The sequence below is a fragment of the Microbacterium sp. NPDC064584 genome (genome assembly GCF_040687315.1).
Classification (GTDB): Bacteria; Actinomycetota; Actinomycetes; order Actinomycetales; family Microbacteriaceae; genus Microbacterium; species Microbacterium lacus.
Genome location: NZ_JBFBMZ010000001.1, coordinates 1 through 114604 on the forward strand (window position 1 = coordinate 1; position 114604 = coordinate 114604).

At 67.9% G+C, this 114604-nt stretch carries 104 protein-coding genes, 2 tRNA genes and 2 pseudogenes (1 of these 108 cut by a window edge); 57 read left to right on the forward strand and 51 right to left on the reverse strand.

Annotation, left to right across the window (positions count from 1 at the left end):
- On the forward strand, positions 1 to 783 hold a 783-nt coding region (tal, locus tag AB0P18_RS00005; RefSeq protein WP_363358367.1), incomplete at its 5' end, for a transaldolase.
- An 11-nt stretch (positions 784 to 794) separates the two neighbouring features.
- Entirely contained in the window at positions 795 to 1805 is a 1011-nt protein-coding gene (locus AB0P18_RS00010; RefSeq protein WP_363358368.1) for an NAD(P)-dependent alcohol dehydrogenase, read from the forward strand.
- A 963-nt stretch (positions 1806 to 2768) separates the two neighbouring features.
- On the opposite strand, the pseudogene AB0P18_RS00015 reads toward AB0P18_RS00010, so the two are convergent.
- The 9 genes and pseudogenes from AB0P18_RS00015 to hutH all read right to left on the reverse strand — a co-directional run bounded on the left by AB0P18_RS00015 (position 2769) and on the right by hutH (position 13082).
- A pseudogene (locus AB0P18_RS00015) lies at positions 2769 to 4234 on the reverse strand (aspartate ammonia-lyase).
- Positions 4235 to 4317: 83 nt separating this feature from the next.
- Positions 4318 to 5625: a cytochrome b/b6 domain-containing protein gene (locus AB0P18_RS00020; protein WP_363358369.1), complete on the reverse strand. Its 1308-nt coding sequence runs from the start codon at positions 5623 to 5625 to the stop codon at positions 4318 to 4320.
- 219 nt (positions 5626 to 5844) lie between these two features.
- The gene (locus tag AB0P18_RS00025) at positions 5845 to 6810 is read right to left on the reverse strand and encodes an electron transfer flavoprotein subunit alpha/FixB family protein (RefSeq protein ID WP_363358370.1); all 966 of its coding nucleotides are present in this window, start codon (positions 6808 to 6810) and stop codon (positions 5845 to 5847) included.
- 11 nt (positions 6811 to 6821) lie between these two features.
- Positions 6822 to 7598, reverse strand: a complete 777-nt coding sequence (locus tag AB0P18_RS00030) for an electron transfer flavoprotein subunit beta/FixA family protein (protein ID WP_363358371.1) — start codon at positions 7596 to 7598, stop codon at positions 6822 to 6824.
- Between the two features lie 136 nt (positions 7599 to 7734).
- Positions 7735 to 8517, reverse strand: coding sequence for an alpha/beta fold hydrolase (locus tag AB0P18_RS00035; protein WP_363358372.1), 783 nt, complete (start codon positions 8515 to 8517; stop codon positions 7735 to 7737).
- Positions 8514 to 9284 (reverse strand): amino acid ABC transporter ATP-binding protein, encoded by a 771-nt coding sequence (locus tag AB0P18_RS00040; protein ID WP_363358373.1) that lies wholly within the window; start codon positions 9282 to 9284, stop codon positions 8514 to 8516. The genes AB0P18_RS00035 and AB0P18_RS00040 overlap by 4 nt, the downstream gene beginning before the upstream one ends.
- Positions 9284 to 10162, reverse strand: coding sequence for an amino acid ABC transporter permease (locus AB0P18_RS00045; RefSeq protein WP_363358374.1), 879 nt, complete (start codon positions 10160 to 10162; stop codon positions 9284 to 9286). Before AB0P18_RS00045 ends, AB0P18_RS00040 begins: the two co-directional genes overlap by 1 nt.
- A gap of 96 nt (positions 10163 to 10258) precedes the next feature.
- Positions 10259 to 11206 (reverse strand): ABC transporter substrate-binding protein, encoded by a 948-nt coding sequence (locus AB0P18_RS00050; RefSeq protein ID WP_363358375.1) that lies wholly within the window; start codon positions 11204 to 11206, stop codon positions 10259 to 10261.
- 343 nt (positions 11207 to 11549) lie between these two features.
- Entirely contained in the window at positions 11550 to 13082 is a 1533-nt protein-coding gene (hutH, locus tag AB0P18_RS00055) for a histidine ammonia-lyase (protein ID WP_363358376.1), read from the reverse strand.
- A gap of 111 nt (positions 13083 to 13193) precedes the next feature.
- On the opposite strand from hutH, the gene AB0P18_RS00060 reads away from it, so the two are divergent.
- A complete protein-coding gene (locus AB0P18_RS00060) occupies positions 13194 to 14231 on the forward strand; it encodes an NADP-dependent oxidoreductase (protein ID WP_363358377.1) in 1038 nt (345 codons plus the stop codon).
- A 21-nt stretch (positions 14232 to 14252) separates the two neighbouring features.
- Here the strand turns inward: AB0P18_RS00060 and AB0P18_RS00065 are convergent, their stop codons facing one another.
- From AB0P18_RS00065 to AB0P18_RS00085, 5 genes are read right to left on the reverse strand one after another with little or no spacing between them, the layout of a single operon-like run.
- The gene (locus tag AB0P18_RS00065; protein ID WP_363358378.1) at positions 14253 to 15038 is read right to left on the reverse strand and encodes an SDR family oxidoreductase; all 786 of its coding nucleotides are present in this window, start codon (positions 15036 to 15038) and stop codon (positions 14253 to 14255) included.
- Positions 15039 to 15076: 38 nt separating this feature from the next.
- The gene (locus AB0P18_RS00070) at positions 15077 to 16375 is read right to left on the reverse strand and encodes an FAD-dependent oxidoreductase (protein WP_363358379.1); all 1299 of its coding nucleotides are present in this window, start codon (positions 16373 to 16375) and stop codon (positions 15077 to 15079) included.
- Positions 16376 to 16777, reverse strand: a complete 402-nt coding sequence (locus AB0P18_RS00075) for a nuclear transport factor 2 family protein (RefSeq protein ID WP_363358380.1) — start codon at positions 16775 to 16777, stop codon at positions 16376 to 16378.
- 13 nt (positions 16778 to 16790) lie between these two features.
- Positions 16791 to 17651: an alpha/beta hydrolase gene (locus tag AB0P18_RS00080; RefSeq protein WP_363358381.1), complete on the reverse strand. Its 861-nt coding sequence runs from the start codon at positions 17649 to 17651 to the stop codon at positions 16791 to 16793.
- 20 nt (positions 17652 to 17671) lie between these two features.
- Complete coding sequence (locus AB0P18_RS00085; RefSeq protein ID WP_363358382.1) at positions 17672 to 19657, reverse strand: NAD(P)/FAD-dependent oxidoreductase; 1986 nt, start codon at positions 19655 to 19657, stop codon at positions 17672 to 17674.
- A gap of 268 nt (positions 19658 to 19925) precedes the next feature.
- Between AB0P18_RS00085 and AB0P18_RS00090 the strand changes: the two genes are divergently transcribed.
- The 8 genes from AB0P18_RS00090 (at position 19926) to AB0P18_RS00125 (ending at position 27047) form a co-directional block, all read left to right on the forward strand.
- The gene (locus tag AB0P18_RS00090) at positions 19926 to 21116 is read left to right on the forward strand and encodes an allantoate amidohydrolase (RefSeq protein WP_363358383.1); all 1191 of its coding nucleotides are present in this window, start codon (positions 19926 to 19928) and stop codon (positions 21114 to 21116) included.
- Positions 21113 to 22408 (forward strand): formimidoylglutamate deiminase, encoded by a 1296-nt coding sequence (locus AB0P18_RS00095; protein ID WP_363358384.1) that lies wholly within the window; start codon positions 21113 to 21115, stop codon positions 22406 to 22408. Before AB0P18_RS00090 ends, AB0P18_RS00095 begins: the two co-directional genes overlap by 4 nt.
- Complete coding sequence (gene hutI, locus AB0P18_RS00100; protein WP_363358385.1) at positions 22405 to 23562, forward strand: imidazolonepropionase; 1158 nt, start codon at positions 22405 to 22407, stop codon at positions 23560 to 23562. Before AB0P18_RS00095 ends, hutI begins: the two co-directional genes overlap by 4 nt.
- Positions 23563 to 23614: 52 nt before the next feature.
- Positions 23615 to 24232, forward strand: a complete 618-nt coding sequence (locus AB0P18_RS00105; RefSeq protein WP_363358386.1) for a TetR family transcriptional regulator — start codon at positions 23615 to 23617, stop codon at positions 24230 to 24232.
- Positions 24233 to 24286: 54 nt separating this feature from the next.
- Positions 24287 to 25165 (forward strand): LLM class F420-dependent oxidoreductase, encoded by an 879-nt coding sequence (locus tag AB0P18_RS00110; protein ID WP_363358387.1) that lies wholly within the window; start codon positions 24287 to 24289, stop codon positions 25163 to 25165.
- 9 nt (positions 25166 to 25174) lie between these two features.
- Complete coding sequence (locus AB0P18_RS00115; protein WP_363358388.1) at positions 25175 to 25726, forward strand: HutD family protein; 552 nt, start codon at positions 25175 to 25177, stop codon at positions 25724 to 25726.
- A gap of 402 nt (positions 25727 to 26128) precedes the next feature.
- Positions 26129 to 26470 carry a helix-turn-helix domain-containing protein gene (locus tag AB0P18_RS00120; protein WP_363358389.1) on the forward strand — a complete coding sequence of 114 codons (342 nt, stop codon included), beginning with the start codon at positions 26129 to 26131 and terminating at the stop codon, positions 26468 to 26470.
- 28 nt (positions 26471 to 26498) lie between these two features.
- On the forward strand, positions 26499 to 27047 hold the full coding sequence (locus AB0P18_RS00125; protein ID WP_363358390.1) for a hypothetical protein: 549 nt from the start codon (positions 26499 to 26501) through the stop codon (positions 27045 to 27047).
- A gap of 168 nt (positions 27048 to 27215) precedes the next feature.
- On the opposite strand, the gene AB0P18_RS00130 is transcribed toward AB0P18_RS00125, so the two are convergent.
- The 5 genes from AB0P18_RS00130 to AB0P18_RS00150 form a co-directional block, all read right to left on the reverse strand.
- The gene (locus AB0P18_RS00130) at positions 27216 to 28352 is read right to left on the reverse strand and encodes an alpha/beta fold hydrolase (RefSeq protein ID WP_363358391.1); all 1137 of its coding nucleotides are present in this window, start codon (positions 28350 to 28352) and stop codon (positions 27216 to 27218) included.
- Between the two features lie 17 nt (positions 28353 to 28369).
- Positions 28370 to 29377 (reverse strand): hypothetical protein, encoded by a 1008-nt coding sequence (locus tag AB0P18_RS00135; protein WP_363358392.1) that lies wholly within the window; start codon positions 29375 to 29377, stop codon positions 28370 to 28372.
- Positions 29374 to 29763: a hypothetical protein gene (locus AB0P18_RS00140; RefSeq protein ID WP_363358393.1), complete on the reverse strand. Its 390-nt coding sequence runs from the start codon at positions 29761 to 29763 to the stop codon at positions 29374 to 29376. The genes AB0P18_RS00135 and AB0P18_RS00140 overlap by 4 nt, the downstream gene beginning before the upstream one ends.
- Before the next feature lie 83 nt (positions 29764 to 29846).
- Entirely contained in the window at positions 29847 to 30323 is a 477-nt protein-coding gene (locus AB0P18_RS00145; protein ID WP_363358394.1) for a hypothetical protein, read from the reverse strand.
- A gap of 333 nt (positions 30324 to 30656) precedes the next feature.
- On the reverse strand, positions 30657 to 30974 hold the full coding sequence (locus AB0P18_RS00150; RefSeq protein WP_322411166.1) for a winged helix-turn-helix transcriptional regulator: 318 nt from the start codon (positions 30972 to 30974) through the stop codon (positions 30657 to 30659).
- 189 nt (positions 30975 to 31163) lie between these two features.
- Between AB0P18_RS00150 and AB0P18_RS00155 the strand changes: the two genes are divergently transcribed.
- The 11 genes from AB0P18_RS00155 to AB0P18_RS00205 are packed head-to-tail and all read left to right on the forward strand — an operon-like array spanning position 31164 to position 41945.
- Positions 31164 to 31904: a hypothetical protein gene (locus tag AB0P18_RS00155; RefSeq protein ID WP_363358395.1), complete on the forward strand. Its 741-nt coding sequence runs from the start codon at positions 31164 to 31166 to the stop codon at positions 31902 to 31904.
- Position 31905: 1 nt separating this feature from the next.
- Complete coding sequence (locus AB0P18_RS00160) at positions 31906 to 32517, forward strand: M23 family metallopeptidase (protein WP_363358396.1); 612 nt, start codon at positions 31906 to 31908, stop codon at positions 32515 to 32517.
- 19 nt (positions 32518 to 32536) lie between these two features.
- The gene (locus tag AB0P18_RS00165) at positions 32537 to 32836 is read left to right on the forward strand and encodes a hypothetical protein (RefSeq protein WP_363358397.1); all 300 of its coding nucleotides are present in this window, start codon (positions 32537 to 32539) and stop codon (positions 32834 to 32836) included.
- Complete coding sequence (locus AB0P18_RS00170; RefSeq protein ID WP_363358398.1) at positions 32836 to 34377, forward strand: hypothetical protein; 1542 nt, start codon at positions 32836 to 32838, stop codon at positions 34375 to 34377. The genes AB0P18_RS00165 and AB0P18_RS00170 overlap by 1 nt, the downstream gene beginning before the upstream one ends.
- Entirely contained in the window at positions 34377 to 35867 is a 1491-nt protein-coding gene (locus tag AB0P18_RS00175) for an SCO6880 family protein (RefSeq protein ID WP_363358399.1), read from the forward strand. The genes AB0P18_RS00170 and AB0P18_RS00175 overlap by 1 nt, the downstream gene beginning before the upstream one ends.
- Positions 35867 to 37471 (forward strand): hypothetical protein, encoded by a 1605-nt coding sequence (locus tag AB0P18_RS00180; RefSeq protein ID WP_363358400.1) that lies wholly within the window; start codon positions 35867 to 35869, stop codon positions 37469 to 37471. The genes AB0P18_RS00175 and AB0P18_RS00180 overlap by 1 nt, the downstream gene beginning before the upstream one ends.
- Entirely contained in the window at positions 37468 to 38745 is a 1278-nt protein-coding gene (locus AB0P18_RS00185; RefSeq protein WP_363358401.1) for a ParA family protein, read from the forward strand. The genes AB0P18_RS00180 and AB0P18_RS00185 overlap by 4 nt, the downstream gene beginning before the upstream one ends.
- A gap of 12 nt (positions 38746 to 38757) precedes the next feature.
- Positions 38758 to 40596 carry a TraM recognition domain-containing protein gene (locus AB0P18_RS00190; RefSeq protein WP_363358402.1) on the forward strand — a complete coding sequence of 613 codons (1839 nt, stop codon included), beginning with the start codon at positions 38758 to 38760 and terminating at the stop codon, positions 40594 to 40596.
- Entirely contained in the window at positions 40593 to 40985 is a 393-nt protein-coding gene (locus AB0P18_RS00195) for a hypothetical protein (RefSeq protein WP_363358403.1), read from the forward strand. Before AB0P18_RS00190 ends, AB0P18_RS00195 begins: the two co-directional genes overlap by 4 nt.
- The gene (locus AB0P18_RS00200; protein ID WP_292679996.1) at positions 40982 to 41458 is read left to right on the forward strand and encodes a hypothetical protein; all 477 of its coding nucleotides are present in this window, start codon (positions 40982 to 40984) and stop codon (positions 41456 to 41458) included. The genes AB0P18_RS00195 and AB0P18_RS00200 overlap by 4 nt, the downstream gene beginning before the upstream one ends.
- A 34-nt stretch (positions 41459 to 41492) precedes the next feature.
- The gene (locus tag AB0P18_RS00205; RefSeq protein WP_363358404.1) at positions 41493 to 41945 is read left to right on the forward strand and encodes a single-stranded DNA-binding protein; all 453 of its coding nucleotides are present in this window, start codon (positions 41493 to 41495) and stop codon (positions 41943 to 41945) included.
- A 74-nt stretch (positions 41946 to 42019) separates the two neighbouring features.
- Here the strand turns inward: AB0P18_RS00205 and AB0P18_RS00210 are convergent, their stop codons facing one another.
- Complete coding sequence (locus tag AB0P18_RS00210) at positions 42020 to 45025, reverse strand: AAA family ATPase (RefSeq protein WP_363358405.1); 3006 nt, start codon at positions 45023 to 45025, stop codon at positions 42020 to 42022.
- Between the two features lie 394 nt (positions 45026 to 45419).
- Here AB0P18_RS00210 and AB0P18_RS00215 point away from each other — a divergent pair.
- Positions 45420 to 45968, forward strand: a pseudogene (locus AB0P18_RS00215) (response regulator transcription factor); the annotation flags it as partial.
- A 251-nt stretch (positions 45969 to 46219) separates the two neighbouring features.
- On the opposite strand, the gene AB0P18_RS00220 reads toward AB0P18_RS00215, so the two are convergent.
- From AB0P18_RS00220 to AB0P18_RS00230, 3 genes are read right to left on the reverse strand one after another with little or no spacing between them, the layout of a single operon-like run.
- Positions 46220 to 48055 (reverse strand): prolyl oligopeptidase family serine peptidase, encoded by a 1836-nt coding sequence (locus AB0P18_RS00220; protein ID WP_363358406.1) that lies wholly within the window; start codon positions 48053 to 48055, stop codon positions 46220 to 46222.
- A 58-nt stretch (positions 48056 to 48113) separates the two neighbouring features.
- Positions 48114 to 49631 carry a glycerol kinase GlpK gene (gene glpK / locus AB0P18_RS00225; protein WP_363358407.1) on the reverse strand — a complete coding sequence of 506 codons (1518 nt, stop codon included), beginning with the start codon at positions 49629 to 49631 and terminating at the stop codon, positions 48114 to 48116.
- A 51-nt stretch (positions 49632 to 49682) separates the two neighbouring features.
- A complete protein-coding gene (locus AB0P18_RS00230) occupies positions 49683 to 51422 on the reverse strand; it encodes a glycerol-3-phosphate dehydrogenase/oxidase (protein WP_363358408.1) in 1740 nt (579 codons plus the stop codon).
- Positions 51423 to 51537: 115 nt separating this feature from the next.
- Between AB0P18_RS00230 and AB0P18_RS00235 the strand changes: the two genes are divergently transcribed.
- From AB0P18_RS00235 to AB0P18_RS00285, 11 genes are all read left to right on the forward strand, one after another.
- Positions 51538 to 52488 carry a sugar-binding domain-containing protein gene (locus AB0P18_RS00235; protein ID WP_363358409.1) on the forward strand — a complete coding sequence of 317 codons (951 nt, stop codon included), beginning with the start codon at positions 51538 to 51540 and terminating at the stop codon, positions 52486 to 52488.
- 301 nt (positions 52489 to 52789) lie between these two features.
- Complete coding sequence (locus tag AB0P18_RS00240; protein ID WP_363358410.1) at positions 52790 to 53596, forward strand: AAA family ATPase; 807 nt, start codon at positions 52790 to 52792, stop codon at positions 53594 to 53596.
- A 45-nt stretch (positions 53597 to 53641) separates the two neighbouring features.
- Positions 53642 to 54202, forward strand: a complete 561-nt coding sequence (locus tag AB0P18_RS00245; RefSeq protein WP_363358411.1) for a recombinase family protein — start codon at positions 53642 to 53644, stop codon at positions 54200 to 54202.
- 431 nt (positions 54203 to 54633) lie between these two features.
- The gene (locus AB0P18_RS00250; RefSeq protein WP_363358412.1) at positions 54634 to 56625 is read left to right on the forward strand and encodes a site-specific DNA-methyltransferase; all 1992 of its coding nucleotides are present in this window, start codon (positions 54634 to 54636) and stop codon (positions 56623 to 56625) included.
- Positions 56622 to 59087: a DEAD/DEAH box helicase family protein gene (locus AB0P18_RS00255; RefSeq protein ID WP_363358413.1), complete on the forward strand. Its 2466-nt coding sequence runs from the start codon at positions 56622 to 56624 to the stop codon at positions 59085 to 59087. The genes AB0P18_RS00250 and AB0P18_RS00255 overlap by 4 nt, the downstream gene beginning before the upstream one ends.
- Before the next feature lie 255 nt (positions 59088 to 59342).
- A complete protein-coding gene (locus AB0P18_RS00260; protein WP_363358414.1) occupies positions 59343 to 59939 on the forward strand; it encodes an SLATT domain-containing protein in 597 nt (198 codons plus the stop codon).
- A complete protein-coding gene (locus AB0P18_RS00265; protein ID WP_363358415.1) occupies positions 59923 to 61215 on the forward strand; it encodes a nucleotidyltransferase in 1293 nt (430 codons plus the stop codon). Before AB0P18_RS00260 ends, AB0P18_RS00265 begins: the two co-directional genes overlap by 17 nt.
- A 76-nt stretch (positions 61216 to 61291) precedes the next feature.
- A complete protein-coding gene (locus AB0P18_RS00270) occupies positions 61292 to 61849 on the forward strand; it encodes a DUF1643 domain-containing protein (protein ID WP_363358416.1) in 558 nt (185 codons plus the stop codon).
- Between the two features lie 219 nt (positions 61850 to 62068).
- On the forward strand, positions 62069 to 62647 hold the full coding sequence (locus AB0P18_RS00275) for a hypothetical protein (RefSeq protein WP_363358417.1): 579 nt from the start codon (positions 62069 to 62071) through the stop codon (positions 62645 to 62647).
- 690 nt (positions 62648 to 63337) lie between these two features.
- Positions 63338 to 63592, forward strand: coding sequence for a hypothetical protein (locus AB0P18_RS00280; RefSeq protein WP_363358418.1), 255 nt, complete (start codon positions 63338 to 63340; stop codon positions 63590 to 63592).
- Positions 63589 to 64593, forward strand: coding sequence for a zeta toxin family protein (locus AB0P18_RS00285; protein WP_363358419.1), 1005 nt, complete (start codon positions 63589 to 63591; stop codon positions 64591 to 64593). Before AB0P18_RS00280 ends, AB0P18_RS00285 begins: the two co-directional genes overlap by 4 nt.
- Positions 64594 to 64635: 42 nt before the next feature.
- Here the strand turns inward: AB0P18_RS00285 and AB0P18_RS00290 are convergent, their stop codons facing one another.
- The 5 genes from AB0P18_RS00290 to AB0P18_RS00310 all read right to left on the reverse strand — a co-directional run bounded on the left by AB0P18_RS00290 (position 64636) and on the right by AB0P18_RS00310 (position 66982).
- Positions 64636 to 64854, reverse strand: a complete 219-nt coding sequence (locus AB0P18_RS00290; protein ID WP_363358420.1) for a hypothetical protein — start codon at positions 64852 to 64854, stop codon at positions 64636 to 64638.
- 276 nt (positions 64855 to 65130) lie between these two features.
- Positions 65131 to 65412 (reverse strand): hypothetical protein, encoded by a 282-nt coding sequence (locus tag AB0P18_RS00295; RefSeq protein WP_363358421.1) that lies wholly within the window; start codon positions 65410 to 65412, stop codon positions 65131 to 65133.
- Positions 65409 to 66464, reverse strand: a complete 1056-nt coding sequence (locus AB0P18_RS00300; protein ID WP_363358422.1) for a hypothetical protein — start codon at positions 66462 to 66464, stop codon at positions 65409 to 65411. The genes AB0P18_RS00295 and AB0P18_RS00300 overlap by 4 nt, the downstream gene beginning before the upstream one ends.
- A 3-nt stretch (positions 66465 to 66467) precedes the next feature.
- Complete coding sequence (locus tag AB0P18_RS00305) at positions 66468 to 66737, reverse strand: glutaredoxin family protein (RefSeq protein WP_363358423.1); 270 nt, start codon at positions 66735 to 66737, stop codon at positions 66468 to 66470.
- Complete coding sequence (locus tag AB0P18_RS00310) at positions 66734 to 66982, reverse strand: hypothetical protein (protein WP_300593327.1); 249 nt, start codon at positions 66980 to 66982, stop codon at positions 66734 to 66736. Before AB0P18_RS00310 ends, AB0P18_RS00305 begins: the two co-directional genes overlap by 4 nt.
- Before the next feature lie 110 nt (positions 66983 to 67092).
- On the opposite strand from AB0P18_RS00310, the gene AB0P18_RS00315 reads away from it, so the two are divergent.
- The 6 genes from AB0P18_RS00315 (at position 67093) to AB0P18_RS00340 (ending at position 73588) form a co-directional block, all read left to right on the forward strand.
- Complete coding sequence (locus AB0P18_RS00315) at positions 67093 to 67695, forward strand: hypothetical protein (protein WP_363358424.1); 603 nt, start codon at positions 67093 to 67095, stop codon at positions 67693 to 67695.
- On the forward strand, positions 67688 to 68812 hold the full coding sequence (locus AB0P18_RS00320; protein ID WP_363358425.1) for a site-specific integrase: 1125 nt from the start codon (positions 67688 to 67690) through the stop codon (positions 68810 to 68812). The genes AB0P18_RS00315 and AB0P18_RS00320 overlap by 8 nt, the downstream gene beginning before the upstream one ends.
- 99 nt (positions 68813 to 68911) lie before the next feature.
- On the forward strand, positions 68912 to 69628 hold the full coding sequence (locus AB0P18_RS00325) for a DUF2510 domain-containing protein (protein WP_363358426.1): 717 nt from the start codon (positions 68912 to 68914) through the stop codon (positions 69626 to 69628).
- A gap of 47 nt (positions 69629 to 69675) precedes the next feature.
- Complete coding sequence (locus AB0P18_RS00330) at positions 69676 to 70926, forward strand: NYN domain-containing protein (RefSeq protein WP_363358427.1); 1251 nt, start codon at positions 69676 to 69678, stop codon at positions 70924 to 70926.
- Between the two features lie 195 nt (positions 70927 to 71121).
- Positions 71122 to 72135, forward strand: coding sequence for a hypothetical protein (locus AB0P18_RS00335; protein ID WP_363358428.1), 1014 nt, complete (start codon positions 71122 to 71124; stop codon positions 72133 to 72135).
- Complete coding sequence (locus AB0P18_RS00340; RefSeq protein ID WP_363358429.1) at positions 72128 to 73588, forward strand: hypothetical protein; 1461 nt, start codon at positions 72128 to 72130, stop codon at positions 73586 to 73588. Before AB0P18_RS00335 ends, AB0P18_RS00340 begins: the two co-directional genes overlap by 8 nt.
- Positions 73589 to 73808: 220 nt before the next feature.
- Here the strand turns inward: AB0P18_RS00340 and AB0P18_RS00345 are convergent.
- Positions 73809 to 73897: transfer RNA gene (locus AB0P18_RS00345), tRNA-Ser, on the reverse strand.
- A 114-nt stretch (positions 73898 to 74011) separates the two neighbouring features.
- Here AB0P18_RS00345 and AB0P18_RS00350 point away from each other — a divergent pair.
- A complete protein-coding gene (locus AB0P18_RS00350; protein WP_363358430.1) occupies positions 74012 to 75235 on the forward strand; it encodes a M23 family metallopeptidase in 1224 nt (407 codons plus the stop codon).
- 12 nt (positions 75236 to 75247) lie between these two features.
- On the opposite strand, the gene AB0P18_RS00355 is transcribed toward AB0P18_RS00350, so the two are convergent.
- The 5 genes from AB0P18_RS00355 to serS form a co-directional block, all read right to left on the reverse strand.
- Entirely contained in the window at positions 75248 to 76522 is a 1275-nt protein-coding gene (locus AB0P18_RS00355; RefSeq protein WP_363358431.1) for an LCP family protein, read from the reverse strand.
- 3 nt (positions 76523 to 76525) lie between these two features.
- Positions 76526 to 77788, reverse strand: a complete 1263-nt coding sequence (locus AB0P18_RS00360; protein ID WP_363358432.1) for an LCP family protein — start codon at positions 77786 to 77788, stop codon at positions 76526 to 76528.
- Positions 77789 to 77846: 58 nt separating this feature from the next.
- Positions 77847 to 77931, reverse strand: a tRNA-Ser gene (locus tag AB0P18_RS00365).
- Positions 77932 to 78064: 133 nt separating this feature from the next.
- Positions 78065 to 78874 (reverse strand): HAD hydrolase family protein, encoded by an 810-nt coding sequence (locus AB0P18_RS00370; protein WP_363358433.1) that lies wholly within the window; start codon positions 78872 to 78874, stop codon positions 78065 to 78067.
- A complete protein-coding gene (serS, locus tag AB0P18_RS00375; protein ID WP_344056070.1) occupies positions 78871 to 80151 on the reverse strand; it encodes a serine--tRNA ligase in 1281 nt (426 codons plus the stop codon). The genes AB0P18_RS00370 and serS overlap by 4 nt, the downstream gene beginning before the upstream one ends.
- A gap of 96 nt (positions 80152 to 80247) precedes the next feature.
- Between serS and AB0P18_RS00380 the strand changes: the two genes are divergently transcribed.
- Positions 80248 to 81240, forward strand: a complete 993-nt coding sequence (locus AB0P18_RS00380) for a diacylglycerol kinase family protein (protein WP_344056069.1) — start codon at positions 80248 to 80250, stop codon at positions 81238 to 81240.
- Positions 81241 to 81246: 6 nt separating this feature from the next.
- Here AB0P18_RS00380 and AB0P18_RS00385 read toward each other — a convergent pair whose 3' ends face one another.
- The gene (locus AB0P18_RS00385; protein WP_363358434.1) at positions 81247 to 82497 is read right to left on the reverse strand and encodes a serine hydrolase domain-containing protein; all 1251 of its coding nucleotides are present in this window, start codon (positions 82495 to 82497) and stop codon (positions 81247 to 81249) included.
- A 109-nt stretch (positions 82498 to 82606) separates the two neighbouring features.
- On the opposite strand from AB0P18_RS00385, the gene AB0P18_RS00390 reads away from it, so the two are divergent.
- On the forward strand, positions 82607 to 83986 hold the full coding sequence (locus AB0P18_RS00390; RefSeq protein WP_363358435.1) for a deoxyribodipyrimidine photo-lyase: 1380 nt from the start codon (positions 82607 to 82609) through the stop codon (positions 83984 to 83986).
- Positions 83987 to 84165: 179 nt separating this feature from the next.
- A complete protein-coding gene (locus tag AB0P18_RS00395) occupies positions 84166 to 85218 on the forward strand; it encodes an LLM class flavin-dependent oxidoreductase (protein WP_363358436.1) in 1053 nt (350 codons plus the stop codon).
- An 18-nt stretch (positions 85219 to 85236) separates the two neighbouring features.
- On the opposite strand, the gene AB0P18_RS00400 is transcribed toward AB0P18_RS00395, so the two are convergent.
- From AB0P18_RS00400 to AB0P18_RS00410, 3 genes are all read right to left on the reverse strand, one after another.
- A complete protein-coding gene (locus AB0P18_RS00400; RefSeq protein WP_363358437.1) occupies positions 85237 to 85686 on the reverse strand; it encodes a TIGR03618 family F420-dependent PPOX class oxidoreductase in 450 nt (149 codons plus the stop codon).
- 2 nt (positions 85687 to 85688) lie between these two features.
- Positions 85689 to 86648, reverse strand: coding sequence for a prephenate dehydratase (pheA, locus tag AB0P18_RS00405; RefSeq protein ID WP_344056064.1), 960 nt, complete (start codon positions 86646 to 86648; stop codon positions 85689 to 85691).
- A 98-nt stretch (positions 86649 to 86746) separates the two neighbouring features.
- Complete coding sequence (locus tag AB0P18_RS00410; protein WP_363358438.1) at positions 86747 to 87718, reverse strand: EamA family transporter; 972 nt, start codon at positions 87716 to 87718, stop codon at positions 86747 to 86749.
- A gap of 72 nt (positions 87719 to 87790) precedes the next feature.
- Between AB0P18_RS00410 and AB0P18_RS00415 the strand changes: the two genes are divergently transcribed.
- Together AB0P18_RS00415 and pgm are read left to right on the forward strand one after the other, a co-directional pair.
- A complete protein-coding gene (locus AB0P18_RS00415) occupies positions 87791 to 88699 on the forward strand; it encodes a LysR family transcriptional regulator (RefSeq protein WP_363358439.1) in 909 nt (302 codons plus the stop codon).
- 48 nt (positions 88700 to 88747) lie between these two features.
- Positions 88748 to 90391, forward strand: coding sequence for a phosphoglucomutase (alpha-D-glucose-1,6-bisphosphate-dependent) (gene pgm / locus AB0P18_RS00420; RefSeq protein ID WP_363358440.1), 1644 nt, complete (start codon positions 88748 to 88750; stop codon positions 90389 to 90391).
- Between the two features lie 20 nt (positions 90392 to 90411).
- Here pgm and AB0P18_RS00425 read toward each other — a convergent pair whose 3' ends face one another.
- Entirely contained in the window at positions 90412 to 91515 is a 1104-nt protein-coding gene (locus AB0P18_RS00425; protein WP_363358441.1) for a glycerate kinase, read from the reverse strand.
- Complete coding sequence (locus AB0P18_RS00430) at positions 91512 to 92504, reverse strand: LacI family DNA-binding transcriptional regulator (protein ID WP_363358442.1); 993 nt, start codon at positions 92502 to 92504, stop codon at positions 91512 to 91514. Before AB0P18_RS00430 ends, AB0P18_RS00425 begins: the two co-directional genes overlap by 4 nt.
- Positions 92505 to 92585: 81 nt before the next feature.
- Here AB0P18_RS00430 and galT point away from each other — a divergent pair, with 81 nt between their 5' ends.
- The 3 genes from galT to AB0P18_RS00445 all read left to right on the forward strand — a co-directional run bounded on the left by galT (position 92586) and on the right by AB0P18_RS00445 (position 95891).
- Complete coding sequence (gene galT, locus AB0P18_RS00435; protein ID WP_363359093.1) at positions 92586 to 93755, forward strand: galactose-1-phosphate uridylyltransferase; 1170 nt, start codon at positions 92586 to 92588, stop codon at positions 93753 to 93755.
- Entirely contained in the window at positions 93752 to 94933 is a 1182-nt protein-coding gene (gene galK, locus AB0P18_RS00440) for a galactokinase (RefSeq protein WP_363358443.1), read from the forward strand. Before galT ends, galK begins: the two co-directional genes overlap by 4 nt.
- A 121-nt stretch (positions 94934 to 95054) precedes the next feature.
- On the forward strand, positions 95055 to 95891 hold the full coding sequence (locus tag AB0P18_RS00445) for an alpha/beta hydrolase (RefSeq protein ID WP_363358444.1): 837 nt from the start codon (positions 95055 to 95057) through the stop codon (positions 95889 to 95891).
- 106 nt (positions 95892 to 95997) lie between these two features.
- Here the strand turns inward: AB0P18_RS00445 and AB0P18_RS00450 are convergent, their stop codons facing one another.
- Positions 95998 to 96840: a TspO/MBR family protein gene (locus tag AB0P18_RS00450; protein ID WP_363358445.1), complete on the reverse strand. Its 843-nt coding sequence runs from the start codon at positions 96838 to 96840 to the stop codon at positions 95998 to 96000.
- Between the two features lie 88 nt (positions 96841 to 96928).
- Here AB0P18_RS00450 and AB0P18_RS00455 point away from each other — a divergent pair, with 88 nt between their 5' ends.
- Together AB0P18_RS00455 and AB0P18_RS00460 are read left to right on the forward strand one after the other, a co-directional pair.
- Positions 96929 to 97276: a DUF2834 domain-containing protein gene (locus AB0P18_RS00455; protein WP_344056042.1), complete on the forward strand. Its 348-nt coding sequence runs from the start codon at positions 96929 to 96931 to the stop codon at positions 97274 to 97276.
- Complete coding sequence (locus tag AB0P18_RS00460; RefSeq protein WP_363358446.1) at positions 97276 to 98751, forward strand: carboxylesterase family protein; 1476 nt, start codon at positions 97276 to 97278, stop codon at positions 98749 to 98751. The genes AB0P18_RS00455 and AB0P18_RS00460 overlap by 1 nt, the downstream gene beginning before the upstream one ends.
- Before the next feature lie 94 nt (positions 98752 to 98845).
- Here the strand turns inward: AB0P18_RS00460 and AB0P18_RS00465 are convergent, their stop codons facing one another.
- The 5 genes from AB0P18_RS00465 to AB0P18_RS00485 all read right to left on the reverse strand — a co-directional run bounded on the left by AB0P18_RS00465 (position 98846) and on the right by AB0P18_RS00485 (position 103797).
- A complete protein-coding gene (locus tag AB0P18_RS00465; protein ID WP_363358447.1) occupies positions 98846 to 99799 on the reverse strand; it encodes a type IV toxin-antitoxin system AbiEi family antitoxin domain-containing protein in 954 nt (317 codons plus the stop codon).
- Between the two features lie 173 nt (positions 99800 to 99972).
- Positions 99973 to 100959, reverse strand: coding sequence for a TIGR03560 family F420-dependent LLM class oxidoreductase (locus AB0P18_RS00470; protein ID WP_363358448.1), 987 nt, complete (start codon positions 100957 to 100959; stop codon positions 99973 to 99975).
- 34 nt (positions 100960 to 100993) lie between these two features.
- Positions 100994 to 101869 carry a site-specific DNA-methyltransferase gene (locus AB0P18_RS00475; RefSeq protein ID WP_363358449.1) on the reverse strand — a complete coding sequence of 292 codons (876 nt, stop codon included), beginning with the start codon at positions 101867 to 101869 and terminating at the stop codon, positions 100994 to 100996.
- A complete protein-coding gene (locus tag AB0P18_RS00480) occupies positions 101848 to 102897 on the reverse strand; it encodes a biotin/lipoate A/B protein ligase family protein (protein WP_363358450.1) in 1050 nt (349 codons plus the stop codon). Before AB0P18_RS00480 ends, AB0P18_RS00475 begins: the two co-directional genes overlap by 22 nt.
- 48 nt (positions 102898 to 102945) lie before the next feature.
- Entirely contained in the window at positions 102946 to 103797 is an 852-nt protein-coding gene (locus AB0P18_RS00485; protein ID WP_363358451.1) for an alpha/beta hydrolase, read from the reverse strand.
- Positions 103798 to 103886: 89 nt separating this feature from the next.
- Between AB0P18_RS00485 and AB0P18_RS00490 the strand changes: the two genes are divergently transcribed.
- Genes AB0P18_RS00490 through AB0P18_RS00500 form a run of 3 tightly spaced genes read left to right on the forward strand, consistent with a single transcriptional unit; the run spans position 103887 to position 107326 of the window.
- On the forward strand, positions 103887 to 105533 hold the full coding sequence (locus tag AB0P18_RS00490) for a DHA2 family efflux MFS transporter permease subunit (protein ID WP_363358452.1): 1647 nt from the start codon (positions 103887 to 103889) through the stop codon (positions 105531 to 105533).
- Between the two features lie 6 nt (positions 105534 to 105539).
- The gene (locus AB0P18_RS00495; RefSeq protein ID WP_344055889.1) at positions 105540 to 105983 is read left to right on the forward strand and encodes a MarR family transcriptional regulator; all 444 of its coding nucleotides are present in this window, start codon (positions 105540 to 105542) and stop codon (positions 105981 to 105983) included.
- Positions 105980 to 107326 carry an MFS transporter gene (locus AB0P18_RS00500; protein ID WP_344055890.1) on the forward strand — a complete coding sequence of 449 codons (1347 nt, stop codon included), beginning with the start codon at positions 105980 to 105982 and terminating at the stop codon, positions 107324 to 107326. Before AB0P18_RS00495 ends, AB0P18_RS00500 begins: the two co-directional genes overlap by 4 nt.
- 114 nt (positions 107327 to 107440) lie before the next feature.
- On the opposite strand, the gene AB0P18_RS00505 is transcribed toward AB0P18_RS00500, so the two are convergent.
- Positions 107441 to 108679: a D-arabinono-1,4-lactone oxidase gene (locus AB0P18_RS00505; protein WP_363358453.1), complete on the reverse strand. Its 1239-nt coding sequence runs from the start codon at positions 108677 to 108679 to the stop codon at positions 107441 to 107443.
- 43 nt (positions 108680 to 108722) lie between these two features.
- Here AB0P18_RS00505 and AB0P18_RS00510 point away from each other — a divergent pair, with 43 nt between their 5' ends.
- Together AB0P18_RS00510 and AB0P18_RS00515 are read left to right on the forward strand one after the other, a co-directional pair.
- Positions 108723 to 109607, forward strand: coding sequence for an LLM class flavin-dependent oxidoreductase (locus AB0P18_RS00510; RefSeq protein WP_363358454.1), 885 nt, complete (start codon positions 108723 to 108725; stop codon positions 109605 to 109607).
- A 54-nt stretch (positions 109608 to 109661) separates the two neighbouring features.
- On the forward strand, positions 109662 to 110054 hold the full coding sequence (locus AB0P18_RS00515; protein ID WP_344055893.1) for a DUF5684 domain-containing protein: 393 nt from the start codon (positions 109662 to 109664) through the stop codon (positions 110052 to 110054).
- 46 nt (positions 110055 to 110100) lie between these two features.
- On the opposite strand, the gene AB0P18_RS00520 is transcribed toward AB0P18_RS00515, so the two are convergent.
- From AB0P18_RS00520 to AB0P18_RS00535, 4 genes are read right to left on the reverse strand one after another with little or no spacing between them, the layout of a single operon-like run.
- Complete coding sequence (locus AB0P18_RS00520) at positions 110101 to 110844, reverse strand: SUMF1/EgtB/PvdO family nonheme iron enzyme (protein WP_363358455.1); 744 nt, start codon at positions 110842 to 110844, stop codon at positions 110101 to 110103.
- Positions 110841 to 111686 carry a transglutaminase family protein gene (locus AB0P18_RS00525; RefSeq protein ID WP_363358456.1) on the reverse strand — a complete coding sequence of 282 codons (846 nt, stop codon included), beginning with the start codon at positions 111684 to 111686 and terminating at the stop codon, positions 110841 to 110843. Before AB0P18_RS00525 ends, AB0P18_RS00520 begins: the two co-directional genes overlap by 4 nt.
- Positions 111683 to 112615, reverse strand: a complete 933-nt coding sequence (locus AB0P18_RS00530; RefSeq protein WP_344055896.1) for an alpha-E domain-containing protein — start codon at positions 112613 to 112615, stop codon at positions 111683 to 111685. Before AB0P18_RS00530 ends, AB0P18_RS00525 begins: the two co-directional genes overlap by 4 nt.
- Positions 112609 to 114372, reverse strand: coding sequence for a circularly permuted type 2 ATP-grasp protein (locus AB0P18_RS00535; protein WP_363358457.1), 1764 nt, complete (start codon positions 114370 to 114372; stop codon positions 112609 to 112611). The genes AB0P18_RS00530 and AB0P18_RS00535 overlap by 7 nt, the downstream gene beginning before the upstream one ends.
- A 103-nt stretch (positions 114373 to 114475) precedes the next feature.
- Here AB0P18_RS00535 and AB0P18_RS00540 point away from each other — a divergent pair, with 103 nt between their 5' ends.
- On the forward strand, positions 114476 to 114604 hold the 5' portion of the coding sequence (locus tag AB0P18_RS00540; RefSeq protein ID WP_363358458.1) for a molybdopterin-dependent oxidoreductase. 1449 nt of this gene lie beyond the right edge of the window; the window shows 129 of its 1578 coding nt (coding positions 1-129); the start codon lies at positions 114476 to 114478; the stop codon falls past the right edge of the window.

The following is a 114604-nucleotide window of genomic DNA, read 5'->3' on the forward strand; positions in this document are numbered from 1 at the left end:
CCCGACCTCGCCCACGACACCGAGGCGACCGTCGCGCAGGCCAAAGAGCTGTGGGCGAGCGTGGACCGCCCCAACGCGCTCATCAAGATCCCCGCGACCCTCGCCGGCCTGCCGGCCATCACCGAGGTCATCGGCGCCGGCATCTCGGTGAACGTCACCCTGATCTTCAGCCTCGAGCGCTACGCCGCCGTCATCGACGCGTACCTGGCCGGCCTCGAAAAGGCCAAGGAGGCGGGCATCGACCTGTCCGGCATCCACTCCGTCGCGTCGTTCTTCGTCTCACGGGTGGACACCGAGGTCGACAAGCGGCTCAGCGCGATCGGCACCCCCGAGGCCGAGGCGCTCAAGAGCAAAGCGGGCATCGCGAACGCGCGCCTGGCCTACGAGCTACACGCGACAGAGTTCACCTCCGACCGTGCTACCGCGCTAATGCTCGTAGGCGCGAACGCTCAGCGGCCACTCTGGGCATCCACCGGCGTCAAGGATCCTGTGCTCCCCGACACGTTCTACGTCACGGAGCTCGTCGCACACAGCACCGTGAACACGATGCCGGAAAGGACCCTTGAAGCCACCTTTCATCACGGCGAGGTCGCCGGAGACACCATCACCGGCAACTACGCCGACGCGCGTCAAGTGTTCGCGGATCTCTCAACGGTCCGCATCGACTTCGACGATGTCACCCAGGTGCTCGAGGACGAAGGCGTCGAGAAGTTCATCGCGTCCTGGCACGAGCTCCAAAAGACCGTCTCGGCCGCCCTCGATCATGCCCGGACTGCCTCGTGATCCCGCGGACTATGAAAGCAAGCGTGCTCGTCGCGCCACACCGAATTGACCTCCGGGAACGGCCGGTCCCGACGCCGCGCCCGGATGAGGTGCTTGTGCAGGTGACGGCGGTAGGCGTGTGCGGATCCGACGTGCACTTCTACCGAGACGGCCACCTCGGTGAATGGGTCGTCGAAGAGCCCCTTGTGCTCGGCCACGAATGCGGTGGCACGATCGTCGCAGTCGGGTCTGGCGTTGACCCGGGTCGCGTCGGCCATCGGGTGTCTGTCGAGCCGCAGCGTCCGTCCGCAGGCTCGCGCGAAACTCTTCGCGGCGACTACAACCTCGATCCGCACATGTCGTTCTACGCAATCCCGGGCACGGATGGCGCATTCCAGCAGTACGTGACGATCCAGGATCACTTCGCCCACGCGATCCCCGACGGAGTGAGCGATCACGCCGCTGCGCTGATGGAACCACTTTCGGTCGCGATCGCGACGGCTCGCAAGGCGGGCTTCGCACCCGGGCAGCGCGTTCTCATTACCGGCGCCGGCCCAGTCGGAATCGCGGTCGCCCAGGTCGCACGCGCCTACGGCGTCGCAGAGGTCGTCGTGTCCGATGTCGCGAGCGCACGGAGGGACTCCGCCCTGCGGTTCGGGGCCACGACGGTGTTCGATCCGATGACGGGCAACACGCGCGACCTCGCCGACGTCGACGCGTACGTGGATGCCTCGGGTGCCGCTCCCGCGGTGCGCACGGGCATCGCCGCGGTCCGTCCGGGCGGACGTGTGGTTCTCGTGGGGATGGGGCTCCCCGAGATTCCGTTACCGATCACGACGATCCAGAACCGCGAGCTCATCGTCACAGGGGTCTTCAGGTACGCAAACACGTGGCCGACAGCGATATCGCTCGTCGCTCGTGGGATCGTCGATCTCGATCGCATGGTGACCGGAATTTACGGCCTCGCCGATGTGCAGGCCGCGCTCGAATCCACGGCTGATCCAAATTCACTCAAGGCGATCGTCGAGCCAGTCCGCGGTTGACCCGTCGGGACCGGCAGAACACCTCCTGACTGGATGGTCGGGGTCCGAGCGCTCGTTTCGTCGAATCCCGAAGCCCGGCTTGACGCGTGCCTCTTCTACGAACAGCTGTCTCCTCAGCGTTCCAACGCCGCGCATGGCCCGCCATCGAACCCGCGCGACGGGTCACGGCTGGGACGTCGCAGGCCACCGCTCCGACGCAGCGGCCGGGGTAGCTGCCGGCATCGACCATGAGTAGTTCGAACCGGCCAGGAATGCTGCAATCTCTGTTCATCAAGTCGCAGGTGACGCTTGTCGCGCCGAACGGGTGGGTTCGTTTCAACACCTGGTCTATCGCATCGATTGCTCAACCGGTCGCCTCCGAAAGCGGCCCTCGGACACCCGAGACGCATTCTTTACGCAGTTCTCACGCAAGTCGCGTAGCCGGAATCGACCGCGGTCGCGAGCCCAGTGTTTGCAAGGGATCCGAGCTGGTGAGGTGCTGCGGAGACGGAGGGATTTGAACCCTCGGTCCCCATAAGGGGACTCCACCTTAGCAGGGTGAAATAGGCCGATCCGGCCAGAACAAGCCGCGGGGCTGTTCTGCCCCGAGATTCCGCGAATTGATCTGTTGACCTGGCAAATACCGGAGCGATGGACCCCGCTCTCGACGCACACTATCCACCGGAGGAACGCGACGATCGGCACTAACGTGGTGCGCGGGGACCCCTGGGGGACCCCGCGCACCAAGTCGAGCGTCAGCCTCGAGGTCGTCACCTGTTAGCGATGGGCGCGGCGGTAAGAGGGGAGCTTCGTGGCAAGTCATCGCCGAGGAGGGTAGTTCATATCGGACGAGGTATCGTCGGGCTCAACTTGCCACAGGTGCGAGCTCTCCCCTCCCCCAGAGGGAGTTGAACCACGACACAGTCTCGATTCCGGCATGCCTCAACGACTCCATCCTGCGGAAGTCGTGAACCAGCGACCGAGTCAGCGTACGTCTGCAGGCGAGCCTTCGACGATGTCCTCCGGTGCCTGCACGATCGGAATCGCGGCGGTGATCGCCTCCAGGCCCGACAGACGCGCCGGGGAAAGCTGCTTGACGACGTTCTCGCGCGACATGAGACCCGCCTCAACGACCAGGTCCGCCACCCCCCGGCCGGTGAGGAGGGCCGTCTTGGCGAGGGCCGCAGATGCCGCGTACCCGATGAACGGCGTGAGTGCGGTGACCACTGCCACCGACGAGCCGACCATCGCCCCGAGCCGCTCGCGGTTTGCGGTGATGCCGTCGATGCAGCTTACGCGGAGCATGCGCATCCCCCGGCGCATCCAGGTGATCGACTGGAAGATCGAGTGCGCGATGACCGGTTCGAAGGCGTTGAGCTGGAGCTGCCCGCTCTCGACGGCCATCGTCACGGTGAGGTCGGCACCGGCGACCGAGAAGGCGATCTGGTTCCACGCCTCGGGGATCACCGGGTTGACCTTGCCAGGCATGATGCTGGATCCCGCCTGGCGGGCGGGAAGGTTGATCTCGCCCAGGCCTGCCTGCGGACCCGACGACAGCAGGCGCAGGTCGTTGCAGATCTTCGAGAGCTTGATCGCGTTGCGCTTGAGTGACGCCGAGAACGACATGAACGATCCGGTGTCGCTCGTCGCCTCGACCAGGTCGGTCGCTGTGGCGAGGTCGAGACCCGAGATCTCGCGCAGGTGGCGAAGCACCGCCGGTGCGTAGGACGGATGCGTCGTGATGCCGGTGCCGATCGCCGTCGCCCCCATGTTGACCCCGTACAGCAGGTATGCGTTCTCGGTCAGGCGCTGGTGGTCGCAGCCGAGCGTCGTGGCGAAGCCGTGGAACTCCTGGCCCAGGGTCATCGGCACGGCGTCCTGCAGCTGGGTGCGACCGACCTTAAGTACATCGTGGAACTCGACGGCCCTCGCGAGGAACGCGCGGCGCAGCAGATCGAGCTCTTCGAGCAGCGTCTTCAGTCGAGACCGAGGCCGACCTTGATCGCGGTCGGGTAGACGTCGTTCGTCGACTGGCTGCGGTTGGTGTCGTCGATCGGCGACAGGAAGGCGTAGTCGCCCTTGGGGCGGCCGGCGAGCTCGAGCGCGATGTTGGTGATGACCTCGTTCGCGTTCATGTTGGTCGAAGTGCCGGCGCCGCCCTGGATGACGCCCACGACGAACTGGTCGTGGAAGTCGCCGTCGATGATGAGCTGCGCGGCACGATCGATGAGATCGGCCTTGGCGAGGTCGAGCACCCCGATCTCACGGTTCGCGCGGGCAGACGCCTGCTTCACCATCGCTAGCGCCCGCACCAGGTCGGGGTAGACCGAGATCGGCCTCTTCGAGATCGGGAAGTTCTCCAGAGCGCGGGCGGTGTGGATTCCCCAATACGCGTCGGCGGGTATCTCCAGGGATCCGAGAGAGTCGGTCTCGGTGCGGGCTCGCGTCATTGCGTCCATGTTGATGATGTTCTTCATTCTTCCTCCAGTCTTCGGCAGTGCGGCGATGGGCGCCTTTGTCCGAGCGAACGGCGTTAGCGTCCGGTCACCTTGCCGAACAGGCGGGCGATGGGCGCCAGCACGAGGGGCCGGGCGGCGACCCAAGCGGTGGCGATGACGATGAGCGAGGCGACGAAGAACCAGAAGCCGGTCCAGTTGGAGGCGTGCGCGTCCGGGTCGACCGAGCCCTGCGCGGCGTACATGTGGTTGAGGTTGCGCAGCGCCCCGGTGGCGAACACCAGGAACACGTGCACGGCGATGAAGGCGACGAAGTACAGCATCACCGGGAAGTGCACGGCGCGCGCCCACTCCACCGGATAGGCCTTGTTCAGCCCGGCCGCGTTCTTCGGCCACACGTGGCTCATCCGCACGCCGGTCGCGATCGCCAGCGGCGCGGCCAGGAACACGGTCGCGAAGTACGCGAGCTGCTGCAGCGAGTTGTAGTTCACCCAGCCGTTCTCGGTCGGCCAGTCCAGCGACACGTACTGCAGACCCGCCGAGACCGCGTTCGGGAACACCTCCCACGACGTGGGCACGATCTTCATCCACTGCCCCGTCACGAACAGCAGCACCACGAAGATCACGCCGTTGACGATCCACAGCAGATCCAGCGACTGGTGGAACCACAGGCTCAGGCTTATCTTGCGCCGGCCGTTGCTGCGCGGCGACCAGAACACGCTCGGCCGCTTGTCGTTCCGGACCTGCAGACCGGTGCGGATGATCAGCACCATCAGGAACACGTTGAAGAAGTGCTGCCAGCCAAGCCACGCGGGGACGCCGACCGGCGCTCCTTCGGGAAGGTGGTACTCGCCCGGGTAGGAGGCGAGGAAGTCCACACCCCACTGCGTCGAGAGCAGCCAGCGGACCGCGAACACCGCCATGCCCGCCGCGTACAGCAGTCCGGCACCGCCGACGATGACCGCGCCGGCCAACTGGCCACGGGTGAACGGGCCGAAGCGCTGGGGCGCGGGCTTCGTCGCCGGTCGGGTGCGCGCGGCCCTGCCCGCCCACACCGTTCGGCGGAACGGCAGCGGCCCCGACAGCGGGATGCCGGTTGCGGTGCGCGGTCGCGCCGGTGCCGCGGTTTGTACGGGAACGGAGGCCGCCACCTCGGCGGGTGCGGCCGCCGGCGCTTCCGCAGCCGGCGCGGGCGCAGTATCCGTCAACGCTGCAGCGGTCGCAGTCGGCGCGAACCCCGCTGGCGGCCACGGCTCGCCGCCGGACACACGCGGCAGGCCGCGACGCACGGCCCGCACCCCCGGCACGGACGCCTCGGGGGTCTCGCCACGCGGGGTCACGGCATCCGTTCCCGCATGTTGCGCCACCTGAGTCTCGGCGACCATGGCCTCCGCCTCGCGAACCTGGGTTGGGGCGGCGGCTCGAGGCGTTTCGACTCGCTCGTTCCTCGCTCGCTCAGCTAGCGAGGTCTCCGTCATGGCCTCGGCCGGCGCTAGGCCGTTGCCGTTCGTGCCGGGCGCGGCGCCCGCCGGGGGCCAGGGCTCGGCGCCGGGCACCCGCGGCAGACCGCGCCGCACTGAGGAGCCGAACGTCGCCATGCCGGGTTACGCCTTCTTCGCCTCGAGCGCCGCGATCAGCTGCGGCACGACCTGGAACACATCGCCGACCACGCCGAAGTCGGCGATCTCGAAGATCGGGGCGTCGGCGTCCTTGTTGATCGCGACGATCGTCTTCGCGGTCTGCATGCCCGCCTTGTGCTGGATCGCGCCCGAGATACCGAGCGCCACATACAACTGCGGCGACACCGACACACCCGTCTGCCCCACCTGATACGAGTACGGCACATAGCCCGCGTCCACCGCAGCGCGCGACGCGCCGATCGCGGCGCCCAGTGCGTCGGCCAACTGCTCGACGAGGGCGAACTTCTCACCCGACCCGAGTCCGCGTCCGCCCGACACCACCCTCGCCGCTCCGCGCAGCTCCGGACGCGTCGACGACACCACCGCCTCCGAGGTCGAGACCACGGTCGCAGCCCGTCGGCCGGAGGCACGCACCTCGAGCGGCTCGCCCTCCACCCCGGCGACCGCGCCGGCGCGCGCATCGACCGATCCCTGCCGGATCGTGATGACCGGCGCACCCCACGTCACCGCCGAATCCACGTTGTACGCCCCGCCATACACCGAATGATGCGCCACCACACCCTCCGCGTCGCGCGAGACGCCGACGGCGTCGACCGCGACACCTGAACGGGTCCGCGCCGCGAACCGGCCCGCGACCTCGAGCCCCTCCACCGAGTTCGCCACCACGATCGCGTCCGGCCGCACCAGGTCGGCGGCCACGGTGAGCGCGTCCACGGCAGCGGTGCCGAGTGCGTCACCGACCGGCGCGACCAGCACCGCCGCCGCACCGAGGGCGGCAGCATCCGCCGCGAGCGCCGCTTCGCCGACGATCAGCGCGACCGGCGTGCCCACCGAGGCGGCGGCGCCCAGCACTTCTGCGGCCGACTTGGCGAGCCCACCCGACGAGGTCGTGTCGAGCAGGACCAGGATCGAGTCATCTGCGAACGTCATCGGAGCCACCCTCACACCAGCCGGTTCTGAATGAGGAAGTCGGCGAGCTTCTGCCCGGCATCCCCCTCATCAACGATCTTCACGCCGGCCCCGCGCGGCGGCTTCTCACTCAACCCGATCACGATCGACCGCGAGGCGGCGGGGTCGTGCGGTTCGATCTCGAGTTCGGCGAGCGACAGCGTCTCGAACGGCTTCTTCTTCGCCGCCATGATGGCCTTGAAGTTCGGGAAGCGCGCATCGGGCAACGCCTCGGTGATCGAGATCACCGCCGGCAGCGGCGCCGTGACCTGCATCGACGCGCCGTCCGACGCTCGGGTGCCCGACACCACGCCCTCGCCGATCTCCACCGCGCCCAGATACGTGACCGACGGCACGTCGAGGATCTCAGCCACCATCGCCGGAACGACCCCGCCCACTCCGTCGGTCGACTGGTTGCCGGCGATCACCAGATCGAACCCGGTACGCTGCAGTGCCGCCGCCAGCACCTCCGCCGTCAGCCCCAGATCCGCACCCAGCAGACCCACGTCCACGACCTGCACCGCCGACCCCGCGCCCATCGCGAGGCCCTTGCGCACCGTCACCGACGCCGACTCCGGCGCCATCGACAACACCACCACCTCCGTGCCCGGGGTCTTATCGGCATACGACAACGCCACCTCCAGCGCCCGCTCACCAATCTCATCGAGCACCGTCTCACTGCCCGCCCGATCAGCAAGCCCCGTCTCCAACGACAGCCTGCGATCCCCATAGGTATCCGGGACTTCCTTGACCAGGACAACGATCTTCATCACGAATACCTCACGCTCACTGCAGGAGAGGCCGCTGGCCTCTTCCGCATCGGATGTTCATCGCAGGGCGAGCGCATCGGACCCACGCCCGGCTCCTTCGTCGACGCCCGGGCCGTGCATGCGCGGCCCGGCCGGACTACTGTCTACGACGGTGTTGTTCTGCGAACTCGACGATCACGGACGAGACAGCGTCCGGTCTCTCAGCCACCACACTGTGCGCGCTCCGGGGGATCGAGATCGCCGACCCGCGGCGAGCCCGCCTGGCAAGCTCGAAGGAGCGCTCCACGGGAACCGACCGGTCCTCCTCGGCGCCGACCGCGAGAAGAGGAGTCTCGATCCGCGGAACCAGATTCCAGACATCGAAATCGGCCAGCGCCTCGGCCGCGAACGCATAGCTTTCGGCATCCGTCCGCGCGAGCATGCTGAGTATCCTGTCCGCGGTCGCCGCCGGAGTCGCAGTTGCGAACCATCGCGTACGGAACGCCTCTACGAAGCCGTCGAGCCCGTCGGCACGTGCGACGACGGCGCGTTCCCGCATGAGGGGCGGGTCATCGACGCGAGCCCCGGTGGAGATCACGGTCGCCGTGGTCACCGACTCCGGGTATCGCAGGCACAGATCCAGCCCCACGCACCCCGAGATCGACACGCCCGCATAGTGAAAGCTGTCGACCCCGCGCGCCCGGAGTCCGGCGACCAATCCATCGGTGACATCCTCGACGCGATACGGGCCAGTCGCCGGCTTCCCGCCACCGTGACCGGGAAGTTCCCACAGGAACACCCGGAACCGATCCCGCAACCACGGCAGAGCCTCACTCCACAACTCCGCCGACGTACCGAGAGAGTGCCCCAGGACCAGCGGCACGCCGCTCTGCGTTCCGGGCTCCTCCGAGAGCCTCAGCGCGACAGGGGTGGCGCTCATCCGACGCGCTGCAGGAACGTCTTGGTGCGCTCGGACCGAGGGGTGTCCAGGACCTCGCTCGCAGATCCGATTTCTGCGATGACCCCCTGATCCATGAACGCCACCCGCGATCCGACGTCGCGGGCGAACCTCATCTCATGCGTCACGACGATCATCGTCATCCCGCCCTCGGCCAGTGCTCGCATCACAGAGAGCACCTCGCCCACGAGCTCGGGGTCGAGTGCGCTGGTGGGCTCGTCGAAGAGCATGACCCTCGGCTCCATCGCGACCGCTCGGGCGATCGCGACGCGCTGCTGTTGCCCCCCGGAGAGATTGCGGGGGAACGACCCCTCCAGATGCTGAAGCCCCACGCTGGCCAGCGCGGCCCGCCCGCGATCGGCGGCCTCCCGCTTGCTCATCCCCCGCACCTTGCGCAGACCGATCGTCACGTTCTCCAGCGCCGTGAGATGAAGGAAGAGGTTGAAGTGCTGGAACACCATGCCGACGCGCTGGCGGTAGCTCGCGAGCTCCGCAGGGGATGCCTCGTGCAAGGCGCCGTCCTTGACGACGGCCCCCGCGAACTCGTCACCGACCTTGATGTAGCCGCTGTCCATCTGCTCGAGATAGTTGATGCAGCGAAGCAAGGTGCTCTTGCCCGACCCGGACGGACCGATCAGGCAGAGCACCTCTCCCTCGTCGACGTCGAGCGAGATGTCCTTTAGCACCTGTACGTCGCCGTAGCTCTTCACAACGTTCCGCGCGGTCACCAGAGGAGTCGTCCCAGCCATCACGCCACCGCCTTCACGTTCGAGCGAATGGCTTTTCGGGGTCCGCCCTCCTGGGAGAACCGCTTCTCGAGGAAGTGCTGGCCGACCGTTGCGAGAGTGACGAGGACGAGGTACCAGAAACTCACCACGAACAGCAGCGGGATCACCTGGAAGTTGGAGCCGTAGAGCTGCTGGGCACGGGTGAGGAGATCGCCGCCGCCGATCACCGCCACGAGCGAGCTCGCCTTGAGCAGGCTGATGAACTGGTTTCCGGTGGGCGGGATGATGATGCGGATGGCCTGCGGGAGAACGATGGACCGCATCGTCGTCCCGGGCTTCATCCCGATGCTCTGGGCGGCCTCGCGTTGTCCCTTCGGCACGGACAGGAACCCGGCACGGATGATCTCGGTCATGAAGGCGCCTTCGTGCAGTGACAGGCCGATGATTGCCGCGGTGAATCCGGTGATCAGGTCGTTGGTGTCCCATCCCCAGCCGCCGAAGCCGATCTGCGGGATGAAGAGCGCTGCGTTGAAGATGAGCAGGAGGAGCACCAGGAGAGGCAGCCCGCGGAAGAACCACACGTATGCCCGCACCACCAGTCGCAGCGTCGGATTCTTGGATTCTCTCAGCAGGGCGAGGATGCAGCCGATCGCCAGGGCGAGAACTTGCGAGATCACGGCCAGCTGGATCGTCACCCAGAGGCCCTCCATGATCTGTGGGGAAAAGAGATAGCGGGCGAAGGCGTCCCACTTCGCGCTCTTGTTCGTCGCGAGGACGAACACGGCGAGGAGGAAGAGCACCCCCACGACGACCGCGGTGATCCAGTAGCTGGGGTGTCGAAGGGGCAGTGGTTTGGCGAAGGGATCCCGCACGGAGGTCTCTACGGATGTGTCGCTCATGTTGTTCCCAGTTCGATGGGGCCGGACAGCGGGCGGAATCGGGGATGCGGCTGGCGCGGGTTGCGCCGCGCCAGCCGCACGAGCAAGAGGATCCGGTTACTCGCCGCACGCCCCGCACGGCACGGGGACCTCGAGCGGGTCGCTCGTGGCGAGGTTGATGCCCGCCGCAGGCAGCGCGAGCGCCTCGAGCTTCCACTCCTTCAGGACCTCTTCGTAGGTGCCGTCCTCCATGATCGAGGCGAGCGCCCCTTCGAGGGCAGCCGCAAGGTCGTCGGACTCCAGGCCGACGACGATGCCGACGTAGGTCTTGGCGAGGAGCGGGCTGGCCAGGATCTCGAACAGGCCGTCGGTCTCCTTCGCCTGCCACGCACCGGTCGCGAAGCTCGTCACGGCAAAGTCGATCTGGCCGGACTGCAGAGCGGTGTTCTGATCGGCGGTCGTCGGGAAGTTGGTCGTCTCGATCGCCGGCTCGCCGGACTCCTCGCAGTTCTGGTTGAAAAGCTCGACGTCGGTGACGAACTCCGTGCCGGTCTGGACGCCGGCGTGCAGTCCACACATCGTCAGCGGGTTCTCGGTGATCTCCGCTGCCGAGTCGGCGAGCTTGATGATCCCCTTCGTGCTGTAGCTGTAGTCGACGAACTGGACGATCTCCTGGCGCTCGGCGTTGTCGGTGATGCACTCCATGGCCGCGTCGAAGCGCCCGCTCTCCACGCCCGGCAGGAGCCCGTCGAAGGCGATGGCCTCCATGCGGATCTTCACGCCCAGGCGCGGGGCCATCGCCTGCAGCAGCGCGTTGTTGTAGCCGTCGATCTCTCCTTCGTCGTTGAGGAAGTCGCACGGCGGATACGACGGATCGGTGCCGACGAGGATCTCCCCCTTCTTGATGATGTCTTCGGGCAGCAGCGCCTGCAGCGCCGGGTCGACGAGATCGCTCGCAGACTCGGAGGGATCGCCCGAGGGCGTGCCCGCCGCGCAGCCGACCGCGACGAGCGCGGCGACCACCGTGAGCGAGACCATTGCTGTGGTGCGTCGGAAACGGTTCATGTGAACTCCTGGCAACTTCGGGATGGTTGGTACCGCTGATGAACGTCGTCGTTCAGTTGGGGCTGACGCCTTGCGATGAACGTACCTCAATTACATCCGGTCAGCAAGCATCAAAATCGTCGTCAGAACGAGTCGATCGACGATCAGAATTGGCTCTGAACTGGGATTTTTACCGGCACAAGATGAAGTATCGTCTTCGCTTCGAGAGAGGGCTGTAACGTGCATTTTACGAACTTGAAGTGTGATCGTATCGGCCGCGGGCCCGGAAACGCCCCCGGCGGACGCAGAAATGGGGGTGAAGCCACCAAGCTCCACCCCCTTCTGCGGGGAACGCGGGGTGAGTTCAGTCGACCCGCGAGGCCACCGCCACGCCGACCTGGCCGACGAAATCGCCGTCGAGGATCCGAGCAGCGACCGCCTCCATCTCCTCCGAGAGGATCCGGTCGTCCACCAGTCGCGCTGCGATCCCGCGGACGAGGTCGTAGGTGGGCTTGTTCCCGGGCGCCGCGTCGCCGTCATTGCGCAGATCCAGCCCCTGGGCCGCGCAGAGGAGTTCGATGGCGACGACGTAGGCCGCGTTGCGGACCATCGCCCCCAGCCGCACCGAGGCGTGCATGGCCATGCTGACGTGATCCTCCTGACCGGCGGAGGTGGGAATGCTGTCGACACTGTTGGGGGTCGCTTTGGCGCGGTTCTCCGCCACGAGTGCCGCACTGGTGACCTGCGCCATCATGAACCCGCCGTTGAGACCGGCGTTGCCGACGAGAAAGGGCGGCAGCCCGCTCATCGACGAGTCCATGAGCATCGCCTGACGCCGCTCGGAGATCGACCCGATCTCGCACAGCGCCAGAGCGATGATGTCGGCCGCATACGCGACCGGCTGACCGTGGAAGTTGCCGCCGGACAGCACCAGGTCGTCGTCGGGGAACATCAGCGGGTTGTCCGAGACTGCGTTGACCTCGGTCTCCAGAGTGACCGCGGCGAAGGCCAGGAGGTCGAGCGCCGCGCCCATGACCTGGGGCTGGCAGCGCAGGCAGTACGGGTCCTGGAGGCGCCGGCCCTCGAACTCGATGCCGAGCACCGGGCTGTCTGCGACGAGGGCGCGCAGGGCGGCGGCGACACGGATCTGCCCGACGTGGCCCCGCACCTGCTGGATGCGGTCGTCGAGAACCCCGGGGCGTCCCGCGGTCGCCTCGAGCGTCAGCGCACCGCCTGCCAGGCCCGCGTTGAAGACGGCCTCCGCGCCGAACAGGCCGTTGACAGCGATGGCCGTGGACGCCTGCACGCCGTTGATGAGGGCGGCGCACTCCTTGGGGCCGAGCACGATGGGCTCGAGTCCCGCCGCGGCGAGCCCTTCGCGAGCCGGATAGGTCACGCCGCCGACCCGGACGCGGCCCTCACCCATCAGCGCGCCCGCCATGTAGGCCAGCGGGGCGAGGTCGCCGGATGCGCCCACCGATCCCTGCGCCGGGATCAACGGCAGGGCGTCGGCGTTGATCATGTCGACCATGCGCTGGGCGACCTCCACGCGAAGACCGGAGTGGCCGCGCGCCAGCCCGATGAGCTTGATCACCATGATGCCGCGCACGATGTGGTCAGGGAGGGGGTCGCCGACGCCGACCATGTGGGAGAGCACCGAGCGGCGCTGCAGCTCGAGGAGATCGTCGGGAGAAATACGCCGATCGGCGAGCTTGCCGTAACCGGTGTTCACGGCATAGACGACATCGCCGCGCTCGATCGCATCGATGATGACCTTGTGCGCGCGTTCCAGATTCGCGACCGCGGACGGCGCGAGCTCCACCGTGACAGGGCCGCGGAACACGTCACGAAGGGCATCGAGGCCGATGTGCTCGCCGGTGATGGTGATCGTTGTCACAGACTTCTCCTCTTGCGTCGGGTGGGAGCGGCGCGATCGCTGGGAGCGGTGGTCGCTCGATGTGTACGTAACTGTAGTACAGAAGTGGTGCGCTGCCGGTAGAGTGCGGGAGTGACCGCCAGCACCGCCATCGTCCTCGCGTCCCGTCCGCACGGCGAGCCGACGCTGTCCGACTTCCGGCTTGAGACACGCCCGGTACGCCCCCTCCGGGACGGCGAGGTGCTTCTGCGCACCATCTACCTCTCACTCGATCCCTACATGCGCGGGCGGATGAACGCGGCGAAGTCCTATGCCGCTGCGGTGGAACTGGGGGAGGTCATGGAGGCAGGGACCGTCAGCGAAGTGATCCACACGCGCCACCCCGACCTCGCGCCGGGGGACGTCGTGCTCTCGCGCAACGGGTGGCAGACGCACGCCGTCGCCCCCGGCGCCGGTCTTCGCAGGCTCGACCCCGCGGCGGCGCCGCTGTCCGCCCACCTCGGGCTTCTCGGCATGCCGGGCTTCGCCGCCTACATCGGGGTCGAGGAGATCGGCCGCCCGCAGCAGGGCGAGACCTTCGTCGTCGCGGCGGCGACCGGCGCGGTGGGCGGCGCCGCCGGGCAGTTCGCCAAGCTCCGCGGTGCTCGCGTTGTCGGCATCGCGGGCGGTGCTCGAAAGGTGGAATGGATGGCGAGCGAAGGGGGATTCGATGTCGCTCTCGACCATCGCTCGGCTACCTTCGCCGATGACCTCGCAGCTGCGGTCCCCGATGGCGTCGATGTCTACTTCGAGAACGTCGGCGGGGCGGTCTGGGATGCCGTGTTCCCCCACCTCAATGACTTCGCCCGGGTCCCGCTGTGCGGCTTGGTGTCGCAGTACAACCGGACGGAGCCCCCGGCGGGCCCCGACCGGCTCCCGGAACTCATGACGGCGATCAACATCAAGCGCATGACCGTTCGCGGCTTCACCCAGCGCGACTTCGTCGACACCCTCTCGGAGCGGTTCCAGCGCGATGTCTCCCGATGGTGGGGCGAGGGACGGCTGCGGTACCTGGAAGATGTCGTCGACGGCATCGAGAACGCACCCGAGGCGTTCCTCGGGATGCTCCGCGGGGAGAACTTCGGCAAGCTCGTCGTCCGCGTCGGGCCCGAGCCGTCTCCCCGCCGCTGACCGGCGGGGAGACGGACGGCCTCAGTACAGTGCCTTGCCGCCGTCCAGTCGCAACGTCACGCCGGTCATGTACGAGGAGCAGGTGGCGAGATAGAGGATCGCCTCCGCCACGTCGGCGGCGTTGCCGTTGCGGAACTCGAACCTCGTCCCCATGCGGTACGTCTCGTCGTTCGCGAGCGGCTCACCGCGATATCGGCGCAGCGCGTCATTGGCCCCGTCGTCGGAGCGGTAGAACTGCGACGGAGCGATCGCGTTGCACTGGATGGTGGGCGACAGTGCGACGGCGAGCTGTTCCATGAGGCGGACCAGCGCTGTCTTGGACAGGATGTGCGGGATCAGGTTCGGCCACGCCTCGGAGGTCGAGTTTCCCACGAGGGCGATGATGCGTCCGTGTCCCTGCCTGTTCATGACCGCCGCCGCTGCCTGGCTGATGAAGAAGGGCCCCCGCAGGTTCACTCCGAACGAGGCGTCGAAGTCGGTGGGCGTGACGTCCTCGAACTCCTTCGCGCGCAGGAAGCTGGCGTTGTGGACGAGGACGCTGAGGTCGCCCTTCCATCCGCTCGCCGCCTCGACGAGCGGGACCGCATGCGCAGGGTCGGACACATCAGCCTCGACCACGATGGCTTCGCCGCCGTCCGCCTTGATGAGCCTCAGGGTCTCCTCCGCCTCGACGGATTGGCCCCAATGGTTGATGACGATCGAGCCCCCCGCTGCGGCCAGGTGCCGGGCGAAGTCTCGCCCCGCCCGCTCGGCCGACCCGGTGATCAGCACCGTCTTGCCGCGCAGGGGCAGTTCGTCGATGTTCATTGCATTCCTCTCTGTGGGATCCGCGCCGGCCGCCGCGCTCACAGTCGCGCCAGGCCGACGAAGGGCTCGCGCAAGCGCGAGTACATCGCTGTCGAGTAGGTCCGATCGCTCACGGGGCTCCGGAAGGGCACCGACGTGTGATCGCCGCCGTCGAGGGTCGTCTCCACGATGTGACGCATGATCGCCCCGACCAGGGGTGCCACCTTGAATTGCGATCCCGACGTCCCCGCCGCCACGAACAGCCCGTCGTAGCGGGTGCGGTCATAGATCGGGACCCAGTCCTCGGCGGCGTCGATGATGCCCACGATGCCGCTCTTCGCGCGCGGAATGCCGAGCTCGGGGATGCGGCGCGCCAGACGCAGAGTGAGGCGCTCCCAGCCGTCGGCAGAGACCACGGGATGGAAATCGTCGGGGTCGTCCAGCAGGACCTGCTCCTCCGGGACCCCCTGGTTGCTGCCCCCGTGGAACGCGTCGGCGCCTTCGGGCCGGAAGTTCGTGTTGAGATCGCTGTCGACCAGATGAACGCCCTGAGTAGTCATGTCGAAGCCGGGCGGGGCGAGGACATGCACTTCCTCCGTGCGGACCCTCAGCAGCGCCACCCCGAAGTCGTCGGCGGCGCCGATCGGATCCAGCAGTCGAGCGGTGTGGGGTCCGGCGGCCAGGACCACCGTGTCAGCGAGGATCCGGCGCCCATCGGCGAGAGTCACGCCGCGGACGCGGTCCGCGCTCACGTCGACCGTGGCGACCGCCGCCGGCATCGACACGCGCGCACCGGCCCGCCGCGCCGCGTCGAGCAGATTGACCGCCGCGAGCGCCGGGTCCGAGACGTAACCCGACTGGTCGGTGTAAACCGCGCCGGCGAGGAACTCATCGGGGTCCTCCCAGAACGACTCGTCGTCGATCGGCCCAGGCGGACCGAACCGGTGCAGATCGAGATAGGGGAAGCGCGTCTCGGTCTCCTCCAGCGACCACCGTTCGAACCCCACCCCCGCCTCGCTCATCGCCCGCTCGATCTGGGCGAGCGAGCCGTCGCCGGGGTCCAGCAGCAGCGAACCGGAATGGCGGAAGCGAGCGAGGTGCTCACCCGGCCCCGCATCGAGGAACTCCGCCCAGTCGTGCCAGACCGTCAGCGCGTCATCCGAGAGCGCCGAGGTGTGGGCGTCACCGGCGTGGACGCGCACGATCGCGGCGGAGGACGAGGTCGAGCCGGTTCCCGCCGCGCTGCTGCGGTCCAGGACGAGGACGTCGTGACCTGCCCGCGCCATTTCCAAGGCGATGCTCGCGCCGATGACGCCGGCCCCGATCACGAGAACCTCTGCGCGGGTGTCGTCGGTCATTCAGACACCCCAGCCCTCGTGGGGCTCGTGCGCACCGGCCTGCTTCACGAAGGCCTCGCGGAGATCGGAGACGAGCTCGCCGTCGAAAGTGAGCAGGAAGATGCCCGCGAGGGTGGCTGCTTCGCCGTTGTTCATCTCCGTCACCCACCACTCCACGGCCGCGCGGTCGCCCTGGATCACCGGGACGCCGTAGCGGAAGTCGATCTCGGAGACGCCGACGAGGGCGCGCTCCCAGAAGCCCTTGATCGCCTCGGTGCCCACATAGGGCTGGTCGAGGAACGGGCTGTTGCGATAGACACCGTCCGCGGGATGCAGCGCGGCCGCGGCATCCGCGTCGGCCTGCCGCCACACGCGACCGAATTCATCCAGCCATGCGGTCACGGTCTCGAGGGAAACAGTCATGGGGGTCTTCCTTTCAGGCGTCGTTGCGCGCGGCGAGCTCTTCGTTCTCGCGCAGGATGGTGAGGATCAGTCGGGCCGTGCCGTCGGGGTCGACCACGTTGGGGCTGTGGCGGCCGTCGATCTCGACGGCGCGGCCGAGCGGCGCGTGCCGGGTGATCTGCTGCGCCCATCCGGGCTCCACGAACGGGTCGTTCTTCCCGGCGACGGCGACGACGGGGACCGTCGTCGTGGCCAGCGTCTCGGGGTATCGGTCGCCCGAGGGCGGCGGACTGAACGGCGCGGGCATCATCGGCGCCAGGACCGACCGGTAGTTGGCCGCGCCGGCTCCCGCCATGCGGATCGCGACCTGATCGTCGAAGCCCGTGAACTGTCCGTTGGCGAACCGCACGAGACGGGCCATGTCCTCCACGGTCCCATCGAACCGGCCGAGGTGCTCCATGCCCTCGGCGGTCCGGTACGGCCCACCCGTGCCCCCGAACGAGACGACCGATCGCACCCGGTGCGCGAACCAGTCGGTCGTGACCGCCCGCAGCGCAAGCGCACCGCCGAAGGAGTTGCCGACGAGGTGCGCCTGCGCGTGCGAAAGGCCCAGTTCGTCCAGCAGTGCGGCGATCTGGTGCAGCCGGAGATCGTACGGCGGCGCGTCGAACTGCACGACCTTGCTCGACGCCCCGTAGCCGAACAGATCGGGGGCGATGACACGGTAGTGCTCGGCGAGGATCGGGATGAGCGGTCCCCAGCTAGCTTCCGCCGACGCTCCGAACGCGCCCTCGTGCGCGAGCACGAGAACCGGGGCGTCGCCGCGCCCCGCGTGGAGGTAGGTCGTCACCAGCCCGTGGTGGGAATAGCTGCTCGTGTCGAAGTGGGCAGTCATGGTCTTCTCGCTCTCGTCGGTCAGGGGAGGAACTCGTGGTCGGTGGGATCGACGCGCTCGGTCAGCTCCCAGTACTCGATGTTCGTGTAGGGCCAGATCGCGGTGACCCGGCCCGAGGCGTTCTGGTACCAGGTCCGCACGTACGGCTGACCCCACGCCATGCGGCGACTGCCGGCGTCGACGTAGTCGACGAAGCGGTCGAGGGCCTCCGGGCGCACGTCGATCCCCGTGGCACCGCGGTCGAGCACCTCGCGGATCGACTTGACGGCGAACTCGGCCGCCCTCTCGATCATGAAGTGCAGGCTGCCCTGCACGACGCCGCCCACGTTGGGGCCGTAGATCAGGAAGAGGTTGGGGAAGCCGGGCACCGTGATGCCGTTGTAGGCGCGGGCGTTGCCGGCCCAGAACTGGTGCAGACTGACTCCGCCGCGTCCGGTCACCTCGATGGCCTCGAGGAACTCCGAGGGCCGGAACCCGGTGGCGTAGATCACGACATCGGCGGGATGGCCGACTCCCTCGCCGTCTATGATCTCCGTCTCGGTGAACCGTGCGATTCCCGCGGTGACCACCGTGGTCTTGGGATCCAGTAGCGCGCGGGCCCATACGCCGTTGTCACGCAGCATCCGCTTCGCCCCCGGCGGGTAGCCGGGGATCGCGATCCGCAGCAGGTCGGGACGCGACTCCAGCTGCTCCTCGATCCGCGACGTCAGGTAGTCGCGCAGTTCCTGATTCTTCCGGGAGATGCTCAGGGGGGCGCCGTCCCAGTCGTCCTCGACGGTGACGGTGTGGGCGCGTCCCTCGATGCCGGTGAGGATCACCCACAGGCGGAACCACTGTGCGAAGTGGGGCACCTTGTCGACCAGCCACGTGAACACCTCTCCGACCTCGTCGTGGTAGTTCGGCGCCGGGAGCATCCAGGGGGCGCTGCGCTGGAACACCGTCAGTGAGCCGACCTGGTCGACGATCGCCGGAACGATCTGGTAGGCGCTGGCCCCGGTGCCGATCACGACGACGTTCTTGCCGGTGAGGTCGACCCCGTGGTCCCATTCCTGCGAATGCATGGTGTCGCCGTGGAAGCGCGACGCCCCCTCGAACTCGGGAATGTGGGGGCGGTCCAGAAGCCCGAGTCCGCTCACGACAGCGGCGAACCTGCGAACCTTCTCGACGCCGTCGCGATCGATCGTGGTCGCCTCCCAGACTCCGTCGGCGTCGTCCCAGCGCAACCGTGACAAGCGGGTGTCGAATTCGATCGCATCCCTCAGTCCTGCCCGGTCGACCACCTCGTTGAGGTAGTCTGCGATCTCCCCGCCCTCGGCGAACTGGTGGGGCCAGTCGCCGCGCTGCGCGAACGAGTAGGAGTACCCGAAGGTGGGTGTGTCCAGCCGAACCCCCGGATAGGTGTTCTTCGCCCATGTGCCGCCGAGGTCCTCGCCGGCTTCGATGTGGACGTAGGGCAGACCGGTCTGGGCGATGCGATAGGCCGCGGCGACTCCCCCGACGCCGGCACCGACCACGAGCACCGGGAATTCCCGATCCGGCGCCACCTCCTCGACACGCCAATCCGGCTTGCCGCCGTGCGCGGGCGCGAGCGCGAGCTCATGGCTGAGCATGTCGGCCCACTCGTCACGACCGCCGCTGAGGAAGCCGAGCAGCTCGAGCCGGCGCTCGTCGCTGAGCACGCCGACACCGGTGATCCCCTCGTCACGGAGGCGCTTGAGACCAGCCAGGGCCACGTCGATCGCGCGCTCCTGCTGCTGCGGTGTCATGCCACCGTGCGCTACCGGCGCCGTGTCCATGGGAGTCAGCGGGGGGCGCAGCTCCTCGCTGAGGATCGACGGATCGTCCAGCGCCGCGGCGAGGGCGACCAGCAGCACGGGGAGCTCTGCGCTCCGCGCCACGCGCTCCAGTTCGGCATCACTCTCGGAGATAGGGGAGTAAGACGCCTGCCAGAAGAGGTCGTCGACCCCGTCCGTCGCCGGCGTCGATCCTGGGCTGACCGCTGTCATGGGCACGCTCCTCGCAATTGTCACCGATTACGTAATCGGATGACGACTCCTGTGGTCCACGAGTCGCTCATCCGTCCTCGCCGTAGGTGCGGGGAATCGGCGTCAGACCGCGAGATCGTCGCGGAAATGCCGATCATCCGCACCAGATTCGGCACGCTGTCGAGACCAAGCATATACGTAAGCGTGTTACACTGGCGTTGCGTGCAGCCCGAAGGTGGTAGCCGACGTACGAGGGTCCAGACGAGTCCGATCCCCCCAGGGAGGCACAATGGGTGATGCCGCATCGAGCGGACTGCTCGAAGGGCTCCACGAGATCTCATCCGTGGGCCGTGACCGGCATCGGGGCGGCTACTCACGGCACCTGTGGGATCCCGCCGAGTTCGAGCTGCGCGAGTGGTTCGCCTCGCGGGCCGAGAAGATCGGCCTCGAGGTGGAGACCGACCGCAACGGCAACATCTGGGCATGGTGGGGCCCCCCGGGCCCCGACGCTCTCGTGATCGGCAGTCACCTCGACTCCGTTCCCGGTGGAGGCGCGTTCGACGGGCCCCTGGGCGTGGAGAGCGCCTTCGAAGCCGTGCGAAGGATCAAGGCGACCGGGATCCTGCCTCGGCGGCCTCTGGCCGTGATGGCCTTCGCCGAGGAAGAGGGGTCGCGCTTCGGCGTCGCCTGCCTCGGCTCCCAGCTGCTCACCGGTGCGATATCACCCGAGTACGTGCGATCTCTGAGGGACGAGAACGGCGTGTCGTTCGCCGACGCGGGCCGCCGCGTCGGCTTCGACACCGACCGCATCGGACGCGACGACATGGCGCTGTCGCGCATCGGCCTGTTCATCGAGTTGCACGTCGAACAAGGGCGCGGCCTCATCAATCTCGGGAGCCCGACCGCCATCGCATCGCGCATCCTCGCCCACGGCCGGTGGACGCTCACGTTCCGCGGACAGGGCAATCATGCCGGCGCCACTCTCATGTCCGACCGCGACGACCCAATGGTCTCGGCCGCCCGTGCTGTCCTGGAGGTGCAGCAGGCAGCACTCGACTTCCCCGGCTCCCGCGCCACGGTCGGGCGGATGACGGCGCTTCCCGGCGGAGCGAACGTCATCCCCTCGTCGGTCACCATGTCACTGGATGCGCGAGCCTCCTCCGACGAGGAGACGAGGGCCCTGGTCGAGACGATCGCCGGACGAGTCCGCGCGACCGAGTTCGTGGAGAACTCCTGGAGCCCTGAGGTGCATTTCGATCGTGCGCTGGCGGAGACGGTGACCCGCGCCATCGGCGACGTACCCGTGCTCCCCAGCGGGGCCGGCCATGACGCGGGCGTGCTCGCTGCCGTCGTGCCGACCGCGATGATCTTCGTCCGCAACCCCGACGGCGTCTCGCACGCACCCGGTGAGTACGCTGAGCTGGACGACTGCCTCGCCGGAATCCAGGCGCTCGAGGACGTCGTGAGGAGCCTCGTATGACCGTGTGGTGCGAGCGACTCGTCCTGGACGGCGTCGTGCACGATCGTGTCCGGCTGACCGCCGACGCCACCGGCGCGACCAGCGGGTTCATCACCGATGCCTCGCCCGCGCCCGGAGACCTGGTGCTCGGCACCGCCGTCCCGGGCGCGGCGAACGCCCACTCGCACGCCTTCCACCGGGCCCTTCGAGGGCGCACCCACGGCGACGGCGGGGACTTCTGGACGTGGCGGGAGCTGATGTACCGTACGGCGTCGCGGCTCACCCCGGCGCGGTACCGCTCGCTGGCGGCGGCCGTGTTCGCCGAGATGCTCACGGCCGGCTACACCGCGGTGGGCGAGTTCCACTACGTGCACCATCAGCCCGGCGGCACGCCCTACCCGCACGAGATGGAACTGGCGGTCGCCGCAGCAGCCGCCGATGTCGGCATCCGTCTCACGCTTCTCGATACCGCATACCTGGCCGGTGGCGTCGGCGAGCGGCTGTCGGCCGAGCAGGCGCGCTTCGGCGACGGGTCGGCCGAGGCCTATCTGCGTCGGTGGCAGGAACTGTCGACACTGATACCCGGCCTGGGCGCGGCGATCCACTCCGTGCGCGCCGTCTCCTCCACCGACATCCGCACGATCGTCGAAGGACTCCCCGACGACGTTCCGGTGCACATCCATCTCTCCGAGCAGCCCAAGGAGAACGAAGCCTCGCTCGCGGCCTACGGCGTCACGCCGACCGGCCTGCTCGCACGCGAGGGCGTGCTCTCGACTCGTGTGAGCGTGGTGCATGCGACGCATCTCACCGAGGACGACGTCCGCGAGCTCGGCGGAGCCGGGGTCAGCGTTGTGATGTGCCCGACCACCGAGGGCGACCTCGGCGACGGCATCGGCCCTGCGCGCGAGCTTCTCGACGCCGGCGCGACCATCGCTGTCGGTTCCGACCAGAACGCGGTCGTCGACCCCCTGTTGGAGATTCGCGGGCTCGAGATCCAGGATCGTCTCCGCAGCCTGCGCCGAGGCCGGTTCTCGATGCCGGAACTGGGTACGGCGATGAGCGCCGGCGGCTACCGCTCGTTGGCCCGTCGTGCGCCCCTGTCGATCGGCGGGCTGCTCGACCTCGTCGAGATCGACACACGATCGGTGCGAACGATCGGCGCAGAACCGGATCAGCTGCTCCTGTGCGCCACCGCGGCGGACGTGCGCCGTGTCGTGGTCGGCGGACGGGTTGCGGCATCCGCGGGACGACTCGCCGATGGCAGGCAGCCGGCCGATATGCTCGCCGAAGCGCTGGAGGAGGTCGCGGCATGAGTTTGCTGCTGACGAACATCGGCGAGCTGACGACGAACGACCCGGAGCGGGGTCGGCGACACGACGCCGCGCTCGTCATCGAACAGGGCCGCATCGTCTGGATCGGGGATGCCGCGGCCGCCCCCGCGGTAGACCAGGCGACCGACCTGGGCGGCGCCGCAGTGCTGCCCGGATGGGTCGACACCCATAGCCACATCGTGTTCGCAGGCGACCGCTCGGACGAGTTCGAGGCACGCATGGCGGGTGAGCGCTATGCGGCGGGAGGCATCGCGCAGACGGTCGAGGCGACGCGGACGGCCGACGAGGAGACGCTGCGCACGAACGCAGCCGCGCTCTGCGCGGAGGCAGCGCGGGGCGGAACCACCTTCCTGGAGACCAAGACCGGATATGGGCTCGACATCGACAGCGAGGTGCGCAGCGCCCGGGTCGCCCGCGAGGTGGTCGACTCGGTCACGTTCCTCGGCGCGCATGTCGTGCCTGCCGGCGTGGACGCGCGCGAATACGTCGATCTCGTCCGCGGTCCGATGCTCCAGGCCGTCCGCCCCTACGTCGACGCGATCGACGTGTTCTGCGAGGCCGGCGCCTTCACCGTGGACCAGTCCCGAGAGGTGCTGACCGCGGGGCGGGACGCCGGGCTGGCTCTGCGTGTCCACGGCAACCAGCTCGGGCATTCGGGCGGCGTCGCGCTGGCTGTCGAGCTGGGCGCCCGCAGCGTCGACCACTGCAACCACCTCAGCGAGCGTGACATTCTGCTCCTCGCCGAATCGCGCACCGTGGCGACGCTGCTGCCGGCGTGCGACCTGTCGACCCGTGAACCCTTCGGCCCGGCACGGCAGCTGCTGGACGCAGGAGCGACCGTCGCGCTGGCGACGAACTGCAATCCCGGGACGTCGTTCACCACCTCGGTGCAGTTCTGCGTGGCCACGGCCGTGCTGCAGATGCACCTCACCATCGAGGAGGCGGTGTTCGCCGCCACCGCGGCCGCGGCGTGGTCGATGGATCGAGACGACATCGGAGTGATCCGGGTCGGAGCTCGGGCAGACCTGCAGGCCCTCCGCGCTCCCGGGATCTCGCATCTGGCGTACCGGCCGGGGGTACCGCTGACCTCGCACGTCTGGAAGGACGGCGAGCCGATCGGACCGGCAGGCGGGTGAACCGGCCGCGCGGGCGCTTGCGTCCCACTGTTCTATGGAGAGACTGCTTCTTATGACTGAAGATCACGCGAGCCAGGAGTCCCCCCGGGCGGCGGCGCTCCTCGACGGCGCCGTGGCCTACCTCAGCCGCGAAGGGATCGAGGACTTCTCGCTCGCCAACCTCGCCGGCGCCCTGGAAACATCGAGTCGCATGCTCATCTACCATTTCGGCTCACGCGACGCGCTGCTGGCGAGGGTGCAACGCGAGATGCGGTCGAAAGTCACCTCCGAGCTGCGGTCGCGCCGGTTCGACAAGCTCAGCGAGGCGGTGCGCGCGACCTGGAACTACTATGTGCCGCGGCTGCCGCATATGGAGCTGTTCTACCATTTGACGTCCCGCGCGTTCGAAGACCCCGCCGAGTTCCAGGTCTTCACCGACACCGCCGTGTCGAACTGGGAGGTGTTCTTCGCGGAGGTAGCCGAACGCGAGGGCTACCGCGGGCGCGATGCCCATTCCGCCGGGAGCCTGGCTCTGGCGGGATTCCGTGGACTCATCCACGATCTCCTTCTCACGGGAGATATCAAGCGCCTGACGCGCGCCGTCGATCTGCTCGCGGAGATGCTCGATGACCGTGCGCTGAAGATCTCCCAGGTCGAAGCGGCCGGGATCCCCCGCGAGTTCGTCTCCTGAGCGGCGTCGGCACCCCTACGTCGACCTCCTTTCGTCCCGATAGAAAGTGTGACCGTGCGCTTCGGATTCCATTTCCTCGACTTCACGCTTCCGGGGCAACCCGAGAGTCTGAGCGGCCATCTCACCCGCACCGCGGCAGCCGTGGAGGCGGCGGGCGCGAGCTGGCTGACGGTGCAGGACCATTTCCTGCAGATGGAGCAGTTCCGCTCGGCACACGATCCCATGCTCGAGAGCTGGTCGACGCTCGGGTTCCTCGCGGCGCGCACCGAGCGGGTCAGACTCGGCACCGTGGTCACGGGGATCACCTATCGCAATCCTGCGGTCCTGGCCAAGACGGCCACCACGATCGATGTCCTTAGCGACGGCAGGTCCTTCCTCGGCGTGGGCGCGGGCTGGTATGAACGCGAGCACCTGGCCTACGGCATCCCGTACCCGACGCTGTCGGGCCGCTTCGAACGGCTCGAAGAGACCGTGCGCATCGCACTGCAGATGTGGAGCGACGACGACGGCCCCTTCGAGGGGACGCACTTCCGCCTGGCCGAGACCATCAACGTGCCGCGTCCGATACAGCGCCCGCACCCGCCGCTGGTGATCGGCGGCGGCGGCGAGCGCAAGACGCTGCGCCTCGTCGCGCAGTACGCGGATGCCTGCAACCTCAACGTCGTCGATCCCGGGCAGGTCGCCCACAAGCTCGACGTGCTGAGGCGGCACTGCGACGACTTGGGCCGCGACGAGTCGGAGATCGAGAAGACGATGCAGACCAGCGCGTGGGATCCTGTCACCGACCCCGACGCGTTCCTGCGGTTCGCTGAGCAAGTCGCCTCGGTCGGGATGGAGCACCTGCATGTCCGGGTGCAATCGGACGATCCGGCGGGCTATGTGGCGTGCTTCGCCGAGGACGTCGCCCCGCGACTCGCCGATATCCACGTCTGATCGGTCGCCGTGACCTTCGAGATCGTGCGCTTTGCCTCGCGCCCTCCGAAACCGTGGGCGAACGGTGGCGGCAGTACCAGGGTGCTCGTCGATGACGCCGACGAGGGCCGCATATGGACCTACCGTGTCAGCGTCGCGGATCTCTCCGGCCATCAGCGGTTCAGCCGTTTCGAGGGAGTTGACCGTCACCTCACGTTCCTCGGGCCCGGGTCGCTACGGATAACGGTGAACGACGTCGAGCGAACGCTCGATCCGTGGCAGGAGATTCGCTTCCTCGGTGAGGACGCCGTCGCTTCGGAGCCGTCGGAACCGACAGCTCGCGATCTCAACGTGATGGTCCGGCGCATTGCCCGCACGCTGACAGTGACGCCGACAGCAGGGGTCAGCATCATCTCGCCGCAGGCCGGGACTGCAACGATATGGATCGCACTCGATCCCTATGCATTCGTCGAGAAGAAGCGCGTCTCAGAGCTCGATCTCGCAGTGATCGGCGGGAGCACGCCCGTCACCGTCGACGGCAAGGGAATCTTGTGCGAAATCCGCATACGAGACGGTGTCTAGTTCCACCTTCTGCTGAGGAATCGCGTGCCGGACCTCGCTGAGCGGCACGGCCTCCCCGCCGATCGTCCGCTGTGAGATTGCCAGCGAGAGCTTTCCTCGGCGACCTCTTGCGCAACGACAAGTTCTTGCCGCCGGAGGGGGGGCGATGAGATGCGCCATTCTGCGGAGGTCGCGCAGGACGGCGCACCGCAGGGTACCCCGGGGGCCCTGACCGGGTCCGTCCGATGATTGGTATGGACCCGCGCTATGCCGGCCAAGCCGACGCTGTTACGCCGACGCTTCGAAAAGCGCCTGTGTATAGATCGGAAAGCGCGCGTGTAAGCATCGGGTAGCGCGTGGGGCTGCTCGATGATGACTCTCACCCCCGGCGACGAGTGTTCGTTGGGGTGAGAGAAGTTCTTGATGACCGATTACCGCCAGTTGATGCGGCTTGTGTTGGACAAGGTCCCGTATCGCGAGATCGCTGCCCGGGAGGGGTGCTCGCAGCGCACGATCGCGAGGGTCCGCCGGGTGCTCGACGAACACGGACTGACGGCCGTGAGCCAGGTCGACGCGCTCTCGCGCGAAGACGTTGACGGGTTGTTCTCCGACGGGCGCAAGAGCGTCACCGGGGAGTTCGTGCCTGTCGATATCGACAGGGTCGTCGCTGCGAGGCTGGGGGCGGAACAAGCCCCCGCTGAAGGTGTTGTGGGCGCAGTATCTGCAGGTCGACGCTCCCGCCGGCCGCAGCCATTACGGGTATGAGCGGTTCTGTCAGATCGTCGCCGAGCACGTGCGTGTCAACGACCTCACCGCCCCGATCCAGCACGTCCCCGGGCATACGATGCAGGTCGACTGGGCGGGCACCCGGATGCAGATCGTCGACCCGGTCTCCGGGCAGGTCACTCCGGTGTCGGTGTTCGTGGCGTCGCTGCCGTACTCCGGGCTGGTGTTCGCGTACGGGTGTCTGGACGAGAAGTTCCCCGCCTGGGCGGACGCGCACCGGCGAGCATTCGAATACATCGAGGGCGTGACGTTGCTGGTCGTGCCCGACAACGCATCGACGGCGTCGAACCAGATCAGCAAGAGCGAACGCGCCCGAGACGTGAACTCCTCCTACGCGCAGTTCCTCGAACACTACCGAACCGCGGCGGTCCCGACCAGATCCGCAGCACCCAGAGACTATCCCGAGGGTTCTGTTATCCCGAGTCGCGGCCGTGATCGCCGCCGGGATCCCGGAGGAACAGGCGATCGCGGCGGCATCAGTAGTCCCCGCCCGTGCAATCGGAATGGCGCCTCGACAACACATGAGTTGAGCGGCTGTGCTTGCCTTGAGGAGTAGTACACAGACCGGTCGCTCTTATGCCGCCAAGCGACGGTCGTCGAGAGCTGACACGCACCGCTTCGGTCGCCGCACCCAATACCCTCTCCGGTGGAGAGCCCTTCGGCGGGACCTCAACCGAACGCGCGAGGTACACCTGCGCGGCGTGTTCATTCCCCTACACTGCGGCTACGCAGCTCTCATCGCAGCGAGCCACTCGTTGGCCAGACGCGCCCACCGCTCCGGATCTGAGTTCCACGCGAGCGTGTGTTCCGCCAGGAATGTCTCCAGTTGGACCATGTCGGGACGCAGTTGCGTGAGGTGACGAGCCACCGCGGGCGGGGACGATGTGTCCGCCTCGCCGTGGAATACCAACGCGGGGACCGACAGCGCCGACGCCCGCGCGATCCAGTTGAAGGAGTCCAGCGGTACCGATGAACTCAACCCGATAGCGCATGCGAGCAGATTCAATTGCAGCCACGGGGACGCAAGCACGCCGACCTGTCGCGGAAGGCCAACACGGGCGCAGTTCGCTGCGATCGTCTCGTGCCAATCAAGCACGGGCGAGTCGAGGATGAGCCGGTCGATGACGTGATCGAACTCGCGATCGGTCGCCACCTGCAATGCGATCGCTCCGCCCATCGACCATCCGAACAGCACGATCCGCTCGGCTCCGTGCGCGATCGCGAACCTCACCGCGGCACGAACGTCTTCGGCTTCCTTCGCGCCGAGGGTGGAGCGCCCCGATCCGACCGTCGGCCCTTCACCGTCATTGCGATACGTGACGACGAGCGAAACGAGGCCGACGTCCGCCGCGACCTTCGCTCCACGGAGCGTGCCCGCGCGAGGACTCGCCAGTCCATGAATGTGGATCGCCCAGTCGTTCGTCGTGTTGCCGGCCGGGCGGATCAGCCAGGCTGGCGCAGGGCCGACCGCCGTCTCCACGATCACGTCCTCCGCCTCGAGACCAGCGTCTTCAGGATCGCGATAGTAGATTCCGCTCCACGACGCGTGCCGGCCCACACGTAGCGCGCCGTTCGGCGCAGCGGATTCCACCAGTCGTGTCACGGTCGCGGCGTCCTGATCTATGACTCGGCCGAGGCGCACCCACCCACCGTCCTCGAGCCAGAGGCTGTAGATGCCCGGTGCCGCTGTCGCAGGAGTGAGATCGAGGACCACTGCATCGCCATCCGCGCGCCGCAGGATGTCCCGAATAGTGAGGCTGAAGATCCGCCCCGACAGCGGCGCCGTGAGCTTGCGGGCTATCGCGAATCCGAGGCCCGCGGCGCCGGCCGCGACCGCCAGGCCGAGTCCCGCGGCCGCCATGAACCCTGCACCCGCTTTCAAGGTGTGGCACCCGTCGCAGGTTGGGCACTGGTTGCGTTCGTGTCGGCACCGCGCCTAAGGAGGCGTGCCTCAGCCGCATCAACGATCACGCTCTCAGCATCGCTCAGTTCGAACGCAACGCGTGGGTCGACAGCAGCGTCCCGGATCTCGACGAGTTGCCGGTGCAGCCGCGTCTCCGCGTCGGCCGCGCTGAAGCCAGCCGCGTCCTGCTGGCTCATGCCTGGCCGAACGAGATTCGCCCGTTGCCAGATCGGCGTTGTCTGCGTGACAAGTCTGCGCATCGCGTTGGCTCGAGAACGGGCACGAAGCCAACGCATCGCCGGCTGGCTGGCCAGCCCCAGACAGAGGAAGAGGAACGTCGACAGGAACAGCGGACTGTACGCAGCGCCAAGACCGAGCATCAGCGAGACGTCGCCTGCAATGTGAGCGATGTCCATCCCGATGACGACGGCGGCCAGCACGAGACCGAGCGCACTGCCGATGAGGAGGGCAACGGCCGGCAAACGGTCCGCTCCCCTGCCACGGCGGATTTGCCGGGTCGTGACCGCCGCCATCGCTGTCAGCACGATCCCGTCGTACGCGAACTGGGTCATCGAATAGGCGGCAGCCGCGGGCTGCGCCCCGTAGTCCAGCATGAACGTCGTGGTCGTCACCCCGCGCTCGATAAACGCGAACGCGATGACCGTACACACCAATGCCACCGCGAGAACGGTCCGACCCAGGGCGAACCGCACGATCGCCGGCCGGAACTCCGTCGCCTTGGCCACGGCTCGCCCGAGGAAGAAGATGCCCAGCATCAGCGCGAGATCGGCTACCAGTGTGACGAGGTTGGTGCCGCCGAGCAGGCGATCGGCCCAGCGGTAGAGGCCATCGATGTTGAGCGTCATCGCCACGGCAATGGTCAGGGCCGACCACAGGATGCTTCGATCAGCGCGACCGCGTCGCAGGATGAGCAGGCTCAGAACGAGCAGCCACAGCAGCGCGGAGACGAGAATCTGGGTCACCCGAAGATCTCCAGGAACCTCGATTCGTGCATCACCGACCCACGGATGGCGGCGGCAAGGTGATCTGCGAGCGACTCGGCCGCGATCTCGTCCGCTGTGACGAGGTCTTGTCGCCGAAGCAGACGGCGCCGTGTCGACGGCGCGATATCGGGGAGGAGAGGGTCGGCGCAATCCGCGGCGTCGTCGTGGCCGTGGTCGAGGATGATGTGGGCCAGCTCGTGCAGCACGAACTGCTGCCGGTGAAGGGTCGACGCGCTCCGGGCGTGGATGACCAAGTCCTCTGTGTCCCTGACGAGCCACAGAGCACAGATCCCGTCGCGGTCGCTGAGGTCGGCAAGCTCGACGATCCGCAGCGGCCGTCCGCGCCGGCGCTGCACCGCGCTCACCAGCTCATCGAATGAGAAGGAATCTCCGAGCTCGAGTTCCTGTAGCGCCATCGGCGCGCGCATTGCGACCTTCACTGTGTTCGTCACTTCCCTCCAGAGCCGTCGGCCGTGATCACCGTCCGCGGACCGCGTGCGGCCGACTCCTCGTTCGATTCGTTGTCGAGGAATCGAGTGATTGCCTGGAGCGCTTCGGGATTGATGTCGCCCAGCGTGCGCGCCGCGTAGGACTTGACCTTCGCGGCACGCATGGATCGGATGAGATCTAGCTGCGCGGCGACCTTCGCCGGCATGGGCGCATCCTCGCCGCCAGAGAGAAAGTCGGGGTCCACATCGAAGTACGCCGCGAGCCCTTCGAACAGCGCGCGATCCTGCACGAACCGATGGCCGTTGACCATGTAGGTCCAGCGTGACCGAGACAGGCTGACGCCCCGGGTCTGAAGGAACGCCACGATCTGCGAGTACGTCGGCTCCTCGCCGGTCTCGGCGATCGATACGTCGAGCAGCAGACGAAGTCGCTTCGCCAACTCGTCCGCTGCCATCTTGCTCTCGTCTTCCGTCATGTCTTCACGACCATCCTTCGCCTCGGGCAGGGAAGGGACTCCGTTGGGCATGCCCAACGACCCAGTTGAGGATGCTCAAACTACTCGTTGGGCATGCCCAAATCAACCGTTGCGCTCACGCGACGACAGGTGCAAGCATGAACGCCTCACGCTGTTGAGCATGCCCAAATCAACCGTTGCGCTCACGCGACGACAGGTGCAAGCATGAACGCCTCACGCTGTTGGGCATGCTCAAACAGCATCCGCGATGCTGCGGCTATCCAGGAGAGGTGCGACATGTCGAGACAAGCACTCCACGCGACTCGACCGAGAGTGCAGCCGGCGGCCAGTCGACTAGAACTCCCCCAGCACCTGTTCGAGCCGCATCACCATCTCGGTCACTTGCGCGTCATCGACGGTGTAGCGGACTCGCTGACCGCGGATGGCGACGTCACGCGGCGGGTCCGCGAGGATCAGCCCCGCATCGAGCAGCTTCTCGAGCCCGTTGGCGATCGTCATCTTCGGGAGCTCGATCGCCTCAGCGATCTCGGAACGCGTCAGTCCAGGGTTCTTCCGCAGAAGACCGATGATGGTCGCCTGCATGACATTCCCGAGCGCGTTGATGGGATCCTCCGCGTAATCACTGTTCGCGGGGCGGGCGTAGCGAGGCACGAGCCCAGTTTGGCGCACCGCCCCGCCGTCGTCCACAGAAGGGATTCAAAAAATGCTTCACAAATGGAGTGTACGGCTATATGCTTCCCTCATGTCAAGCGAAGCGACCCCTCTCGACGCGGCCCGATCGGGCGCCGCGTCAGGGCTGTCGCGCTGGACGCTCACCGCTCGGGCAGGTGACAGCGGCCGATGACAACTCCACGGAACACCCGGCGCGCGCGAGGCATCGTGTGGGCGATTGTCGGCGGAGTGGTGCTGCTCATCGGCATCCTGGCGATCATCGTCGCGTCGCTCTTCTCGGGCGGCGAGACACCGACCTCTACCGAGACCACTCCTCCGGACTCGACGCCGACGACCGAGACCACCGAGCCGACGACGGACGAGTTCGTCGACGCATCCGTCGCCGAAAAGGGCTGGGTGCCGGAGCCGATCACAACGAATGCCGAGACCTACGTCCGGGCGGCGCTGGCTGCGGCATCCACGTTCGACACGCAGTTGAGCAGCCGCGCCGAGTGGCTCACCTACCTGGACACCTGGTTCACGCCCGACATCCGCTACACCTCGGAAGAGGACCGCGCCTCCGACATGCAGGCGTCGCAGCTCGAGCTTCGTCAGGGCGTCGTGCTCCCCGAAGCGGAGTGGGATTCCCTCGCAAACGAGGACGGCCGCGTCACCGCGGCGGTCACCGGCGACGTCGAGTTCGCCGAGGTGCCCGATGACGCGTCGGGCGACATGAGCATCGGAACGGCCGACGTCGTGCTGACGTACACGCGCTCGGACGGCAACGGCGGAGAGACCTCCTACGACGACACGGTGCGCGTCAGCGTCCAGGCCCTGTGCGGCGAGGGATCGGTCCCGACGCCGGACACAACGCAGCAGGAAGGTGACTGCAAGGTCGTCCGCTACTTCTCGGGGTCATTGGAGCCCTGACATGGGAGCCCCGGTCGCCGCCGCAGCAGCCCTCGCGAACACGAGGATCGGGCGGAAGATCGCGATCGGGGTTCTCCTCTTCGTCGCGCTCGTCGGCGGGATGCTGCTGACGCCGCTCATCGCGACCCCGTTCGCTGTGGCCGGCGAGCAGGTTACGCAGGAGGTCGAGACCCAGTCGGCGCCCGTCGCGAACGGCGACTGGGGATACCCGCTCGCCGGCGACTACTCGAAGGGGCGCGGGTTCGGGTACAACCCGGTGATCGGATGCAGCTACTGCTCGACCAACCACCAGGGCTACGACATGGCTCAGGGCTGCGGCGCGACGATCTACGCCGCGGGCCCCGGCCGGATCATCACAGCGGGTTCGTTCTACGGCTGGGGGAACACAGTCCGCGTCGACCACGGCGGCGGCCTCGTCACGCTCTACGGGCATATGCAGTGGGGCTCGATCCGCGTATCGGTCGGTGATGCCGTCGATGCCGGAACGGCGCTCGGCGCCGAAGGCAATACGGGCCGCTCGTTCGGCTGCCACCTGCACTACGAGGTGCAGCAGGACGGCGCCGCCATCGACCCTCAACCGTTCATGGCCGCTCTCGGCCTTCCGCTCAAGTGATGCACCGAAGGAGAACACGATGCGATACCTACTGACAGCGCCGGCCGCGGTCGACATCCCCGACATCGAACCGGACTTCTCGGCGCCCTTCTTCGCCGGCTTCCAGGTCGTCGCCTCGTACATCCTCGCGGGCGCGATGATCGTGGTCCTGATCATGCTGATCATCGCCGGCGCATCACTCGCATTCCGCGGCCTCGCCTCGGATCGGATGCGCACGTGGGCCGGTGAGAACATCCTCTGGATCTTCATCGCCGCTGCCGTCCTCGGAGCCGCGAGCGGACTGTTCCAGTGGTTCGTCAACTTCGACTTCGGGTTCTGATGCGCATCGTCCGTTCGCTGCTCGTCGGCGCGGTGGTCGGGCTCGGCCTGACTCTGACCGCGCTGACTCCGGCGAGCGCAGCGCCAGCATCCGTCGTTGTCGCACCAGCTGCGGCGAACGCATCACCGGTGACAGATGAGCCCTGGTCGTCCCCCGCCTACCCCGTCGACTGCTTCCGCGTCGACGGGCAGATCACCTGCACACCGCAGAACACCGCGGACATCAAGCCACAGCAGTGCTTCATCAACGTGTTCGTCGACGGTGCGAAGGCGACAGTGTGCACGACCGATGAGTCGCACGTCTCGGCCATCAAGACGAGCGGGGGCAAGCCGCTGCTCGTTGAGTACGGATGCTCGCTCGGCGACGTCGTATGCGTCACGTTCGAGAACGCCGGCCGCGGCATGGCGCTGTCGGCGACCTCGATGATGTTCGCCGTCGCGCAGAACATGCGCTTCGACACCACGTCGCTCCTGTGGACCGCCGCAACCAACGAGTGGTCGTTCTGGCAGTGGGCGATCCTCGCCGTGCTGTTCGGCGCGATGGTCTGGGCGGTCGCCGCCGCGATCGTCTCGGGTGACCGCGCGGAGCTCGTCGGAGCTCTCGTGCGCAGCTTCATCGCGGTTCCCGCCACGGCGATCACGCTGTGGGCGACCGGACACCTGCTCAACGCCGTCGATGACCTCACCTGGTACGTCATGAACCGCGACGGTGCCGACGGCCTCTTCGCGACGCTGCAGTCCGTCATGTGGGCCGGCGGACAGGCGAACTACTTCTTCGCGTTCGTCATCCACACCCTGTTGATGCTCGGGATGCTGCTGCTCATGCTCGTGTTCGCCTTCCGCAACATCGTGCTGGCGGCGCTGATCGCGGTGGGTCCGATCGCGTGGATGCTTTATCCCGCCCGCGCAGTCGGACCGCAGTGGGTCGTCCGGTACGTATCGGCAGTCGTGGTACTGCTTCTCACCGGCCCCCTGACGATCGGGTTCGTCACCCTCATCATCAACGGCCTCGCCGGGGTGAAGACCATCTGGGATCCGCGGTCGTGGCCGCTCCTCATCGGCCTGGTGCTCGTCGCGTTCGCGCCCTTCGCAGTGTTCGGACTCTTCAGCTTCGTCGGCGCCGTCGCCGCCGACTCGGTCGGCTCTGCGGTCGGGTCACGGGCCGGGCACGCGGCGACGGGCGCCGCCCGGTCGGTATCGCGCATCCCGAGCCGCGCCGGCTCGTCGCCCGCCGGTGTGGCGCCGCGCTCCGCACGGCCGGGTGCACCGGGAGCTGCCGGCCCATCGGGCGCGAGTGGAAGCGGCGGATCCACGCCAGGTCGCCCACCACGGGGACCGGCAGGCCCCAGCGGCTTCCCCGGCTCGCCCGGTGGTTCGGGCTCCTCGCCCGCAGCCAACCCGTCCAGCGCGGGCGCTCCGGCACCGTCGTCCGCCAGCTCCGCTCCGGCATCCCGCCCCGCCGCGCGTCCGGCACCGTCATCCGCGCCGCCGTCCCCGTCTCCCTCGTCACCCCCTCGCCCTCGAACTGAGAGGACCGCATGATGTCGACTCAGGATCTCGCCCGACCCGTCCGCCTGCCGCGTCGCTCGAGGCAGGGCGTCGTGATGGGTATGGACGGCTGGCAGCTCACCTGCCTCACCGCGGCCGCAATCATCGTGCTGATCGGCGTCAACCGCTTCGGTCCGCCGGGACTGCTCTATGCCGCTCCCCTCTACCTTCCGATCGGCATCTTCGCGTTCGTGACGGTGCACGGGGACTCCGCTCCGCGCCAGGTCGGGCTGTGGTTCATGAAGCAGATCCGTCACGCGACCGGCGCGACGCGGCAGTTGTACCGCCCCGAGCGCACGCATCTCGCGGGAACGCTCAATCTCCCCGGCATCCGGGCATCCATCCAGCTGTGGGACGTGGATGACGTCGCGTGCGTCTACAACCCGCACGACCGCTCGGTGTCGGTGACCGCCGAGGTCGAGGTGCAGGGCTTCCTCATGAAGGACGACCCGGAGCGCTTCGACCTCACGCAGCAGTGGGCTCCGGTGCTCGCGTCGTTCACGCAGCGCCCGGGCATCAAGCGCGCGGTGCTGCAGGAACGGACGATTCCGACGACGATCCGGCCAGCCCGCGACCACTATCAGTCGGTGACATTGAAGCGGAAGCTCAACGGCGACTCCCCCGTCGCTCACAACTACGACGCCGTGATGGACAAGTCCGAGCGGTACGCGGTCTCGCACCGCAACTATCTGACCTTCACCCTCGATCTGATTGCGCTCGGACCCCAGCTGAAGTCGCTCGGCGGCGGCGAGGATGCGGTCAAGGCTCTCGCTGCCCTTGAGGCACGCAACCTCGCGGACGCCCTGAGCGCAGCACGGATCAGCGTGCGACGGTGGCTCACGACCCGCGACGTCGCGGCGCTCGCCCGGGTGGGCTTCGATCCCGAGTTCGCCGCCAACGTCCAGAACCGTGACGACGACCACGTCGGTGTCGATCCGGTCGCGATCGGGCCGATGTACCTCGAGGAGCCGCGCGGCAAGAACGGCGTCGTCTACACGGACTCGGGCGTCCACACGACTCTCTGGATTCAGGAGTGGCCGCGATCGGACACCGCGGTCGGGTTCGTCGAGCCGATCGTGTTCGCGCGGATGCCGGCCACCGGCGAGGCGATCACGCACATCATGTCGATCGTCCTGACGCCGGTCTCGGTCAAGAAGGCGATGCGCCGCATAGAGGACGACAAGAAGGTCTGGCGGGGCAACGAGCGCCTTCGCGCCAAGCGAGGAGTCGATGGCTCGGCCGCGGATGCCGCGGACTGGGACGCGCTGGAGCGCCAGGAAGAAGAGATCGTCGCAGGCCACGGCGAATTCCGGTACGGCGCGTACCTCACCGTCAGCGCCCGCACCGAGGAGTTGCTGGATCAGGCAATCGCCGGCATGCGCAATGCGCTCGCGCGATCCGGAATGGAGCCGCAGATCCTTTACTGCCAGCAGGCCGAGGCGCTGATGGTCAACGTGCTTCCGATCGGGCTGGGGATGAAGTGATGGCACGCCGCGTCGTCTTCTTCGAACCGGGCGATCTGTCCAAGCGCGACCGTGGCGCGATGCGCCGGCAGATCGCGCGGGATGCCCACGAGGAGCGCCCGCCGCGGAAGCGCCGCCGCGAGCGCGCGCTCCCCGAGGCTGCGGTCCCTGGGCCGTTCGGTCCCGGCCTCACCGAAGGCGGGTACTGGAACCTCGCACGTCCCAGCATCCCCGCCCATCAAGCGACATCGCGACAGATCGCGGGGATCTACCCGTTCGTGGCGGATGCCGGGCTCGGGCACCGCGGGCCGATCCTGGGCGTCGACCTCAACGCCGATGCGCTCTTCCACTTCTCGCCGTGGGAGGCGTACGCCAACAAGACCGACCGCCAGACGCTCTCGACGAACGTGCTGGTGCTCGGGGCCTATCGAGCGGGTAAGTCCGCGACGATCAAGACCCTGGTGACACGCTCCCTCGCGTTCGGCCACCAGGCAGTCGTCCCCTCCGACCCGAAGGGCGAGTGGGTGACGGTCGCGGAGGCGATCCCCGGTGGCGTCGTCATCCGTGTCGGTGGCGGAAGCACCGCTCGCCTCAACCCGCTCGACCGGGGCCCGCGGCGGGCGGACGCTGACGATGATCAGGACGAGAAGATGGTCCGTCAGCGCCGGATCACCACCCTCGTGTCGCTCGTCGAGATGGCACTGGGCGCAACACGACTCACCGCCGTCGAGCACGCTGCTCTGCACGAGGCGCTCGAGCGCAGTATCCGGTCGACCGGCGACCGCCCGACGCTCCGCAGCGTCTACGAGCACCTCGGGGCGATTGTCGAGGATGCCGGCACCGACTTCCGCATGTCGGACGGTGCCGTGCAGCCGCGGTTCGTCCTGCGCCGCTTCGTCGATGGTGACCTGTCGGGGCTGTTCGAGGACGAATCGACGGTGGCGTTCGACGCGGATGCACCGATAGTCGTCGTCGACACGAGCGAGCTTTTCTCGCGCAGCGAGCTCGTCGCGCAGCTCACCCAGGTGTGCACAACGGCGTGGATCCAAGCTGTGGTGTCGGACCGGTCGGCCAATCGCACCCGCTACCTCATCCGTGAAGAAGGGTGGCGCGACATGACCTCGCTCGCGGCGCTGCAGATGTTTCAGCAGTGGCTCAAGCTGTCACGCCACTACGGCATCAGCAACATCGTGATCCTTCACAAGATGGGCGACCTGGATGCCGTGGGCGACGCGGACTCGAGGGAGCGCAATCTTGCCTACTCGATTGTCGGCGACATCGAGAACAAGTTCATCTTCCGCGCGAACCATCAGGAGGCTGCAGCGCTACGCGATCGCCTGAACATCCCCTCGACTCACGTCGAGGACGCGCGTCGGCTGCGGATGGGCGTGTTCCTCGCCTACGTCGGCCAGTACGCCTACGTCGTCGACTGCTTCGCGACGTCGACCGACTGGGAGTACGAGCTGTTCGCTACCGACAGTGCGCTTGAGCAGAACGACGACGACAACGAGATGCCGTACTTGTTCGACCCGGATGAGCTCGACCGCTTCTGGCCAGACGACTCCCCCACCGACACCAGCCTCGACGGCTGGCTGTCACCGACCTGGAAGGAGACCCCGCAATGAGTCTCGACACCACGCTGCGTGCGTACGCCACGGTCACCGGACCGACGGCCACGTTCACCACGCCGGAGGGGCTCATCGAGCCGCTCTCGGCGACCCCCACAGATGACATCCGGCAGATGATCGTCCGCCGCGCAGTCGACGAGGCCCGACGCAGCGGCCAGCCCGTCGAGCTCGTCACCACGGGCGACCGCGGAGAGCATCACCTGCGGATCGACGCCGACGGGACGATCGTCACGGCTGCGGCGAGCGCGCCCGAACCGGCGACGGTCGCCGCCGCACGAGCTGAGAGCCCATCGCAACAGGGAAGGGAGGTGAACACCGAAGCTCCGGGGCGCGAACCGCTTCGCAACCGCCGCGCCCCGGAGCCTCCCTCGCGCCCGAGCTTCATCGACATCTCGTCCGCCGTGGAGCCGACGAGCGAGGCTTGGCGTTCCTTCTTCGCTCGGCTGGGTTTCGGTCCTTCTCCTGCCGAGCTGAGGCGGCGAGACGACGAGCGCGAGGTGTCGCAGCAGTGGGCCGGATGCCGCACCATCGCGATCGCTAATGGGAAGGGCGGCGTCGGCAAGACGATGACCACAGCGATGCTCGCCGCTGTGTTCGGCCGCTACGGCGGCGGGAACGTCCTGGCGTGGGACAACAACGACACACGCGGAACGCTCGGGTGGCGCACCGAGGCGGGGCGATACGACACGACGATCAAGGATCTGTTGCCGGCGGCATCCGATCTGCTGGCGACGGGCGCCGGCGTCTCCGACATCGCACGGTACGTGCACCACCAGCCGGTCGATCGGTACGACGTGCTGCGCTCGAACCCCGAACTCCTCGCCGTGCACCAGCGCATCCTCACCGCCGACTTCGACCTGCTGATGCAGGTCGCGGCCCGGTACTACCGGGTCGTCATCTTCGACTCCGGCAACGACGAATCGGCGGAGCGCTGGTTGCGCATGGTCGACTCATCGAACCAGCTCGTGCTGCCCACACTCGCGACACCCGAGTCGGCCGAATCCGCCGCACTCCTGCTCGATGCGCTCCGCGAGCGCGACGAGCGATCGCTCGAACTCGCGGACAACGCGGTCGTGGTCGTCACGGAAGCCGAGCCGAACCCTCGTGGGGCGAACCGCATCGCGGAGGGCTTCTCGGGCCACGTCCGTGCAGTCGAACACATCCCGTTCGACCCCGCTCTGAAGTCGGGGGCTCTGCGTCTCGACAACCTGCGCACCCCCACGCGCGATGCGTGGATCCGCGTCGCCGCGGCCGCGGCCCGGGGCCTGTGAGAGGAGTCGGCCATGGAATCGATGTTCGGCAGGGGGATCGCGGTTCTCATCGCGACCTCGTTCGTTCTCAGTCTCGTGTTCGGCTTCCTCGCCGAACTCGTGACCAACATCGTCTGCGGCGCTCGACCACAAGCCGAAAGCATGTTCTCAGGGCTCTGGCTCGCGATCACGGGCGACACCACGGCGTACGCGGCGCCGGCGGGATGCGCGTTGCCGGTGATCGGCATCCGGATCGTCGACCTCGTCGCCGTGCTCCTCGTCATCGCCCTCGCGATCCTGGGGCTCATCGCCTACCGGCGCTACAAGGAGTCGGACCAGGCGTTCGTCGCCGACCTGCGATCGCGCATGGGCTTCGCAGAAGCATCCGAGATCCGCCAGTACCTCTCGGGCAAGGCTGTCCTGCGGCGAGCTCGGCAGCTGCGGCCCGACCTCTCGCGCCCCAAGCCGACGGACGTGGGCTGGCGCGTCGGCCGCTCTCGCGGAACCGACGTCTATGTCTCGATCGAGGACTCGGTGGCGCTCGAAGGGCCACCCCGTTCGGGCAAGGGGTATCGCGTGCTGATCTCCGCGATTCTCGACTGGTCGGGCCCGTTGATCACCACTTCGACGACCAACGACAATCTCACCGCCACCCTGCGGATGCGCGAGCGCCGCGGGCAGGTGCATGTCTTCGACCCACAGGGGCTTTCGGGTGTGCGGCATCCGCTTCGCGTCTCGCCGATCGCGGGGTGCGAGGACCCCTTGGTTGCCATGCAGCGCGGCAGCGCCATCGTCACCGGTACCGCGCTCGGAGCGTCGTCGACCAACGGCGAGTGGGCACAGGCATCCGGCGTGGTGCTGGGCCGGCTACTCCACGCTGCGGCGGTCGGGAACCGTCCGATCGAGGACCTCTACAACTGGGGCACGAGCCCGGTCCTCGCGCGCAAGTCGGCTGTGTCGATCCTGCGCACCGACGGCGCATCGGGCTGGGGAGACAATCTCGAGGCGACGCTGACCGGCGACGACAAGCTCGTGTCTTCGATCTGGTTCGGCGTGCAGGGCGCCGTCGCTCCCCTCGCGGTGCCGAAGATCCGCGACGCCCTCACCCCAAGGCCGGGCGACCCGGTGTTCGATCCCGAGGAGTTCCTCGCGGGCGCAAACACGCTCTACCTCGTCGGTTCTCGGTCCGGCGCCTCGGCGATGGGCGGATTCCTCGGCGCCCTGCTCGACGACATCGTCGAGGTGGCCCGTCTGCAGGCACTCGCGTCGCCGGGCTCACGGCTTCAGCATCCGCTCGGCCTGATTCTCGACGAGATCGCGAACATGTTCCGCTGGGGCAACCTGCCGCAGATCATGGCCGACGGCGGAGGCCGCGGCATCTGCACCTTCGTCGTCCTGCAGGCCCTGTCGCAGGCCGAGACGTCGTGGTCGCGCGCCGAAGCAGACACCATCTGGGCCGCGGCGACCGCGAAGGTCCTGCTGGGCGGAGCGTCGCACGTAGGCCACCTGCGCGACGTCGAGGCACTGCTCGGAACCCGAGAGACCAAGCGCACCCAGCGGTCCTGGTCAACGCGGGAGGCCGGCCACTCCACCAGCGAGCAGCACGAGCGGCTCCCGCTCATGTCGGTGGACGAGATCCGACGGATGCCGCAGAACGTCGGCCTGCTCGCGTACCGCAACCGCCGGGGCGTGCTGCTGGACCTTGCCGGCTGGGACGCGCGACGCGACGCACGAGAGATCCAGATCGCCAAGCGCGCGACCGAGCAGGACCAGCAGACAGTGTTCACCGAGACCCGCCGGCCCGCACCGCGGCCGGTCGTCGAGCCCGAGCCCGAGCCGGAGGCCGCGCCCGAGGCGGTGAACGAGGAATGAGCAATCGCCGCAAGCCCCGAGCCTCGAACGCATACCGCTCGGAGTTCCTGTCCTCTCCCGCGTGGTTCGCCCGGCGTGCGCGGTGGTTCCGCAAGCAGGAGCGTCTCGGTCGCCCGCTCGCGTGCGCCGGATGCGGGTGGCCGGCCACGCGCGATCAGCTCGAGCTGCACCACCTCGACTACCGCGGCGTGCGGTTCGTCGACGGCTCCTGGCGGGCGTTCGAGCGCCACGATGACCTCGTGCCGATGCATCCGTATTGTCACGGTCTGCTCCACCAGGTGATCGATCGCGACCGGGTGCTGTCGCACCATCGTGGTCGACGGGTCGCGTCGGCGATGGCGCTGGCGATTCTTCAGAGGCGGATGCGCGAACTCAGGGAGACGTCATGAACGAGCGAGAGCGAACACCTGAGGAGATTCAGGACTCGATCGCGCAACAGCTGTCGGGCCCGCCAATCCTCACGCATCCGACCGAGCCGGCGGGCGTGCCGCCGGTCGATTGGCGCCACCTGTCGTCCGACGAGTCACGTGCCGCGTGGACCGCGCTGCGCACGTGGGTGGAGTGGTTCACGGTGCGCTACAGCGTGCCGATCAGCGTCGTGCCGGCGTGCTGGTGGAAGCACGGCGCGCTCGTCGAGGAACTCTCGGCGCTCCACAACTTCCATCAGGCGTCGTTCGACAAGAACGACTCGGGATACGGACCGCTCGAGTGGCACGAGCGCCTAGCGCAGGCGCAGCCCCGTCTGCAGCGTGCCGGGTCGGGCTGCACCAGTGGGCACTACGAACTGAAGCCGCGGTCGTGGGTCGGAGAGACCGACGAGGCGGAGTGGGACGCGTGGATCGACCAGAACCACGCCAACTGAGGCACGAGGTGCCTCCCGAATGGAAGGAAGAAGGATGACAACCAGAATCCCGGTCACCATCGAGGGCAACCTCACCGGCGACCCCGAGTACGGCGCGAGCGAGTCGGGCAACGAGTACGCCCGGTTCAGCGTGGCCGTCAACGACCGCCGTCTCAACGAGACCACCGGACGCTGGGAGGACGCGGGAACGGTCTTCCACCGCGTCGTCGTGTTCAACCAGCAGGCCCGCAACGTGGCAACGTCGCTCCGCAAGGGCGACACCGTCATCGTCGGCGGCGACCTCCGCTTCGGCACCTACACCGACAAGGAGTCTGGCCAGACCGGCGAGACTCGCGACATCGTCGCGGACAACGTCGGGGCATCCCTGAAGTACGCAGCCGTCGCCGTCGAGCGCGCCCCAAAAGCTAGCGGCCCTGCAGCGCACAGAGCGCCGTCAGGGCCGTCAGCCGAGCCGGTCTCGTCCACCGGCGTGGGGATCACTCGCTGACCCATCGCAACAGGAGAGCGGCGTGGGAGTCACTGTACTCCTTCGCCGCTTCCTCTCGCGCCCCTATCTGTGGGTCAGCGGCCGAGCCCGCCGCCCGATGCTGGGCCGTTCACCGCACCCATGTCGCGGGCGGGCCGGGAGCGGTCCGGACGAGCCCGCTCCGCGCTGTTCTCCGCATGCTGGATGGCCTCCTCGTATTGCTGGGTGACCAGCTGGTAGCGGGCGAGCAGACGCTCTCTGGCGTGGTCGAGATCCGTCGTGTCTGCTGCACATCCGCGCCCGTGGGCTCTCGCAGCGGCATCCGCCTTTCGCTGGTCAATGTCGAGCAGTGTCCGGGCGGCCTGGGAGAGCCACTCTTGCTGCGCCTCGAGCGCTGTCATCGGCCGAGTGCCAGGATCGCGGGCGGCTCGACCGAGCTCGGTCCGAACCGCCCGCCTCGAGTCATCGATGTTCACTTCCTGCGACCCGCGCATCATGCTCGCGGCGACTTGGTCCCGCGCGGCGGCAGGTGTTCTTGCGATCGCAACCGCCTCGTTATGCGCGCGCCCCCGCGTCATTCCGACGTACAGCCCCGACGCGTCCACGCCGGGCCCGACTACCGAGGCATCCGTCGTCTCGCCTTGGATTCCGTGCACGGTCGCCGCGTAGGCGAGATGCATGTGTTCGGCGGCGTACTCCAGCGACACCCGGCGGCGGTCCCCACTGTCTCCCAGGGCGACGAGTTCGATGTCCGAACCGCGGATGCTTCGGATGGTCCACAGTGCGCGGTTCTCGACATCCGCGTCGCGGTCATTGCGGCGGGTCTGCACCACGTCCCCCTCGAGCAGCCGCTGCTCCCCCTGCCCGATGGCGAGGCGCTCCTCATGCAGCTGTCCCAACTCGACCCGGCGCTCCTGGATCGCCTCGTTGATCGCATCGGCTTCCTCGTTCGTGCTCGTGACCAACGCGACTCGCGCGCGGCTCGCCGCCCAGCGGAAGTACGCCTCGACCATGACGTCGCGCGCTTGCGCGGCATCCGCGACTCGACGGATCGATCCCCGCTCGTCGAGTTGGCCGGCCACCGCGAGCGCTTCTTCGTGGCTGTCAGGCTCGCGCATGCGGAGCGTCAGTGCGGCGTACTCGGGGTCGCGGAACCGATGCACCGCGGTCAGCTCGACGACGGCTGTCGCGCGCCGCGTCATGCACGCCATGGCGCCGGCATGCCCGACCGGCATCGCCTGCAGATGATCGCCCACCATCGCGATGCCGGCGCCGGTCTCCGCAGCAACGACCGCAAGCGCATTCGCTGTGTGCAGGTCGACCATGCCGGCCTCGTCGACGACGACCCGGTCGCTCGGTTGCAGGATGAACCGGCGCGGCCCCATGAAGACCGCTCCGGTTCGGGCGTCGGTCTCACCGACTTCAAGCCGCGTCCAGACCTCGCCGCCCGCTTCATCGCGGCCCCAGCGCCAGCCGTGATCCGCGAGAAGCGCATGCAGGCTGAGTGCCGTCGCTCCGATCTCGCGGGCCGCCACCGAGGCCGCCTTCTTGGTCGGGGCGACCACCACCAGATTGCGTCCCTGGCGTTCGAGTGCGGTGCGGGCAACGCGGAGCATCGTCGTCTTGCCGGCACCCGCCGGCCCCGTCACCGACACGAGGCGATCGGTGCCGGCAATTGACGCAGCAGCGTCCGACTGCCCCTCGTCGAGAGTGACGTCGTGAGGCAGGGTCTTTCGCGAGATGTCCACGATGTCCTCGTGGTCGACCTGCTCCCCGGCGTGCGTGAGCATGTCGAAGCGCGCTGCGAGCTCGACTTTCAGCCCAGCAGTGGAGGCGGCCATGTATCCCTTGATGTGACCTGGCCGGTCGCACTCCTGATCAAGTAGGTCGACGGTGTGCGCGAGGCCCCGCGCGACGACGTCATCGATGAGTTTCTGCATGCTCTCGCGGGGCGCGACGATTCCGGATGCGGCGACAGCCCTGGTCGCGCCGGCTCGCAGGTCGTAGATGCTGAACCTTCCCCCGCACGCCGTGGATCGCGAGTCGGCATCCACGATCGCGCGGGCGGCGAGCAGGTCACGGTCCAGGGGCCCGATCGTCGTCGCGCTCGTTCTCGTCGGCTGGCGCGCGATCAGGAGGGCGGGATCGATCGCTCGCAGCTCATCACGAACGAGCTGCTCCCACTGCTCCTCGTCCACAACGCTCGGCTTGTTCGGGCGGTTTTTCGCCCACGCCAGTCGATCGATGTGCTGGAGGACGTCGTGGTCAGGCTCCTGACCCGGGTGCTCCGATCGCCAGCCGAGCAGCAGCTTCGCGCGGTTCGCTTCGATCTGGTTGGAGCGGCGCGAGAGCGGACGTACGGCGGATGCGAGCTCGGCGATCTCACCGTCGCTGTCGAGCGTGTAGCCATTGCGGGCAAGCGCTTCGAGCCACTGCGGGTCCGTACGCGCGGCCAGCTCGCCCTCCGCGTTGATCAACGTGTGCAGCTTCATCGCAACCCGGGAGTCGACGTTCGACCACCTCCCGTCTTCCCCGAGCACCTTCACGTTCAGCCACAGGTGCCGGTGGATGTGCGGGTCGAGCGCCCGCGAGCGGCGGTGCTGCAGCTCGACGACTTCGATGCGGTGGAGACGCTCCCGGATGTTGCCACCCGCGCCCCGGCGCGCGTTCAGCTCGTGACGCCAGGTCGTGATGATCCGAGTTCGCAGCCGATCCTGAAGTGCCTCGAACTCGGCTGCGAGGTCATCGTTGATCAGCGCGGCGACGCTGTACGACTTGGGTGCATTGATGGTGCCGTCCAGAATCAGGTCCGCCTGCGGCGACCTCAGCTCGCGGCCGCGCGGGGCGTCGGTGTTTGGATCGTGACCGTCTACCCAACGACGTAGCTCCTCTGGATCGAGCGCATCCGACGCGATGCGTCCCTGCTCGACTGTGAATCGCGTGACGCGCGCAGAGCTGCTGTCGGCGTACGCGGCGAGGGCTTCGACGCCGGTGACGCTTCGAAGGTGAGAGTCGCAGCTGCCCTTGAAGGCGTATGCCATCGCCTGTCGAACTCCCGCCGATTCGACGCCCCTCTTCCAGCGTTCGAGGCCTCCGCGCATGCGCCCAGAGTACGCCGAATCTGTCTAACTTACGAGTGCTTACACAGAAGTGCCTGCGTGCATCGCAGTTTTCTCTCAGTCGTTCTGGCCGGCGTGCGTCGTGCTGGTGATCGACATTCGTTAGTGGGGCCCTCAGCGGGCTCGTTCGCGTCCGGGGCATCCGGGCGCTGTGAGTTTTGGCTGTCTGTGGCGGTGTTCTGTGATTGCTCGGTGTCGTTTGGGGTGGTGCGTCTCCTTTTCGTGGCCGTCCATTTCTACGGGATCGCGTGGCTGCTCATTCCCGGCTTCATCTTCGCGGTACGGACGGTGCGCGTCACCGTTGCGGAGTTCGCGGACAACGGAATTCGAGGTCGCCGATGAGCTGTGTTCGCCTCCTGGAAGTGCGGTCTGAGACGACCTTGCGGTCGTCTCCTGGGCTGCGGACGACGAAGCGGTTTCCGCCGCAGAACACAGCAACCCTGACGTCGTACTGATGGATCTCCAGTTCGGCGCTCACGCCGCAATGACCGGAGCCGACGCGACACGGCGGATCCGTGCCCTCGACGCAGCCCCCTACGTGCTCGTACTCACCAATTACGACTCCGACGCCGACATCCTGGGAGCCGTCGAAGCCGGCGCCAGCGGCTACCTCCTCAAAGACGCCCCACCCCACGAGCTCGCCGCAGCCGTCCGGGCCGCCGCCGCAGGGGAAAGCGCCCTCGCTCCCGTCATCGCCTCAAGGCTTCTGAGCCGCATGCGAGCCCCCGAAGCAAGCCTCAGTAGTCGCGAGATGCAGGTGCTTGAGCTCGTCGCGGCCGGCCACTCCAATACCGACATCGCAACCGAACTCTTCGTCAGCGAGACCACCGTCAAATCCCACCTCGCCCACATCTTCACGAAACTCGCCGTCACCTCACGAACCGCAGCCGTCTCCGCAGCCAGACAACGCGGCATCCTGCGCTGAACCTGCGTCACACCGTCATCCCGCGTGGCACCAAATTCGCAGCACGGTCGGGCAGCTGGTCGGCGCACGGATAGCTCGACTGGGTCTGTCCGATAACGGTGGATCTGATCTGGCGGTCATCAGGTGATCCGGCTTTCGAATGCGATCGCGAAGTGGTTCAGTGCCGGCTTCGCCTGACCCCTTGACGCGACAGAGGAAGCGCCCCCGCCTCAAGGCGGAAGCGCTCCCTCTGTCCGACTCGGTGAGACTGGTCAGTACACGACGGTTAGCGTGTTGGAGACCGAAATGATCGTCACGACGGCGGCGTTGATGAAGCCCCCGATATACGGGTTGTTCGTCGCACGGTAAATTTTGCGCGAGATCACGGCCGAGACCGCCAGGATGAGGATGACCGGGAACAGCCAGATGCTGAAGATGCCGCCGAAGCCGGGGATGGTCTCACCGGTGATGAAGAACGTCGCATACTGGGCGATCACGAGTACGATCGGTGCGATCGCGTTTGCCAGGGCGAGCACCAGCGTATTGAGCCATTCCTTGCCGCGCAGCGTGAACCGGTTGAAGCCGTTGATTGCCACCGAGTTCGCGAGGAAGTACACGAGGAAGAACGGCACGTAGAGCAGGCCGATCCACAGCTTGTCCGCTCCGAACGCCTTGACGGCCACGACCCAGAACCGGAAGTCGGTCTTGAAGAAGTAGTCGAGCACGAAGACGATGCCGAATCCGGCCGCGACGACGACCGCTCCGAGGCCGATGCCGTGGAAGAACTTCCTCCAGCCGGGCAGAACCCCAGCGGCCCGCAGGTCGACGCTGTTCTTCTTGCCGAACGCGAAGTAGGAGACCGTCATGATGATCAGCCCCGCGACGCCGTTGATCGCCGCCCAAGTGGCGATGAAGAACACGGCGCCCTGGGTGAAGATCGTCGGCACGGCATTGAAAGCAATGCCCTGCATCACAGGCTGCTGGCTCAGCCAGACGTAGCTCCAGCCCGAGAACAGCGCCGAGACGACCAGGCCGCCCCAGAACCAGGCCAGGCCCTTGCGGCTCGTGGCCGCGAGCGGGGCGGGGTCGGTGACCCGGAGGCCCGCGAAGGCGCGCGTGCCGAGGAGCGCACGCGCGAAGGCGACGAGGAAGATGCCGAAGCCGATGAGACCGAACGCGGTCGCCGTCTCTTTGACCTGCCACACCTGGGTGCCCGGATCGATCGCGTTCGGGGCGGGGAACACGCGCTCCCAGAACTCGACCTGACTACCCACGGTCGTCTTCGAGATCGTGCCCCACGGGTGCGTCTCGGCAGGGGTGTAGACGATGCGATCGGCATCCCCCTCTGCGTAGAACTCACCGGCCGAGCGCGGGTCGCCTTCGGCCGGGTCGGCGCCGAAGTTCAGGAAGGACTGCGCGTTAGGGGTCGAGATGTAATCGCGCGGCGGGGTCAGTGCGACACCCTCCGGGCTGTAGCTGCGGAAGAAGAACTCGTCGTACTGGGCGGCGACGAGACCGACGTCGCGCGTGCCGTAGATGTTCGTGTACGCGCCGTCGGCGTCCGTGTAGACCGGGTCGTTGTCGACGAGGAAGACTGCATCGATGAGCTGCTCGTCGGCCTCGTTGTCCAGGGCCACCGAGAAGTTCGCGGCCCGCGCGCCGTTGGAGTGTCCGGAGACGCCGATCATGTCGGGGTCCACATATGGCAGATCGGCGACGAGCTTCACGACGTCGTACATGCCGGTGCCGCCCAGTTGTACTTGGTCGTTGACCAGCGGAGATGAGTTGCCGTGCCCGTACATGTCGATGGACACCACGACGTACCCGCGACGAGCGAGTTCAACAAAGTTGGCGTCCTGCATCTCGCGGTTGTTCCACCAGCCGTGCGACACGATGATGGCAGGGGCCTGCGAGTCGGCGGTCACCGCGTCGGGCTTGAACAGAAGGGCGCTGATCATCTGGCCCGACGACGTCTCCCACCGCATGTCCTTTACCGCGACGGTCCCGGCGTTCGTCTGTACCGCAGATGCGACTATCGCTGACATCAGCATCAGCACCAATGACAGCGCGAGCCAGAATGGGTTCCTTTTCAGGAAGGTTGCTTTCATGAGATCCCTACTCCTTCGTGGGTATCGGTTGGGTTTCGGTCTGAGCGAGTGTCGGGGGTCAGGTGTCCACGTCACCGTCCACCCAACCCATGGTCTTGGTGACCGCTTTCTTCCAGTTGCGGAAGAGCTGCTCGCGCTCGAGCAGCGGCATCGAGGGGTTCCAGCGCTGGGCCTCGCCCCAGTTCTCGGTGACGGAGTCCTGACCGCCCCAAAATCCGACAGCAATGCCGGCGGCGTAGGCCGCACCGAGGGCGGTGGTCTCGAGGATCTCGGGGCGCAGCACATCTACACCGAGCTGATCCGCCTGGAACTGCATGAGCAGCTCGTTGGCCACCATCCCGCCGTCGACGCGAAGCTCGGCCAGCGCGATGCCCGAATCCGCGTTCATCGCCTCGACTACCTCGCGCGTCTGATAAGCGGTGGCCTCCAGGGCCGCACGGGCGATGTGCTGCCTCGTGACGTAGCGGGTGAGCCCGAGCAGAGCACCACGGGCATCCGGCCGCCAGTACGGGGCGAACAGTCCGGAGAACGCCGGCACGAAGTACGCGCCGCCGTTGTCTTCGACCTCACGGGCCAGCGGCTCGATCTCTGACGCGTCCGAGAACATGCCGAGGTTGTCCCGCAGCCATTGCACGAGGGAGCCTGTGACGGCGATCGATCCCTCGAGCGCGTAGACGGCCGGGGCGTCCCCGATCTTGTAGCAGACGGTAGTGAGCAGTCCGTTCTCAGAGTGCACGCGCGTGGGGCCCGTGTTCAGCAGCAGGAAGTTCCCCGTTCCGTAGGTGTTCTTGGCCATGCCCTCGCTGAAGCAGGCCTGACCGAACATCGCTGCCTGCTGGTCCCCCAGAACTCCGGCGATCGGGACTCCGGGGAGCATCCCGTGCTCGCGACCGACACCGTAAACCTCAGACGAGGACCGGATCTGCGGGAGCATCGACATCGGGATACCCATGTCCGCCACGATCTGCTCGTCCCAGGCCAGAGTGTCGAGGTTCATCAGCATCGTGCGGGAGGCGTTGGTGACGTCGGTGACATGGATGCCGCCCTCCACGCCGCCGGTGAGGTTCCAGAGGACCCAGGTGTCCACCGTGCCGAAGAGCAGGTCGCCGTCGTCGGCGGCCTGACGGGCGCCGACGACGTTGTCCAGGATCCACTTCACCTTGGGGCCAGCGAAGTAGGTCGCCAGCGGCAGGCCGACGCTCGCCTTGTACCGATCGACCCCGTGCTCGCGCGAGAGGTCCTCGACGATCCGCTGCGTCCTCGTGTCCTGCCAGACGATGGCCCGGCACACGGGGACTCCGGTGTGGCGGTTCCAGACGATGGTGGTCTCGCGCTGATTCGTGAGTCCGACCGCGGCAATGTCGCCGTGCGTCAGGTTCGCGCGGGTGAGCGCGAGTCCCACGGCCTCGCGCACGTTGTCCCAGATCTCGATGGCGTCGTGCTCGACCCATCCCGCCCGGGGGAAGTGCTGGAGATGCTCGAGCTGTCCACTGGCCACGATCGACGCCGAGTGGTCGAACACGATCGCGCGAGTGCTCGTCGTGCCCTGGTCGATCGACAATACGTATCGTGTCACGGGGTGCTCTCCATCGAAGCGTGTGAGGGGTGGGATGGGGGGGATCGGCGATCAGGGACGCGGCGACATGGCGGCGACTCCGGGGGCGGCCGCCCTGGCGCGCGCGGCCGCGGCGTCATCGCTCGTGCGCGCCGCAGCGGCGACCGCGTCGGCCACGGCGGTATACGCCGCGACCTCCTCGTCGCGCCGCGCGTCTGACCAGCCCAATTCGCCGGCGACGATACGGGCGACCTCGGGAAGGGCCGCCAGCGCTTCGTCGGCGTACTCGTAGACCATGCGGGTGCGACGGTGCATCACATCCTCCAGGTGCAGCGCACCCTCATGGCTGACGGCGTACGCGATTTCCGCGCGCAGATAGGCGGGCGCATGCTCAAGCGGGCGGGACATGGTCTCGTCGCGGTCGCAGATCTCGGCGATGTCGCGGATGTCGGAGCCGTACCGGTGCAGCAGGTGATCGACCATCGCCGCGTCCCAGCCGAACTGGCGTGCGAGGGCGCCCGGGGCGCCGTCGGCCGAAGGGCGCCCGCCCACGAGCGGGAGGGTCTGTGTGATCGATGGTCGCGGGGCGGCCGCTTCGGCGCCTAAGGCGAAGTCGACGGCATCCCGCGCCATGATCCGGTACGTGGTGAACTTGCCGCCGGCGATGACGGTCAACCCCGGGACGGGCGAGGCGACCGTGTGCTCGCGCGACACCTTCTCTGATGCGGTGCCGTCCTTGGTGCCCGGCTGCAGCAGCGGGCGCAGCCCGGCCCACGTGCCGATGATGTCGTCGTGTGTGAGCGCCTTTTCCAGCACCGCATTCGCCTCGTCGAGCACGTAGTTGATGTCGCGGGCGTGTGCGGCGGGATTGACGAGGTCTTCAGTCCAGGGGGTGTCGGTCGTGCCGATGACCCAGTACCGCGACCACGGGATCACGAAGAGGACGCTCTTCTTCGTCTGCAGGATCAGACCCGCGTCGCCCTCGATCCGGTCGCGGGGGACGACGATGTGGATGCCCTTGGAGGCCAGCACCCGCAGCCCGCCGGTCTCGCCGGCGAGAGCCTGAGACTGCTCGGTCCAGACACCGGTTGAGCTGATGACATGGCGCGCCTTGACGGCGATCACGCGATCCGTCTCGAGGTCGCGCAGCAGCGCCCCGTCGACGACACCGGCGCCGTTCTTGGTCAGCTCCACCACCTGTATGCGCGTGGCCGCCTGTGCCCCGTACCCCGCCGCGGTGCGCACGAGTGTCGTGACGTATCTCGCGTCGTCCACCGTCGCGTCCCAGTACTCGATCGCCCCGACGGCCGCCCGCGCGCTGAGGTCCGGGAAGACCCGGTCGAGGTCGGCACGGCTGAGGTGGCGATGCCAGGGGAGGGCGCGCTTTCCCCGTCGGAGGGTCGCGAGCACGTCGTAGAGGGCGATGCCCGCGCCCACGAAGGCACGCTCCCATACCCGGTGGCGCAATGGGTAGAGGAACGGCACGGGGCGCACTAGGTGAGGGGCCACGGTGGTCAGGAGGAGGTCGCGCTCGGCTAATGCCTCGAACACCAGCTTGAAGTCGAGCATCTGCAGGTAGCGGAGACCCCCGTGCACGAGCTTGCTCGAGCGAGACGATGTTCCCGCGCCCCAGTCCTGCGCCTCGACTACCACGGTCTCGAGACCCCTACTCGCCGCATCGAGGGCGATGCCGGCACCGGTGATGCCGCCTCCGATCACCAGGACATCGAGCTCTCGCCCCGGCCGTGAGCTCTCGGATAGACGCGCGAGGGCGCGGTCGCGGGATTCCTTCGTGAGGCGAGTGTCGAGCATGGCGTTCCGTTCTTGAGGACCGGCGGAATCTCCCGCGGACAGCCTGAAGCGTATTAGCCTTGGGACGTATGATGCCAAATCGCGCATGGATCCTGCACGAATGTGCAGAAGAGTTATGAGTAAGGACGAAATGATCCTGGCGGCGGCCTCGATGTACTACCTCCAGGACATCAAAATGGAGACGATCGCTCAGCGGTTGCACATGTCGAGATCGACCGTGTCACGACTTCTCAAAGAAGCCCGGTCGTCAGGGCTCGTCAGCGTGACGCTGCGCCCGACCCCCTCACATGCCCCGGAGGTTGCCCACCTCATCGCGGAGCAATTCGGCGTCGAGGCCTATGTGGTGCCCGTCAGCGACTCCGCATCGATGCAGGAGCGTCTGGATCAGGTGGCCACCGCCACAGCCAAGATGGTGACCGACTGGTTCGATTCAGACATGATCCTCGGGATCGCGTGGGGAAGAACTCTCGGCGCGGTGTCGCAGCATCTCACGAAGAAGCCGACGCGCGGAAGCGTCATCGTTCAGCTCAACGGGGGTGCGAACAACCGCACGTCGGGCGTCGACTATGTGGACAACCTGATCTCTCGATTCGGTGAGGCGTTCGATGCGCGGGTGCAGTCGTTTCCGGTGCCTGCCTTCTTCGACTATGCCAGCACGCGACACGCGATGTGGCGTGAGCGCTCCATCGCGCGGGTGCTCGAGGTGCAGCGGCAGGCGGACATCGCCCTGTTCTCGATCGGTGCCGTGACTGGCCAGGTGCCTAGCCATGTCTACTCGGCGGGGTACCTCGAACCAGACGACATTCGTGTGCTCGAGTCGGCCGGAGTGGTCGGCGACGTTTGCACGGTGTTCCTCCGAGCCGATGGGACGTACGAGGACCTTGCCTTGAACGAACGTGCAACCGGTCCCACGCCAGCGGAGCTCACGCGCATTCCGCGTCGCGTGTGCGCCGTCGCCGGAGAAAACAAGGTCATCCCTCTACTGGCGGCTCTTCGCGCGGGAATAATCACGCAGCTCATCCTTGATGAGCAGACCGCCCGCGAACTGCGGCGCCGTATCACCTAGATCCATCGAGAACTCAGCTCACGCCGACATCGTGGACGTGGTAGCAGATCGCTGACCCCCCGATCATCGACAAAACAGTGACTCATCGGAGACTCACACCGACGAACACAGCGCGATCACGAGCAGGTCTAAGTCGGCCGCGGGCTTGGGGTTTGAACATGGTCGGCGCGATCGCCGAAGATCGCCCGCACATGGCCTCCGGAGAACTCGGCATCCCCACAACCGCCACCCGGCAAGAACCACGCCACACCCCGCCTCCGGCGCGGCGGAACCGGCTCCGCACATACGAAGAGGACGAGTGATGGCCCAGGCATTCATCGTGACCAAGGAGCACCGGCGCTCCACCGAATTCGCGAACGCCGTCCGGAAGGAGAAGACAATCGGGATCTGCCACGGTGATGCCGGCGTCGGCAAAACCAAGTCCGCCCGCAGGTACGCCAACTGGGACACCCTGGAGCCGTACATGAACGAATGGGGCCCGCGTAGCGATGCCGACGCCGCGTTCTACGCCCTCGCCAACCGATCCCGCACCGTCTTCTACACCCCCGAAGTCCTTCCTCGACCCAAGGAACTCGTCCGCGAGATCGGCTACTGGCACAACAAGCTGGACAGCTGCATTGAGGAACACCAACGCGCGATCGGCAAAGTCACCGGCCAGCGCGCACACACTCATTCCTTCCTCGAGCTGCTCATCATCGATGAAGCCGAACGGCTCACCCCCATGGCCCTCGAACTACTCCGCGACCAGCACGATCGCACACACGTCGCCATCATCCTGATCGGCATGCCCGGCATCGACCAACGCTTCCGCCACTACCCGCAGCTCTACAGCAGGCTCGGGTTCTCCCACCACTATCGAGCCCTCGGTCGCGACGAACTCCTCTTCGTCCTGGACAGACACTGGAGACGAATCGGACGCTCCCTCGACCCGGAAGACTTCACTGACGCTCAAGCCATAGCTGCCATCGAACGCATCACCCGCGGCAACTTCCGACTCCTCGAGCGGCTCTTCCCCCAGATCGCGCGTGTACTCAAGATCAATCAGCTCGAAACCATCACCGACGACGTCGTCGAAGCCGCAGCCAGCATCCTCGTCATCGGCGACTAGGAGCAACTTCCTCACGAAGGCGCGGCCATGAGACTAATCGGGTATGTGCTGACGTCGACGCCACAACCATTAGAAGACCGTCAGCGACTTGACCTCATCAATGCGGGCGTCGACTCCTCCGACATCTACACCGACCACGACGGGGAATGTGCCCGCCCTTCTCGGCCCCAGCTGAACCGGGCGCTCAACGCCCTCCGCCCCGGAGACACACTCACAATCGACACGCTCGAACGACTCGGACGATCGACGCAGACCGTGCTCGCGGTCGCGGCGCAGCTGCAAACCCGCCGAGCTGAACTAAGAGTGTTGGACCTTGGCGGCAACACCGTCGACACCTCGACGGCGGCGGGCTCGATGCTATTCACCACCCTTGCCGCGCTGACCCAAATGGAGCGAGAACTCAATCGCGAACGCGCCCACGACTCGATCGAACGACGTCGTCAGGCCGGCACTAATCTCGGCGGCCGCCCCCTCGTCTTCACAGATGATCAAATCCGAAGAGCGGTACGTCTCGTCGAGGAAGGACAGCCAGCCGCCGAGGTCGCTTTCGATCTAGGAATGTCACGCGCGACGTTCTATAGGAGGTCCAAGGCCCTCGACGAATGAACCCAGACCGACGACACCAAGCGACCACGGAACCCCGCCACAGACCGCTGATCTTCACATCCGGGCGCGTTTGCATTCAGCCCTGCGAATCGACTCCGGTTGCAGATGTCGTCGCGATGAGGGACCGGCTTTTCGGGCGCGGTCGGCCCGGTTCCGGGGGGCGTCACCGACTCGCGCCAAACGCGGATGCGACGCATAGTTTGGAGGACAGCGCGACGGCTTCGTTGAGACACCAAGGCCGCTGCTACCGCGCGCGGCGATTGCCAGAGCCCAGGAGCTGGATGTGCGACACGACGGCTCGTCCGGCTGGGATGACCGCCGTCACCTACATGTCCCGCTCGACTAGGGTCACTTGGTGGGGACTTTGAGCGACGGGCAGCACAAAAGCCGGACGCCCGGCCTTTGATGACCGACGAGCGATTGAGGAGCGTGTGGGAAGACACTCCGGACGTCTTGAGCTGACCTGGACGGACAAGGACAAGGCGCTGATCTCGACCGGCGACGGTCGGTATGACTACACCTTCGTTGACAAGTACGATCCGCGGGCTCGCGAGATCCGTCTGCTGCACGACGTCGGCGGCCTCGTCAGGCCGACACCAGTCGCTCGTTCGGCTGATCTGCCGGAGCCCACGAACGACAATCTCCTCATTACCGGCGACGCTATGCATGCGCTCGATGCTCTCCGGATGACACCAGAATGGGCCTCGCAGTACTTGGGGAAGATCAAGCTCGTCTATATCGACCCGCCCTTCAACACCGGGCAGAGTTTCGATAACTATGAGGATCTACTCGACCACTCGATCTGGTTGACAATGATGAGGGACCGGTTGCGACAGGTCTATCCACTGCTGGCAATCGACGGTTGCATATGGGTACACCTCGATCACATTGAATCCCACCGGTGCAGGCTGGTGCTGGACGAGGTGTTTGGGATCAGCAACTTCGTTGCGGAGGTAGCCTGGCAGAAGTCCGACAATACGCGTAGCAACAACACCGGATTCTCGACCTCGCATGACACGCTTCTGGTGTACCGGAAGTCGGAGCAATGGGTACCGAACCGAATGCCGCGTTCGGCAGCGCTTGATCTCAAGTACACAAGTCCGGACGGAGACTCGGAGCGCTGGTTCGATGGGCCTACCACCGTGCGCGGCGATCAAAAGCACCACGAGTACATTCACGCTGTCCAGCACCCGATCACTGGCGAGCTTCTGTATCCGACGAGGAGCCGTCACTGGTCCAAGTCGCGGGACTGGATTCTCGAGCAGATGAGTCAGTATGCCCCGTACGAGCTACGCGACATCGACGATGTTGAGCAGCGAGCAGCGGTGTGTGGCCTTGATCCATCGCAAATGAGGGCAGGTGTGAAAGCGGTAATGCTCGCGCTTCCCCTTGCTGAGTCCGCTGAGCTCGCCCGCGCTCGCTATGCGAGGGGAGACTGGCCCGAGATCATTCTCCGGTCGAACGGTCAAGGAGGGATTGGCTTCAAGCTGCGGATCCCCACCGGCGGTTCGGTTCCCACCACTTGGTGGCGGTTTCAGGAGGTTGGTTCGAACCGAACCGCTAAGTCGGAGATCAAGGCGTTGTTCCCCGCCGATCACGCATTCGATACCCCGAAGCCGGAGCGTTTGCTGCAACGGATCATTGCGATCTCTACTGAGCCCGGCGACGTCGTGCTCGATTGCTTTGCGGGGTCGGGCACTACTGCTGCCGTAGCGCACAAGATGGGGCGGCGATGGGTGACTTCAGAAATGCGGCCTACCACAGTTCAGAAATACACGAGGCGGCGTCTCGAGAAGGTGGTTGAAGGCGTAGACGACGGGGGCATCACGATTGCCGAAGCTCGAGTGCCATGGACCGACGCAAGCGGCGAGGAGGCGGGCCTGCCCGAGGGCATGCTGCCGGAGGACGCGAAGGACTTCTTGACGCAGCTCAAGAGAGTCGTAGATTTCGTCGATCCGGATGGAGCGGTGCTCGACTCAAAGTCGCTTGCTGCGCTCCGGGCTGCGATCAGAACCCGACCGCAGCGCACACGGCAGTGGCACGGCGGTGGAGGATTTCGGCACGTGGAGGTCGGTCCGTCCATGTACGACATTGACGAGCAATCTGGTGAAGTCTTCCTTGCTGAATCGGCTGTCAACGGCAACTGGTCGAAGGCAGTCGCGGCGCAATTGCGGTTCACCTTGACGCCTGAGCACCCTGTTTTTTGTGGGGTGCGAGGACGACAGAGGCTTGCAGTCGTGGATGGCGTAGCCGACGAGATCGTCGTGCGCACGGTGGCAGAGCACCTCGCCACAAACGAACGTGCGGTTGTAGTCGCCAAGCTCGTACTACCAGGTGCCCGCGAACTACTGCACTCGCTGTCGCCTGGATCGCGGATCAAGAAGGCACCGCTCGATCTGTTTCCGAAGGGCACGGTGAAATGACTGTCAGTTGGATTGATGACCCGCAGCTCGTTGAAGAGATCGCGGCGAGGTTCGACCTCCGAGACCCGAACCGTCGAGCTCTTGCGGCCGTCGTTGAAGCGTTGGCCACGGGCGCTGGAACGGTCTATCCCGAGGTTGTGGTCGACCTAGCGACTGGTGTGGGCAAGACGTTTCTCATGTCTTCGCTGGTGGACTATGCGGCAGCGATTGGAGTTCGTCACGTCCTTGTGGTCACTCCAGGTTCGGTGATTCAGGCGAAGACTCTCGCCAACTTCGATGCCGCGTCGGAGAAGTACGTAGCGGGGGCTGACATGCCGCCGTTTGTGATCACGCCAGAGAACTTCAGGTCTGCCGCGGTCGCGAGCGCGCTACGCGATGACGAGGCCCTCAAGGTATTCGTCTTCAATGTGCACCAACTCATCTCGCCGAGGCAACGCGTGAGCCGCAAGGTGCGCGAAATGGACGAGAATCTCGGCGCAGCGCTTTACGAGTACCTCAAGGATGCGGACGATCTTCTCGTAGTGGCTGACGAGCACCACATTTATCATCAGAATGCTGCGTCATTCTCAGCCGCAATACGTGATTTGGATCCGCTGGCACTGGTTGGACTCACCGCCACTCCGGCCGAATCTGACAGGTCGAAGGTCATCTTCCAGTACACGCTCGGCGAGGCGATCGCTGACGAGTTGGTAAAGGTACCGGTCATTGTGTATCGCAAGGACGGAACCCGCGACGAGGAAACGCAACTCAAGGACGCGTGCACTCTACTGCGCCGAAAGGAGGTCGCATACCTCACGTACCGCGAAGCAAACCCCACGGGGGCGCCTGTGAAGCCGGTGTTGTTCGTCGTTGCCGCCTCTATCGAACACGCGGGCGATGTCGCTCAGACGCTGGCCAGTCCCGGCTTCATCGGCGATCCATCCGCGGTTCTCGAGGTCACGTCTGAGTCATCCGACGAAGCGCTGGCTGCCCTGGCGGCCGTTGAAAGTGCCGACTCGCCGATCAAGGCGATCGTTTCAGTGAATAAGCTCAGAGAGGGCTGGGACGTTCGCAACATCGCAGTGATAGTGGCGCTCCGCCGACTCGCTTCGCAGTCGCTGACGGAGCAGATCCTCGGCCGGGGACTTCGACTTCCCTTCGGATCGCGTACGCAGGTTCCCTTGATCGATCAGGTAGACCTGGTCGCGCACGACTCGTACCAGCAACTGCTTGCGCAGAAGGATATTCTCCGCGAGCGAATTGAGTCGCCACCTACCGAGACTGAGGTCGACGAACAAGGAGCGGCTACCAGCGCCGGAGATTTGCCCACACTAGACCCGACGCTCGCAACCGACGATCCGCGGCAGCCCGGTCCATCCATGTCCGCGGTCGTTCCAAGCAAGAATGTAGACCTTTCTCCCGTCGTGCGTGGCACACCTGGCCAAGCTCAAGACGAGCCGGAAGTTCTCTTCTTTCTCGACGCCGATCAGCGAAAGGCCGAGCCCGAGCCGGTCGTGCAGGGTCGTACTGAGGGCGCGCCCCAGATCGTCTTCCCCCGTCGCGAGGCGCGCCTCACGTACTCTGCGTTCACGCTGTCGGATATCCCTAACGGAGACGCGCAGGCCGCCGGGGCTCGCTTCATCACTGAAGTCCCCACCTTTCTCGCAAAGGATGCTCTGGAAGCGTCACGCGACGGGGATGACATCAGGATCACTGTCACGCCTCAACAGAACGTTGAAGCGCAACAAACCCTTACCGGCATAGATACGGTGCGCGAAGACCTCACAGCGGCGATCTTGAGTCTTGTGGTTGAGACACGGGAGGAGCGGAACGGGGCACGGCGCCTGACAGGCGCGTTTCTGCGCGGCGCCGGCGTCACCGAGGCAACCGAAACAAGTCATTGGGGCGAGAACCGGCGCCACCAGGCCGTCCAGGGGATCACGAACCTCATCCAAGCCGCATATGGGCGCCGCAAACGTGAAATGACGTACGACCTTGTCGCGGTCAGTCTGCCCGTGGAACCGGTACTAGTGGACGGCGCTGCGCGAAACGCGTACAACGATGAGTTTCTGAAGCATGCGCAATTTACCGGCTGGCAGCGGAACATCATGCCGGTAGCGTCCTTTGACGCTGGCTCGACTGAGTGGAAGCTTGCCCAACTGCTCGATCGGGATCCTGAGATCGAATGGTGGTTGAGGATCTACACAAACGGTCCGGCATTCATTCCGACGGCCGAGGGCTCGTACTTTCCCGACTTCATCGCGATCGATGTCAGTGGGGTCTTCTGGGTCATCGAAGGTAAGGCTGACAAGAACTCGCACGACGCAGACGTTCTCCGCAAGCGAGAGGCCGCGGAGCGCTGGGCGCGCGCAGTTCGGGACGATGGCACATTCGGTGACTGGCACTACGTCTTTGCCAACGAAACAGCAATCAGGCAGGCTGGCTCGTGGGCGGCCCTGAAGGTGGCGACGAACCCCGAGTAGCGATCGTGTCTCCCCATTGGCGCATTAGACGGACGGAAGCATCCGATGCTATCCGTGTCAGCGCGTCACCTCCGTCTGCGGCTACACGCCAATGGCTCGATGCCCAGGCCCGTGCGGACGCCGGTGTCGGAGGCCGTGCCTATCATCGGCTTGAGCTTGGGCGCTGCAATCAACGCCGGTTGACGGAAGTCGGCTCAGGAGGGGATAGCCGACGTGGCAACTGACGACACCGACGCGCAGTCGAGCATCGCGGCCGTGGACGACGCAGAGCGTGATCTGTTGCTCGCTCAGGTACGCGAGGTTTATGGGCGCGCGTGCTACACGCACAAGACCCATGAGAAGCAGGCCGACATCAGCTCGGCCCTGTACCGACAGCAGCGGCAGATCAGGGTCTGGCTCACCGCGGCAAGCTCGGGCGTCTTCCTGGCCTCCCTCTTCGGTGTCGTTCTGGACGCACAGTGGGCGGCGCTGGCCACCTCGTTCGTCGCGGTGCTGCTGTCCGCCTCCACCCTCGCCGGCAAAGACTTCAAGCACGGGGAGGAGACCCAGCAGCACCGCGACACCGCCGCAGCGCTGTGGAGCATTCGGGAGTCGTATCTGTCGTTGATCGTCGACCTGACGGGTGGGGCGATTGACCTGGGTGCGGCGCGAGAGACGCGTGATCGGCTTCAGGAGTCCGCGGCAGACATCCTCCGGGAAGCGCCGCGGACCACACCGAAGGCGTACCGGCTGGCCCAGCAAGGGTTGCAGCTGAACGAGGACCTCACGTTCACCGAACAGGAGATCGACTACCTGCTGCCAGCAAAGCTGCGCACCGCGAAGGCGGGAGGCGCGCATGTCGCAGACCGGTGAGATCTTCGAGGGCCTCCTCGCCAACCTGAAAGTCGACAACACCGCGGCGATCGGCGAGCGGCGCGACGCCATCACCAAGAGCTTGAACAATGAGTTCCGCGGCATTCTGGGCTCGACCGACAACAAGCTCATGGTCGGCTCCTACGGACGCTTCACCGCGATCAAAGGCATCTCGGACCTCGATCTGCTGTACGTCCTCCCCAACTCGCTCCGCTCCGACTATGAGAAAACCGGCGGAGCATCCAGGGCGCTCACCCGTACTCGGACCGCCATACGTGCGCGGTACCCGTCCACCTCGATAAAGGTCGACCGACTGGTAGTCGTTGTCGAGTTCTCGAACTTCAAGTTCGAGGTGCAGCCTGTCTTCGAGAACGACGACGAGTCCTTCTCGTACCCCGACACGTACAGCGACAGCTGGAAGATCACCAAACCGCGCGCCGAGATTCAGGCGATGAGCACCGACGACATCCTGGCTGGAGGGAACTTGCGGCGGCTGTGCAAGTTTGCACGGGCTTGGAAGAACAAGCACGGCGTGGCGATGGGTGGTTTGCTGATCGACACGCTCGCCTACAACTTCCTCGCCGACAACCCAGACCATCGAGGGACCGGGAGCGATAGCTGGGGTCTGATGGTTCGGGACTTCTTCGAATACCTCTCTGACGAAGACGACCATCAGCATTACGCCGCGCTCGGAAGCCGGCAGCGAGTGAAGGTCAAGAAGCAATTCCAGAGTGCGGCGACCGATGCATACGACCTGTGTGTGACCGCTATCGCTGCCGCCGGGCAAAAGAACGCCTACAAGAAGTGGCGGGCTGTGTTCGGCAACAGTGTCCCGGTCATCGACGCCGTCGCCGTCCACTCTGCGAGCGCCTTCGTCGACACCGAGCAGTTCATCGAGTCGTTCTACCCGGTCGACATTCGGTACGACCTCACCATCGACTGCACCGTGACCCAGGACGGGTTCCGGCCGCAGACCCTCCGCGCGGTCCTCAGCATGCTCAAGCTGCTGCCGGTGAAGAAGCAACTGACATTCACGATCACCGCCACCGATGTCCCGGGGCCATACACGGTGAAGTGGAAGGTACTAAACCGTGGGCCGGAAGCCGAACGCTTGAACAGCATCCGCGGACAGATAATCAACCCGAGCGTCGGCAACCAACGCAGGGAGGTCACCAGCTTCCGCGGCTCGCACCTCGTCGAGTGCTACATCATCCACAACGGCGTCGTCGTCGCCCGCGACAGCCTCGACGTTCCGATTGCTGCGGATACCCGGTGACACCCGACGGCGTCGTTGAGCGAACGTGGATCTCAGTCGATTCTGAACGCGGCCCAACACGCAGAGGAGCACTCTGATGCCCCAAAGTCCCTTTTCGGCGGTGCCGAATGGGTGGTTCTACGAGAACACCCCTAACGACGACGCGCGGTTCGTTCTCGGCACCGTCGGGCAGAACCCTCTGGTATGCGTCGGCGTTAACCCGAGCACGGCGACCCCGTGGAAGCTGGACCCGACGGTCGAACGGGTAAAGCGACGTGCAGCGGCGCAGAACTTCGACAGCTGGATCATGCTGAATCTGTATCCGCAACGCTCCACGGATCCGACGGGCATGCACCTGCACTACCTGCCGGAACTGATGAGTGAGAACGAAGAGCGCATCGCTGAGCTCATGCAGAATCTCACCGCGCAGTTGGGGCGGGTGTCGCTGTTGGCCGCGTGGGGAATCCTGATCGACACGCGTCCATACCTCCCAGGGATGGCACGCGGCATCGCGAAGATCGTCGATGACGCTTGTTGCGACTGGGTGTCGATCGGTGAGCCGCTGGTCGACGGTCACCCGCGGCATCCTTCGAGAGCGCCTTATGCGCTCCCGCTAGTGACCTTCGACATGGGGGGATACCTCAAGACTTTGTAGGCGGGTGCCTCCAGCAAGGCACACGAGCTGAGACCAGCCGGCGCTCTATCCTTCATCGGGCAAGAGCGCCCTCCTCGTGGAGTTGCAGCGCATCGCAAGCGCACGATAGGGCACCTTCGACGCGCGATGCCCGTAAGTGGATCCAGGTCAGCGCCGCCACCTACTCCGCGCGTTTGCATTCTCGTCCCGCGCCGGGAGCCCCCGCCAGCGTTCTTGCGGGTGACGGTCGATCCATTCTTTCGCGGAGGGGTGATCAGCACGGAGGTCGTGATCGAGACCTGTGTCCATTCGCGTGATCTGGCCGCGCTCCCACTCGTAGGCGCCGGGGAGTTCAGACCAGATCGCGCGGAGCTCGCTGCACCGCGCGGTCCGCTGGCCGCACTTGCAGGTGCCCGTGTCACTGTCGTCAGAGTGTCTCTCCGCGACGAAAAGGATCGCGCTCAGTGCGCGAGCGCGCTGACGGAAGGCCCGACCGACAAGCCGCACGCGTTCGTCGTTCACGCCCGCTCCGAAGCGTGCCCGAAGCTCGTCGCCTATGTTGCCGTCCTGAAAGAAGCCCTCGACGGAGACGCGCATGGCGTCGTTGAGCGCCACGCGATTGTCCTCCGCGAGCTTTTCGGCCGCCACCGCACGAGCGACGGCAGCGCGGCGTCTCCCTTCGAGGTCCGCCGCCACAGCCTGCCAGGCCCGGAGGTGATCTTGATTCTTCTGTTCGGGCCTGCTGTAGTGAATCTGACATTCTGGGCAGACCTGCTGCGCCTTGTCAGTGCGGTCGAGAGGCGGCTCGGCCTTCATTAGGTGACAACAGAGACATTCGTTCACAGTGGCTCCCTCGGTCGGGACCGACCATAGCGAGGGCGACCGACACGACCGGGAATGCTCGTTAGGGCAGGCATGCGAAACGGTCCATGACCGCGGTTAGATCGCGAGCGCGAGGCTCATCAGCCCGATCTTGATTGCACGAAGCGGCGCGCTCAGCGCGCATTGCCCGAATGGGGCCCCTGCTCTCCGTCAGCACGGATTGACTGAACCGCACAGGCGTCAATCTCGACGACCGCCGCCGGTGAGCTCACCCCAGTCGGCGATCGCCCCGCCCCCGGGCCCATGCTGAAGGAGATACACGGTATGGATTCGCTCGCACGCTGTACGGAGCGTGGTCACCCAACCGATGTGGTCGCCGCGAAGGTAGGGCTTATAGCGAGCATCCGCGCCACCGTTGACGCGTCACAACTCGACGCGTCCGTACTCGTGGCCGAAGCCGTCGAGTATCTGCCACGTACCGGTTGGGCCCCGACCGCCGCGATAATCGGATGCCAGCGCGCGGACATGTCGTCCCCAATCTCCGGCCGCGAGTCGATGCTACGTCGGAGCCGGCGACATTGACCATCCGGATCGCACGCGGAAGCGCTTCAGAGGGATGGAGCCGTCGCGCTGCATGCCCGAGAGTCCTTCCCACCCGGACGGATAGAATCCCGAGCAGGAGGATCGATGACGGTCGAAACGTCGCCGTGGCGCGCGAACGACGCTGCAAGGTTCGACCTCGCTCGCGAAGCGGTAGGCAACGTCGTCGCGTTGCTGCTCGATCTCTCCCGCGCAGGAATGCTCGTCACCGATGCCGCCCTTGACGAGGCGAAGCGATTTCGCCACGATCTGCTTGATTCCGGCTTCGACCGAGCGCGCGCGGACCAACTCCTCACCGACATCGAGTCGAGACTTGCTGAGCTCGAGGGGCTACGGCAATGAGTGACACCGTCCTCACGGACGTGGCCGCGAAGCGGATATTCGACGAGCAGATCGTGCCGATCGTCTTTCCCGACGAGCCGCGCAGCGAGTCGCCGCGGATGACGTTTGTCGTGGGCCAGCCCGGCAGCGCCGTCAACCGGGCAGCGGCTCAACTCTCGGACGGCCGCGCGGTTGCCGTTCTGAGCGCGACCGAGCTGCGCTCGTTCCACCCCCATTACCTCAGGCTGTCGCGTGACCGCTCACCCGAGGGCGCGCGCATCCTGCAGGACTCTGCTTCGGGATGGATGCGCAGCGCACTCCAGCACGCGAGGACCAACAAGCGATCGTTGCTCCTCGACGGCACGCTCAGCACGCAGGAGGTTGCTCTAGCTGCAACAGGTCTGTTCAGCACCAGCGGCTTCGAGACCTCCGTCGCGGCGGTTGCCGTGCCCCGCGCCGAGAGCCTGCTCGCCCTGGCATCGAAGTACCTGCTCGACACCCGCGAGGGTCGCGCGTCTCCCTTCACCGCGCTCGCAGACCACGACAAGCTCTACCTCGACACCCGCGCGCTGATCGAAACTCTGGAGACGGCGCCCAGCGTTGACCGGCTCACCATCATCGACCGCAACGGAAGCGCACTGTTCGATGCATCGCGACTCGACCCGCGCGGCTTCGCCGGCGCCCTCGCTGCTCTCGATCTCGCACGCGAGTCACCACTATCCCCAGCACGCGCCATGCGATGGCTATCCGAGCTTCGAGCGACGACCGATTACGCACTGTCTCTCCGGCCGATTCCCGCCGCGCTCGGCGAGGTTCTGGTCGAGCTCCATGAGATCGGTCGCCGCGAGGTCGTGCCCGGACTGCACCTCCCCCAGGATTCGCAGGCACGCCCCAATGCCGAGGCTGCGCTCGATAGACAACTCCTCGCTGTTCGGCAGGCGAGCCAAGTCGAGAGCCGTCCGGAGCGTCGGCCTGGCCCGTCGATCTCGACCCCCGACGTCGACCGCGGCATCTCGCTCTGACGGACCAGAAGAGGGCAACATCCGCGGAAGCGCAACCGCCGTTCAGCTCACGATCGAGTATGCAGCGGGCGCAGCCCCCAGCACCGCCGCGACTGCCAACGTGACCGCCACCAACGCCGCCATGACGGCTGAGATTCGAATGGCCGCAGCGAGCCTGCCACGTCCGACCGAGAGCGCGAGCCCCGGGAGCATGACCGCGAACGCCGCACTGCAGAAGCACATCACTCCCAGCGCCAGCGTGATCGCTGCCTGATCGTTCATGGGATCTCCAACGGGGCCTCTGCCCCCTCGGAGTCAGTGTGACGCCGACCCCCGACATCGTCCACGGCCAAGTTCAGCGAGTGGCCCGTCTCGAAGGCCTTCACCCTCAACCCCATTCGCCACCATCCCTCCGACAATGGCGAATCAAGCGGTCGGGGCTGGCGGAGTACCGGGACCGTGAAGTAGCGGAGCGAGCGCAGCGAGTGAGCATGCTTCGCGAAAGCCCGGTGCGCAGCCGGCAGCGACTGCTATCCTCTCGATCGGAGGGTTGCCCGCTCACTCTCCTGCGAGCGCCATCAGCTCCGCAACGAAGCCTCGACGATCGGCCGCCGGGTCGGCGATCGCGGCGGTGAATCGTTGCCACCACTCCCCGCGCGTTCGATCATCCAGCGCTCGGAGCGGCTCCATCGCCCACTCGACGTCTTCCTCGACGACGTAGCCGGGCTCCTCGATTCCCTTCTCCGGGTAGTACGTGAACGCGGCCACCGCGACCCGTGCGAGCGCAGCTTCAACTTCTGATCGATCGAGCACGGCGGCCCCCTTCGACTGGGTGTTCATAGCGATATTCCTCCAGATGTCGATGGCGGTGTGGCACGTCGCACCGGTCTGCGTCGTGTCGTCGGCGAACGCCGGGTCTCGTGCCGCAGTCGGTCGTTGATCTCGCGGGCGATGGCGTCCATGCGCGCCGCTTCCGCGGCAGCCGCCTCTCGCTTTCGACGCGCGGCCGCTTCGCGTTCGCTCTCGCGGCGTCGGCTTGCCATCACGGGTCGGATCGCGTCGGAGTCGGCGTCGATTCCGGCTGCGAGGCGCGCCCGGGCGCTGGATCGGTTCCACCGGGCGAGCTCGCGAGCCGATGTCTTCGGCTCGCGGCGGATCGCCTTCACTTCGTCGGGCGTGCGCGGCCGCGTGAAGAACTCGTCTGCGGCGGATGCGTTCGCAGCACGCTCACGCGCGGTCACGCGGTGCAGGCGTCGGGGTGGCAATCCCAGCTCGCGGCGGCGCTTCTCTCGCGCACGCCACAGGCGCTGTTTCTCAAGCTGCTTCTCGCGGTTCGCCCAGTAGTACGCGCGCCGGCGCTCGCGGACCTCGTCGCCGTGCTCGGCGTAGTAGCGCTGATTTGCGGCACGTTTAGGTTCTGGATTGTCGCGATACGCCAGTCGCAGTTTGGCGTTGAACTCTTCGCGGTGGGCGCTGATCCACCGCTTGTTGCGTTCGTTCTTTGCCCGACGGTACCTCGCAGGATCGGCTGCACGCTGCGCTGTGCGGCGTTCGAGTTGATACGCGTTATGTGCATGTGGGTCTGCTGCGTAGCGCTCGCGCCCCTTCACTCGTCGACGTTCGGCTGCGGCTGCGACCCTCCGAGACTTCTCCGCGCGGGCGCGCTCGCGTTCGCGGTTCTCCTTGCGGATCCGCTCGAGGTGATTCGCACGGAACCGGTCGCGGTACTCCTTGATCTTCTCGGGATGTTCCGATTTCCACCGGCGGTTGCGCTCGCGAGCCTCGTCGGCGTGCGTCTCGCGGTAGCGTCGGCGCCGCTCGCGTTCGCGCTCCCGGCGCTCCTCGTCGGTGGGGTGGCGCGCGCCACCGGCATCCGCTGGGTTGTCCGCCATGTTTCAGGGCTCCCCCGCAGTCGCAGTGAGGCGCGAGACGAGGTCCTGAATGCAGTCGGGGCGGAAGCCGACCCAGTGGTCGTGTTCGTCGACGACTACGATCGGCGCGGACGAGTACCCGAGATCCGCGGCCACGTACTCGCGCGCTGCCTCGTTCGCGGGGTCGGTGAGGTCGATGTCGCGGTACGCCAGGCCGACGGCATCCATCAGCTGTTTGGTGAGCCGGCACTGCATGCATCCATCGCCGGTCGTGTAGATCACGATCGTGATCACCGCGATCTCCGCGGGGCGGGGCGATCGCCGATGCGCTCGTGGGTGTGCTCTTCGACCCACTTGTTGACCTCAGCGACCTTGTAGGCGACGGTTTTACCGAACTTCGTGAAGCGCGGGCCGCCGCCGTGCTTTCGCCACCCCATCAGCCGGCTCAGCGGGAACTTGAGGTTCTCGGCGAGCTCGCGCTCCGTGAGGAACGTGTGCTCGGGATCGTCGCACTCGATCTGAAGGACTTTGAACACCATCCACCTCCGCTTGCGTATGTCCTGGTTGGTTTACCATGAGTGAAGCACTTTGTGCTACCCTGCGCAATAGGCAAGTGCCGAAGCGCTGTGCGGTTAGACAAACTAAGGAGGTGAAGGTCGACGTGAAGACACTCGATGGCCACCAGGTCACGTGGCGCGAAGCCACGCAGTCCGTCGGGTCCGCACTGCGCATTGCGCCCGCATTCATGGCGACGACGACGGATGCTGCGCTCGGCGTGCAGACCTCCGTAACCGCCCGCTATGTGCGCGCCGAGGGTCGCTATGTCATCAAGGGTGTGACGAACATCGCCATCCGCGACGACGTGGAGGTCAACTACCCCACCGTTGCGAAGGTCGGGATGCAGGCGATCGTGCAGGCGGCAGCGCCGCGCTGCATCTTCCTCACGCTCGAAGACGAGAGCGATCCGAACGCGAAGTGGCTGAGCGTGGATCAGCTGACCACGGCCACCGGACGCATCCTGCCTCCGCTCGTAGCGGCCGAGGTAGTGAAGCGCGGCGGAGGTGAGGCGCGCATGGAGGTCGTGGAGTTGCTGTACGGCAGCGCGGCGCTCGCGGGACTACCGCCGGCGAAGCTGCTACAGCACGAGCTGGGCATCCCCCACCGCACCGCATCGCAGTGGCTAATCGATGCTCGCAAGGCGGGACGCCTCGCGGGGATGAACTACAACGCCGGTCGACCGGCCGGTGGGTAGCGTCCTCGCCTATACAACGGCGAAGGGCAAGCGGTACGAAGTCCGCTACAAGAAGCCCGACGGTTCCCACGGCGGCAAACGCGGATTTGTCCGCAAGCGGGACGCCGAGATCTGGCTGGTCGAGATCGAGTCGTCCCGCGCGAAGGGCGCGTACATCGACCCGCAGGCGGCGAAGGTCACGGTCGAGACGCTCGGCCCAGTGTGGCTCGAGGCGAAACGTTCGTCGATGAAGCCGTCGTCGTTCGCGCCGATCGAGACCGCTTGGCGGCTTCGCGTGAAGCCGACGTGGGGACGCTGGGAAGTCGCGGACATCCGGCACACCGACGTTAGGAGCTGGGTCGCGAAGCTGTCGAGCGAACTCGGCGCGACCGTGACGATCCGCACCTTCGGCGTTCTCGCCAGCATCCTCGACGACGCCGTCTACGACGGACGCATCGCGACGAATCCAGCCCGCATGGGGCGGATCGGGCTGCCGAGGAAGTCCCGAGGTCGGCATGGGTACCTCACACACGAGGAGGCCATGCGTCTCGCGCGCCACTCTGGCGATCGGGCGTTACTCGTGCTCCTGCTCGCGTACACCGGCATTCGTTGGGGCGAGGCGACGGCCCTGCGCGTTAAGGACATCGATGCCACCAAGGGCCGGCTGCACATTCACGCGAACGCGGTCGAGGTTCATGGCGAAATTCACGTGGGAACAACGAAGTCGCACAAGGGGCGGCTCGTTCCGGTACCGGCGTTCCTCCTCGAGGAATTGCTCAGCGCGACCGCGGGGGTTCCGCGAGATGGGCTGGTGTTCCCGGCGCCCGACGGAGGCTTCATGCGTCGTACCCGTACCAGCGATGGATCGCGGTCGTGGTTCAAGACAGCGCTCGCGAAGGCCGAACTGCCGTCGATGACGGTCCACGATCTGCGGCACACCGCCGCGTCGCTCGCGGTGCAGTCGGGCGCGAACGTGAAGACCATCCAGCGGATGCTGGGACACACTTCGGCGGCGATGACGCTCGATGTGTACTCGGATCTATTCGACGACGACCTGGACGCAGTAGCCGCGGCCCTTGATCGAGCGGCGAGCGAGGTTGGCGCGCGGCGCATGAGGGACGACATCGAAGACACGTGACCGACACCGAACCGACGTGTGGCATGTCGGGTCGTCCGCACCCGATACGTTTCTCCTTGAGGCAGGCGCGGGGGCGCCGCTAGGACGACTGGGGAGACGATGAGCGACGGAACGAGCGCGGGCGGACCCCCGCCAGGCTGGCTCTACGACAGCAACACGCAGCAGACACGCTGGTGGGACGGCACGCGTTGGACGGAGCACGTCCAACGCACCGAGCCGGCGTATCAGCACGCACGAGTGGCACCGCAGCAGAGCACGAACCAGGCGGCGTACTCGCAGCCTCAGACCTATGGCTCCTTCTCGTACGCTGCAGCGCCGCTCACGTCGAAGAACGGCCCCGCCAAGGCCTCGCTGATTCTGATCCTGCTCCTCGTCCTGGGTGTCGGCGCCATCCTCTGGCTGTTGACGGGCGCCGACCCTGCGATGCAGCTCGTATTCGGCGTGCTGAACATCTTGATGGTCATCGCCGCATTCATTCTGGCGATCATCGGCCTCGTGATCGCTGTGCGCCGGCCCACGAGGAAGCGGGAGTCGGTCTTCGCGCTCGTGGTCTCGTCACTCATGCTCGTCGCCATCGTCGGGTTCATGATCTTCACGGCGAACCAGCTCGATGTCCCGGGACTCGAGAGCCAGATCGAGGCGTGGGCGACGGCGCAGACGGGAGAGGCCGTGAATGTAGCCTGTCCGCCCAACCCTCCCTCCGGCGTCGGCGACGTGTTCTCATGCACAGCCACGGGTGCAACGGGATCAAGCTACGTCGTCAACGTGACGATGCTCGAGGAGTCGATGGTGACATGGGAGATAGTCCCGCCGTGAGTCAGGGTGAAGCTGGACCGGTCGGATCGCGCCGATTTCGGTCCGCGATGTTCGTCGACTTCGACAATGTCTACTCCGGGCTCCAGCGCCTGGACGGCGATGCGGCCAAGTCCTTCGCGGAAGACCCGGCGCGGTGGGTGGAAAGCTTTGGAACCGGCTCCGATGCGGACGGCCCATTCACGCGCCGCTTCCTTGTCCGGAAGTGCTACCTGAACCCCGCAACGTTTTCGCGCTACCGCCCGCACTTCACTCGGGCAGGATTCCAGGTCGTGGATTGCCCGTCTCTCACGCAGCAGGGCAAGTCGAGTGCAGACATCAACCTCGTGCTCGACGCAGTCGACGCGCTGAACGCGTCGACCCACTTTGATGAGTTCATCTTCCTGAGCGCGGATGCCGACTTCACCCCACTCATCGCCCGTTGCCGCGCCGCTGACCGTCACGTGACGATCATCACGTCCGGACCGGCCGCCGCCGCCTATCGAGCGGCAGCTGACTCCGTCCTTGGAGCGGACGCGTTGATCACGCTCCTGACTGCAGCAGAGTCGAACGGATCGGACGCTGCGCCGCTCGCGGACGATGCACCCCCCGTGACCTCGGCCCTCACTGTCGCGCCCTCCACAATTGCTCCCCCGACCCGGGTGGCCGCAATGAGTGCCGTCCGCCATCTGGCTGAATCCTCGCCCCACCCCGTCGCCCTATCGGCAGCCGCCGCCGCTGCGTTGCGCGCTGAGCCGGACCTCAGGGAGTCGAGCTGGGACAATTCGGGTTCCTTCAGTTCGTGGCTGCAGAGCAGCCTTCCGGATCTGAGAGTCGATACCCGCGCACCGGGACACGTGTGGGACCCCGCTCGATTCAGTGAGGCGGACGTTCCAATACCCCCTGAACCCAGTGTCACCCGGACTCCTGATCAAGAAGAGTTGCACCGTCAGGTCAGCAGCATCACAGAAGTCCCGCCGCTCAGCCAGGCCTCCTATCGGGCACTGCTCGAGCAGCTTGCTTTCGACCTTGCCTTGTACCCGTTCAGCCGGACCGAGACATCCAAGCGTGTCCGCGACGAGTGCGCCCAGAGCGACCGTCCCGTTGGTCGCGCCGCAGTCAACTTCGTGATCAATGGGCTGCTTTTCGCGGGAGCTGACCTCGAAGGCGAGCCGTCCGCTTCCGATCTCGCTGCAGTCTGGTCCGAAAACGTCCTCGGGCTTTGCAGGGGCGCCCGCATCGAGCTCAGCGCCGAAGACCTCGATGAGGTCACGACGTGGGTCAGCGGCGGGCTGGTTGCTGTCGTCCCAAGCAACATGTAGGGCAGCTGCGCGTGGAGTGCCCCAACGCGACCCCGGGGCACGGGGCACGGGGCACGGGGCACGGGGCACGGGGCACGGGGCACGGGGCACGGGGCACGGGGCACGGGGCACGGGGCATTGGAGTATCTGCACTGTCACCGGTTATCGATACTCTCCACTCAGCGACACAGCAAGGCACGGACTTCGGAGATCACGATGGTTGAACCGCTCAGGATGGACAAGGCGAAGGCGAATCTCGGGAAGACCGTAGATAGCATCAGCAGGGTTGCGCGAAGCACGTCAGCACAAGTGACCGAGCGCGCTGGCGATCTGAAAGACAGTGCTTCGGACCTCATGGGCGCCGCCAAAGACACCGTTGGAGAACTGACCGCGAAGAAGCCGGACCCCTACGTGGTCGCGATCGCCGAGTACAACGGCGCGTTCACCGCGATGAACGAGAAGGGCCTCTCGCTGCTCCGCCAGCGCGAGCGCTGCACCGATCTGATCGAGCTTGTCGAACTGCTGATCAACAGCATCGCCAACACCCCGAAGGAGTTCGAAACCGACTTCGACGAAATCCGGGTCCGCAAGGCCGACTTTCTCGATGCGGAGGACTTTGCGCGGAAAGACTTGGACGCAGCGCGAAAGTCAGCCGCGAGTGCCGGTGCCGGGTTTGCCGCCGGCGCTGCGGTCGCGAGCATGGCTCCGTCGGCTGCGATTTGGATCGCTACCACCTACGGTGTGGCCTCCACAGGGACCGCCATCTCTACGCTCTCCGGAGCCGCCGCGACAAACGCCGCGCTGGCCTGGCTCGGGGGAGGAGCTCTCGCAGCAGGCGGAGGGGGCACCGCAGCCGGCAGTGCGCTGCTGGCGCTCGCCGGCCCCATCGGATGGACGGTCGCGGGGGCCACCCTCCTCGTGTCGATCGCGCTGTTCGCTAAGAAGAAGTTCGAGAACAGCGAGGCGCGAGAAGCTGCGCTGACAGCGCTGAAGCGGAACACCGCGCTCGTCGAGCGAATGGATGCCCAGATCGATGCTCTTCTTCAGCGAACTACGACCCTTCGCGGAATGCTGATGACGAGCTACAGCGAAAGACTGGATTCGTTCGGCGCCGATTTCCGCGCACTGTCCACGGCCCAGCAGTCGCAGCTCGCCGCACTGGTCAACAACACCAAGTCTTGCGCGGTCTTGCTGAGCGAGCGCATCGAGCAAGACGCCGACGATGAGTGAAGCGGCAAAGCTCGCGAAGAGCAATCAGGAGCAGGCTGTCGCGGCCTGGGTGAACTATCTGAACCAAGTCCGCCTGGACAATCTGCTGACCGCTCTGCATGTGCAGGACCTCAACCTTGAGGATGCTCTTTCGAGCATTGACGACGCGGTCAAGAAGATCGATCTCGAAGTCGTCCTCACCGACCGCGGCGGGGCGAAGGGCATGCACGGCTTTATCGCCGAGGTCGCCGAGGTCGGCATTGGCAATGCTCGGAGCCAGCTCCTTGGCGACGGAGCGGTCTATCAATGGGTGAACGACAACGGCCCCGTGGACCTCCTGCGTGGCGGCGTTGAGATTCAGCAGAAGTTCGTCCAGGCTGGCGGCCGCTTCGGCCTTGGCGCGATAGCGGAGCACCTCCAGAAGTATCCCGACTTCATCAAGAACGGAGGGAAGTACCAGATCCCCGCCGACCACTTCGAGATGGTCCAGAAGCTTCACAACATGACGCGCGAGGAGGCAGGTACCGTCCTGACGCGTAGTGGCGACGGCCCGTCATTTAGAGACTGGGAGCGGGTCCGTTCCTTCCTCGACGGAAACTCGGTCGGAATCGAGTCACTCGAACCCTCGACGCTGGAATACCGCGAGGTGCAAAGAGGCACCTATAGCTCGACCATGGAAGCGGAGAAGCAGTCTCTCCAAGCCAAGGAGCAGTCCCTGCGGGACAGCGCGTACCAGGACAGCCGACCGAAGCTGAACGAAGGCGCCAAAGTCACGCTTGCCGCTGCCGCAATCGAAGGCGGAACCACCTTCGTGCTCGCCGTCGTCGAGAAGCGTCGTCAAGGCAAGAAACTCAAGGACTTCACGAGCGGCGACTGGACCGAGATAGCTGGTGACACCGGTCTCGGTTTCGTGAAGGGCGGAGTGCGAGGCCTGAGTATCTACTCACTCTCGAACTTCACTGCTACCTCAGCGGCGGTCGCTAGCGGGATCGTCACCGCTGCGTTCGGCATCGCCGAGCAGGCGAACAAGCTCCGCCGCGGCGAGATCGACGAAATCGAGTTCATCGAGAACGCCGAGATCGTCTCACTGGAAGCCGCCGTGAGCGCCCTGTCCTCCTTCGTCGGGCAAGCGCTCATCCCGGTGCCTGTCCTCGGCGCAGTCATCGGAAACACCGTCGGCATGGTCATGTATAGGGCCGTCTCATCTTCCCTCTCGCAGCGTGAAGCGGAACTCATCGCACGCTACCTCGAGGAGCAACGCAATCTCGACGAGCAACTCGCGACCGAGTACCAGGCGCTGATCGAGCAGCTTGATGCGAGCATGTCCGACTACATCGAGGTGCTCGAACGAGCCTTCTCGCCCGACGTGGAACTCGCGCTGCTCGGATCTGTTCAGCTAGCGCAGGAACTCGGCGTGGCTTCGGACGAAATCCTGGACTCCGAAGAGAAGACGCTCGCGTACTTCCTTGACTAGCCACCTTCGGACTGGCACCGGCGTCGTGCCGTCCGAAGTATCACCGATGTCTTGATACAGGACGGAGCTATCGCGCGACACCGCCGAGGCGCCTCTCGAGGCATCCCAGCGAGGCGGATTCGCGCGACTTTACGCAATCCTTACGCGAATCGCGTATCTATGAGAAACCTATGGCCCGCGATCCCAGTGTGTTCAAGGGATTGCGGGCCAGGAAGTTCGGCGGAGACGGAGGGATTTGAACCCTCGGTCCCCGTAAGGGGACTCCACCTTAGCAGGGTGGTGCACTAGGCCGGACTATGCGACGTCTCCAGGCATCCAGCGGCCGAAGCAGCGTGATGCGCCCAGCAAGCATAACCGCTCGGGCGCTGCACTTTCGACCGCCGATGCCGCCCCGATCGTGCGAAACCTCGTGATAATGGCGGAATGCGCCCGACGATGATCGCAGTGTCCGTTCTCGCTCTGTCCGCACTCCTGCTCGCCGGGTGCACCGCCGCGGCGCCCGAGCCATCGGCAGACGCGTCCACCGAGGCCCCCGACACGCAGGTACCCGAAGACGACTTCACCCCCGTCCTCGCGCGCACGCTGAGCACGCCCCGACCGCTTCCCGCGACCGACGGTCTCGTCCACATCGCGTATGAGCTGTTCCTGAGCAATGTGACGACGCAGACGGCCACGATCGAGTCGATCGACGTCATCGACGGCGATGGCCAGTCGCTCCTCCGACTGGACGGTGACGCTGCGGTCCCGTGGATGCGCGTCATGGGTGCGACCGCCCCTGGCCGGGTCATCGGACCGGGGCAGGGCGCGCTGGTCTGGCTCGACGTGACCGTAGACGCCGGTACTGAACTCCCCCATAGCCTGACGCACGACATCGCCTTCAGCTTCGAGCCGGGAGCGCCGCCGATCATCACGGATCAGATGACCGAGCGTGTCGCGAGCGTCGAGGTCGATCAGACCGAGCCGGTGGTGATCGGCCCGCCGCTGAAGGGAGCCGGTTGGCTCAACGGCAACAGCTGCTGCGCCGTGACACCCCACCGCGGCGCCGTCAATGCGATCAACGGCGCGTTCCACGCCCCCGAGCGCTACGCGATCGACTACGTCCGCCTCGACGAGAACGGGTCGTTCCTGAGCGGCCCCGTCGACGAGCTCGAGAGCTACCCCTACTTCGGTGCGGACATCATCGCGGTGGGGGACGGCCCGATCGTGTCGATGCGATTCGACCTGCCCGAGCAGACCCCGGGCGCGAACCCGACCGGACTCACGCTCGACGAGTACGGCGGCAACCACATCGTCCAGGACCTCGGCGACGGCGTCTACGCGTTCTACGCCCACCTCCAGCCCGGCAACCCGCTCGGTGTCGAGGTCGGTCAGCAGCTGAAGAAGGGCGAGACGATCGCGCTGCTCGGCAATACCGGCAACACCGATTCACCCCATCTGCACTTCCACCTCATGGACTCGCCCAGCCCGCTCGGCTCGAACGGCATCCCGTTCGTCTACGACTCGTTCGACCTCGAGGGCAAGATCACCGCGCAAGAACTCGATGAGAGAATCGCCGCCGGCGGGCCGTTCACCCTCGATGAGGCGGATGCCGCAGCCGAGAAGGACCTGTATCCCATCTGGCTCACGGTCACCTCGTACCCTGAGTGAACCCGGCCGCCACTACTGCTCCGCGACGGTGCAGGTGACCTGAGCCGCGGTCGTGCCCGCGATCTCGGACGGCAGCGCCACCCGCGTCTCGGACGGAGCGGCCGAATCCGATGGAGCAGCGGAATCCGAGGGAGCAGGCGACGCCGCAGGATCCGTCGCCTCCCCCGTGACCTCGACACCCGACCCCTGGCTCGCCTCACCGGTGAGCTGGATCGGCTGATTCGCGGCGAGCGCGGCGAACAGCTGATCGGCGACGTCGCGCAGGGGAAGCACGTTGATGTAGTCCGACGTGTACTCGGTCGGGTACTGCACGAACACGATGTCCTCGAACGGCACGTCCTTGGCCGCCATCGCGATCTGCACCATGCGGGTGGGGTTCGCGAGCTCGGAGCTCAGCACGAGCTGGGGCGGGTCGCTGCGGGTGAGCCCGATCGCGGTGGTGGCGAAGGTGAACAGCACGCCGGGGTTGGACAGCACCGCGTCGGACTTCAGCTTGCGCACGAGCGAGGACATGAACTGCTGCTGGTTCGAGATGCGACCGAGGTCGGAGCCGTCGCCGATGCCGTGACGGATCCGGAGGAACTGCAGCGCCTCCACTCCCTGGAGGGTGTGGGTGCCGGCCGTGAGCGAGAGCCCGGTGTGCGGGTCGTTGATGTCGCCGCTCACGCACACGTCCACCCCGCCGACCGCGTCGGACATGTCGATGACCCCGGTCCACCGGATCGCGCCGGCGAACTGGATCTGCTCTCCGGTGAGCTCCTCGATCGTCATGACCGTGCAGGTGAGCCCGCCGTACTGGTACGAGGCGTTCAGCGGCTGCGAACTCATCGCCGAGTACGACCCGCCCTGCCCGTCGGGGCACGACGGGATCGGCACGAGCATGTCGCGCGGGAACGAGACGACGGTGATGTGCCGCGGCTCATCGCTGATGTGCACGAGCATCGTGACGTCGTTGCGCTCACCCGGCGCATCGTCGGGGTCGGCGCACCGCGGGAAGAGCGCGACGTCCTGCCCTTCGCACGAGTCGGATCCGACGAGCAGCAGGTTCACCCCGCCCTCGATCTCGCCGATCGACGGCGGGAGCGCCTCTTCACCGCCGATGTCGACCGAGTTCTCCCCGAGCGCGGAGAACGTGTCCCAGACCGCGTACGCCGCGACACCCGCTGCGCTCACGCCGAGCACGGCGACGACGACCCCGAGGATCGACAGCACACGCAGAAGCGGATGCCGCTCCCGCCGCACCGCATGACGCGCCAGCGGCCCCGACTCGGGGTTGTGCTCCGCCACGGATCAGCCCGAGAGGTTCCCCGCCGAGCACGTGTTCTGCGCGGCGCTCTGACCCGGGATGTCGAGTTCGACCGGAGCCTCGGCCGGCGCCTCGGTCGCACCGGGCGTCGCCGCCGGATCGGGGGTCGCGGCATCCGCGGGCGGGTCGGCGGTGATGACGCCGCCGCCGACATTCGGGTCGCTCGTGAGCACGATCGGCTGGTTGGCCGCGAGCGCCGCCCACAGCTGGTCCGCCGCTTCGTAGTCGGGGACGACACGGTTCGAGTCCGCCGGGTCATCCGTCACGGGGTACTGCACGAACACGATCTCGTCGAACGGCACGCTCTTCACGGCGAGCGCGATCTGCACGAGTGTGAGGGGGTTCGTGAGGCTCTTGCTGGGCGTGGTGTTGTCGACCGCGGTGGTGGCGAGCTTCAGCAGCGTCGCCGGGTTCGTGAGCACCTCTTCGCTCACGAGCTTGCGCGCGAGGCGCGACATGTACTGCTGCTGGTTCGAGATGCGGGCGAGGTCGGAGCCGTTCTCGAGGCCGTGACGGGTACGGAGGAACTGCAGTGCCTCCATGCCCTGGACGGTGCGGTTGCCGGCCGGCCAGTCGATCCCCGTATAGAAGTCGCGGATGCCACCGTTGCCGATGCAGACCTCGACACCACCGATCGCGTCGGTGATGTTGATCACGCCGCCGAAGTTGACCTTCGCCGCGAACGGGATGTTCAGGCCGCTGAGCTGCGACACCGTCTTGACGACGCAGTTCAGGCCGCCTTCTTCGAACACCGAGTTGATCTGCTGCTTGCTCGCGCCCCCGGTCTCGGAGCCGTCCTCGGCCGTGCACGAGGGAACCGGCGCCATCAGATCGCGCGGGAACGAGATCACGGTCACCCGGCGCGGTGCGTCGGAGATGTGCACGAGCAGGTTGACGTCGTTCAGCTCGCCCTCGGAATCCGCGCCGGTGCAGCGGTCTCCGAAGTAGGCGGCGAACTCGGGCAGGCACTCGTCGGTGCCGGCGACGAGCAGGTTCACGCCACCCTCGATCGCGCCGATGTCCGGCGGTACGGCCTCCTGGCCGTCGAGGTCGACGGAGGCTTCGGTGAAGCTCGTGGTGATGTCGTACGCGGCATAGGCCGCGACCCCTGCGCCCGAGACGAGCCCGACGGCGACGATGATGCCGACGACCTTGAGGAGGAAGGCGAGCGGATGCGGCGACTTCAGCTCACCGTGGCGCGCGATGGTCCGGCGGCCACGCTTGGCGGGCTTGGTCGTCTGACTCACTCGGGTCCTCTCGGGATGCTGCGCGGGTGCGGGGCTCGAGAGCACACCCACGACTCAGCGGAGGGTGTGGGATTCGAACCCACGGGACATTGCTGCCCACTGGTTTTCAAGACCAGGTCCATCGGCCGCTCGGACAACCCTCCCGACGGATGCCGAAGCACACGCCGAACAGTCGTCCAGTCTAACCGACAGCACTGTTCACCGATTGTTCCAGCAGCGCCTGAGGAGGTCCTGTGCGGCGCGCCCGCGCGGGCTCTCCCGCGCACCGCGCGTGGACTACAGCGCGGTCAGCACCGCGGCCACGCCGCCGTCCTGCACGCTGCCGGTCACTTCGCCCGCGGCATCCCGGACCTCTTGCGGACCCTGCGCCATCGCGACCGCGCGGCCACCGCCCCGCCTCGCCCACTCGAACATGCCGATGTCGTTGCGTCCGTCGCCCATCACGAGGACCTGCGACCCGTCGATGCCGAGGAGCTCGCGCACCCGCTCGAGCGCGGTGCCCTTGTCGACGCCCTGCGGGGCGATGTCCAGCCACGCGGTCCAGCCGACCGCGTAGGAGACCTCGTTCAGCCCGATGCGTTCGACGAGCTCGACGAAGTCCGCCTCGCTGTCACCCGGCGAGACCACGACGACGCGGCAGACCGGCATCGCGCTCAGGTCGGCGAACGGCACGCGGGTGGCGTTCGCGAGATTCCAGTCGCCGAGGTGCTCGGTGTACAGGCGATGCCCGTCGGCGAGCTCGACCATGTACTTCGCGTCGGGGAGGTGTGCGCCCAGCAGCGCCAGCACCTCGGCGGGATCGAACGTCTCGATGTGGAAGCGCTCGTACTCGCCGTCGGCGTTCGCACGGAGGGTGACCGCGCCGTTGGAGCACACGACGAACTCGGGGCTGAGCCCGAGGGCGTGCAGGATCTCCTCCGTACCCTCCCAGCTGCGCCCGGTCGCGAGCATGACCTCGGTACCGGCCTTCTCGGCGGCACGGACGGCGTCCACGACACCGGGGCTCATGGTCTCGTCCTCGAGGATCACCGTGCCGTCGATGTCGAGGACGACCAGGCGCCGCTCGGCCGAGCCGGCTGCCGTCACGCGGTGGGCTCCATGACCTCGAGGCCGCCGAGGTACGGCCGCAGCACCTCGGGCACGACCACCGAACCGTCGGCCCGCTGATGCGTCTCCAGGAGCGCGACGATCCAGCGCGTCGTCGCGAGCGTGCCGTTCAGCGTCGCGACGGGCTGGGTCTTGCCCGCGGCGCCGTCCTCGAGTGCCGGACGGTGACGGATGCCGAGCCGGCGCGCCTGGTACGTCGTGCAGTTCGACGTCGAGGTCAGCTCGCGGTACGCACCCTGCGTCGGCACCCATGCCTCGACGTCGTACTTGCGCGCGGCGCTCGATCCGAGGTCGCCGGCGGCGACGTCGATCACCCGGTAGCTGAGGCCCAGGCTCTGCAGCATCTGCTCCTGCAGCTCGACGAGCCGCAGGTGCTCGGCCTCGGCATCCGCCACCGTCGTGTGGACGAACATCTCGAGCTTGTTGAACTGGTGCACGCGGATGATGCCGCGGGTGTCCTTGCCGTAGGAGCCCGCCTCACGGCGGTAGCAGGTCGACCATCCGGCGTACCGCTTCGGACCACTCGACAGGTCGAGGATCTCGTCCATGTGGTAGCCCGCGAGCGGCACTTCGCTCGTGCCGACGAGGTAGAGGTCGTCCTCGTCGAGGTGGTAGATCTCGTCGGCGTGCTCGCCGAGGAAGCCGGTCCCGCGCATGACCTCGGGACGCACGAGCGTCGGCGGGATGAGCGGGACGAACCCCGCCTGGAGCGCGCGGTCGAGGGCGAGCGTCATGAGCGCGAGCTCGAGGCGGGCACCGATGCCCTTGAGGAAGTAGAACCGGCTGCCCGAGACCTTCGTGCCGCGCTCCATGTCGATCGCGTCCAGCAGCTCGCCGAGCTCGAGGTGGTCTCGGGGTTCGAAGTCGAACGTCGGGATCTCACCGTGCGTGCGCAGCGTGACGAAGTTCTCCTCACCCCCGGCCGGCACCCCGTCGATCACGATGTTCTCGATCTTCGCGAGTGCCGCATCCGCCGCCTGCTCGGCCGCGTTGAGGGTCTGCTGGGCGGCCTTGACACCGTCGCTCAGCGCCTTGGCCTCCGCCACGAGCGCCGCCTTCTCCTCCTTCGGCGCCTGCGCGACACGCTTGCCGTGCGCGTTCTGCGCGGCACGCAGCTCCTCGAAGGCGGTGAGCGCGGCCCGGCGGTCGCGATCAGCGGCGAGGGCCGCGTCGACGGATTCGCGCGAGTGGCCTCGAGCCTCCTGTGAGCGCACGACCAGCTCGGGATTCTCGCGGAGAAGCGTCAGATCGATCACCCGGCCAAGTCTATAGAGGGGCATCCGGCGAACGATCGGCGGCTCGGAGCCCTGGGCCCGTCGGGAGCCGCGGCCCTTGCCGACTATCGTGTGAGCATGACCGAGCCCGCCGCCCGCCACGCGGCGCTCGTGTACAACCCCGTGAAGGCCGACGGCAAGGCCCTCCGCGCCACCGTCGCGCGGCTCTCCGCCGCTGCGGGCTGGGGTGCGCCGCTGTTCTTCGAGACCACGATCCAGGATCTCGGCGCCGGAGTCACGCGGCAGGCCCTGGAGGCGGGCGCGGATGCCGTCCTCGTCGCGGGCGGCGACGGCACGGTGCGCGCGGTCGTCGAGGCGATGAGCGAGAGCGGCGTGCCCCTCACGATCGTCCCGAGCGGCACCGGCAACCTCCTCGCCCGCAACCTGCTGCTGCCGCTGACGGATGCCGCCGCCATGGTGCAGGCGACGTTCGACGGCGATCGCATCGGCGTCGACGTGGGGTTCGCGGCGATCCGGCGGCAGGACGGCACGAGCGAGGAGCGCGCGTTCGTCGTCATGGGCGGCATGGGACTGGACGCCGCGATGATCGCGAACACGAGCGGGGACCTCAAGAAGCGCGTCGGCTGGATCGCGTACGTCGACGGCGCGGCGCGCTCGCTCGCGGGCGCGAAGCCCTTCCGGATCGCCTATCAGGTCGCGGGCAGGCGCCTGCACTCGGCGAAGGTGCAGTCGATCCTGATCGCGAACTGCGGATCGCTTCCGGCCGGCCTGGAACTCATCCCCTCGGCATCCGTCTCGGACGGCGAACTGGACATCGCGATCTTCCAGCCGAAGAACGCACTCGGCTGGATCCTGGTCTGGCGCCGCGTCGCGTGGGACAACAGCGTGCTGCGGCGGTTCCGCGCCGGCCGGCAGGTGCTGGCCCTGCGTACGGAGGACAACTCGGTGCTGTACGCGCACGGCACCGGCTTGGACGTCGCGAGCGAGACGCCGCAGCCGGTGCAGCTGGACGGCGATGAGTTCGGCACGGCCGTGCGGCTGCGCGCGCGGGTCGTCCCCGGCGGACTGATCACCGTGGTGCCGAAGGGGCACGACACCTCGCGGCTCTGACCCCGATCAGGTTCCCGGGGTGGCCGCATCCGGTGCGACGACCTCCGCGACCGCGGTGAAGAGCGGATTGGCGATGTTGGCGATCAGCGGCGCACCGCTGACCGGGTCGTACGCCTCGTCCGCGTACGTCGCCGCGATCGCGATCGTGATGTCGTCCGCGGGAAGGTGGGCGGCGACACCGGCGAAGCCGTGATACTGCGGGTTCTGCAGCAGCCAGTCGCCGGACAGCACGATGCCGAACCCGTACGTGTAGAACTCGTTCTGCACGAAACACGTGTTCGGGCACGCCGGCAGCGCCGTCGTCTTTCCGCGCAGCGTCGGTGCGATCATCCGCTCGTACGACTCATCGCTGATGAGCTCGCCGCGGCCGACGGCCCGGGCGATGGTGGCCATGTCCGTGATGTCGGTGTTCTGCACGAGTCCGGGACCGAGCGACCACGACGGGTTCCAGTACGTGGAGTCCTCGATGAAGGGCCGGTCCGCGGGGATGCCGAGATACTCGCGCCGTTCGCTGTCGAACGCGTGGAGCACCGGCGTCAGGATCTCCGGTGTTCCGGGATCGGCCGTCTCGGTCATCCCCAGCGGGTCCAGGATGCGGTCCTGGATCTCGGTCGCCAGCGGCCGTCCGGTGATCTCCTGCAGCGCGAGTGAGAGCAGCACGTAGTTGGTGTGGGCGTAATCCCAATTGGTGCCCGGTTCGTACAGGAGAGGCTGGTCGGTGCCGTACGTGTAGAGCTCCTGCGGCGTCCACTGGCGGAACGGGTCGCGGGTGAACTCCTCGATGAAGGAGGCGTCCTGCACGTAGTCGGCGTAGCCGGATGTCATCTGGGCGAGCTGCCCGAGGGTGACCTGATCCGCGTGGGGGACGTCGGGCAGCCACTGGTCGATCGTGTCGTCGAGGCTCACGGTGCCGTCGTCGACGAGCTGGAACAGCACGGTCGCCGCCTGAGGGATCGATACGGCGCCGCTGCGGAAGTGCAGGTCCGTCGTCGCCGGCACCCCGGGCATCGATTCCCCCCACGCCTGCGTGACGACGACCTGATCGCCGCGGAGGACCCGGACGATCGCGGCGCGGACGTGCGCGTCTGCCATCGTCCGCTCGACGGCGTCTTGGATCGCCGCGACCTCGCCGCCATCGGCGGACACCGCCGGGGTGGCCGCCGTCGGGCTCGCTTCGGGCGCGGGCGCCGTGCACCCGGACATGATGACGGCAAGACACAGCGCCGCTCCCGCGAGAGCTCGCTTCGTCGTGTGCATGAGCGCCCCTGCCCCCGGCCCGATCCCCAGGTGGTCAGCGTATCCCGTGGCCGTGTCAAGCCCGGCGCGAACGGGCCGGGGGGCGCCGTGGCGCGGTTACGATCCGAGGATGACTGCGCCCTCGATCGTCTGGTTCCGCGACGACCTGCGTCTGGCCGACAACCCGGCCCTCCGCGCCGCGATAAATCGGGACGAGCCGATCATCGCGCTGTACGTCTTCGACGAGGAGTCCGACGGCGTCCGGCCCCTCGGCGGCGCCGCGAAGTGGTGGCTGCACGGCTCGCTCGCGTCTCTCGGCGAGCGCCTCGCCGAGCGGGGGGGAGCGCTCGTGCTGCGCCGCGGCCCCGCGGGGCGGGTCATCCGCGACGTCGTGAAGGAGTCCGGTGCGGGAGCGGTGTTCTGGAATCGTCGGTACGGCGGCGCGGAGCGGGCGATCGACGCCGACCTGAAGGACGGCCTGCGCGAGGACGGGCTCACGGTGGAATCCTCCGCGGGCTCCCTGCTGTTCGAGCCGTGGACCGTGACCACGGGTGCCGGCACCCCGTACGCCGTGTTCACCCCGTTCTGGCGGGCGTGCCAGGCGATGCCCGCGCCGCGGGCGCCCCTCCCCGAGCCGCGCGAGGTGCCGGCGCCCGGCCGGACACCGAAGAGCGACGACCTCGACGATTGGGAGCTGCTGCCGACGAAGCCCGACTGGGCGGCGGGTCTGCGTGAGACCTGGGAGCCGGGCGAGCGGGCGGCGCGGGCGCGGCTGCGCGAATTCCTCGCCGAGGACCTGGGCTCGTACGACGACTCGCGCGACGAGCCGTCCACCGGCTCGACCTCCCGGCTCTCGCCGCGCCTGCGGTGGGGCGAGATCAGCCCGTACCAGGTGTGGCACGAGACGGCGGAGGCCCGCGGCACCGGGGCGAAGGCCGCGTCCGCGGGGCGGTTCCTCTCCGAGATCGGCTGGCGCGAGTTCGCCGCGCACACGCTGTTCCACTTCCCGGATCTCGCGACGAAGAACCTGCGGTCCGAGTTCGACGCGTTCCCCTGGCCGCGGCTCAAGCCCACGCAGCTCGAAGCCTGGCAGAAGGGGAAGACCGGCATCCCCCTCGTCGACGCCGGAATGCGCGAACTCTGGCACACCGGGATCATGCACAACCGGATCCGGATGGTCACCGCGTCCTTTCTCATCAAGAACCTGCTGATCGACTGGCGGCGGGGCGAGGAGTGGTTCTGGGACACGCTCGTCGACGCCGACGGCGCCTCGAACCCGTTCAACTGGCAGTGGGTCGCGGGCTCGGGCGCCGATGCGGCGCCGTACTTCCGCGTGTTCAACCCCGAGTTGCAGGCCAAGAAGTTCGACCCGCGCGCGCTGTACATCCGGCAGTGGGCGCCGGAGTACTCGAACGGGGAGGCGACCGAGGACGCGATCGTGGAGCTCGGCGAGACCCGCAAGCGCGCACTCGCCGCCTATGAGGAGATGCGCCGCACCCCGCGGAGCTGAGTCCGGCAGGCGTTGCGCGCGACCGCAGTGAAAGCGCGGGGTGAATCGAGCGGTTCGGGCCCCGATCGGCAGCCGAAGTGCCGATTTCTCCCCGTGCTTTCACGCACCGCGCCGGACACCTGCCTCGCATAGGCGGAGCCGCCGGAATAGCCGCCCGCGCCGGCCGGTTGTGCCCTGAGATGTCCTCACCCGCGCTTCCCGCCCTGTCCGTCCTCGACCTCGTTCCGGTGCGCACCGCGCAGACCAGTTCGGAGGCGATCGCGTCCTCGCTCGATCTGGTGCAGCGCGCCGATGAGCTCGGCTACCGCCGCTACTGGTTCGCCGAGCACCACAACATGCCGGCCGTGGCCTCGACGACCCCGCCCGTGCTGATCGCGGCGGCAGCCGCTCGCAGCACGCGCATCCGCGTCGGATCCGGCGGAGTGATGCTCCCCAACCACGCACCGCTCGTCGTCGCCGAGCAGTTCGCCGCACTCGAGGCGCTCGCGCCGGGCCGCATCGACCTCGGCATCGGCCGGGCGCCGGGCAGCGACCCCGTGATCACGCAGCTCCTGCGCATGGCCGGCACGACCTCGGATGTCGAGCGCTTCCCCGAGCACGTGCGCGACATCCGCGGGCTCCTCTCCGGCGACGGCGCGACCGTGCGCTTCACGAGCGGCGGCACGTACGACGTGCACGCCACCCCCGCGGCGACGACCGTGCCCGAGGTGTGGCTGCTGGGCTCGAGCGATTACTCGGCCCAGCTGGCGGCATCCCTGGGTCTGCCCTACGTCTTCGCCAACCACTTCTCCGGCGAGGGGTTGGAGCGCGCGCTCGATCTGTACCGCACCGGCTACCGGCCGTCCGAGGAGCACCCCGAACCGGTGACGTTCCTCACGATCAACGCGGTCGCCGCGCCCACCGCCGAGGAAGCGGAGGCCCGCGCCCTTCCGCAGCTGCGGATGATGGCGCGCCTGCGCACCGGCAAGCCGCTCACCGCGCTCGAGACCGTGGAGCAGGCACGGTCCGCCCTCGCGGCCGAGGGCGATGTCCAGGCCGAAGGCATCATGGCCGCCGCCCGTCGGCGGTGGCTCGTCGGCAGCGGCGAAGACGTGCGCACCGGGCTCACCGAGTTCGCCACGCGGCACGGGGTCGACGAGGTCATGATCTCGCCCGTCGCGGGCGCGTTCGACGGCGAGCCGATGGATGCCGCGCTCGCCCGCCGGCAGACGCTCGAGCTGCTCGCGGCCTGACGGCCGGCGGCGGCCCGGCTACCAGGAGATCAGCTGCCGAGGCGTGATCTCGATCACCACGCTGTAGCGGGCGGCCATCTGCGGGAGCGTGAGATTCAGACCCGCCAGTCCGCCGCGATACTTGCGCGCGTAGTCCTCACCCACCGACTCGAGCCACTCGCTCGTCGGCTGCGCCGACAGCTCGGCGGTCCCCCGCAGCACGGTCAGCTGCTCGTGATCGTCGCCCGCCTCCAGGTGGAAAGCGACGCGCGGGTCGTGGCGGATGTTGCGCACCTTCGCGGTGGCCGGCTCGCTGAAGATGAGCGCGCGACCGTCGCGCCAGAGGAACCAGATCGGAACGGCGTGCGGATACCCGTCGCGTCCGGTCGTGGCGAGCCACCCGATCTGCTCGGAATCCAGGCGGGTGAGCGCGCGGGCGTGCACCTCATCGGCGGGATCGAAGACGAAGGGAGCATCGGAGATGGGCATCGTCACACCTCCGGTTCACCGCTGACCAGGGCCCGCAGCCAGTCCCGCGCCTCGACGAAGACGTCGTCGGAGTAGCGCTCGGGGTAGCGCACGATCGCGCGGTCGGCGCGCGGGTACGAGCCCAGGAAGATCACCTTCGGGCTGAAACGACGCAGGCCGAGAAGGGCGTCCGCCATGCGCTCGTCCTCGATGTGCCCGTCGGCGTCGATCACGAAGCGGTACCGGCCGAGGGCGTCGCCGATCGGGCGGGAGGCCAGGAGCGAGAGGTTGATGCCGCGCGTGGCGAACTGCTCGAGCATCTCCAGCAGCGCGCCGGGGTGGTCTTCGGGCAGCTCCGCGATCAGCGAGGTCTTGTCGGCGCCGGTCGGGGCCGGCGGAGCGGTCGTTCGGGCGACGAGCACGAACCGGGTGACCGCCTCGGGGTTGTCGCCGATCTTCTCGGCGAGCAGCTCGAGTTCGTGGTGCTCGAGGATTCCGGGGGGCGAGATGGCGGCATCCGCATCGCTCGTCCCGTCGAGAAGGCCGACCGCGCTGGCCACATTGCTCGCCGCGGGCAGGTGCGCGTGGGCGGGCAGGTTCTCGGTGAGCCACCGCAGGCATTGCGCGTAGGCGACAGGATGAGCGGCGACGAGGGAGACGTCCTCGAGCTTCGTGCCGGGTCGGGCGACGAGCACGAAGTCGACGGGGACGAGGTATTCGCCGACGATCCGCAGGCCGGGCATCGTCGCGAGGGCGTCCTGGGCGGTCGAGACGCCGCCGTCGATCGAGTTCTCGATCGCGATCATGGCGGCATCCGAACGGCCCTCGACGACGTCGGCGAGCGCTTCCCCGACGTTGCGGACCGGGCGCCACGTGTGTCCGCGCGCCTCCGGAACCTGCGCGAGCGCCGCCTCGGTGAACGTACCCGCCGGGCCCAGGTAGCTGTAGGTGCGTCGCGGCGGAGTCTCGGGCTCGGTGGTCACGGGTGTCAGCCTATCCACGTGCCGAAGTACTGCCGGGCGGGGCGGGTGGGATGAACGCCTCCCGGAATTCCGCGATCCGTGCCGGCGCCGAGTCCCACTCAGCCGTGTTTCGGCACGGTGGATGCCGGCAGACCGGTCCCGGGTCGAGGGCCGGACTCGGCACCGGGGCCGAAATCGGGGCCCGACGGCTGGGCGGCGACGCGCCGGGAGCGGAGACTGGTCACCAGCACCCCGGCGACCAGGAGCAGCCCACCGACGGCCTCGGCGATCGTCGGGATCTGCCTGAGGAGCAGTGCCGCCGAGGCCATGGCGACGACCGGCGCCAACAGCACCCACGGCACGACCGCCGCCGAGCGGTTGCGGGCGAGCAGTCCGTTGAAGATCGCGTAGCCGATGATCGTGCACAGGACGGCGGTGTACAGGGTCGACAGCACGGGCCGCCAGCCGAAAGCGGCGAGCCCCGTGCCGATCGCCGCGGGACCCTCGATCGCCAACGACAGCGCGAGGGCGGGCAGAGGGACGACGAGCGCCGACCACACCGTGAGCGAGAGCGCGCCGAACCGTCCCGAGCCGCGCACGACCCCCGCCCGCCGCGAGATCACATTGCCGATCGCCCACGAGACGGCGGCGGCGAGGGCGAGCACGACGGCGAGCGCCGGGGCGTTTCCGCCGCGACCCACCGCGACCACCGCGAGCCCGATCACGCCCACGGCGACGCCGAGCACCTGCCACACGGTCGGCCGTTCCTTCAGGACACCGGCCGCGATCACGATCGTGAAGACCGCCTGCGCCTGCAGCAGGAGCGCCGCGAGCCCGGGCTGCAGGCCGAGCGCCATCGATGTGTACAGCAGACCGAACTGCCCCAGGCTCATGAAGAGCCCGACCCCGACGATCGTCCGCCACGAGGTCGCCGGCCGCGGCACGAACACGACCGCCGCCGCGACGACGAGGAAGCGGATCGCGACGAAGAGCAGGGGCGGGATGCCGCGCATCCCCCAATCGATCACGACGAAGTTGAAGCCCCACAGGCTCGCGACGCTCGCCGCGAGGATCATATCGCGTCTGTTCACAGCTCCACTTCACCGCGCGAGACCGTGAAGGACAAGCGATGATATCTCCGCCTGATTCGGTAGCATCGCTTCATGATTGATCTGGACGCCGTCATCTCGCTCCGCGCCGTGGCCACGCAGGGCAGCGTCGCGGCCGCCGCGACGGCCCTCGGGTACACCCCGTCCGCGGTGTCGCAGCAGGTCAAGCGCCTCGAGCGCGACACGGGCGTGGCTCTCCTCGAGCGCGTCGGCCGCGGCGTGGTGCTCACCGAGGCCGGCACGCGCCTCGTCGTCGCCTCCACGCCGATCCTCGCCGATGTCGAGCGGCTGCGCGCCGACCTCCAGCTCTCCGCCGCCGAGGGCGGAGTGGTCGGAGAGATCCGGATCGCCGCGTTCTCGACCGTCGTCCGCGGGCTGATCACCCCGGTGCTCGCGGAGCTCGCCGAGCGGCATCCGGATCTGCGACTGCCGCTGCGCGAGAGCGAGCCGTGGGAGACGATCGCGCTCGTCGCCTCCGGTCAGCGCGACCTCGGGGTCGTGCACCGCTGGGGCGGCGTCGCGCTCGCGATGCCCGATCATCTCGTCGCCACGCCCCTGTTCACCGATGTCGCCGACATCGTCATGCACCGCGACCACCCGCTCGCCGACCGCGACGTGCTGCATCCGGCCGACCTCGCCGCGGAGCCGTTCGTCGCCACGTTCGAGGCGACGATCTGCCGGCAGTGGCTGCGGCGCCTGTTCGACGGCGTACCGAACGCGCCACGCGTGGTGCACGAGTCCATGGAGTTCCAGAACCACCTGGAGCTCGCTCGCGCCGGTCTCGCGGTCGCGCTCGTGCCGCGCCTGGGCCGCGGTGACCTCGGGCCCGACCTCGTCGCCGTGCCGACGATCGACCCGGCCTCGACCCGCGACGTGCTGGCCGTGCATAGGCGGACGCAGGCCGACTCCCCCGCCCTTCAAGTGGCACTGGATGCCGTCGTCCACCGCGCCGCGCGTCTGTGAACGACATCCTCGGTCGCGCACCGGTCGGGACCGAGGCAGACTAGGCGCATGACTCGTGCCGGACAGCCCGCAGAAGCCTCGGACCTCATCGACATCGATGAGCTGATCAACGCCTACTACGACCGCAAGCCGGATGCCGGCATCCCCGAGCAGCGGGTGGCGTTCGGTACGAGCGGCCATCGCGGATCGTCGCTGAGCACGAGCTTCAACGAGGACCACATCCTCGCCACCACCCAGGCGATCGTGGACTACCGCACCGCGCAGGGGATCGCCGGCCCGCTGTTCCTCGGCCGTGACACGCACGGCCTGTCGCTGCCGGCCGAGCGCAGCGCGATCGAGGTGCTCGTCGCGAACGGCGTCGATGTGCGCGTCGACGCGCGCGACTCGTGGGTTCCGACCCCGGCGCTCAGCCACGCGATCCTCGCGTACAACCGCGGGCGGGCACTGGATGACCCCGGTCGCTCGGACGGCATCGTGGTGACCCCGAGCCACAACCCGCCGCGCGACGGCGGCTTCAAGTACAACCCGCCGAACGGCGGCCCCGCCGACACCGACGCGACCGGCTGGATCGCGAACCGCGCGAACGAGCTCATCGCCGGCGGACTTGCGGGCGTGCGCCGCACCCCGTTCAAGGACATCGACGCCGACGCGCTCGGCGAGTACGACTTCCGCGAGGCGTACGTCCGCGACCTCGAGAACATCATCGACATCGAGGCGATCAAGAAGGCCGGCGTCCGCATCGGCGCGGACCCTCTCGGCGGCGCGTCCGTGGAGTACTGGGCGCTCATCGCCGAGCATTACGGGCTCGACCTCACCGTGGTGAACCCGGACGTCGATCCGACCTGGAAGTTCATGACGCTCGACTGGGACGAGAAGATCCGCATGGATCCCTCCTCGCCGAGCGCGATGGCCTCCCTCGTCGCGAAGCGCCACGACTACGACATCCTCACCGGGAACGACGCGGATGCCGACCGCCACGGCATCGTCACCCCGGACGCCGGGCTGATGAACCCCAACCGCTACCTCGCCGTCGCGATCGACTACCTGTATGCGCACCGCCCGGGGTGGCCCGCGGATGCCGCCGTGGGCAAGACCCTGGTGAGCTCGATGATCATCGACCGGGTGGCGGAGTCGCTCGGCCGCACGCTCCTGGAGGTGCCGGTCGGCTTCAAGTGGTTCGTCCCGGGCCTGCTCGACGGCTCGGTCGCGTTCGGTGGCGAGGAGTCCGCCGGCGCGTCCTTCCTCCGGTTCGACGGAACCGTGTGGACGACCGACAAGGACGGCATCCTGCTGTGCCTGCTGGCCGCCGAGATCCTGGCGGTGACGGGCAAGACCCCGTCGCAGCGCTACAGCGAACTCGAGGACACGTTCGGCTCGTCCGCGTACCAGCGGGTCGACGCCCCCGCCTCGCCGGCGCAGAAGGCCGCGCTCGCGAAGCTCGCACCCGAGGCGGTGACCGCGACCGAGCTCTCCGGCGAGCCGATCACCGCGAAGCTCTCGCACGCGCCGGGCAACGGTGCGGCGATCGGGGGCCTCAAGGTCCAGACCGAGCACGCGTGGTTCGCGGCGCGCCCCTCGGGCACGGAGGACGTGTACAAGCTGTACGCCGAGTCGCTGCGCGGCGAGGACCACTTGCGCGAAGTGCAGGAGGAGGCCCGCGCGGTCGTCGCGGAGGCGCTCGGCGGGGCCTGAGCCGTCGGCGGCTGTGCCGGCTAACCGCGCGCGAGCGCGGCGCCGGCCGCCCGCAGCCACCGCGCCGGATCCGCGAGCGCCGCATCGGCACTGCCGGCCAGCTCGGTGAGCGACACGGCGTGCGCGAATGCCGAGGTGTCGGCATCCGCGGTGATCCGGCCGGCGACGAGGGCGACCGGCACACCCGCGGCTGCGGCGAGCGCGCCGACGTGCGTGGGAGCCTTCCCGGCGGCGGACTGACCGTCGAAAGATCCCTCGCCGGTCACGACGACGGATGCCGCGGCCAGAGCCTCCGGCAGGCCGATGAGTCCGGCGACCTCGGCGGCACCCGGCACCAGTCGAGCGCCCCAGGCGCGGAGGGCGAAGCCGACGCCGCCCGCGGCTCCGGCTCCGGGGGTGTCGGTGTCGGCGGGGAGGAGCTCCGCGAGCCGGCGCAGACCCGCGTCGGCCCGGATCACCGCGCTCTGGCCGAGACCCTTCTGGGGCCCGAACACGGCGGCCGCGCCGAACGCACCCAGGAGCGGGTTCGTCACATCGCTCAGGACGAGGGCACCGCCGCCGGGCAGAGCCCGCAGTGCGGTGAGATCGGCCGCGACCAGGGCGTCCAGTCCGCGGGCGCCGAGCGGGATCGCCTGGCCGGCGGCATCCGTGAATCGCGCGCCGAGGGCGGTGAGCACGCCCATGCCGCCGTCGGTGGACGCGCTGCTGCCGATGCCCAGCACGAGCCGCGAGACGCCGTGATCGAGCGCCGCGGCGATCGCCTGACCGAAGCCGAGCGAGTGCGCGTCGAGCGGGAGCAGCGCCGAGCCGAGCAGCTCGATCCCGGACGTGGACGCGAGTTCGACGACGGCGGTGCCGCGCGGCGCGTCGTCGGTGGGCGGGAGGAGCAGCCAGGATGCGGCGAGCGGGCGCCCGTGCGGACCCGTCACGGTCACCGGCACACGGGTGGCGTCGGGGATCGCCGCGGCGAACGCGTCGAGGGTCCCCTCGCCACCGTCGGCCATCGGACGCGGCACGATGGCGGTGTCGGGATCGACCGAGCGCCACCCCTCGGCGAGCGCGGCCGCGGCCGCCGCGGCGGCGATCGACCCCTTGAAGCTGTCGGGGGCGAGCACGACGGTCATCGCCCCGGCCCCGTGCTCTCCCGCACCACGAGTCGGGTCGGCACCGTCTCGCGCACGCCGGGATCGCCATCGATCTCGCCGATGAGCGCGTCGACCGCCCGCTCCCCGAGAGCATCGAAGTCCTGTCGCACCGTGGTCAGCGGAGGCAGGTAGTCGGCGGCATCCGCGATGTCGTCGAAGCCCACGACCGAGACGTCACCGGGCACGGCGCGGCCCGCTTCGGCCAGAGCCCGCAGGAGCCCGAGGGCCATCTGGTCGTTCGCCGCGAAGACCGCCGAGACATCGGGGCGCTCGGCGAGCGTTCGGCCCTGTCGATGGCCGGATGCCGAGGTCCAGTCACCGTGCACGACCGGCGGCACGACGAGCCCGGCGCCTTCCAGCGCCGCACGCCAGCCGCGCTCACGCTCGGCGGCGGCATACGAGTCCGCGGGTCCGGCGAGGTGCCACACCGTGGGATGTCCGAGGTCGAGCAAGTGGGTGGTCGCGGCGCGCGCACCCGCGTCGTGATCGGACTGCACGACGCCGAACCTGTCGTCGTCGGGCGAGTCGACGACCACGAGCTGGAGCCCGGACGGCGACGCGGCGCCGCGGGCGGCGGCGGTCGCCTCGTTCAGCACGATCGCGCCGTCCACGCCCTGGTCGCGCAGGTGGTCGAACGCGGCGCCGAGGGCGTCGGCATCGGCGGCGGTCACGACGGTCAGTGCGTAGCCGCGACGGGAGGCGGCATCCGCGACGGCCTGCAGCATGCGCGAGTTGCCCACGGAGGCGAGCGTCGAGACCACGAGGCCGATCGTGTGGCTGCGGCCGGTGCGCAGGGCGCGGGCTGCGCGGTGCGGGCGATAGCCGAGGCGGGCCATCGCCGACTCGACGCGCTGCCGGGTCGCCGGGTCGACGCGCGGACTCTCGTTCACGACGCGCGACACCGTCTGGCCCGACACCCCCGCGAGCAGGGCGACGTCGCGCATCGAGACCCGCTTCTCGGCTGTCATGCGCCCTCCCCGTGCAGAACTCCGCAGATCCGTTCCGTGTTGACGTTATCACGGCCTCTCTGTTACCGTGTTGACGTGAACATGACGGAGTTTCGCACAGAGCACCTCGGCGCCGGCGTCGTGAAGCGACCCACCCGCCTGGCCGACGGCCGCGAACTGATCTACTTCGACGACCCGGGCACCACCCTGGGCCCCGAGCGCAACGTCGACACTCGCACGCTCGATCCGCGCGGAGAGACCGCGACCATGCGTCGTGACGTGCTGACCGGCGACTGGATCTCGGTCGCCGCGGCCCGCCAGAACCGCGCGTTCCTGCCGCCCGCCGAGCTCGACCCGCTCGCCCCGCAGACGCCGACCAACCCCTCCGAGATCCCCTCGCGATACGACGTCGCGGTGTTCGAGAACCGCTCGCCGTCCTTCGGGCCGGCGCTCGCCGAGGCTCATGGCGACGCGCCCGCCGCGGTCGACCCGCCGACCGGCCTCGACGACCTCGACGCGCCGGGCCTCGGCCGCACGCGCACGAGCGTGGGCCGGTGCGAGGTCGTGTGCTTCAGTCCGGAGCACGAGGGCTCGTTCGGCACGCTGAGCCCCACCCGCGCCCGCACGGTCATCGAGGCCTGGGCGGACCGCACCGCCGCCCTCGCGGCGCTGCCCGGCGTCCAGCAGGTGTTCCCGTTCGAGAACCGCGGCGAGGCGATCGGGGTCACCCTCCCCCATCCGCACGGCCAGATCTATGCGTATCCGTACGTCACGCCGCGCACGCAGCGGCTGCTCGCTCAGCTCGACCGCGAGGGCGCGGATCTGTTCGAGCGCATCCTCGCGTTCGAACAGGACTCCGACCGCGTGCTTCTGCGCGGCGAGCACTGGACCGCGTTCGTCCCCTTCGCCGCACGCTGGCCGCTCGAGGTCCACCTCATGCCGCACCGGCAGGTCGCCGACATCGCCGAGACGACGGATGCCGAGCGCGACGAGCTCGCCCCGCTCTACCTCCGGCTCCTTCGTGGAGTCGACGCGCTGTACGACACGCCGACTCCGTACATCGCCGCGTGGCACCAGGCCCCCGTCGCGGTCGGCCGCGACACGGTGCGCCTGCGCCTGGAGCTCACTTCGCCCCGCCGCGCCGCGGACAAGCTCAAGTTCCTCGCCGGGTCCGAGGCCGCCATGGGCGCCTGGATCGGCGACGTCCCGCCCGAAGCCGCGGCCGCGAAACTGCGCGCCGCGATCGACTCCATCCCCGAGGTGACCCTGTGACGGATGCCGCGAACGCCGCCGACGCCCTCTTCCGGAGCCTGACCGGAGAAGCACCGATCGGCACGTGGTCCGCGCCGGGCCGCGTGAACCTCATCGGCGAGCACACCGACTACAACGACGGCTTCGTTCTGCCTTTCGCGATCCAGCAGCGGACGCATGTCGCTCTCGGCATACGCCCGGATGCCGGCATCCGGGTCGCCTCGACGTTCGCGTCCGAGCCCGTCACCGTGCCGCTCGCCGAGCTCGATGCGCTCTTCCCCGGCCGTCGCGAGACCGTGCCGGAGTGGGCGGCGTACGCGCTCGGCGTAGCGTGGGCGCTGCTGCGCGCTGCGGGCGTCAACCCCGAGAGCGTGCCCGGCGTCGACCTCGCGATCGCCTCGGACGTGCCGATCGGTGCGGGGCTGTCCTCGTCCGCCGCGATCGAGGGCGCCACCGCCACCGCGCTGAACGACACCTGGAACCTCGGGCAGGACGCGGTCGCCCTCGCCCGGATCGGCCGGACGGCCGAGAACGAGGCCGTCGGGGCGCCCACCGGGATCATGGACCAGATGGCGTCGATGCTCGGGCGCGAAGACGCCGCGATCTTCCTGGACTGCCGAACGCTCGAGACGCAGATCGTCGACCTCGGCTTCGCGGATGCCGGGCTCCAGCTCGTCGTGATCGACACCGGCGTGAAGCACTCGCACGCGACCGGCGGGTACGGCGAGCGCCGGGCGGCGTGCGAGCGCGGCGCGGCGATCATGGGCGTCGAGGCGCTGCGCGACCTCTCCGTGACGGATCTGCCCCGCGCCGAGCAGCTCATGGACGACGTCACCTTCCGTCGCGTCCGGCACGTCGTGACCGAGAACCAGCGTGTGCTCGACAGCGTGCACGCCCTCCGCACCGACGGCCCTCGCGCGATCGGCGACCTGCTCCGCGCCTCCCATGCGTCGATGCGCGACGACTTCGAGATCTCGGTGCCCGAGCTCGATACGGCCGTGGACGCGGCGATGTCGGCGGGCGCGATCGGCGCGCGCATGACCGGGGGCGGGTTCGGCGGCGCCGCGATCGCGCTCGTGGATCGAGACCGTGTGGACGATGTGCGGAATGCCGCAATCGACGCATTCTCGGCATCCGGCTTCACCGCACCCACGGTCTTCACCGTCGTCCCCTCAGCCGGCGCGGGCCGGGAGTCCTAACGGGTCCGCGGAGCGACCGCAACCCCTGGTCCGGCGAACCGGCGGGCCCGTACCGTCGGACACAGCGCCGGGGCACTTCGCCGCCCGCGACCGGGCAACCTCGGCAAGAGGGGATGAACGCATGGCCTACATCACCGTCGGAGTCGAGAACTCGGCCGACATCAGGCTCCACTACACCGATCACGGCAAGGGGCAGACGGTCGTCCTGATCCACGGATTCCCGCTGGACGGGGCGTCCTGGAGCAAGCAGGAGGCTGCGCTCCTCGAGGCGGGCTACCGCGTCATCACGTACGACCGGCGAGGTTTCGGCGGGTCGAGCAAGACCCTGGCCGGATCGGACTACGACACGTTCGCCGACGATCTCGGCGCGCTCATGCACACGCTCGACCTGGAGAAGGCGACCCTCGTCGGCTTCTCGATGGGGACCGGCGAAGTGGCGCGCTACTTCACGCGCTATGGGAACGAGCGGGTGCGCAAGGCGGTGTTCCTCGGATCCCTCGAGCCCTACCTGTTGAACACCGACGAGAACCCGGACGGCGCGGCGCCCCAGGAGTTCTTCGACGACACCGCGGCATCCGTCCGCGATGACCGGTACGCGTTCCTCACCGGGTTCTTCGCCGACTTCTACAACCTCGACGACAACCTCGGATCCCGCATCTCGCAGGAAGCCGTCGACGCCAGCATCCAGACCGCGAACCGGGCGGGCAATTCGGCGATCGCCGCCGCCCCCCTCACCTGGCCGACCGATTTCCGCGCCGACATCGAGAAGGTCGACGTGCCGGCGCTGATCGTGCACGGGACGGCGGATCGGATCCTGCCGATCGACGCGACCGCACGTCGGTTCAAGGACCTGCTGCCCGACGCGACCTACGTCGAGATCGAGGGCGCCCCGCACGGCATGCTCTGGACCCACGCCGACGAGGTGAACGAGGCGCTCCTGGCTTTCCTGGCGACCTGAGCTCGCCGACCGTCGGTCCCCGTGAGACGACATCTGCACGTCGACACTGTGGGTTCACCCCACCGTTTCGACGTGCAGTTGTCGTCTCAGTGAACGCAGGACCGGGTCAGTCGCGCTCGGGGCGCAGCAATCGCAGGCCCGCGACGACCACGGGGACCAGCACGATGATGACGGCGACGATGATCGCGGTCACGCCGATCGCCTGGTTCTGCGGGTCACCCTCCAGGCGCCCCACCGCGAGCCAGGACAGGCCCCAGCCGAGCGCCAGCGCGGGGGCGACGCGCCAGCCGCTGCGCCACGAGATCCCGAGTCCGATCAGCAGCACGGCGATCAGCACGACCACGCCGATGACGGATGCCGAATCGGCCCACGATTCCGGCACGATGCCGGTGAGCCAGGCCGCGATGTTCGCGACGGTGGCCAGCGTCACCCAGCCCAGGTGCAGGCCGGTGACGCCGTCGATCAGGAGCGCGTCCAGGAAGCCGCCGCGAGGCACGCGGGTCTTCACGGAGATGCGGAACGTGATCGACAGCGCGATCGCGAGGAGGACGATGATGATCACGGTCCACTCGATCGTGAGGAACTGAGAGGCGACCAGCCACAAGCCGTTGAGGACGATCGTGAGCGCGATCCACCAGCCGATCGCCCGCTGCCTCTCCGACGCCCGCTGGCTCGGCAGGGCCTGCCAGATCACGTAGGCGATCAGGCCGGTGTAGATCACCGACCAGATGCTGAACGCGGGCGTCGCGGGAGCCAGGAACGAGCCCTGCGCCGACAGCTGTCCGCCCTGCGTATTCTCCACCTCGGTGCCGCCGAGGCCCCCGACGCCGACGAGCACGGCGACCAGGGTGAAGCCCAGCGCCGAGATCACCGCGATCTGACGGGCGATGTCCTTGCCGGTCGGCTTTGCCGCGGCATCCGTTCCTGAGGTACGCGAAGTGTTCGTCACGCTCTCCACGGTACGGCCCCGCGGACCCGACGGGGCGGGGTTGACACGCGGCGGCCGTGGGCGCGCCCGGGACTGGCATCATGGCGCCATGACCCGTCACTGGACACCGCTCGCCGTGATCTACCTGCTCCTCGCCGTCGCCGGCCTCATCGGCACGTGGACGTTCAACGTCATCGCGATCGTGCAGATGGTCGATTTCATCGGCGACCTCGTCTCGAGCGGCCCCGCCGTCTCGTCGATCTCGGTCGACCTGATGGTCGTCGCGATCGCCGGAAGCGTCTTCATCATCGTGGAGGCTCGCCGCATCGGCATGCGGTTCGGCTGGCTGTACGTCGTGGCATCCGGGCTCACCGCGTTCGCCTTCACGTTTCCGCTCTTCCTCGCGATGCGCCAGCGCCACCTGACCGCCGGGCGGGCGGCGGATACGGTGGCCTGATGACGCAGCATCCCGATCCCGTCGTCCGCATCACGCCGGGCGAGGTCCGCGGGTTCTGGCGCGGCGACTCCGCCGCCTTCCTCGGCATCCCGTTCGCCCAGGCTCCCGTCGGCGACCTGCGCTTCGCGGCGCCCGTGCCGCCCGAGCCCTGGGACGGCGTCCGCGACGCCGTGGCGTACGCCGCCACGGCCAAGCGAGAGAAGCCGGGCGAGAAGACCCTGATCCCCGAGCCGGCGGTCGCCGGCGAGGCGACTCTCAACGTCAACGTGTTCACCCCGGCGCCGGGGCGAGCGGATGCCGCCCTCCCGGTGCTCGTCTATATCCACGGCGGCGGGTTCACGGAGGGGTCGCCGGCGAGCCCCTGGTACGACGGCGCCGCGTTCAACCGCGACGGCGTCGTCACCATCACGATCTCATACCGGCTCGGCTTCGACGGCTTCGGCCACATCGCGGGCGCGCCGAGCAACCGGGGCGTGCGCGACTGGCTCGCCGCGCTCGAATGGGTGCAGACGAACGTCGCCGCGTTCGGCGGAGACCCCTCGCGGGTCACGATCGCGGGTCAGTCCGCCGGCGGCGGCGCCGTGCTGACCCTGCTCGGGATGCCGGCCGCGCAGGGGCTGTTCCATGCGGCGTGGGCGCTCTCGCCCGCGCTCGGCGATGTGCCCGGCGAACGGGCACGGACCCTGGCGGCCAAGCTCGCGAACCTCGCCGGCGTCCCGGCGACGCGAGAGGGATTCGCCTCGGTCGACGAGGCCACCCTCACGGGACTGCAGGAACGGGCGGGACGCCCCGCGTCCACCGATCGCCTCGCGTTCGTGCACGCGCTGCTCGAGGACGGCTTGACCTGGGGTCCGATGATCGACGGCGACCTCATCACCCGGCCGACGATCGACTCGCTGCACGCCGGCGTCGGCGCGGACATCCCCCTGGTGGTCGGCGCCACCGACGACGAATTCACCATGGTGACCGACGGCGCGAAGAATCTGCTTCGCCTCATCCCTGCCTCGCTCGCACTCGGCCGGCTCAACGTCGACGCGCGCACACGCAAGGCGTACCTCGCTGCGAACGCCGCGCAGCGCCGCAAGGGGACGGCGGCCGTCCTCGGGCGCTACGTGAGCGACGTCGTGTTCCGCTCGGTCGTCGCGCGGGCCGCGGAGGCGCGCGGCGGCGAGCGCACGTGGGTGTACCGGTTCTCCTGGACCTCCCCGACGATCGGGTGGGCCTGCCACTGCCTGGACGTGCCGTTCTGGTTCGACTGCCTCGGCGCCGAAGCCGTACCGGCCCTCGCCGGCGATGATCCGCCGCGCGCGCTCGCCGCAGCCCTGCACGGTGCCGCCGCGGCCTTCGTGAGGGATGCCGACCCGGGCTGGCCGGCGTGGTCTGCGGCATCCGGAACCACGCGCGTATTCGGCGGCGACCCCTCGCGTCCGGACGTGATCGCGGACGGCTACGCGAGCGTCCGCGCGCTGGTCTGATCCGCCCTTTGGGACGCTTCGCGTGAAGCGCCGGGGCGATTTCGCACTGCATGGTCGTCTCGAGCGGGAGCGGGTGCGGAATCTCCCCGGGGTTTCACACCACCCCGGCGCGAACGCGCCCGGCGGTGCCGCGGCGGGACAGCAGAAGGCCGTGGATGGCGGCGCGCACGAGGTCGGGATGCCAGAGGATGTCCTCCGCGATGGGTCGGAAGGTGGAATAGCCGAGCGCGGCCGCAACCTGGTCGCGGCGACGATCTCGGCGCTGGGCATCCCAGCTGGAATGGAACTCCTCGCTGTCGCACTCAATGATCAGCCATCCGTCTACGACGAAGTCGACACGCCCGACCCCGGCAATGACGACCTGCAGGTCGAAAGACGCTCCGAGCGAGCGCAGAAGGAGGCGGACCAGTGTCTCGGGACCCGACTCTGCGCGGGCGTCGACCAGCCTGCGAAGGACTCGGTGGCGCCGAGGAAGCAGACGGAACAGTTCGTCGAGCTCGTCCGGACGCAGGACGCCACGGTGGAGGGCGGAGTCGAGGGTCGCCAGCGCCGCACGCGGGGTCTGACAGCGCATCGCGCACACGAGCGCATCCAGCGGCTCGACCACAGTCGAGCGGGGGTGCGGCGCGCGGTGCAGCCTCCCCCAGTGGCGACGAAGCGTTCGGGTCGGCGCGGACGACGACGGACGGCGGGTGTGCAGGTGTACATGCAGCGTCGAGGCGTCGAGCACGAAGACGCCGTGGTGCGCGAGCGCGGAGGTGCAGGTGAGGAGACCACCGAGCGCCATGGCGTCGACCACTTCGGTCGGCGTACCCGGCGGCAGATATGCGCCGGGCCGCGGGCGGAGGATCCGCCCGGCGGCGACCGCCGCGCCGAGCGCTCGATCGGTCCAGCCCTGGGCTCGCAGGTCCGAACGGCGGAAGAAGGTCGGAATCGGGGTGGCCTCGCGCATCCAGACACGGTCCACGAACACACGCGAGTCGGAGTGGACGGTCGGCAGATCTGTGGACTCGGAGTGCTCCCGGCTCGTTGGGGAGGAGTCGATCACCCCGCACGCCGCCGGCGTCCGTCTCTCCTGCACGCCCCGGGCACACCGCATCGCGCCACTTTGTGAAAGCCCGGGGCGAAACCGGCACCGAACCCGGCGCAGACGTGCCGATCGAACGGTTTCGCCCCGCGCTTTCACACCTGCGCCCGACGGACGTCGGCGGCGGCGGCGGATCAGCTCAGCGCGGGGATGACCTCGCGCTCGAAGAGCTCCATTCCGCTCTGGTCGTACGCCGCCTCGGGGAAGTAGTGGATCGCATAGCCGAGGCCGTGCGCGGCCCGCTCGGCGAGCCGCTCGGCGACCTGCTCGGGAGTGCCGAATCCGGGCGAGGACGTGTAATCCGCCTCGATCGCCGCGGCGCGCTCGTCTCCGACGTGCGGACGCAGCCGCGCGATCACGGCGGCGAGGCGATCGGCGGCCTCGGCCTCGGTCGCCCCCACGATCGTGTTGAAGTTCGACGACCGGGTGATCGCGCCGAAGTCGCGTCCGAGGTTCTCGCAGTGTCCGCGGAGGATCTCGCTCTTGTGGTCGAACTCCTCGACCGAGCCGGCGAAGTTCGTGTACGAGGCGTACTGCGCGGCGATCTTGAGGGTCACCTTCTCGCCGCCTCCGGCGATCCACAGCGGGATGCCGCTCTCCTGCAGCGGCAGAGGCCGGACGATCGCGCCGTCGACCTGGTAGTACGTGCCGTCGAGGGCCGCGGTGCCGGTGGTCCAGGCCTGGTGCATGATCTCGACGCCTTCGCGGAGGCGTCCGAGCCGCTCCTTGATCGCCGGGAAGCCGTAGCCGTACGCGCGCCACTCGTGCTCGTACCAGCCGCCGCCGATGCCCATCTCGGCGCGCCCGGCTGAGATGAGGTCGACGGTCGCGGCGACCTTCGCGAGGTAGGCGGGGTTGCGGTAGCCCATCGAGGTGCACATCTGGCCGAGCCGGATGCGCTCGGTCGAGGCCGCGAAGGCCGACATGAGCGTCCACGCCTCGTGCGTGGCCTCCTCGGTCGGCAGCGGCACGGTGTGGAAGTGGTCGTACACCCAGAGCGATTCCCAGGGTCCGGCATCCGCTCGCTGAGCGAGCCCGTTCATGACGGACCACTGCTCCGCGGGATCGATGTCGACCAGATCGAGTCGCCAGCCTTGGGGGATGAAGGTTCCGAATCGCATCGTCCCAGCCTAGGGTCGGCGATCGCCGGAAGGCTCAGCCGGCGACGACCGCGTCGGGAATCCTTTCCCGCATGATCGCGATCGCCTCGGGATTCGCGTCGACGAGCACGGCATCGCGGCCGAGCGCCGCCGCGACCGCGCCGGTCGTGCCGCTCCCGGCGAAGAGGTCGAGCACCCGATCGCCGGGCCGGCTGGAGGCCTGCACGATCCGACGCAAAATTCCTTCGGGTTTCTGCGTCGGGTACCCGGTCTTCTCGCGGCCCGTCGTCGGCACGATCGTGTGCCACCACACATCGGTCGGGAGCTTGCCGCGCGCCGCCTTCTCGGCCGTCACGAGTCCGGGTGCCATGTACGGCTCGCGGTCCACCTGCTCGGAGTCGAACCAGTACCCGTCGGGATCCTTCACGTACACCAGGATCGTGTCGTGCTTCGTGGGCCAGCGCCGGCGGCTCTTTGCGCCGTAGTCGTAGGCCCAGATGAGCTCGTTGAGGAACCGCTCGCGTCCGAACAGCGCGTCCATCAGCACTTTCGCGTAGTGCGCCTCGCGGTAGTCCAGATGCACGTACAGGGTGCCGTCGTCGGCGAGCAGCCGCCACGCCTCGAGCAGCCGCGGTTCGAGGAAGCCCCAGTAGTCGTCGAAGCGGTCGTCGTACGTGCGCAGGTCGCCGCGCAGGCGCTCGTACTCACGCCCGTGGAATCCACGACGCAGCGAGCCGGATGCCGCCGCGACGGTCGCGCTACGCGCGGTCTCGAGCGCCTTGCCCTGCACGCGACCGGTGTTGAACGGCGGATCCAGGTAGATCAGGGTGAACGAGCCGGCCTCGAGCGCGGAGGCGACGGACAGGTTGTCGCCGTGGTGGATCGTGACGGCCCCGCGTGCGGCCTCCGTCACGGCACGCGGTGCAGCCACGGGTCGGTCGCGAACTTCGACGCGACCAGCGCTTCGGCCTCGGCGTACTCCTCGTCCGTGATCGATCCGGGGACGGCCCCGTACAGCGTCGAGAAGGTCTGGATGAACCGCTCGATGATGGCTTCGCGCGGCAGGCCCGTCCGACGCCGTAGCGGGTCGACCCGTTTGGCCGCGGACACGGTGCCCTTGTCGCTCAGCTTCTCGCGGCCGATCCGCAGCACTTCGGTCATGACCTGACCGTCCATGTCGTACGAGAGCGTCGCATGGTGCAGGACCCCGCCGTTCGCGAGGCGCTTCTGCGCCGCCCCGCCGATCTTCCCCTGTGGCGAGGCGATGTCGTTCAGCGGCTGGTAGGTCGCCTCGACGCCGAGCGAGCGCAGCGCCTGCAGCACCCAGTCGTCCAGGAACGCGTACGAGTCGGCGAACGTCATGCCCGACACGAGGGAGGAGGGCACGTAGAGCGAGTACGTGACGATCGAGTTCGCGCCCATCATCATCGCCCCGCCGCCCGAGATCCGCCGGACGACGTCGAAGCCGTGCTTGGCCGCGCCCTCCGGGTCGACCTCGTTGCGGTACGACTGGAACGAGCCGATCACGACGGCGGACTCGTCCCACTCCCAGAGCCGCAGCGTGGGCCGGCGGCGACCGTCCCCCACTCGGGTCGTCAGCACTTCGTCCAGGGCGAGGTTCATGCGGGGCGAGACGGGCCGATCGTGCACGACCTCCCAGTCGAAGTCCCCCCACCCGGGCGCGACGACGAGCGCGCGGCGCACCGCGGTGCCGACGGCCTCAGGGGTGAACCCGAGCAGCTGCGCACCCTCGGGCAGCGCGCTGCGCACGGCGGCGGCGATCGTGGCGGCATCCGCTTCGACGGGAAGCCCGTTGACGGCCGCGTCGATGTCATCCAGCGCGCTGTCCGGCTCGAGGAAGAAGTCGCCGGCGAGATGGAACTCCGCGATCCGCCCGTCGCGCTCTTCGAGGTCGACGACGACCAGCTTTCCCCCGGGCACCTTGTATTCGCCGTGCATGGCTCTCAGCCTAGGTGCGTCGCCGGCGGGCGAGCGGATGCCGGTCCGTCAGTCCCGCGCGGCGAAGCGCGCGTCGAGCCATGCGAGGAGGTCGGCGAACACGCGCGCCCGATCGACCTCGTTGAAGATCTCGTGCCGCATGTCCGGGTAGACGAACGTCGTGACATCCGTGAAGCCGGAGCGGGTGCGGTAGGCGTCGGCGAGCTTGTGCACGCTGACGGGACCCCCCACGGTGTCATCGCGCCCCACCATGAGGAGCGTCGGGATGTCGCGGCCGAGGTTGCGCTTCGGCTTGCCCATGAGGCGCGCCGCGTCGATGGGCCCGAACAGCTTCAGCAGCGGAGTGGATGTCGTCAGCGGATCGTCGAGGAACGCCTGACCGACCGCGGCGTCGGTGGAGAGCCACTCCGTGCCGGTGGCGTCCTTGTGCTTCCACGGCGCGTTCAGGTCGCCCGAGTTCAGCGAGCCGGGCCAGCGCAGCGCCGAGCCGCTCAGGACGAGCGCGTCGTACGCCTCGGCGTGGTCGTTCACGAGCATCTGCGCGAGGAACGACCCCCACGAGTGTCCGAGGAGGATGAGCGGCAGGTCGGGGTTCTCGGCGCGGATCAGCTCGGTGAACTGCCACACGGCGTCCACGGTCGCCGGCAGTCCGCCCTTGCCGAGGCGGCCCAACCGTGATGGATCCTCGCTGTGCTGCTTGAGACCCGTGCGACCGTGGCCGCGGTGGTCGTCCGCGTACACCGCGAATCCGGCGGCGGTGAGCGCGGCGATCAGGTCGCCGTAGCGGCCCGCGTGCTCGCCGACCCCGTGGGCGAGCTGCACCACGCCCCGAGGTGTGCCCTGCGCGGGATGGACGTCGTAGACGATCGCGATGCCGTGCGCATCGATGAACTCGGGCATGGTGCGAGTCTAGACAGCGCCCGCCGGCATCCGCCCTCGTCGACTGCCGCACCTCTCGACAAGCCGAGATTGCTAGATAGACTAGCTAAATGACCGCATCGTCGTCCCGCGTCCGCTGGTTCGGGCTCGTCTTCATCAGCCTGGGCGTCGCCCTCATCATCGTCGACTCGACGATCGTCAACGTCGCGATCCCCACGATCGTGGACGACCTCGGCATCTCCTCCACCCAGGTCCAGTGGGTGCAGGAGGCCTACACCCTGGTCTTCGCCGCGCTGCTCCTGCTCTTCGGAAGCCTCGCCGACAAGTTCGGCAGACGCCGGATGATGCTCCTCGGCATCATCATCTTCACGATCGCCTCCGTCATGGCAGGTCTCGCCCCCTCGGGCGACCTGCTGATCCTCGCCCGGCTCATCCAGGGAGTCGGCGGTGCGATGGTGCTCCCCACCACCCTGTCGCTCATCAACGCGACCTTCCGGGGCCGCGAGCGCGGCATCGCCTTCGCGGTGTGGGGCTCGACGATCGGTGGCATGGTCGCCGTCGGTCCGCTCCTGGGCGGATGGCTCACGACCGCGTTCTCGTGGCGGTGGGCGTTCGGCATCAACGTGCCCCTCGGCATCATCATCTTCATCGGCGTGCTGCTCACGGTCGCCGAGTCCCGCGAGGCGACCTACGGGAAGATCGACTACCTCGGCGCCGTCCTGTCGGTCCTCGTCTTCGGCCCGCTCGTGTTCGGCCTGATCGAAGGCCGCACATACGGCTGGTGGCTCACCGACACGCCCATGGAGATCGGCGGATTCACCTGGCCGTTCGACCTGTCGCCCGTGCCGATCGCGTTCGCGATCTCCCTCCTCGCGCTCGTCGGGTTCATCACGTGGGAACTGCACCGCAAGCGCACCGGCAAGTCCGTCCTGCTGGAGTTCTCGCTCTTCCGCATCTCGTCTTTCCGCAACGGCAACATCGCCGCGATGCTCATCTCGCTCGGCGAGTTCGGCATCATCCTCACCCTGCCGCTGTGGCTGCAGTTCGTCCTCGGATTCGACGCCCTGCAGACCGGTTTCCTCCTCCTCTCCCTCGCGATCGGGTCGTTCATGGCCAGCGGGTTCGCGGGAGCGACGTCGGGCAAGATCTCCCCGGTCACGATCGTGCGCGTCGGCCTCGTCGCGGAGATCATCGGCGTCGCCTCCGTCGGCCTCATCATCGGTCCGGACGCGGTGTGGGGATGGCTGATCCCGGCGCTGTTCGTCTATGGATTCGGCGTGGGCCTGGCCACCGCGCAGCTGACCGGCGTCATCCTGCAGGACGTTCCGGTCGAGATGTCCGGCCAGGGCTCGGGCACGCAGTCCACCGCCCGTCAGGTCGGCTCCGCGCTCGGCGTCGCGATCCTCGGCACGATCCTGTTCACCAGCACCGCCGGCATCCTCACGTCGTCTCTGCAGGAGCAGAACCTGCCCGCCGACCAGATCGACCAGGTCGTGAGCGCCGTCGTCGACTCCGCGGGCGGCGCGATCGCAGGCCTCGAGGCCAACCCGCAGACGGCTGACATCGCGGATGCCGCCAAGACGGCGTTCTCGGACGGCACCCGCCTGTCCGCGTTCGCCGCGACCGGGTTCCTCGTGATCGGGCTCATCGCGACCTTCTCCCTCGGCGGGGCGCACAAGACACGCGAGCAGCAGGACGCCGAGGCGTCGGCGGAGGCCGAGGCGAATTTACTTAGCAAGGATAATGAACTAAGCTAAGGATCAATGACCGACAGCGCAGCATCCCCCCACGACCTTTCCCAGGAGGCGTCGGATCTGCGTATCGCGACGTTCCGCCTCGCCCGCCGCATGCGCACGCAGCGCGCGGTCGACTCGATGAGCGACGGCCAGTTCGGTGTGCTCGCCGTGCTGTTCCTGCACGGCCCGCATACGCTCACCCAGCTCGCCGACCGCGAGCGTGTGTCGGCGCCGGCGATGACCCGCACCGTGAACTGCCTGCAGGATGCCGGCTACATCACCCGCGGCGCGGATGAGAGCGACGGCCGCAAGGTCGTGATCGACCTGACCGCATCGGGCCGCGCCGTGGTCGATGAGACCGCCCGACGCCGCGACGCGTGGGTCGAGGAGGCGCTGGCCGAGCTCGAACCCGGCGAGCGCGAGACCCTCGCGAAGGCCGCCGAGATCATGGGGCGGATGGTGAACCGATGAGCGCCATGTTCCGGTCCTTCTCGGTCTTCAACTACCGCGTGTGGTTCATCGGCGCGCTCGTGTCCAACATCGGCGCCTGGATGCAGGCGACCGCGCAGAACTGGGTCGTGCTGACCGAGCTCACCGACAACGACGCGGCCGCGATGGGCATCACGATGGCCCTCCAGTTCGCCCCGCCGCTGCTGCTGGTCGGTGTGACGGGATGGGTGGCGGACCGGTTCGAGCGGCGCAAGCTCCTCATGGTGACGCAGGGTGTGCTGCTGCTCCTCGCGATCGCGCTCGGCGTCATGATCCTCACCGGGTCGATGACGCTCCCGATCATGTACGGTTTCGCCCTCGCGCTCGGTGTCGTGACGGCGTTCGACAACCCGGCGCGGCAGGCGTTCGTCTCCGACGTGGTCACGCGCGAGAACGCATCGAACGCGGTCGCTCTGAACGCGGCATCCTTCAACGGCGCCCGCATGATCGGCCCCGCCGTCGCGGGCGTGCTCATCGTGGCCGTCGGGACGGGCTGGGTGTTCCTGGTCAACGCCGTGACGTTCTTCGGCATGATCATCGCCCTCATGCTGATCCGTCCGCACGAGCTCATGCCGCGGGTGAACACGGCGGGCGCCTCGCGCCTGGCGGACGGCTTCCGCTATGTCGGCAAGCGCCCCGACCTGATCGTCATCTTCGCGATGGTGTTCCTGGTCGGCGCGTTCGGAATGAACTTCCCGATCTTCGCCTCGACGATGGCGCTGGAGTTCGGCCGCGACGCCGACGGGTTCGGGCTGCTGAGCTCGATCCTCGCGATCGGGTCCCTCGCGGGCGCCCTGCTGGCCGCGCGCCGCGACCGGGCGCGCCTGCGCGTCGTGGTCGGCGGGACGATCCTGTTCGCGGCGGCGGCCGGAGTGTCGGCGCTCATGCCCGGGTACTGGGCGTATGCCGCCACGCTCATGTTCACCGGATTCGCGGTGGTCACGATGCTCACGACCGCGAACGGCTACGTGCAGACCACGACCGATCCGGCGCTGCGCGGTCGAGTCCTCGCGCTGTACATGGCGATCCTGATGGGCGGCACCCCGATCGGCGCGCCGATCGTCGGATGGGTCGCGGCGGAGTACGGCCCGCGCATGGCGATCCTCCTGGGCGCTGCGGCCGCCTTGGTGGCGTTCGCGATCGGCGCGACCTGGCTCCTGGCGTCGGGGCGCGTGCGCCGCAGCGAGAACCGACGGTTCCGGCTCACGATCGACGAGACCCTGCCGATCGCGGTGATCGCGCCGGCACCGGAGGAGTTCTCGGATCAGGTCGCCGAGACCACCCCGCTGCGCCTTCCTCCCCCACCCCTGCGTCGCGCGGGCTGAGCATCGCGCTCGCTTCGCCGAGCGCACGGCTTCGCCGCCAGAGCACGACGTCCGTGCGCGAAGAACCCGTGCGCTCGGCGTGGGTTCGTGCACTCGACGCGCACAAGGAGCGGCTCAGCGCACCCCGATGCGCTCGAGGTGCGCGTTCGCGAAGCGGCGACCGGGGTCGCGGGCCTCGAAGACCGCGCGTGCGTCGGCCAGGCGCGGATGCACGCGCGCCATGTCGGCGGCGTCGAACAGGTGCAGCTTGCCCCAGTGCGGGCGCGCACCGAACGGCGCGAGCGCCTGCTCGACCGCCGGCAGCACGGCGCGGACGCCGGCGTCGTCGTTGTGCCACGTGAAGTGGATCGCGAGGAAGTCGCGCTCGTACGCGCCGCTCAGCCAGAGATCATCGGATGCCGCCGTCCGCAGCTCCGACACGAACAGGACCGGCTGCACGAGCGGCGCGAGCTCGCGCATCGCCTGCAGTGCCGCCGGCGCGGATGAGCGCGGCACGAAGTACTCGCTCTGGATCTCGTCTCCGAAGGACGGCTTCCCATCCAGCCGGAAGTGCGGGAGCCGCTCCATCCACGGGCCCGGGACACCACCGAGCACCGTGAGATCGGGGAGCCCCTGGAGCGGGTTCGCCTCGATCACGCGCGTGCCGTCGAGCAGCTCATCCGGCACCGGATCGTCGTCCGTCTCGAGCCGGGTCTTGACCCACACGTCGCCGAGAAGCTCCGGCTCCCAGCGTGTGAACACCGACACGCTGTAGCCGGCGCCGGTCACCTCGTCGAAGCGCTCGAGCGCGGCATCCCACGACACGTTCTGGTAGACGTCCTGCCGCGCGCGGTAGGACGGCTGCACCTCGAGCGTGAGGGCCACGACGACGCCGAACGCGCCGAGCCCGACCGCGAGCGCCGCGAAGTCGGGGTCGCCGCGCCGCACGTCGTGCACGTCGCCGTCGGCGCCGACGAAACGGATGCCGCGCACCGCGCTCGTGAGGACGCCGTTGCGATCACCCGATCCGTGCGTGCCCGTCGCGGTCGCCCCACCCACGGAGATGTGCGGGAGGGAGCCGAGGTTGTGCAGCGCCCACCCGCGACCGTCGAGCCAGAGCGCGAGCTCGCCGTAGCGTGTGCCGGCCGCCACCTCGACGGTGCGGGCGTCCTCATCGAGCACGAACCCGCCCGACAGCCCGGCGAGATCGATCAGGGTCCCGGTCGTGTCGGGCAGGTCGGTGAAGGAGTGGCGGGTGCCGAGCGCGTGCACCGGACCGTCGCCCGCGACCGCGCGCCGGACCTCCTCGACGCTGGAGGCGCTCACGATGCGCGGAGCGGTGTAGACGTGGGTTCCGGCCCAGTTCTGCGGCATCCCCTCACCCTACGCGCGCACCCGGAGGCGTACCGTGGCCGGGGTGAGACACGGAATCGTCATCCTCCCCCAGACCGACTGGCCGGATGCCGCGCAGAAGTGGCGGCGGGCGGAGGAGTACGGCTTCGATCACGCGTGGACGTACGACCACCTGTCCTGGCGGAGTCTCGCAAACCAGCGCTGGCACGCGACGATCCCGACCCTCACCGCGGCCGCGACCGTCACGGGGCGCATGCGCCTGGGCCTGTTCGTGGCGAGCCCCAACTTCCGGCATCCCGTTCCGTTCGCGAAGGAGCTGGCGACCCTCGACGACATCGCCGGCGGCCGCCTGATCGTCGGGGTCGGCTCGGGCGGGACCGGATTCGATGCGACGGTGCTCGGACAGCGGATGCTGACCCCCCGCGAACGCCACGACCGATACGTCGAGTTCGCCGACGCGCTCGACACGCTCCTGCGCTTCGAGGAGCCCGGCTCGGGCGGGATCTCGTTCCGCGGCGACTGGTTCACCGCCGACGCCGCACGCATGGTGGGCGCGCCGGCGCAGGAGCCGCGCGCACCGCTCTGGCTGGCCGGCAACGGTCCGAAGGCGATCCGCTACGCCGCCGCCCGCGGCGACGGGTGGATCACGACCGGTGGGCCCGAAGAGGACCGCGAGGACTGGTGGCGCGGTGTCGCGGACCTCGCCCGCCGCTTCGAGGATGCCGCCGAAGCGGTGGGCCGGCCGCATATCGCCCGCGTCCTCTCCCTGGACAACGAAGTGGCGTATTCGCTGCGCAGTGCCGCCGCGTACCGTGACGACGTGGCCCGGGCGGCCGAGCTCGGCTTCACCGACGTCGTCGCGCACTGGCCGCGCGAGAGCGGACTGTACGCCGGCGACGAGGCCGTGCTGGATGACGTTGCCGACCGCCTGGGGTCGACACGACCCTGACGTCCGACGTCACGTGGCCTCGGCGTGCGGATACCGACCCCTATGCTGAGCGCCATGACTGCTCTCACATCAATCACTCAGCAAGCGGATGTCACCGGCCTCACCGCGGTGCAGGGCTTCTTCGGCCTCGTCATCTACATCATCATCGTCATCGCGCTGTGGAAGGTCTTCACGAAGGCCGGCTACCCGGGCTGGCTCGCGATCATCCCGATCGTGAACGCGTTCGTCCTGGTCAAGATCGCCGGCTTCTCGGCGTGGCTCGGGCTTCTGTACCTGATCCCGATCGTGAACATCATCTTCCACATCATCGTCTCGCTCCGCGTCGGCAAGGGGTTCGGCCAGGGTGCGGTGTTCTCGATCTTCCTGCTGTGGCTCCTCTCCGCGATCGGCTACCTGATCCTCGGGTTCGGCTCGGCGACGTACGACAAGAACCGCGTCACCGCCTGAGCGGTCCCGCGCACACGGGCGCGTCCGGCTTCGGCCGGGCGCGCCCTCAGCGTCTCGGCGTCCATCCGGACGGCAACGGACCGTCCGGATCGGCGCGTTCCCGGTCGGCCCGAGCCGACCAGCCCTGCGCGGCATCCGTCCCGTCGAAGCCGCCGCGTGCGAATCGCACGCCGACGTCGTCATGGTGCATGCGCGGAGCCCCGCCCCGCCGCGTGGAGGCGCGCACGCTCCACGCGTCATCTGCGTATCCGCCGCCGCGGAAGACGCGGTACTGGTCGTACCGGGCGGGGTCCAGGAGGTCCCAGCACCACTCCCAGACGTTGCCGAGCGTGTCGAACAGTCCGTTGAGATTCGGGAGCTTGCCGCCGATCTCCTGCGGCGCGCTCACCCCGTCCGCCGCGGTCCAGGCGACCTCGGCGAGCGGACCGTAGTGCGGCCCGGTCGACCCCGCGCGGCACGCGTACTCCCACTCGGCCTCGGTCGGCAGGCGGTAGCCGTCGGAGTCGACGTGCCACGTGACCTCCTCGCCCTCGAACGTGTACGCCGCGTCGAGGCCTTCCCATTCGGATGCCGCATTGCACAGTCGGACCGCGCGGAGCCAGCTGACATCGGTCGCGGGGCGTCGCGGGTGGCGCGCCGGCTCGCCGAGGAGCTCCGCCTGCAGCTCCTGCGTGACCGGATACACGCCGATCTCGAAGCCTTCGAGCTCGACGGTCCACCGGCGCTTGCGCCGCGCATCGTGCAGGGTGACGCGTCCCGGCGCGATGCGCGCCATCTCGATGTCGGTCACGCTTCGCGCGTGATCGTGACCTTCACGTGCAGCTGGGACTTGAACGGACCCGCGTACACGCCCCGCAGCGGCGGCACGTCGTTGTAGTCCCGGCCGCGCCCGACGAGCACGTGACGGTCGCCGATGTCGAGGTTGTTCGTCGGGTCGAAGCCCTGCCAGTCGCCCGCGAACCACTCCACCCACGCGTGGGACTCCCCGGTCACCGGAACCCCGACGTCCGCCTCGGGGCGCGGGTGCAGATAGCCCGACACATAGCGGGCCGGGATGCCGACCTCGCGGAGTGCGCCGAGCGTGATGTGCGCGATGTCTTGGCAGACGCCCTTGCGCGCCTCCCACGCCTCGGCGGCCGTGGAGTGCACACCGGTGATGCCGTGCATGTACTCCACCGCGTTGCCGATCGCCATCGCGATCTCGTGCGCCGCGACCGCCGGCCGATCGTGCTGGGCGGCGATCGCCCGCGCGATCTCGGCCACTTCGGCGTGCGGACGGGTGCGGGCGCTCTGACCGAGATGCTCGACGGTCTCGATCGAGCGTGCCGCCTCGGCGTGCAGCTGGTCCCACGTGATGTCGGGGTGCGCGAGAGGGCGCGGCCTGACCTCCACGAGCGAGCGCGCGGTGATCGTGAGCGACGAGTGCGGAGAGAGGACGTCGAAGGACGCCACGCGCGTGCCGAAGTAGTCGACGTAGTGGTTGACGGATGCCGACGGCTCGATGTCCAGCGATGAGCTGAGCACGAACTGGCTGTCGGTCGATCCGGGCAGCATCCGCGCTTCGTTGTACGACGCCGAGACGTCGCCCTGGTACGTGAACCCGGTCTGATGCTCGATCCTCAGGCGCCTCATGAGGTCTCTCCGATCCAGTTCGGCTCGGCCTGCGTCGGGAAGAAGCGCGCCCTGATCGCCTCGGACGCCTCGCGCGTCACCTTCTGGACGCGGTCCATGTGCTCGGGCAGCTCGTTCAGGATCTCGCTCACCGGTCGGTACTCCAGGTCATTGCGGATGCGACCGAGCGCGCGGAGCACCGTGTTGGAGTGGCCGACGCGGTCCGCGCGCGGGTCGATCGCACTCATGCAGTCCTCGGCGCGCGAGATCGAGTAGATGATCGACCGCGGGAAGAGCCGGTCGAGCAGCAGGAACTCCGCCGCGTTGGTCGCGCTCGGCATCCCGCGGTAGGTCCGCAGGTACGCCTCGTACGCGCCGCACGAGCGGAGGATCGTCGTCCAGGACGGACCGGAGGCCTCGGTGAGCGACCGGGTCGCGAGCAGGCGCGCGGTCATGTCCGCACGCTCGATGCTCCGGCCGAGCGTGAAGAACTGCCAGGCTTCGTCGCGGCTGGTCGAAGAGTCGACGATGCCGACCGCGAGCGCGGAGCGCTCCCTGACCCACTGGAAGAAGCCGTGCACCTTGTCGGTCTGCAGGCGTCGCGGCATCCGGGAATTGGTCGTGTTGAGCGTCTCCCACAGCTCGGTCGAGACGATCTCGCGCGCGCGGCGCGCGTTCTCGCGGGCCGAGGTGAGCGAATACGCGATGGATGCCGAGTTGTTCCGGTCGACCGCGAGCCGGGCGAGCACGTCCTCGCGGCGGACGATCTCGCCCGGCGGAGGCGGGATGGATCCCATGACGAGCAGGAGCGACCGGCAGGCGGTGTCCTCGTCGATCCAGGGATCCTCCAGCAGCAGCTGGAGGTGCACGTCGAGGATGCGGGCGGTGCCGTCGCTGCGCTCGATGTAGCGGCCGATCCAGAACAGGCTCTCGGCGATGCGGCTCAGCATGAACGGTCCTCACTCTGTCCGCGAGACTGCAGCGGCGCGCCGGGACCACGGGGATTCCCCTGCGTCTCGGCGTCCGGATGCGGTCTCGCGGGTGAATCGGCCTGCTGCTGCTGTTGCTCCTGCTGCTCGGTGCGCGAAGCCGGGCGGTCCTGCGGAGAATGCGCCGGCGGGGGCTGCCCGTCATAGATGATCGGGATGGCGGCGGTGACCGTGGCCGCCTGATCGGCGACGAGGCCGGCCAGGCCGCTGCCTTGACCGTATTCGACATGGCTCGGCGCGGAACCTCCGACGATCCAGGTGTCCTTCGAGCCGCCACCCTGGCTGGAGTTCACGACGAGCTGCCCTTCCGGCAGCGCGACGCGGGTGAGACCGCCGGGAAGCACCCACACGTCTTCGCCGTCGTTCACCGCGAACGGGCGGAGGTCGGCGTGACGCGGGCGCATGCCGTCCTCGACGAGCGTCGGGATCGTGGAGAGCATCACGACCGGCTGCGCGATCCACCCGCGCGGATCGGCGAGCAGGCGCTGCCGCAGCGCCTCGAGCTCGGCGGGCGATGCGTCGGGGCCCACGACCAGGCCCTTGCCGCCGGAGCCGTCGACGGGCTTCACGACGAGTTCGGGCAGCCGGTCGAGCACTTCTTCCAGAGCGCCCGGATCCTCCAGCCGCCATGTGTCGACGTTCTTGAGGATCGGCTCCTCCGCCAGGTAGTAGCGGATGAGATCGGGGACGTAGGTGTAGAGGAGCTTGTCGTCGGCGACGCCGTTGCCGACCGCGTTCGCGATCGTGACGTTGCCCAGGCGCGCGGCGAGCATGAGCCCCGGCGCGCCGAGCATCGAGTCGGCGCGGAACTGCAGCGGATCGAGGAACTCGTCGTCGACACGCCGGTAGATCACGTCGACGCGCTGGGGTCCGCGGGTCGTGCGCATGAACACCTTGCCGCCCACGCACAGGAGGTCGCGCCCCTCCACGAGCTCGACGCCCATGAGGCGGGCGAGCAGGGTGTGCTCGAAGTAGGCGGAGTTGTAGACACCCGGGGTCAGCACGACGACGTTGGGGTCCTCGATGCCCGCCGGCGCCGAAGCGCGCAGGGCGGCGAGGAGCTTGTTCGGGTAGTCCCCGACCGGACGCACGCGCATCGAGACGAACAGCTCGGGGAGCGTCTGAGCCATCACCCGGCGGTTGGAGATCACGTAGCTCACGCCGCTCGGAACGCGGACGTTGTCCTCGAGCACGCGCATCTCGCCGTGCTCGTCGCGGATCAGATCGATGCCGGACACCTGAATGCGCACGCCGTTCGCGCTCTGGATGCCCGCCGCCTGCCGGTAGAAGTACTGCGACGAGGCGATGAGACCCGCGGGCAGCACGCCGTCGCGGACGCAGTGCTGACGTCCGTACGCGTCGTCGAGGAACGCCTCGAGCGCCTTGACGCGCTGCTTCACCCCGGCTTCGACGCGCGACCACTCGTCGTACGTGATGACCCGGGGCACGGCATCCAGCGGGAAGGGCCGCTCCTCGCCCGCGAAGTCGAACGTGACCCCCTGGGCGAGGTAGGAGCTGGCGAGCGACTCGGTGCGTCCGCGGAGCTCCTCCTGCGTCATCTGGGCGAGGGCCTGGTACAGCTCGCGGTAGGCCGCGCGCGACTCCGCGGGGTCGCCGGGATGCGTCGGCGCACCGAACATCTCGTCGAACGCGGGGATGCCGGACGCCGTCTTTCGGGGCGCCAGAGTGGAGCCGTAGCCGTCGAAGAGATCACCCATGCGACGACTCTAGTCCGGGGCTTGTTGCCCGCGTGTTTCGCCTGCACGGGCGGATCCAGGCCGTTCCCGGCCGCACGCGCCCGCGCGGTCGTAGGCTCGTGACGTGGCGCGTGCAACGAGGACTTCTCCCGCCGCGGCGGCGGTCGCGGGGATCGCCGCGGCCCTGTTCGGCGCGGGTGTCGGCGAGATCGTCGCCGTGTTCGTCGCCCCGGCGGCGAGCCCGGTCGCGGTG

Excerpts from the sequence above, each read along its gene's own strand:
- AB0P18_RS00010 (WP_363358368.1), top strand. The coding sequence starts at position 795 with ATGAAAGCAAGCGTGCTCGTCGCGCCACACCGAATTGACCTCCGGGAA.
- AB0P18_RS00020 (WP_363358369.1), bottom strand. The coding sequence starts at position 5,625 with ATGGTCGCCGAGACTCAGGTGGCGCAACATGCGGGAACGGATGCCGTG.
- AB0P18_RS00025 (WP_363358370.1), bottom strand. The coding sequence starts at position 6,810 with ATGACGTTCGCAGATGACTCGATCCTGGTCCTGCTCGACACGACCTCG.
- AB0P18_RS00030 (WP_363358371.1), bottom strand. The coding sequence starts at position 7,598 with ATGAAGATCGTTGTCCTGGTCAAGGAAGTCCCGGATACCTATGGGGAT.
- AB0P18_RS00035 (WP_363358372.1), bottom strand. The coding sequence starts at position 8,517 with ATGAGCGCCACCCCTGTCGCGCTGAGGCTCTCGGAGGAGCCCGGAACG.
- AB0P18_RS00040 (WP_363358373.1), bottom strand. The coding sequence starts at position 9,284 with ATGGCTGGGACGACTCCTCTGGTGACCGCGCGGAACGTTGTGAAGAGC.
- AB0P18_RS00045 (WP_363358374.1), bottom strand. The coding sequence starts at position 10,162 with ATGAGCGACACATCCGTAGAGACCTCCGTGCGGGATCCCTTCGCCAAA.
- AB0P18_RS00050 (WP_363358375.1), bottom strand. The coding sequence starts at position 11,206 with ATGAACCGTTTCCGACGCACCACAGCAATGGTCTCGCTCACGGTGGTC.
- AB0P18_RS00065 (WP_363358378.1), bottom strand. The coding sequence starts at position 15,038 with ATGAACATCGACGAACTGCCCCTGCGCGGCAAGACGGTGCTGATCACC.
- AB0P18_RS00070 (WP_363358379.1), bottom strand. The coding sequence starts at position 16,375 with ATGACCGACGACACCCGCGCAGAGGTTCTCGTGATCGGGGCCGGCGTC.
- AB0P18_RS00075 (WP_363358380.1), bottom strand. The coding sequence starts at position 16,777 with ATGACTGTTTCCCTCGAGACCGTGACCGCATGGCTGGATGAATTCGGT.
- AB0P18_RS00080 (WP_363358381.1), bottom strand. The coding sequence starts at position 17,651 with ATGACTGCCCACTTCGACACGAGCAGCTATTCCCACCACGGGCTGGTG.
- AB0P18_RS00085 (WP_363358382.1), bottom strand. The coding sequence starts at position 19,657 with ATGACAGCGGTCAGCCCAGGATCGACGCCGGCGACGGACGGGGTCGAC.
- AB0P18_RS00090 (WP_363358383.1), top strand. The coding sequence starts at position 19,926 with ATGGGTGATGCCGCATCGAGCGGACTGCTCGAAGGGCTCCACGAGATC.
- AB0P18_RS00095 (WP_363358384.1), top strand. The coding sequence starts at position 21,113 with ATGACCGTGTGGTGCGAGCGACTCGTCCTGGACGGCGTCGTGCACGAT.
- hutI (WP_363358385.1), top strand. The coding sequence starts at position 22,405 with ATGAGTTTGCTGCTGACGAACATCGGCGAGCTGACGACGAACGACCCG.
- AB0P18_RS00105 (WP_363358386.1), top strand. The coding sequence starts at position 23,615 with ATGACTGAAGATCACGCGAGCCAGGAGTCCCCCCGGGCGGCGGCGCTC.
- AB0P18_RS00120 (WP_363358389.1), top strand. The coding sequence starts at position 26,129 with ATGACCGATTACCGCCAGTTGATGCGGCTTGTGTTGGACAAGGTCCCG.
- AB0P18_RS00130 (WP_363358391.1), bottom strand. The coding sequence starts at position 28,352 with ATGGCGGCCGCGGGACTCGGCCTGGCGGTCGCGGCCGGCGCCGCGGGC.
- AB0P18_RS00145 (WP_363358394.1), bottom strand. The coding sequence starts at position 30,323 with ATGACGGAAGACGAGAGCAAGATGGCAGCGGACGAGTTGGCGAAGCGA.
- AB0P18_RS00155 (WP_363358395.1), top strand. The coding sequence starts at position 31,164 with ATGACAACTCCACGGAACACCCGGCGCGCGCGAGGCATCGTGTGGGCG.
- AB0P18_RS00160 (WP_363358396.1), top strand. The coding sequence starts at position 31,906 with ATGGGAGCCCCGGTCGCCGCCGCAGCAGCCCTCGCGAACACGAGGATC.
- AB0P18_RS00165 (WP_363358397.1), top strand. The coding sequence starts at position 32,537 with ATGCGATACCTACTGACAGCGCCGGCCGCGGTCGACATCCCCGACATC.
- AB0P18_RS00170 (WP_363358398.1), top strand. The coding sequence starts at position 32,836 with ATGCGCATCGTCCGTTCGCTGCTCGTCGGCGCGGTGGTCGGGCTCGGC.
- AB0P18_RS00175 (WP_363358399.1), top strand. The coding sequence starts at position 34,377 with ATGTCGACTCAGGATCTCGCCCGACCCGTCCGCCTGCCGCGTCGCTCG.
- AB0P18_RS00180 (WP_363358400.1), top strand. The coding sequence starts at position 35,867 with ATGGCACGCCGCGTCGTCTTCTTCGAACCGGGCGATCTGTCCAAGCGC.
- AB0P18_RS00185 (WP_363358401.1), top strand. The coding sequence starts at position 37,468 with ATGAGTCTCGACACCACGCTGCGTGCGTACGCCACGGTCACCGGACCG.
- AB0P18_RS00190 (WP_363358402.1), top strand. The coding sequence starts at position 38,758 with ATGGAATCGATGTTCGGCAGGGGGATCGCGGTTCTCATCGCGACCTCG.
- AB0P18_RS00195 (WP_363358403.1), top strand. The coding sequence starts at position 40,593 with ATGAGCAATCGCCGCAAGCCCCGAGCCTCGAACGCATACCGCTCGGAG.
- AB0P18_RS00200 (WP_292679996.1), top strand. The coding sequence starts at position 40,982 with ATGAACGAGCGAGAGCGAACACCTGAGGAGATTCAGGACTCGATCGCG.
- AB0P18_RS00205 (WP_363358404.1), top strand. The coding sequence starts at position 41,493 with ATGACAACCAGAATCCCGGTCACCATCGAGGGCAACCTCACCGGCGAC.
- AB0P18_RS00210 (WP_363358405.1), bottom strand. The coding sequence starts at position 45,025 with ATGCGCGGAGGCCTCGAACGCTGGAAGAGGGGCGTCGAATCGGCGGGA.
- AB0P18_RS00220 (WP_363358406.1), bottom strand. The coding sequence starts at position 48,055 with ATGAAAGCAACCTTCCTGAAAAGGAACCCATTCTGGCTCGCGCTGTCA.
- AB0P18_RS00230 (WP_363358408.1), bottom strand. The coding sequence starts at position 51,422 with ATGCTCGACACTCGCCTCACGAAGGAATCCCGCGACCGCGCCCTCGCG.
- AB0P18_RS00235 (WP_363358409.1), top strand. The coding sequence starts at position 51,538 with ATGAGTAAGGACGAAATGATCCTGGCGGCGGCCTCGATGTACTACCTC.
- AB0P18_RS00240 (WP_363358410.1), top strand. The coding sequence starts at position 52,790 with ATGGCCCAGGCATTCATCGTGACCAAGGAGCACCGGCGCTCCACCGAA.
- AB0P18_RS00255 (WP_363358413.1), top strand. The coding sequence starts at position 56,622 with ATGACTGTCAGTTGGATTGATGACCCGCAGCTCGTTGAAGAGATCGCG.
- AB0P18_RS00265 (WP_363358415.1), top strand. The coding sequence starts at position 59,923 with ATGTCGCAGACCGGTGAGATCTTCGAGGGCCTCCTCGCCAACCTGAAA.
- AB0P18_RS00270 (WP_363358416.1), top strand. The coding sequence starts at position 61,292 with ATGCCCCAAAGTCCCTTTTCGGCGGTGCCGAATGGGTGGTTCTACGAG.
- AB0P18_RS00280 (WP_363358418.1), top strand. The coding sequence starts at position 63,338 with ATGACGGTCGAAACGTCGCCGTGGCGCGCGAACGACGCTGCAAGGTTC.
- AB0P18_RS00285 (WP_363358419.1), top strand. The coding sequence starts at position 63,589 with ATGAGTGACACCGTCCTCACGGACGTGGCCGCGAAGCGGATATTCGAC.
- AB0P18_RS00290 (WP_363358420.1), bottom strand. The coding sequence starts at position 64,854 with ATGAACGATCAGGCAGCGATCACGCTGGCGCTGGGAGTGATGTGCTTC.
- AB0P18_RS00295 (WP_363358421.1), bottom strand. The coding sequence starts at position 65,412 with ATGAACACCCAGTCGAAGGGGGCCGCCGTGCTCGATCGATCAGAAGTT.
- AB0P18_RS00300 (WP_363358422.1), bottom strand. The coding sequence starts at position 66,464 with ATGGCGGACAACCCAGCGGATGCCGGTGGCGCGCGCCACCCCACCGAC.
- AB0P18_RS00310 (WP_300593327.1), bottom strand. The coding sequence starts at position 66,982 with ATGGTGTTCAAAGTCCTTCAGATCGAGTGCGACGATCCCGAGCACACG.
- AB0P18_RS00325 (WP_363358426.1), top strand. The coding sequence starts at position 68,912 with ATGAGCGACGGAACGAGCGCGGGCGGACCCCCGCCAGGCTGGCTCTAC.
- AB0P18_RS00330 (WP_363358427.1), top strand. The coding sequence starts at position 69,676 with ATGTTCGTCGACTTCGACAATGTCTACTCCGGGCTCCAGCGCCTGGAC.
- AB0P18_RS00335 (WP_363358428.1), top strand. The coding sequence starts at position 71,122 with ATGGTTGAACCGCTCAGGATGGACAAGGCGAAGGCGAATCTCGGGAAG.
- AB0P18_RS00340 (WP_363358429.1), top strand. The coding sequence starts at position 72,128 with ATGAGTGAAGCGGCAAAGCTCGCGAAGAGCAATCAGGAGCAGGCTGTC.
- AB0P18_RS00350 (WP_363358430.1), top strand. The coding sequence starts at position 74,012 with ATGCGCCCGACGATGATCGCAGTGTCCGTTCTCGCTCTGTCCGCACTC.
- AB0P18_RS00380 (WP_344056069.1), top strand. The coding sequence starts at position 80,248 with ATGACCGAGCCCGCCGCCCGCCACGCGGCGCTCGTGTACAACCCCGTG.
- AB0P18_RS00385 (WP_363358434.1), bottom strand. The coding sequence starts at position 82,497 with ATGCACACGACGAAGCGAGCTCTCGCGGGAGCGGCGCTGTGTCTTGCC.
- AB0P18_RS00390 (WP_363358435.1), top strand. The coding sequence starts at position 82,607 with ATGACTGCGCCCTCGATCGTCTGGTTCCGCGACGACCTGCGTCTGGCC.
- AB0P18_RS00395 (WP_363358436.1), top strand. The coding sequence starts at position 84,166 with ATGTCCTCACCCGCGCTTCCCGCCCTGTCCGTCCTCGACCTCGTTCCG.
- AB0P18_RS00400 (WP_363358437.1), bottom strand. The coding sequence starts at position 85,686 with ATGCCCATCTCCGATGCTCCCTTCGTCTTCGATCCCGCCGATGAGGTG.
- AB0P18_RS00415 (WP_363358439.1), top strand. The coding sequence starts at position 87,791 with ATGATTGATCTGGACGCCGTCATCTCGCTCCGCGCCGTGGCCACGCAG.
- pgm (WP_363358440.1), top strand. The coding sequence starts at position 88,748 with ATGACTCGTGCCGGACAGCCCGCAGAAGCCTCGGACCTCATCGACATC.
- AB0P18_RS00425 (WP_363358441.1), bottom strand. The coding sequence starts at position 91,515 with ATGACCGTCGTGCTCGCCCCCGACAGCTTCAAGGGGTCGATCGCCGCC.
- AB0P18_RS00430 (WP_363358442.1), bottom strand. The coding sequence starts at position 92,504 with ATGACAGCCGAGAAGCGGGTCTCGATGCGCGACGTCGCCCTGCTCGCG.
- galT (WP_363359093.1), top strand. The coding sequence starts at position 92,586 with ATGACGGAGTTTCGCACAGAGCACCTCGGCGCCGGCGTCGTGAAGCGA.
- AB0P18_RS00445 (WP_363358444.1), top strand. The coding sequence starts at position 95,055 with ATGGCCTACATCACCGTCGGAGTCGAGAACTCGGCCGACATCAGGCTC.
- AB0P18_RS00455 (WP_344056042.1), top strand. The coding sequence starts at position 96,929 with ATGACCCGTCACTGGACACCGCTCGCCGTGATCTACCTGCTCCTCGCC.
- AB0P18_RS00460 (WP_363358446.1), top strand. The coding sequence starts at position 97,276 with ATGACGCAGCATCCCGATCCCGTCGTCCGCATCACGCCGGGCGAGGTC.
- AB0P18_RS00470 (WP_363358448.1), bottom strand. The coding sequence starts at position 100,959 with ATGCGATTCGGAACCTTCATCCCCCAAGGCTGGCGACTCGATCTGGTC.
- AB0P18_RS00480 (WP_363358450.1), bottom strand. The coding sequence starts at position 102,897 with ATGCACGGCGAATACAAGGTGCCCGGGGGAAAGCTGGTCGTCGTCGAC.
- AB0P18_RS00485 (WP_363358451.1), bottom strand. The coding sequence starts at position 103,797 with ATGCCCGAGTTCATCGATGCGCACGGCATCGCGATCGTCTACGACGTC.
- AB0P18_RS00490 (WP_363358452.1), top strand. The coding sequence starts at position 103,887 with ATGACCGCATCGTCGTCCCGCGTCCGCTGGTTCGGGCTCGTCTTCATC.
- AB0P18_RS00495 (WP_344055889.1), top strand. The coding sequence starts at position 105,540 with ATGACCGACAGCGCAGCATCCCCCCACGACCTTTCCCAGGAGGCGTCG.
- AB0P18_RS00500 (WP_344055890.1), top strand. The coding sequence starts at position 105,980 with ATGAGCGCCATGTTCCGGTCCTTCTCGGTCTTCAACTACCGCGTGTGG.
- AB0P18_RS00505 (WP_363358453.1), bottom strand. The coding sequence starts at position 108,679 with ATGCCGCAGAACTGGGCCGGAACCCACGTCTACACCGCTCCGCGCATC.
- AB0P18_RS00515 (WP_344055893.1), top strand. The coding sequence starts at position 109,662 with ATGACTGCTCTCACATCAATCACTCAGCAAGCGGATGTCACCGGCCTC.
- AB0P18_RS00525 (WP_363358456.1), bottom strand. The coding sequence starts at position 111,686 with ATGAGGCGCCTGAGGATCGAGCATCAGACCGGGTTCACGTACCAGGGC.
- AB0P18_RS00530 (WP_344055896.1), bottom strand. The coding sequence starts at position 112,615 with ATGCTGAGCCGCATCGCCGAGAGCCTGTTCTGGATCGGCCGCTACATC.
- AB0P18_RS00535 (WP_363358457.1), bottom strand. The coding sequence starts at position 114,372 with ATGGGTGATCTCTTCGACGGCTACGGCTCCACTCTGGCGCCCCGAAAG.